The organism is Niveispirillum sp. FG148, from assembly GCF_057809655.1.
In genome coordinates, this window is record NZ_JBMDKJ010000011.1 from 56,020 (window position 1) to 157,258 (window position 101,239).

The 101,239-nt window shown below is 64.6% G+C and carries 82 protein-coding genes (1 of these 82 cut by a window edge); 32 read left to right on the top strand and 50 right to left on the bottom strand.

Annotated features, from left to right (window positions below; genetic code table 11):
* The 5 genes from ACODTW_RS13640 to ACODTW_RS13660 all read right to left on the bottom strand — a co-directional run.
* A protein-coding gene (locus ACODTW_RS13640) for an ABC transporter permease subunit (RefSeq protein ID WP_488946564.1) crosses the window boundary here: on the bottom strand, positions 1 to 700 show its 5' portion. Its footprint begins 134 nt before the window's first position; only the first 700 of its 834 coding nucleotides appear in the window; the start codon lies at positions 698 to 700; the stop codon falls past the left edge of the window.
* The gene (locus ACODTW_RS13645) at positions 700 to 1,644 is read right to left on the bottom strand and encodes an ABC transporter permease subunit (protein WP_488946565.1); all 945 of its coding nucleotides are present in this window, start codon (positions 1,642 to 1,644) and stop codon (positions 700 to 702) included. Before ACODTW_RS13645 ends, ACODTW_RS13640 begins: the two co-directional genes overlap by 1 nt.
* Before the next feature lie 19 nt (positions 1,645 to 1,663).
* Positions 1,664 to 2,818 carry an ABC transporter ATP-binding protein gene (locus ACODTW_RS13650; protein WP_488946566.1) on the bottom strand — a complete coding sequence of 385 codons (1,155 nt, stop codon included), beginning with the start codon at positions 2,816 to 2,818 and terminating at the stop codon, positions 1,664 to 1,666.
* A 248-nt stretch (positions 2,819 to 3,066) separates the two neighbouring features.
* The gene (locus tag ACODTW_RS13655) at positions 3,067 to 3,924 is read right to left on the bottom strand and encodes an FkbM family methyltransferase (protein ID WP_488946567.1); all 858 of its coding nucleotides are present in this window, start codon (positions 3,922 to 3,924) and stop codon (positions 3,067 to 3,069) included.
* Between the two features lie 160 nt (positions 3,925 to 4,084).
* On the bottom strand, positions 4,085 to 5,179 hold the full coding sequence (locus ACODTW_RS13660; RefSeq protein WP_488946568.1) for an extracellular solute-binding protein: 1,095 nt from the start codon (positions 5,177 to 5,179) through the stop codon (positions 4,085 to 4,087).
* 328 nt (positions 5,180 to 5,507) lie between these two features.
* Here ACODTW_RS13660 and ACODTW_RS13665 point away from each other — a divergent pair, with 328 nt between their 5' ends.
* A complete protein-coding gene (locus tag ACODTW_RS13665; protein WP_488946569.1) occupies positions 5,508 to 6,335 on the top strand; it encodes an FkbM family methyltransferase in 828 nt (275 codons plus the stop codon).
* A gap of 49 nt (positions 6,336 to 6,384) precedes the next feature.
* Here the strand turns inward: ACODTW_RS13665 and smpB are convergent, their stop codons facing one another.
* Together smpB and dapA are read right to left on the bottom strand one after the other, a co-directional pair.
* Positions 6,385 to 6,858 (bottom strand): SsrA-binding protein SmpB, encoded by a 474-nt coding sequence (gene smpB / locus ACODTW_RS13670; RefSeq protein ID WP_488946570.1) that lies wholly within the window; start codon positions 6,856 to 6,858, stop codon positions 6,385 to 6,387.
* A gap of 75 nt (positions 6,859 to 6,933) precedes the next feature.
* Entirely contained in the window at positions 6,934 to 7,809 is an 876-nt protein-coding gene (gene dapA, locus ACODTW_RS13675) for a 4-hydroxy-tetrahydrodipicolinate synthase (RefSeq protein WP_488946571.1), read from the bottom strand.
* A 141-nt stretch (positions 7,810 to 7,950) separates the two neighbouring features.
* On the opposite strand from dapA, the gene ACODTW_RS13680 reads away from it, so the two are divergent.
* The 3 genes from ACODTW_RS13680 to ACODTW_RS13690 all read left to right on the top strand — a co-directional run bounded on the left by ACODTW_RS13680 (position 7,951) and on the right by ACODTW_RS13690 (position 11,548).
* Entirely contained in the window at positions 7,951 to 9,972 is a 2,022-nt protein-coding gene (locus ACODTW_RS13680; RefSeq protein ID WP_488946572.1) for a lytic transglycosylase domain-containing protein, read from the top strand.
* Positions 9,973 to 10,069: 97 nt separating this feature from the next.
* A complete protein-coding gene (locus ACODTW_RS13685) occupies positions 10,070 to 10,399 on the top strand; it encodes a hypothetical protein (protein WP_488946573.1) in 330 nt (109 codons plus the stop codon).
* A 462-nt stretch (positions 10,400 to 10,861) separates the two neighbouring features.
* Positions 10,862 to 11,548: a helix-turn-helix domain-containing protein gene (locus ACODTW_RS13690; RefSeq protein ID WP_488946574.1), complete on the top strand. Its 687-nt coding sequence runs from the start codon at positions 10,862 to 10,864 to the stop codon at positions 11,546 to 11,548.
* A gap of 39 nt (positions 11,549 to 11,587) precedes the next feature.
* Here the strand turns inward: ACODTW_RS13690 and ACODTW_RS13695 are convergent, their stop codons facing one another.
* Positions 11,588 to 12,925 carry a class I SAM-dependent methyltransferase gene (locus ACODTW_RS13695; protein ID WP_488946575.1) on the bottom strand — a complete coding sequence of 446 codons (1,338 nt, stop codon included), beginning with the start codon at positions 12,923 to 12,925 and terminating at the stop codon, positions 11,588 to 11,590.
* Between the two features lie 125 nt (positions 12,926 to 13,050).
* Between ACODTW_RS13695 and ACODTW_RS13700 the strand changes: the two genes are divergently transcribed.
* Positions 13,051 to 13,272 carry a 2TM domain-containing protein gene (locus ACODTW_RS13700; RefSeq protein WP_488946576.1) on the top strand — a complete coding sequence of 74 codons (222 nt, stop codon included), beginning with the start codon at positions 13,051 to 13,053 and terminating at the stop codon, positions 13,270 to 13,272.
* A 7-nt stretch (positions 13,273 to 13,279) separates the two neighbouring features.
* On the opposite strand, the gene ACODTW_RS13705 is transcribed toward ACODTW_RS13700, so the two are convergent.
* Positions 13,280 to 14,407, bottom strand: a complete 1,128-nt coding sequence (locus tag ACODTW_RS13705) for an aldose epimerase family protein (protein WP_488946577.1) — start codon at positions 14,405 to 14,407, stop codon at positions 13,280 to 13,282.
* A 148-nt stretch (positions 14,408 to 14,555) separates the two neighbouring features.
* On the opposite strand from ACODTW_RS13705, the gene ACODTW_RS13710 reads away from it, so the two are divergent.
* Positions 14,556 to 18,377: a LamG domain-containing protein gene (locus ACODTW_RS13710; RefSeq protein WP_488946578.1), complete on the top strand. Its 3,822-nt coding sequence runs from the start codon at positions 14,556 to 14,558 to the stop codon at positions 18,375 to 18,377.
* Positions 18,378 to 18,380: 3 nt separating this feature from the next.
* Here ACODTW_RS13710 and ACODTW_RS13715 read toward each other — a convergent pair whose 3' ends face one another.
* The 7 genes from ACODTW_RS13715 to ACODTW_RS13745 all read right to left on the bottom strand — a co-directional run bounded on the left by ACODTW_RS13715 (position 18,381) and on the right by ACODTW_RS13745 (position 24,983).
* The gene (locus ACODTW_RS13715) at positions 18,381 to 19,922 is read right to left on the bottom strand and encodes a CYTH and CHAD domain-containing protein (RefSeq protein ID WP_488946579.1); all 1,542 of its coding nucleotides are present in this window, start codon (positions 19,920 to 19,922) and stop codon (positions 18,381 to 18,383) included.
* Positions 19,923 to 20,003: 81 nt separating this feature from the next.
* A complete protein-coding gene (locus tag ACODTW_RS13720) occupies positions 20,004 to 20,822 on the bottom strand; it encodes an inositol monophosphatase family protein (protein ID WP_488946580.1) in 819 nt (272 codons plus the stop codon).
* Positions 20,819 to 22,156, bottom strand: a complete 1,338-nt coding sequence (hflX, locus tag ACODTW_RS13725; RefSeq protein WP_488946581.1) for a GTPase HflX — start codon at positions 22,154 to 22,156, stop codon at positions 20,819 to 20,821. Before hflX ends, ACODTW_RS13720 begins: the two co-directional genes overlap by 4 nt.
* Positions 22,143 to 22,394, bottom strand: a complete 252-nt coding sequence (gene hfq, locus ACODTW_RS13730) for an RNA chaperone Hfq (protein WP_029014379.1) — start codon at positions 22,392 to 22,394, stop codon at positions 22,143 to 22,145. Before hfq ends, hflX begins: the two co-directional genes overlap by 14 nt.
* Positions 22,395 to 22,504: 110 nt before the next feature.
* Positions 22,505 to 23,194 (bottom strand): HAD family hydrolase, encoded by a 690-nt coding sequence (locus ACODTW_RS13735; RefSeq protein ID WP_488946582.1) that lies wholly within the window; start codon positions 23,192 to 23,194, stop codon positions 22,505 to 22,507.
* Entirely contained in the window at positions 23,194 to 24,063 is an 870-nt protein-coding gene (locus ACODTW_RS13740) for a D-amino-acid transaminase (protein WP_488946583.1), read from the bottom strand. Before ACODTW_RS13740 ends, ACODTW_RS13735 begins: the two co-directional genes overlap by 1 nt.
* Before the next feature lie 68 nt (positions 24,064 to 24,131).
* Entirely contained in the window at positions 24,132 to 24,983 is an 852-nt protein-coding gene (locus ACODTW_RS13745; protein ID WP_488946584.1) for a cell envelope integrity EipB family protein, read from the bottom strand.
* 248 nt (positions 24,984 to 25,231) lie between these two features.
* Here ACODTW_RS13745 and ACODTW_RS13750 point away from each other — a divergent pair, with 248 nt between their 5' ends.
* Complete coding sequence (locus ACODTW_RS13750; RefSeq protein WP_488946585.1) at positions 25,232 to 26,008, top strand: GGDEF domain-containing protein; 777 nt, start codon at positions 25,232 to 25,234, stop codon at positions 26,006 to 26,008.
* Positions 26,009 to 26,134: 126 nt separating this feature from the next.
* Here ACODTW_RS13750 and scpB read toward each other — a convergent pair whose 3' ends face one another.
* The 7 genes from scpB to dgt all read right to left on the bottom strand — a co-directional run bounded on the left by scpB (position 26,135) and on the right by dgt (position 33,986).
* Positions 26,135 to 26,728, bottom strand: a complete 594-nt coding sequence (scpB, locus tag ACODTW_RS13755; protein ID WP_488946586.1) for an SMC-Scp complex subunit ScpB — start codon at positions 26,726 to 26,728, stop codon at positions 26,135 to 26,137.
* Entirely contained in the window at positions 26,725 to 27,546 is an 822-nt protein-coding gene (locus ACODTW_RS13760; protein ID WP_488946587.1) for a segregation and condensation protein A, read from the bottom strand. The genes scpB and ACODTW_RS13760 overlap by 4 nt, the downstream gene beginning before the upstream one ends.
* Positions 27,504 to 28,190, bottom strand: a complete 687-nt coding sequence (locus tag ACODTW_RS13765) for a site-2 protease family protein (protein WP_488946588.1) — start codon at positions 28,188 to 28,190, stop codon at positions 27,504 to 27,506. Before ACODTW_RS13765 ends, ACODTW_RS13760 begins: the two co-directional genes overlap by 43 nt.
* Positions 28,191 to 28,193: 3 nt before the next feature.
* Complete coding sequence (gene nagZ, locus ACODTW_RS13770; protein WP_488946589.1) at positions 28,194 to 29,207, bottom strand: beta-N-acetylhexosaminidase; 1,014 nt, start codon at positions 29,205 to 29,207, stop codon at positions 28,194 to 28,196.
* Entirely contained in the window at positions 29,197 to 30,561 is a 1,365-nt protein-coding gene (locus ACODTW_RS13775; protein WP_488946590.1) for an SPOR domain-containing protein, read from the bottom strand. The genes nagZ and ACODTW_RS13775 overlap by 11 nt, the downstream gene beginning before the upstream one ends.
* A gap of 12 nt (positions 30,562 to 30,573) precedes the next feature.
* Positions 30,574 to 32,319 (bottom strand): arginine--tRNA ligase, encoded by a 1,746-nt coding sequence (argS, locus tag ACODTW_RS13780; protein ID WP_488946591.1) that lies wholly within the window; start codon positions 32,317 to 32,319, stop codon positions 30,574 to 30,576.
* A gap of 344 nt (positions 32,320 to 32,663) precedes the next feature.
* Entirely contained in the window at positions 32,664 to 33,986 is a 1,323-nt protein-coding gene (gene dgt, locus ACODTW_RS13785) for a dGTP triphosphohydrolase (protein ID WP_488946592.1), read from the bottom strand.
* Between the two features lie 105 nt (positions 33,987 to 34,091).
* Here dgt and erpA point away from each other — a divergent pair, with 105 nt between their 5' ends.
* On the top strand, positions 34,092 to 34,472 hold the full coding sequence (gene erpA, locus ACODTW_RS13790; protein WP_488946593.1) for an iron-sulfur cluster insertion protein ErpA: 381 nt from the start codon (positions 34,092 to 34,094) through the stop codon (positions 34,470 to 34,472).
* 179 nt (positions 34,473 to 34,651) lie between these two features.
* On the top strand, positions 34,652 to 35,422 hold the full coding sequence (gene xth / locus ACODTW_RS13795; protein WP_488946643.1) for an exodeoxyribonuclease III: 771 nt from the start codon (positions 34,652 to 34,654) through the stop codon (positions 35,420 to 35,422).
* Positions 35,423 to 35,432: 10 nt separating this feature from the next.
* Here the strand turns inward: xth and uvrB are convergent, their stop codons facing one another.
* The gene (uvrB, locus tag ACODTW_RS13800) at positions 35,433 to 37,634 is read right to left on the bottom strand and encodes an excinuclease ABC subunit UvrB (protein ID WP_488946644.1); all 2,202 of its coding nucleotides are present in this window, start codon (positions 37,632 to 37,634) and stop codon (positions 35,433 to 35,435) included.
* 177 nt (positions 37,635 to 37,811) lie between these two features.
* Positions 37,812 to 38,444: a hypothetical protein gene (locus tag ACODTW_RS13805; RefSeq protein WP_488946594.1), complete on the bottom strand. Its 633-nt coding sequence runs from the start codon at positions 38,442 to 38,444 to the stop codon at positions 37,812 to 37,814.
* Between the two features lie 225 nt (positions 38,445 to 38,669).
* Between ACODTW_RS13805 and ACODTW_RS13810 the strand changes: the two genes are divergently transcribed.
* Positions 38,670 to 39,872, top strand: coding sequence for a pyridoxal phosphate-dependent aminotransferase (locus tag ACODTW_RS13810; RefSeq protein WP_488946595.1), 1,203 nt, complete (start codon positions 38,670 to 38,672; stop codon positions 39,870 to 39,872).
* 146 nt (positions 39,873 to 40,018) lie between these two features.
* Here ACODTW_RS13810 and ACODTW_RS13815 read toward each other — a convergent pair whose 3' ends face one another.
* Positions 40,019 to 40,252, bottom strand: a complete 234-nt coding sequence (locus ACODTW_RS13815; RefSeq protein WP_488946596.1) for a hypothetical protein — start codon at positions 40,250 to 40,252, stop codon at positions 40,019 to 40,021.
* A 98-nt stretch (positions 40,253 to 40,350) separates the two neighbouring features.
* On the opposite strand from ACODTW_RS13815, the gene ACODTW_RS13820 reads away from it, so the two are divergent.
* The 4 genes from ACODTW_RS13820 to rlmH are packed head-to-tail and all read left to right on the top strand — an operon-like array spanning position 40,351 to position 43,211.
* On the top strand, positions 40,351 to 41,625 hold the full coding sequence (locus ACODTW_RS13820; protein WP_488946597.1) for a glutamate-5-semialdehyde dehydrogenase: 1,275 nt from the start codon (positions 40,351 to 40,353) through the stop codon (positions 41,623 to 41,625).
* Positions 41,606 to 42,286 carry a nicotinate-nucleotide adenylyltransferase gene (locus tag ACODTW_RS13825; RefSeq protein WP_488946598.1) on the top strand — a complete coding sequence of 227 codons (681 nt, stop codon included), beginning with the start codon at positions 41,606 to 41,608 and terminating at the stop codon, positions 42,284 to 42,286. The genes ACODTW_RS13820 and ACODTW_RS13825 overlap by 20 nt, the downstream gene beginning before the upstream one ends.
* Before the next feature lie 26 nt (positions 42,287 to 42,312).
* A complete protein-coding gene (gene rsfS / locus ACODTW_RS13830; protein WP_488946599.1) occupies positions 42,313 to 42,753 on the top strand; it encodes a ribosome silencing factor in 441 nt (146 codons plus the stop codon).
* Positions 42,753 to 43,211: a 23S rRNA (pseudouridine(1915)-N(3))-methyltransferase RlmH gene (rlmH, locus tag ACODTW_RS13835; RefSeq protein ID WP_488946600.1), complete on the top strand. Its 459-nt coding sequence runs from the start codon at positions 42,753 to 42,755 to the stop codon at positions 43,209 to 43,211. The genes rsfS and rlmH overlap by 1 nt, the downstream gene beginning before the upstream one ends.
* 53 nt (positions 43,212 to 43,264) lie before the next feature.
* Here rlmH and ACODTW_RS13840 read toward each other — a convergent pair whose 3' ends face one another.
* A complete protein-coding gene (locus ACODTW_RS13840; protein WP_488946601.1) occupies positions 43,265 to 44,836 on the bottom strand; it encodes an aldehyde dehydrogenase (NADP(+)) in 1,572 nt (523 codons plus the stop codon).
* Positions 44,837 to 45,025: 189 nt separating this feature from the next.
* Between ACODTW_RS13840 and ACODTW_RS13845 the strand changes: the two genes are divergently transcribed.
* The 3 genes from ACODTW_RS13845 (at position 45,026) to ACODTW_RS13855 (ending at position 47,570) form a co-directional block, all read left to right on the top strand.
* Complete coding sequence (locus tag ACODTW_RS13845; RefSeq protein WP_488946602.1) at positions 45,026 to 46,120, top strand: aldose epimerase family protein; 1,095 nt, start codon at positions 45,026 to 45,028, stop codon at positions 46,118 to 46,120.
* Positions 46,120 to 46,848 (top strand): FadR/GntR family transcriptional regulator, encoded by a 729-nt coding sequence (locus ACODTW_RS13850; RefSeq protein WP_488946603.1) that lies wholly within the window; start codon positions 46,120 to 46,122, stop codon positions 46,846 to 46,848. The genes ACODTW_RS13845 and ACODTW_RS13850 overlap by 1 nt, the downstream gene beginning before the upstream one ends.
* 95 nt (positions 46,849 to 46,943) lie before the next feature.
* Positions 46,944 to 47,570 carry a DedA family protein gene (locus ACODTW_RS13855; protein WP_488946604.1) on the top strand — a complete coding sequence of 209 codons (627 nt, stop codon included), beginning with the start codon at positions 46,944 to 46,946 and terminating at the stop codon, positions 47,568 to 47,570.
* A gap of 176 nt (positions 47,571 to 47,746) precedes the next feature.
* On the opposite strand, the gene ACODTW_RS13860 is transcribed toward ACODTW_RS13855, so the two are convergent.
* The 3 genes from ACODTW_RS13860 to ACODTW_RS13870 all read right to left on the bottom strand — a co-directional run bounded on the left by ACODTW_RS13860 (position 47,747) and on the right by ACODTW_RS13870 (position 53,760).
* Positions 47,747 to 50,926, bottom strand: coding sequence for an efflux RND transporter permease subunit (locus tag ACODTW_RS13860; protein ID WP_488946605.1), 3,180 nt, complete (start codon positions 50,924 to 50,926; stop codon positions 47,747 to 47,749).
* 264 nt (positions 50,927 to 51,190) lie between these two features.
* Positions 51,191 to 52,366, bottom strand: coding sequence for an efflux RND transporter periplasmic adaptor subunit (locus ACODTW_RS13865; protein ID WP_488946606.1), 1,176 nt, complete (start codon positions 52,364 to 52,366; stop codon positions 51,191 to 51,193).
* 425 nt (positions 52,367 to 52,791) lie between these two features.
* On the bottom strand, positions 52,792 to 53,760 hold the full coding sequence (locus tag ACODTW_RS13870; RefSeq protein WP_488946607.1) for a LysR family transcriptional regulator: 969 nt from the start codon (positions 53,758 to 53,760) through the stop codon (positions 52,792 to 52,794).
* Positions 53,761 to 53,954: 194 nt separating this feature from the next.
* Between ACODTW_RS13870 and ACODTW_RS13875 the strand changes: the two genes are divergently transcribed.
* A complete protein-coding gene (locus ACODTW_RS13875) occupies positions 53,955 to 54,947 on the top strand; it encodes an LLM class flavin-dependent oxidoreductase (protein WP_488946608.1) in 993 nt (330 codons plus the stop codon).
* A 12-nt stretch (positions 54,948 to 54,959) separates the two neighbouring features.
* Here ACODTW_RS13875 and ACODTW_RS13880 read toward each other — a convergent pair whose 3' ends face one another.
* From ACODTW_RS13880 to ACODTW_RS13890, 3 genes are read right to left on the bottom strand one after another with little or no spacing between them, the layout of a single operon-like run.
* A complete protein-coding gene (locus ACODTW_RS13880; protein ID WP_488946609.1) occupies positions 54,960 to 55,730 on the bottom strand; it encodes an OmpA family protein in 771 nt (256 codons plus the stop codon).
* Entirely contained in the window at positions 55,731 to 57,200 is a 1,470-nt protein-coding gene (locus tag ACODTW_RS13885) for a hypothetical protein (protein ID WP_488946610.1), read from the bottom strand.
* A 15-nt stretch (positions 57,201 to 57,215) separates the two neighbouring features.
* On the bottom strand, positions 57,216 to 59,339 hold the full coding sequence (locus ACODTW_RS13890) for a TonB-dependent receptor (RefSeq protein WP_488946611.1): 2,124 nt from the start codon (positions 59,337 to 59,339) through the stop codon (positions 57,216 to 57,218).
* 537 nt (positions 59,340 to 59,876) lie between these two features.
* On the opposite strand from ACODTW_RS13890, the gene ACODTW_RS13895 reads away from it, so the two are divergent.
* A complete protein-coding gene (locus tag ACODTW_RS13895; protein WP_488946612.1) occupies positions 59,877 to 60,686 on the top strand; it encodes a p-hydroxycinnamoyl CoA hydratase/lyase in 810 nt (269 codons plus the stop codon).
* Between the two features lie 117 nt (positions 60,687 to 60,803).
* On the opposite strand, the gene ACODTW_RS13900 is transcribed toward ACODTW_RS13895, so the two are convergent.
* On the bottom strand, positions 60,804 to 61,277 hold the full coding sequence (locus tag ACODTW_RS13900; protein ID WP_488946613.1) for a MarR family winged helix-turn-helix transcriptional regulator: 474 nt from the start codon (positions 61,275 to 61,277) through the stop codon (positions 60,804 to 60,806).
* Between the two features lie 205 nt (positions 61,278 to 61,482).
* Between ACODTW_RS13900 and ACODTW_RS13905 the strand changes: the two genes are divergently transcribed.
* The 9 genes from ACODTW_RS13905 to ACODTW_RS13945 all read left to right on the top strand — a co-directional run bounded on the left by ACODTW_RS13905 (position 61,483) and on the right by ACODTW_RS13945 (position 73,998).
* Positions 61,483 to 63,876, top strand: a complete 2,394-nt coding sequence (locus ACODTW_RS13905; protein WP_488946614.1) for a TonB-dependent receptor — start codon at positions 61,483 to 61,485, stop codon at positions 63,874 to 63,876.
* Between the two features lie 215 nt (positions 63,877 to 64,091).
* Complete coding sequence (locus tag ACODTW_RS13910; RefSeq protein WP_488946615.1) at positions 64,092 to 64,589, top strand: TRAP transporter small permease subunit; 498 nt, start codon at positions 64,092 to 64,094, stop codon at positions 64,587 to 64,589.
* Complete coding sequence (locus tag ACODTW_RS13915; protein WP_488946616.1) at positions 64,579 to 65,883, top strand: TRAP transporter large permease; 1,305 nt, start codon at positions 64,579 to 64,581, stop codon at positions 65,881 to 65,883. Before ACODTW_RS13910 ends, ACODTW_RS13915 begins: the two co-directional genes overlap by 11 nt.
* Positions 65,880 to 66,968, top strand: coding sequence for a TRAP transporter substrate-binding protein DctP (dctP, locus tag ACODTW_RS13920; RefSeq protein WP_488946617.1), 1,089 nt, complete (start codon positions 65,880 to 65,882; stop codon positions 66,966 to 66,968). Before ACODTW_RS13915 ends, dctP begins: the two co-directional genes overlap by 4 nt.
* On the top strand, positions 66,965 to 68,161 hold the full coding sequence (locus ACODTW_RS13925) for a CaiB/BaiF CoA transferase family protein (protein WP_488946618.1): 1,197 nt from the start codon (positions 66,965 to 66,967) through the stop codon (positions 68,159 to 68,161). The genes dctP and ACODTW_RS13925 overlap by 4 nt, the downstream gene beginning before the upstream one ends.
* Positions 68,162 to 68,169: 8 nt before the next feature.
* Positions 68,170 to 69,186 carry a CoA transferase gene (locus tag ACODTW_RS13930; protein ID WP_488946619.1) on the top strand — a complete coding sequence of 339 codons (1,017 nt, stop codon included), beginning with the start codon at positions 68,170 to 68,172 and terminating at the stop codon, positions 69,184 to 69,186.
* Entirely contained in the window at positions 69,183 to 70,382 is a 1,200-nt protein-coding gene (locus ACODTW_RS13935) for a CaiB/BaiF CoA transferase family protein (RefSeq protein ID WP_488946620.1), read from the top strand. The genes ACODTW_RS13930 and ACODTW_RS13935 overlap by 4 nt, the downstream gene beginning before the upstream one ends.
* Positions 70,379 to 71,632: a CaiB/BaiF CoA transferase family protein gene (locus tag ACODTW_RS13940; RefSeq protein ID WP_488946621.1), complete on the top strand. Its 1,254-nt coding sequence runs from the start codon at positions 70,379 to 70,381 to the stop codon at positions 71,630 to 71,632. The genes ACODTW_RS13935 and ACODTW_RS13940 overlap by 4 nt, the downstream gene beginning before the upstream one ends.
* The gene (locus ACODTW_RS13945) at positions 71,632 to 73,998 is read left to right on the top strand and encodes a 2-hydroxyacyl-CoA dehydratase (RefSeq protein ID WP_488946622.1); all 2,367 of its coding nucleotides are present in this window, start codon (positions 71,632 to 71,634) and stop codon (positions 73,996 to 73,998) included. The genes ACODTW_RS13940 and ACODTW_RS13945 overlap by 1 nt, the downstream gene beginning before the upstream one ends.
* 70 nt (positions 73,999 to 74,068) lie before the next feature.
* Here the strand turns inward: ACODTW_RS13945 and ACODTW_RS13950 are convergent, their stop codons facing one another.
* The 7 genes from ACODTW_RS13950 to ACODTW_RS13980 form a co-directional block, all read right to left on the bottom strand.
* On the bottom strand, positions 74,069 to 75,763 hold the full coding sequence (locus ACODTW_RS13950; protein WP_488946623.1) for a glycoside hydrolase family 43 protein: 1,695 nt from the start codon (positions 75,761 to 75,763) through the stop codon (positions 74,069 to 74,071).
* A complete protein-coding gene (locus ACODTW_RS13955; RefSeq protein ID WP_488946624.1) occupies positions 75,760 to 76,989 on the bottom strand; it encodes an MFS transporter in 1,230 nt (409 codons plus the stop codon). Before ACODTW_RS13955 ends, ACODTW_RS13950 begins: the two co-directional genes overlap by 4 nt.
* Before the next feature lie 29 nt (positions 76,990 to 77,018).
* Positions 77,019 to 79,487 carry a glycosyl hydrolase 115 family protein gene (locus ACODTW_RS13960; RefSeq protein ID WP_488946625.1) on the bottom strand — a complete coding sequence of 823 codons (2,469 nt, stop codon included), beginning with the start codon at positions 79,485 to 79,487 and terminating at the stop codon, positions 77,019 to 77,021.
* A 482-nt stretch (positions 79,488 to 79,969) separates the two neighbouring features.
* Entirely contained in the window at positions 79,970 to 80,635 is a 666-nt protein-coding gene (locus ACODTW_RS13965; RefSeq protein WP_488946626.1) for a tetratricopeptide repeat protein, read from the bottom strand.
* Complete coding sequence (locus ACODTW_RS13970) at positions 80,625 to 81,446, bottom strand: SDR family NAD(P)-dependent oxidoreductase (RefSeq protein WP_488946627.1); 822 nt, start codon at positions 81,444 to 81,446, stop codon at positions 80,625 to 80,627. Before ACODTW_RS13970 ends, ACODTW_RS13965 begins: the two co-directional genes overlap by 11 nt.
* A complete protein-coding gene (locus tag ACODTW_RS13975) occupies positions 81,436 to 83,562 on the bottom strand; it encodes an AMP-binding protein (RefSeq protein WP_488946628.1) in 2,127 nt (708 codons plus the stop codon). The genes ACODTW_RS13970 and ACODTW_RS13975 overlap by 11 nt, the downstream gene beginning before the upstream one ends.
* On the bottom strand, positions 83,559 to 84,275 hold the full coding sequence (locus ACODTW_RS13980) for a thermostable hemolysin (protein WP_488946629.1): 717 nt from the start codon (positions 84,273 to 84,275) through the stop codon (positions 83,559 to 83,561). Before ACODTW_RS13980 ends, ACODTW_RS13975 begins: the two co-directional genes overlap by 4 nt.
* Before the next feature lie 232 nt (positions 84,276 to 84,507).
* On the opposite strand from ACODTW_RS13980, the gene ACODTW_RS13985 reads away from it, so the two are divergent.
* The 3 genes from ACODTW_RS13985 to ACODTW_RS13995 all read left to right on the top strand — a co-directional run bounded on the left by ACODTW_RS13985 (position 84,508) and on the right by ACODTW_RS13995 (position 88,451).
* Positions 84,508 to 85,005 (top strand): RNA polymerase sigma factor, encoded by a 498-nt coding sequence (locus ACODTW_RS13985; RefSeq protein ID WP_488946645.1) that lies wholly within the window; start codon positions 84,508 to 84,510, stop codon positions 85,003 to 85,005.
* Positions 85,006 to 85,082: 77 nt separating this feature from the next.
* Complete coding sequence (locus ACODTW_RS13990; protein ID WP_488946630.1) at positions 85,083 to 86,072, top strand: FecR family protein; 990 nt, start codon at positions 85,083 to 85,085, stop codon at positions 86,070 to 86,072.
* A gap of 12 nt (positions 86,073 to 86,084) precedes the next feature.
* Entirely contained in the window at positions 86,085 to 88,451 is a 2,367-nt protein-coding gene (locus ACODTW_RS13995) for a TonB-dependent receptor (protein ID WP_488946631.1), read from the top strand.
* A gap of 191 nt (positions 88,452 to 88,642) precedes the next feature.
* Here ACODTW_RS13995 and acuI read toward each other — a convergent pair whose 3' ends face one another.
* From acuI to ACODTW_RS14040, 9 genes are all read right to left on the bottom strand, one after another.
* The gene (acuI, locus tag ACODTW_RS14000) at positions 88,643 to 89,665 is read right to left on the bottom strand and encodes an acrylyl-CoA reductase (NADPH) (RefSeq protein ID WP_488946632.1); all 1,023 of its coding nucleotides are present in this window, start codon (positions 89,663 to 89,665) and stop codon (positions 88,643 to 88,645) included.
* Between the two features lie 32 nt (positions 89,666 to 89,697).
* Positions 89,698 to 90,468 (bottom strand): methyltransferase family protein, encoded by a 771-nt coding sequence (locus ACODTW_RS14005; protein WP_488946633.1) that lies wholly within the window; start codon positions 90,466 to 90,468, stop codon positions 89,698 to 89,700.
* 31 nt (positions 90,469 to 90,499) lie between these two features.
* Entirely contained in the window at positions 90,500 to 90,970 is a 471-nt protein-coding gene (locus tag ACODTW_RS14010) for a DUF3237 domain-containing protein (RefSeq protein WP_488946634.1), read from the bottom strand.
* An 11-nt stretch (positions 90,971 to 90,981) separates the two neighbouring features.
* On the bottom strand, positions 90,982 to 91,752 hold the full coding sequence (locus ACODTW_RS14015) for an SDR family oxidoreductase (protein ID WP_488946635.1): 771 nt from the start codon (positions 91,750 to 91,752) through the stop codon (positions 90,982 to 90,984).
* A 17-nt stretch (positions 91,753 to 91,769) separates the two neighbouring features.
* Complete coding sequence (locus ACODTW_RS14020; protein WP_488946636.1) at positions 91,770 to 94,334, bottom strand: TonB-dependent receptor; 2,565 nt, start codon at positions 94,332 to 94,334, stop codon at positions 91,770 to 91,772.
* A gap of 113 nt (positions 94,335 to 94,447) precedes the next feature.
* A complete protein-coding gene (locus ACODTW_RS14025; protein ID WP_488946637.1) occupies positions 94,448 to 95,590 on the bottom strand; it encodes a saccharopine dehydrogenase family protein in 1,143 nt (380 codons plus the stop codon).
* Positions 95,554 to 97,176, bottom strand: a complete 1,623-nt coding sequence (locus ACODTW_RS14030) for an AMP-binding protein (protein ID WP_488946638.1) — start codon at positions 97,174 to 97,176, stop codon at positions 95,554 to 95,556. Before ACODTW_RS14030 ends, ACODTW_RS14025 begins: the two co-directional genes overlap by 37 nt.
* Positions 97,173 to 98,396 (bottom strand): thiolase family protein, encoded by a 1,224-nt coding sequence (locus ACODTW_RS14035; protein WP_488946639.1) that lies wholly within the window; start codon positions 98,394 to 98,396, stop codon positions 97,173 to 97,175. The genes ACODTW_RS14030 and ACODTW_RS14035 overlap by 4 nt, the downstream gene beginning before the upstream one ends.
* A 137-nt stretch (positions 98,397 to 98,533) precedes the next feature.
* The gene (locus ACODTW_RS14040) at positions 98,534 to 99,856 is read right to left on the bottom strand and encodes an acyl-CoA dehydrogenase family protein (protein WP_488946640.1); all 1,323 of its coding nucleotides are present in this window, start codon (positions 99,854 to 99,856) and stop codon (positions 98,534 to 98,536) included.
* Positions 99,857 to 100,058: 202 nt separating this feature from the next.
* Here ACODTW_RS14040 and ACODTW_RS14045 point away from each other — a divergent pair, with 202 nt between their 5' ends.
* Positions 100,059 to 101,054, top strand: a complete 996-nt coding sequence (locus tag ACODTW_RS14045) for an AraC family transcriptional regulator (RefSeq protein WP_488946641.1) — start codon at positions 100,059 to 100,061, stop codon at positions 101,052 to 101,054.
* Positions 101,055 to 101,239 lie beyond the last annotated feature (185 nt).

Here is a 101,239-nt window from a genome sequence, read left to right on the forward strand (position 1 = left end):
TGAGCCCCAGACGCACGGATGAGAAGACGATCTGGGGCAGGGTCGTGGATCCGGGACCCGATACGAAACTGGTGATGACCAGATCATCCAAGGACAGGGTGAATGCCAACAGCCAGCCCGACACGATGGCGGGCGCGATCAGCGGCAGGGTGATGACAAAGAACACCTTGGCCGGCCGCGCGCCCAGATCCATCGCCGCTTCTTCCAGGCTGGCATCCATGGAGACCAAACGCGACTGCACCACCACCGTCACGAAGGACATGGTGAAGGTGACATGGGCCAGGATGATGGTCAGCATGCCGCGACCCTCTGGCCAGCCGAATATCTGTTCCATGCTGACAAACATCAGCAGCATGGACAGACCCATGATGACCTCCGGCATGACCAGCGGCGCCGACACCATGCCGGAAAACATGGCCCTGCCCTTGAACATGCCGAACCGGGCCAGCATCATGCCGGCCATGGTGCCCAGCACAACAGCGCAGGTGGCAGAAATAAAGGCCACCCGCACCGACAGCCAGGCCGCAGAGAGCAGCTGATCGTCGCGCATCAACTCGCCATACCAGCGGAACGAAAACTCGCTCCACACCGATACGGACCGGTTGTCATTGAAGGACAGCACGATCAGCAGCACGATCGGGATATAGAGGAACAGCAGTCCGACCAGCAGTCCGCCGCGCAGGAACCAGGATTTCGGCATTACGGGTGCCCCCCCTGCTTGCCCTGCACATTCTGGAAAACCATGATCGGCACCACCAGGAAAAGCAGCAGCGCCACGGCCACGGCGGATGCCAACGGCCAGTCGCGGTTATTGAAGAATTCCGTCCAGAGCGTGCGGCCGATCATCAGCGTGTCCGGCCCGCCCAACAGTTCCGGGATCACGAATTCGCCCGTGGCCGGGATGAAGACCAGCAAGGCCCCCGCGATCATGCCGGGAACCGACAGCGGCAGAGTGATGGTCAAAAACGCCTTCCAGGGCGGGCAGCCCAGATCGGCCGCCGCTTCCAACAACGTATTGTCCAGCTTCTCCAGCGTCGAATAGAGCGGCAGGATCATGAACGGCAGGTAGGAATAGGTGATGCCGATATAGGTTGCCACGGGCGTGTAGAGAATCTGCAACGGCTGATCAATGATGCCCAGCCACATCAGCACATTGTTCAGCACGCCATTGTTGGACAGGATGCCGATCCAGGCATAGACGCGGATCAGAAAGCTGGTCCAGAACGGCAGGATGATCAGCATCAGCAAAGGGGCCCGCCATTTCGGGTCCGCCTTGGCAATGGCATAGGCCACCGGATAACCCAGCAGCAGACAGCAGATGGTGGAAATGAAGGCGATCTTCAGGCTGTTGAGATAGGCGACAATGTAGAGATCGTCCGTCACCATATAATGGAAATTATAGAAGGTGACAGTGATCTGGTATTTCAGATCCTCCACCGTTTCGATCAGCGCCGTGAAGGGCGGGATCGCCATCTGGCTTTCGGCCAGCGCGATCTTCAACACGATCAAGAATGGCACCAGGAAGAACAGCAGCAGCCAGGCATAGGGAACGGAAATCACCAGCGCCTTGCCGGACAGGCCGACACGCTGAAGCAATCCCAGGAACCCTGTATGCCGCATCTCGCTCTGGACGGTCTCGGTCATCGCGTGATCCCCCGCCCGGTCAGTTGGTCAACACGCTGCCGGCGAACGGCCGCCAGGTCAGATAGACCCTGTCCTCCCAGGTGATGGGCATTTCCGTGCGGCGCATCACCATCGGCGCCGTGACACGGACCCGCTTGCCGGTGCCCAACTCGATCTCATAGATCGACACATCACCCAGATAGGCAATTTCCTTCACGGTACCGACGGCCTGGTTGCGGCCATCGCCGCTGGCGGGCGGGTCCTTGGAAATGGTGATTTTCTCCGGACGCACCGCGACCCAGCATTCCGTACCGGGCGCCACATGGCCGGGATGACTGACATAAAGATCGCAATCGGCCTCATCTGACCGGATCAGGGAATGGTCCGGCTCCGACTCCACGATGCGGCCGTGGAACATGTTGACCGACCCGATGAATTCGGCCGTGAAGCGGCTGTTGGGATATTCATAGATCTCGGTCGGCGTGCCGATCTGGGCAATGTATCCCCGGTTCATCACGGCGATGCGCGACGACATGGTCATCGCTTCTTCCTGGTCATGGGTCACGATCACGAAGGTGATGCCGACCTTTTCCTGGATATTGACCAGTTCGAACTGCGTCTGTTCCCGCAGCCTCTTGTCCAACGCCCCCAGCGGTTCATCCAGCAGCAGCAACTTCGGCCGTTTGACCAGCGCCCGGGCAAGGGCGACGCGCTGACGCTGGCCACCGGAAAGCTGATGCGGGCGACGCTTGCCGAACTGACCCAACTGGACCAGATTCAGGACATCGGCCACCCGTTCCTTGATTTCTGCCGCCGCCACCTTGTCCTGGTGCAGGCCGAAGGCGATATTCGCCTCCACACTCATATGCGGAAACAAGGCGTAGGACTGGAACATCATGTTCACCGGCCGCTCATAGGGCGGCACGTTGGACATGTCGACGCCATCGATGAAAATCTTGCCTTCGGTCGGCTGCTCGAAGCCGGCCAGCATGCGCAGCAGCGTGGTCTTGCCAGAACCGGACCCGCCCAGCAGGGAAAAGAACTCGCCCCGATAGATGGAGAGCGACACATCGTCGACGGCGGTGAAATCGCCGAACTTCTTGGTCACCTTCTCGATACGGACATAGGGCTTCTCATTCGGGTCCCGCCAAGGTTCAAGCTTGGTCTGGGTCCGCGAGGGCTGCGCAGTGGCCATGTCCGTATCTGTCCCTGTCCGGTTGGCGTTATCGGTTGGGTGACGCGTGCATTCACGCACCGCACAATTCTATACGCGACAAGGGTGCTGCGGATAGAGGGAGCATGGGGGCCACCGCAATTTTCATGAAAATCCGCTACATACACCCGACGGCGTCAAGAGCCGGGCGGTAGCATCAAACACTGCAACTGCCCAGCATCTCTGCAACCTTCTGGCGCCACCCCAAGCCCCAGTCCGCATAACGCCGGTCAGGGGGCCGAACCGTTCAATCTCCCGAAATAGGCGGAGGCGATATCAGTTCCACAGCGCCGGTCATATTCTTTCAGAATCCGCACGCTCAGATCGAATGAATCATAGCAATTGTGAACGATTGCGGCCGCAGCCAGCAGCTTCTCATCCGTATATCCGGTAAAATTGATAAAATCCCGCACGAATATCCCATCGCCCCAGACCTGCTGGCTGTGACCACCATAGATGTTGCCCTTCACCAAAACAGGCTGCAGGAAACGGCTGATCAGCGGGAAGAAACGGTGAAAGACAAATCCCTGCGACCGCAAGAATTGCTCCACCTCACTGAACAAAGGCTGGTTCTTATACAATGGCAGAAATTCGATTTCGGTCTGGATGACGACAGCATCGCGAAGACGATCGATGGCATTGCTCAGAACAAGCAATTCACCACCCTGAATGTCGATCTTAATCATATCGATGCCTGCCGTCTCCGGCACATCGTCAAGTCGAACCGTATCAACCTCTATTCGGTCGACAACGTTACCCCAATTGGGAAACCCATGAAACAGTCCCAGGACCTGGGGGTCTGGTTCAAGAATCGAGGTCATGCCCGGCGCTTGGCACATGTGCAACGTGTGGCGATGACCGTCCCCCACAGCGTTGGGCAGATAGATTTCGTCGGGCCCCTTGCGCTCGTTCAACACCGCCAAGGCCGATGGGTTCGGTTCGAACCCGACGACGCTGGCTTCCCCACGTCGCAGCATTTCTCCATAAGGAGGGTCGCCATCAATGGGATTGGCGCCGATGTCGACAACTTTTATCCGTACCTTGGTCCCGGCCAAGTCATTGAACATTCGCCGCGTCTGCTGTTCCATTACGCTCTCCCGACAATATTCAATTCATGGCGTGCCAGACAGATGCTGGCAAATCAAGGGAAAGTAGGTATCGCCATCTGACCCAACCATCGCAAAAATGGCTGGGAAGCGATTGCTTCCCAGCCACAGCATGACCTGCGAGGTTTTCCGCCAAGTACGCTCAGCGACCCGTCTTGATCTTGGTCCAGGCGCGCGTACGCTCACGCTCCGCCTTCTGGCTGATCTGCTTCACCGTGAACATCTTGGCCATCATGTCCTTGGACGGGAAAATCACGGCGTTCTTGGCAATCTCCTGGTCCATCAGCGGCCAGGAAGCCGGCACGGCATTGGCATAGGCGACGAAGTTGGAGATGCCGGCCATCACCTTCGGTTCAAGGATGTAATTGATGAAGGCGTGGGCCGTTTCGACATTGGCGCCGGCGGGAATGGTCGCCATGTCGAACCAGACCTGGGCACCTTCCTTCGGGATCGCGTAATCGATGGTGAACTTGGCCTTGGCTTCTGCCGCGCGGGCCTTGGCCTGGAAGACGTCACCGGAATAGCCGACAGCGACACAGGCATCACCGGTGGCCAGCGGATCGATGACCGACGGCACGAAAGTCTTGATATAGGGACGAATGGCCAACATGGCCGCCTCGGCCTTCTTGGTGTCCTCGGCGCTTTCGGAATTGGGGTCCAGCCCCTGCGCCTTGAAGACGGACGGCAGGATGTCCGTCTGGCTATCCAGGAAGACGATGCCACAAGCAGCCAGCTTCTTGGCATTTTCGGGATTGAACACGAAGCTCCAGCTGCTGACATCGACGTTGGGCAGCAGTGCCTTCACCTTTTCGACATTATAGCCGATGCCGATGGTGCCCCATTCGTAGATCACGCCATATTCGTTGCCCGGATCGGTCGATTCGACCAGCTTCATCAGGGACGGATCAACATTCTTCAGGTTGGGGATCTTCGACTTGTCCAGCTTCTGCAGCGCCTTGGCCTGGATCAGCTTGCGCATCGTCGGCTCGGCCGAGGGGACAGCCACGTCATAGCCGGAATTGCCGACCAGCAGCTTCGATTCCAGGGTTTCCAGATCGGTGAAGACGTCATACTGCGTCTTGATGCCGGTCGCCTTGGTGAAATCCTCCAGCGTGGTTTCACCGATATAGTCGGCCCAGTTGTAGATGTTGACCTTCTTTTCCTGGGCCACGGCCGTGTGGCCAAGGGCGATGGCGGCGACCATGCCGATGGCGCCAATCATCTGCTTCAGCTTCATCAAGGACCCCCAAATCATATCGGACGCCCCGTTGCCACGGGTCCGCCCCAGGATGGCAGGCGACGGTCGTTGCCGACGCCCTTGGACGGTGCATTGCACATAGGGACCGGCACCTTGTCAATGGCATGGAATTGCCTTTGCCCTTAAGGGGATGCGACGTGCCGTCCCCTGCCCAGCCCGGCCAAAAAACAGGCAGTTCCGCAGGGATTTCCGGTGGCGGCGGCTTTTGGCCATCATTGCCGGGACGGCTGTCGTTCCCCCTCCCCCGATCTTGTGGCATAAGCACGCGTCAATCCTGTCCGCACCTGGACTGTGATGGAGTAAGACCTTGCGCCAAGACCCGGTTCCCGCCTTCGGCGCTTATGCGCCCGGTACCCTGCCCCGGCTGCTGATCGATATCTGTCAGGCGCAGCCGCAGACAGAAGTCGGGCGCCGATTGGCGCTGTGGCTGCGACGGGTGGCCATGCTCCTGCATGGTCGCATCTTCGATGTGGCCGTGCGTGGCATCAACCTGCGCCTCTACCCCGACGACAATGTGGGGGAACGCAAGTTCCTGTTCATGCCGCAATTTTTCGACCCGGCGGAAATGGCGCTGCTGGCCGAAAGGCTGCCGCGGAACGGGGTCTTCGTCGATATCGGGGCCAATGTCGGGCTTTACACCCTGAATGCCGCCCGGCATCTGGGACCGGGCGGGCGGATCATTGCCGTGGAACCGGGGCCGGAGGCCGCGCGGCGTTTACGCTTCAACCTGTCGCTCAACCGGACGGATGCCACCATCACCCACGCCGACTGCGCCATCGGGGCGGAAGAAGGGGTGATGGGGCTTTACCTGGACAGCAGCAACCTGGGCGGCTCGTCCCTTGTCCGCAACCAGAATGGGCTCAGCACGCCGGTGCGCGTTCGCCCGCTGGTCGATCTGCTGGACGAACTGGGCATTACCCAGATCGACATGTTGAAGATCGATATCGAAGGGGCAGAGGACAAGGCACTGCTGCCCTTCTTCGATCAGGCGCCGGAAAGCCTGTGGCCCCGGCTGATCATCATCGAACGGTCGGAGGGCAGTTGGGCCGGCGACCTGCTGGACCGCTTCCGCCACGCGGGGTACCGCCCCTTTGGCGACAGCAAGATGAACTGGCTGTTTGAACGGAATGTCTGACCGCACGCGTGCCAGATCCGGGTATGCACCCCGGATCTGATCGAACGGATCATCCCCGCGCCCGCATCAACCGGGCCTTGTCGCGCTGCCAATCGCGTTCCTTCTCCGTGTCGCGCTTGTCACCCTTGTTCTTGCCCTTGGCGATGCCGATCTCGACCTTGGCCTTGCCGCGGTCGTTGAAATAGATCGACATGGGCACCAGGGTCATACCCTGGCGCGCGATGGCGTTCAGCATCTTCACCAGCTCGCGCTTGCGGACCAGCAGCTTGCGCTGGCGCTTGGGATCATGCTGCAACCAGGCGCCGGCCTGGCCATATTCGGGGATATAGGAATTGATCAGGAACAGCTCCCCGCCGATCTCCCCGGCATAGCTTTCCAGGATGGAGGCTTTGCCGCCGCGCAGCGACTTGACCTCGGTTCCGGTCAGCATGATGCCGGCCTCCACCGTGTCCTCGATGAAGTAATCGAAGCGGGCCCGGCGGTTCTGTGCCGCCAATTTGCGCTCGGGCGCGTTGTTCGCCATCGCTGGGGTAATCCGATCCACAAAAGAAAAACGTCCCCCCTGTTATGGGGGGACGCTTCAGGAAGTTCAATGAAGTCAGCCGATCAGGCCGGCCTTGCGCATCGCCTCTTCAACGACGACGCGGCCTTCGGCGCTGCACGGCACCAGCGGCAGGCGCACGTCCGGGGTGGACTTGCCCAGCAGGCTGGCGGCGTATTTCACCGGGGCCGGGCTGGTCTCCACGAACATGGCATGGTGCAGCGGCATCAGGATGTCGCGGATGCGGGCCATTTCCACCAGATCGCCGCGCTGCCAGGCTTCCTGCATCTGCGCGCACAGCGCCGGGGCCACATTGCCCGTGACGGAGATGCAGCCGACACCACCCTGCGCCAGGAAGGCCGTGGCCGTGGCATCCTCACCCGACAGCTGGCAGAAGTCGGGGCCGATCTCCACCCGCGTGCGCAGCGGGCGGACCAGATCGGCGGTGGCATCCTTGACACCGACGATGTTGGGCAGCTTGGCCAGGCGCCCCATGGTCGCCACGCTCATGTCGATGACGCTGCGGCCGGGAATGTTGTAGATGATGATCGGCAGGTCCACCGCATCATGGATGGCCTTGTAATGCTGATAGAGACCTTCCTGCGACGGCTTATTGTAATAGGGTGTCACCACCAGCGCGGCGTCGGCACCGATCTGCTTGGCATGGCGGGTCAGTGCGATCGCCTCTTCCGTCGAATTGGAACCGGTGCCGGCAATGACGGGAACGCGACCCTTCGCCACTTCCACTGTCAAAGAGATGACAAGCCGGTGCTCTTCGTGCGACAGGGTAGGCGACTCGCCGGTCGTCCCGACCGGAACCACACCATGGGTGCCCTGTTTGATCTGCCAGTCCACAAAGTCCTGGAAAGCGGCCTCATCCACCTTCCCGTCGCGGAACGGCGTGATCAATGCGACGATGGAACCCTTGAACATGGCAAGTTACTCCGGTCTGAACCAATGAAGGCGCGAACCTTAAACAGCCCCCTTCTCCGAAACAAGGCGACAGGCCGTGCCCTGGCGGCGATGCTGATCTGTCTGGGCATCGGGCTTTGTCCGCAACAAATGGCATGGGCCATGAGTTCGGCGGACACGGCCACGTACAAACAGGCCTTCCGCGCCGCCGACAAGGGCAAGTTCGAGGAGGCCATCGCGCTGGCCAAGCGCACGGACGAGGCGCTGCCCGCCCAGGTCCTGCTGTGGATGGCCCTGACCCAGCCGGGCGCGGATGCCAGCTGGGACGCGCTGAACGGGTTCATGAAGCGGCATCCGGACTGGCCCAACCAGGCCGCCCTGCGGCGCAATGCCGAGGCAAAAATGCCTGCCGACATGCCCTATGCCCAGGTGCGCGAATGGTTCGAGAAGAACCCGCCACTGACGCTGACGGGATTTGGCCGCTATGTCGATGCGCTGATGGAAACCGGATCGTCGGACAAGGCCATCCAGGCGGTCAGAGACCGTTATGTGAATGGCAGCTTCGGCGCTACCGAGGAGCGCGACTATCGCGGCCGCTATATCAGCCTGTTGCAGCCCGGCGACCATGTGGCCCGCCTGAACCGGCTGCTGTGGGAAGAAAAAGTGGAGGAGGCCCGACGGGTCATGCCACTGGTCGGGCCCGGCCTGCAGGCCGTGGCGGAAGCGCGCATTGCGCTGGCCGCCATGTCTCCGGGCGTCGACGGCGCCCTGCGTCGTGTGCCGGCGGAACTGAACAATGATCCCGGTCTTCAATATGACCGCACACGCTGGCGCCGCCGCAAGGATATGGACGCCGCCGCGCTGGAACTGCTGTCGGAGAAAATCCCCGACGAGGCGCAGCACGCCGCCGACTGGTGGACGGAGCGCCATATCCTGGCGCGGCGCCTGATGGAGGAGGGCCAGTTCCAGCGTGCCTATGACCTGGTCGCAGCCCACGCCACCAAGGAGGGGCTGGCCTTCGCCCAGGCCGAATTCCTGGCCGGCTGGCTGGCCCTGCGCAAGTTGAACAAGCCGGATGTGGCGGAGAAGCATTTCGAGGCGCTGTTCCGCGGCACCACGTCACCCGTCAGCAAGTCGCGCGGCGCCTATTGGGTGGGCCGCGCCCTGGAAGAGATCGGCGACAAGGAGCGGTCCGTCAGCTGGTACGAGACGGCGACCGAATATGGCGGCACCTTCTATGGATTGCTGGCGGCCGATCATCTGAACAAGCCAGCGGGCAGCACCCTTCCGCCCGAACCCACGCCGACCGCGGAGGAGCGCAAGGCGTTTGAGCGACGGGAGATGGTCCGGATCGTGGAACTGCTGTCGCGCATCGAAGGATCAGACAGTGACCGCGTGACCTTGTTCCTGCGCAAACTGGCCCTGGACGCGAAGTCGGGCGAGACCTACCGCATGGTGGGTGAACTGGCGCTTGCGTCCAAGCGGCCGGATATGGCCGTGACCACGGCACGCGCCGCCTGGCAGGACGGTTACCTGCTGCGGACGGAGGGGTTCCCCACGCTGTCGACGAAGGTGCCCGCGCGACCCGAGATCGCCCTGATCCATGGGATCATCCGCCAGGAAAGCAATTTCAGGGATGATGTGACCAGCGCCGCCGGGGCACGCGGGCTGATGCAGGTCATGCCGACCACGGCATCCGGGGTCGTACACCAGCAGACCAAAGCCCCGGAAAAGCCGCCCGTAAAGGCGGCAACCTCCAGCAAGCCGCAAAGCAAGGCGACGGACAAGAAAAACACCAAGAAGCCCAATGCAAAACCGGTCGCCAAGGCGCCACCAAAGAAGAAATATGACGCCGATCGCCTCATCAGCGATCCCCGACACAATGTGGAGGTCGGTTCCAGCTATTTGGCGGATATGGTCGACAAGTTCGACGGGTCGTACGTCCTTGCCATCGCATCCTACAATGCCGGGCCAGGGCGCGTATCCGGCTGGTTGCGCGATTATGGCGATCCGCGAAGCAGTGGCGTGGATATCATCGACTGGATCGAAACGATGCCCATCTACGAAACGCGCAACTACGTGCAGCGTGTCTTGGAAAACCTGCACATCTATCGCGCCAGGATGGGGCAACCGCCAATGCGCATGACACATGATCTTGCCCGGGGGGCGGCTACCAATGGGTGAAGCACGAACGGGCTAATCCTGATTAACAGAAGCCAAAATTCGGACGGCGCGCGATGATTGGGGCTGTGACAATTTCAGCCGCTCCCGGAGCGTACAAATGCCGGATACGTCCGTAGACGCTCGCATCCGCGAGGCCGCCATGGTCCATGCCCGCCTGTTGGACCGTTTGATTCAGGAAACGGAGGCGGAGCTGACCCAGCCGCACGGTGCCTTTACCCTGGAAAGCCTTCGGGAATGGCTTTGCCTGCTGCGATCGGAAAGACGCGGCTATGGAGAAGCCATCTTTCCCATGGCGGTGATCCATGTGGTAAACGCAGCCGGGCCCGACGGGTTTCCAGTAATCCGGCGTGAAATGTCAGAGTCGCACCGATTTTCTGCGATCATACCCGGATCAGGCGATTCGATCCGGTTGACACACGGCGTTTGATCCGCAATATGAGGGAATAAGCTGAAACCTTCACACGAGATAGCATTCATTGGGCGTACGACGCCCAGCGAAACCCTATAAGGCTCCAGGCTTAGGTTGTACGCACGTCACCCTTCATCGACTAATAGTAATTAGCATTTTAGACAATTATCAATTTTTTGATCGTTTTTACAGCCTAAAGCCACCCACCCCTTTTTTATCTTTGCTACACAGCATACAAGTTATGGACAGCATGATCAGGATGGCTAATATTGCCATACGATAGCATGAGGTACAGGGTTTCGTTCAAAGTTGGCCTGAGACGTCGCCATTATGTCCTTTTTGGAGGACTGGCTGTACAGCATGCGCTTGGATACAGGGCAATGTCGCGCGTCCGCCCAAGGGGTTCAGCCTGCGGTGATGGAACCATGGACCGGCGTTGGTGTTGCTTGAAGAATGCGGAAGAAGGGGGCTTCAGTTTCAATGCCTAGACGAAGCAAGAACGCAGCGGTTGCTGCACTGGAAACGGTTATCGAGAACCATGTGGCCGGCCGCATCCGGCTTCGCCGTGGTCTCCTTGGCATGAGCCAGTCTGATCTGGCGAAGGCGCTCGGTATCACTTTCCAGCAGGTTCAGAAGTACGAACGCGGCTCCAACCGCGTTTCCGTAGGAAAACTGTACCGTTTGGCCGATATTCTGGATGTGCCGCTGACCTTCTTCTTTGATGGTCTGGATGTTCCGGACATGCGGCGTCCGCCCGAAAGTTTCGCTGCGACGGCGGAAGGTTCGTCCCCCATTCTTTCGCGTCGGGAACTGGATTTGCTGCGGGCGTGGAAGTCGGCACCCGAAGAAGTGGCCGACGCGGTCGGATCGCTTCTTCGCGCCGTTTCCCCCAATGCGGGTTATGACGAGGAGGCCGCCGCCGCCGCCGCCGCCAATCGTCAGTACTCGGCCCCGGCCGCCGTGCCGGCCGCCCCGGCCATGGTTGCCGATGCTCCGCGTCGCCGGGGCCCCGTGCCCGGCAGCAAGCGCCAGCCCAAAGCCGCTGCCCCGGCAGCAGCAGCCGCGGCCGGTGCTGCCGGGGCAGCGGCCGGTGCCGGACGTCGTCGTCGTGGCGCCATCTGGGATCCGGCTGACATCCGCGACTACAATGATGCGGAAAAGGACTGAACTGTCCTTTTCCTGCAATCGGAAAAAGCCCCGGCGTGGTCACCCCGCCGGGGCTTTTTCATAAAAGGACAGCCAGACGTTATAGTTGTCCTGATAGCCATGGCAGGGAACATCCATGCCCGGTTCCACCTGGAACGGTGCCGGGGGCAGGAAGAAGCCAGGCTGCCAGCCACTGGCAGGACTATCGACAAAGGGGCTGTTTTCAAAAAACACGCCCCGCCCGAAATCCAGCCAGACCCACTGTGCCAAGGCTGCACAACGGCCTGAAACCGTCGCCGTCAGATCAAAGCGCAGGTCCTGATGCGCCGGAATGGGGTCGGCGGTGAAATCGAAAGTGAAGGGTGTCGCCGCGTTCGACAGCGCCAACGGCTGCACAGTCCGCGCGTCATAGCGGACGCTGCGTGGATAAAGACGGTTGAAGCATGACAGGTCGAACCCGTTCGTCGGCCCCGTAAACAGGTGCATCTCCAACAGGTCACCGCCGGCCAAGGCGCAGCGCACGCCGCCACGTTCCGGCAGGATGCGTGCTTCGGGGGTCAGCAGCCGCGTCCGGGCATCAGCCACGGCCGGAATGATCCGCTCCGACAGAAAATCGCTGGCGACGATTTCCGACAGAAGCACATCGGCCCGACGCGGCAGCACGTCCCCCACCGTCAATGCCGTGGACAGGGTGTTGACGACGGTGATCCGGTCGGACAGGCCATTGGCTTCGATGACCTTGCGCGCCGTTTCCGCAATCCAGGGCACGGCCTCGCAGGTCACCACCGTTGCACCGGCCCGGGCGGCCATCATGGCCAGCAGGCCGGATCCCGTGCCAATCTCCAGCACCAGGTCGCCCGGCCGGACCGTCGCCTTGATCGCCGCTTCATAGGCGTCATTGCGCGGCGCATCGTTGACCATGGGAACGTGCCAGACCGGCAGCATGCGGGTTCGCAGCTTGGACTGCAGCAGTTGCGCTTCGGCAAAGTCCGGGCGCAGGGCCAGGGCCCGGTCCACCGCTGCAACGGCCTGTTCAACCCTGTCCAGTTCGCGGCAGGCGGCGGCCAGATTGAAATGCCCGACCGCATCGTCCGGCTCAGCCTTCACCGCGCGTTCGAAGGCATCGGCAGCATCGGCCATACGGTTCAACTTCTGGAGGCACAGGCCGATATTGAATTGCAGACCCTTGAAGGTCCCCCCCGCCTTGGCGGCGGCCTTGAAGGCGCGCAGCGCCCCATCCCATTGTTCCTGCGCTTTCAGCACCACACCCAGGTTCCACGCCACGGGGGCCAGACCGGGGCGGGATTTGTCGATCTTGCGATAGATCGCAGCAGCGTCCGCCCAACGGCCGGCATTCTGATGGTCGACGCCTTCGGCGAAAAGCTTGTTGATATCCATGGAGTTGCACACAGATTAACGGGATCGACGGCGCGATTTTGCCAGCCGGTCCCATCCGGATCAAGTTCCGGCTTGGCCAGCAGCATATTCGCGTTATGGTGCCGCGCCATCGTCAGGAGGATGCCATGGGCCAGCCATTGCCAGACAATCACCCCGCCGTGAAGCGACGCCGCAACCAGTTGCTGAACCATCTCCTGGTCTATTTCCTGTTCGCGGTCATCATCGTACCGGTGAACTTCTTCGTGACACCGGACAAGGTCTGGTTCTTCTATCCGCTGGTCGGCTGGATGGCGCCCCTCGCCCTGCACACGGCCTGGGCCATGGGCTTTTTCGACCGCAGGTCCTGACCGGCCGTCAGGTGACGGCAAACCGGTATTCGCTGCGTGAGCGGAATATCTGGCCGGGACGCAGCACGGTGGACGGGAATTCCGGCCGGTTGGGACTGTCCTGGAAATGCTGCGGCTCCAGGCACACGCCACAATGCGGACGATAGGGAACCTCGCCCCGGCCCACCATATCGACGCTGTTGGCCGTGAACAGTTGCACCCCGGGTTCAGTGGTCCAGAGTTCCATCACCCGGCCGCTGCCACCATGGGACAATCGCGCCGCCCGACGTAGGTCGCCGCTGGTCCCGGGGCGGATGACAAAGCCATGGTCGTAGCCGCCCGCGATGCGAATCTGTTCGTCAGCGGCGGCAATGTCACGCCCGATGGGCTTGGGTTGCCGGAAATCGAGAGGGGTGCCGTCCACCGGTCGCAACGCCCCCGTCACCATCTTGTCTGGCCCGAAGGCGGTGAACAGATCCGCCTCCATCATCAACAGATGATCCTCTATCAGCGACCCCGGCACGCCGGACAGGTTGAAATAACTGTGATGCGTGGGGTTCAGCACGGTCGGCCGCGTGGTCAGCGCCTGGAAATCCAGGCATAGGCGGTGATCATCGGTCAGCCTGTAGGTCAGACTGACCGCCAGTTCGCCCGGGAACCCCTGGTCACCGTCGGCACTGACCAGGGTCAGGCGGACAGACGCCCCGGACAGCACCTGTCCCTGCCAGTTGCGCTTGGCAAAGCCGACGGGGCCGCCGTGGGAACTGTGCTTTGATCCGCCCGTATCCAGTCGCACCTCTGCCCCGTCGAGCCGGAAGCGGCCATTGCCGATACGCCCGGCATAACGGCCCACCGTAGCGCCGAAATTGCGCGAACGCGTGCGATAGGCCTCCAGATCGTCCAGTCCCAGCACCACCTCATCTGCCCGCCCTTCCCGATCCGGCATGCGCAGGCCGACCAGGGTGGCGCCATAGGTCATCACCCGCGCCTCCGCCCCGCGGCCATTGGTCAGGGTATAGAGCGTAACCGCCGCGCCATCCGGCAGCGTGCCGAATCCCCCTGAAACCACCCCCGCACCAGGGCGCGGCGGCAACACCGCACACCCGGCCAATGGCAAGGCACTCAGGCCGGCCAGAAGATGGCGACGGGTCAGCATGGCAGTCTCTCCGGGCAAGGACAAAAAACGCGACGGGTCATGCTGGCTCGATATTGCCACCGGTGTCAATACGCGCTACCCATAGCATGGTAACCGGTGGCAATGGCAGACGGAACAACCGTCGCCGTCTTGGGGAAGGATATGGTCCATGGCGTTCTGCATGCGATGGAAGGGGACGGTTGCCCTTTGGGCCTTGCTGGCCGGCGGCATGCCGGCGCTGGCGGCGGATGACGGTCTGCTGTTCCATGTGTCTGGTGACAAGGCCCTGACGGCTGACCGTTCTGTTGGCAACCCGTTGCCCACCTTCGCCGATAAGGTGAAGGTGATGCAGGATGGCGGCGCCAGCGGCGCCTATTTGCAGGCGGCCGACGATCAGGTCCTGGCCTGGTCGGCCCCTGGCAACATCCGGGCCCAGCGTGGCACGCTCAGCTTCTTCTGGCGTTCCAGGTATCCCGTGGGCAGCAACCCGTTCCCGCTGTTCCGCGTCGGCTATGACAATCATTCCAGCTGGGACATGGTGTTCCTGCGCATCGACTGGAACGGTCATGGCTTCGACGCCTTCGTGACCGACACCAACCTGTCGCGGGTGCGCGTGTCCTGGACGATCCCCACCCCTCCCGCCCCCGATGCCTGGACCCATATCGCCTTCACCTGGGACGAGGCGACGGGCGTGCAGCTTTATGTGAACGGTGCCCTGGTGGCGCGCAAGGACCAGCCGGCATCGCTGGACGCCGGGCTGGACCAGTTCGGGCCGCACAGCCGCATCATCAGCCCAATCCAGGTGCAAAGCCGATACAATTTCCTGCGCGGCGGCGATATTGACGAAATCCGCATTCATGACCGGGCCCTGGACGCGGCCTCCATTCAGGCGCTGGCCCGTAACCAGCAGACGGAGCCCCTGCCCGCCCTGCCGGATGGCTGGGCTGCCTGGGCGCACCGCCTGGGTTTTGACCGGCCGGATGACCCGCCCCCCTATCTGGCCGATGCCCATACCCGTATCCGCAAGGTGGAGTTCACCGAACAGCGCGATATCGCGCAACGCATGTGGAAGGGCAATGACGGGGTGCGGGAAACGACCTGGCCCGGCGTCTATAACCGCTCCCGCCTGCCCGGCCGTCATGACTATTTCACCCTGCCCGACTGGAACGTCTATGCTACGGGCGGCAAGTCGGCCACCTGGTTTCTGCCGGACGAGCCCATCAATCAGGTGGAAATCCAGGGGGCGGCGTTCGGCCGGCTGGGCTGGCTGAAGGATGCGCGCGTCCCCGACGACAATACGGTCATCACGGCCGAAGGCGACCTGCTGGCCAAGCGTGCGAAGGGCACGGAACGGTCTACCACCCGCCTGAAGGCCGATGGCCAGGGCGGTGCCCTGCGCTTCATCAACGAGGTACAGGAAACCCCGATCCAGGAAATCGGCGCCTATCATATCGGCCCCGGCACAGCGCCGGAGGGGTTGGGCGATTTCCCGCTGAAACTGCGCCTGGGGGTGGAGCCGGACTTCACACCCATGCTGCCCGTCCGCCATTTCGTGGAAGGACGCTATCCGGAGACAGAACGCGGCCTGATCGTCGCCATCCCGGACGGCATCCCCACCCGCAAGCGGACGACCCCGGTGCCCGCCAGCGGCCGGCCCATCGCCCATATCGCCATCCCCGTCGATTTCCGTCAGCAGGAACCGGGCATGGCCCTTTATCGCGGCGCCACGGAGGGGTTTGAGAATGTCGGCGGGCTGGACGGGATTGAACTGACCATCCCGGCCCTGGACCTGAAGCCCACGCACAAGGGTGGGCTGATCGCGCTGAATATTCGCGTGAAGGATCCGCTCTATCCCGAACGCGACCTGCTGGACGTGAATGTCTCGGTCAAGCCGGGGGAGGCGCGGACCCTGTGGCTGGACACGCGCGACCGCATCCTGCCCGGTGACCGGCCGCTCTATCTCACCATTGCTGCGTCATCCCCTGGCTTCTCCATCGCCAGCCTGGACGGTGCCGATTTGCGGCTGGTGTTCAAGCCGCGGGCCGAGGCCAAGGCCGAGCATGTCGCCGACCGGCTGCGGCAGGTGCAGGATGAATACAGCTTCCTGGTGGAAGAACGGCAGAGCAGCCGGAATCTGGGCCTGTTCCAGCGTTTCTATGACGATCTGACCGACCTGCTGCGCGTCGATCCCGACAATGTGGCCGGCAATGCCTATTGGTCGGAATGGAACCCACAGCAGCCGCTGCCGGCCGTGACGCTGGACCCGCCCCCGCCCGGCGTGCCGGCCTGGGCCTGGGGCCAGACCCGCTATCTGGGTCAGGTGAAGCAATTCGTGAACTGGTGGATCGACCATCGCCAGGTGGGCGGTGAGTTCGGCGGGGGCCTGTCGGACGATACCGACCTGACCAACCAATGGCCGGGTCTGGCCGCCATGGGGGTGGAACCCGACCGTCTGGCCGCATCGCTGTCCGCGATGATCGAGGCGATCTACGCCAATGGCATGCTGACCAACGGCCTTGGCACTATCGTCACGGACGAGTTGCATGTCTATGAGGAAGGCATCAACGCCCTGTCGCAATTGTCGCTGATGCGGCCGGGCGACCCGCAGCTGGTGGAGCGGCTGATGGAAACGGCGGCCAACTATCCCGAGCTGACGGCCATCAATCCCAAGGGTAACCGATTGCTGGTCAGCAACTATTTCGGGGCCGGGCACATCGTCAAGGAAGCGCCCTGGCAATGGTCCAAGCCCTATTCCTATCTGATCTTCCATCCCGGCGTGCGTCTGGTGGAAATCAACGGCCTGCCGCAGACACGCACATTACTGCTGGAACTGGCCGATGGCTATCTGGCCCATGGCAAGCAGGCCGATGACGGCAGCTGGACCTTCCCGTCGGAGATCAACTGGCCGGATGGGGCCACGCGTGGCACGGCCGGGCCGGAACAGACCAACCTACTGATGTGGGCGGCCTATCGCTGGACGGGCGACGCCAAATATCTGCGGCCCATCGAGCAGGTGTTGCGCAAGGGCGGCCTGCCCGCCCTGTCCGGTATCGTCAGCAGCGATCTGGCGCTGGATATCGGCCGCCCTGACCTGCGGCAGAAGGTGCTGGAGCAGGCGACGAAGGATCGCTATGCCGGCCCTTATATCTACCACACGGCCTGGGTTGCCACGAACGACAAGCAATGGCTGGTCAAGCAGTATGACAGCCAGCGCAATGAGGCCACCGTCCGCATGCCGATGATGACGGAGGACCATTGGTGGACCGACCGCGTGGAACTGCCATCGCAGGAATTGCAGCGGCAGCGGCTGGGTGGGGTCGCGCTCTATCGCAATGCCATCGTGCGCGGCAACCGCATCGAATGGCGCTTCGCCGATGATTCCGCCGCGGAGAAGCTGGGTATCCTGGTCAAGGACCCGACGGAAAAGGGCTTCAGCATCATTGTCCATAATATCAGCAACAGCCCCATCACGGCGACCATCCAGGGCGCCGATGTCGCCACCGGTGACTGGCGTGTCGCCCAGGGCCTCGACAGCGACAGTGATGACAAGGCCGATGGCACCATCGATACCCGCACCATCCATTTCGGTGAAGGGATCGGTATGGATGTCCGCTTCGAACCAGGCAAAACCACGGTCTTAACCTTCACCCTGGCGGGGCCGGCGGAAAATGTGCGCAACCGGCCCGATCTGGCGCTGGCCGATCGCGATATCCGGCTGGAAAAGGGGCGGTTGCTGGTGCGCGCGCACAATATCGGCGCGCAGCCCACCCCGACGGGGCGTGCCCGCCTGCTGGCCGCTGACGGCACGGTGCTGGCCGAAGTCCCCATCCCTGTCATCGCCGCCCCCCTGGACCTGAAGGCCAAATGGGTAGACCTGTCGCTGCCCATGCCCAAGGACGGCAAAATCCCGGCCGCCAGCCGCGTGCTGTTGAGCCTGGATAATGAAGCGGCCGAAATCCGCACGGACAATAACGGCGTGGAGATACGTTGAACCTTACGCGCCGGCCACACCCAGGCCGGCGTTCAGGAACCCGGACCATAGCGGGGAAAGCGGCTTCAACGCCGTCACGGCGCGCTTGCGCAGGGCGGATGCCGCCCCTTCCTGCCCGATCTTGTCCAGCAGATCGGCCGCCATCATATCATCCGCAACCTGCTTGAGCGGGTCGCGCAGTCCGTCAACAGCCCGCTGAAGCGGGGCCACGCGTTCTGCCGGCCAGACAGCCCGGCAGAAGTCCAAAGCGTAACGCAGCTTGCGCAACCGCTTATGCGCCTTCAGGGCCTTATCGGCACTGTCGGGCAGGCCGATGACCCGAACCTTCTCCCACCTCTGGCGCAACATCTCGCCAGCGATTTCCGCCAACGTGGTGCCAAACGGGCAGCCGTGCGGCTGGGCAGCCCAGTCCCCGCCTTCCAGCCACGCCGCGAAATCAAGCTGCCAGCCCGTCCAATCCGCGGCGTTCAGCAGGTGCAGCGCCTTGTCCAGCGCGCGGGCCCGGGCCGCAGAGACGGGACCGACAGCGCCCTTCCGCGCATCCTGCGGCAGTTCCGTCAAGGCCAGCGCCACCTTCTGCCAGTCGCGCGCCTTCTCCAGCTTGCGGCCCAGCCGACGCAGGCGCTCGACCAGCGCATCACCCTGGTCGGTATGGATCAGATCGGCGAACAGCGAATAGCCTGTGGCCAGACGACGCACAGCCGAGGCCATCTCGCGCAGCGCCGCCGCGTCGCCCATTCCTTCGATGAAAGCGGGTTGATTGTCCAACAGGTGGGCTAGGCCATTGCGGCCGATATGACGGAAAGCCTCCGTCACCGTGGTGATCGGGGTGATCCCCAGCGGCCGGACCGGATGCGCACGCGGCTGGGCCCCCGTCAGCAGGGCCAGGCCCAGATCCGCCTTGCTGCGGGTCGACAGGCGAAGGGGCACGCGCGAATGGATTTCCGCTGCCAGCCGAAACAGGTCCGCGACCTCCCCCTGCAGCAGTTCCAGTTCAATCTCGCTGATCGTCAGCTTCGCCGATGGCGTGCCGTCCGGCGCCATCACCTGCGCCTGCCCAAGGTCCAGCGCCAGTTCCACCCGCCCTTCGGCGCCGACACGCAGCAGCGACAAGGTACGCTGGATATCCGTCACGAACAGCGGGGCCAGTTGCTCCGGCACGTCGGCAGGAAACAGTTCTGCCAGATCGCGGTGGCGCAGCAGGTCCAGGTCCAGCCCGTCACCCACCACCTGCCAGCGCCATTCGCGGCGCACGGCGATGCCTGCGCCATCGGCGCCTTCGCCACTGGCCAGGGTCTTGATCGACTGTTCGCGCTTCATCCCCTGGCGACGCAGGCGCAGGGCCAGACCACGCCGCGCCAGCGCCAGTCCCGGTGTGTCGTAATAGGTCGTGTGCTGACGCACAGGGTCCGCCTGACTGACCAGCCGGTCGCGCACCAGCGCCAGGGCGGCGATGCGCGGCAGGTCGGCCGGGTCGGCCAGCAGCTTGATCTCCACTTCCCTTGCGGGGCGGGGGGATCGTGGTCCCTTGGGCTTGGCGTTCACGCTGGCTTCATTATCCGAAGGATGGAGGTTACCCATCACATACCGCAGTGCGGCATGGGACGGAAGCCTGCTGCGTCGCGATCAGGTCGGAATGCCGTTGGGAAACAGCAAATCACGCAAGGCGTTCCAGGTCGGAGCATCCCCGGCTGCCAGGATACCACCTTGTATATCGGCGGGACCATAGGGGGTGCCGTCCCACCGGGCCACGTAACCGCCGGCCTCCTGGTAGGCCAGCACGCCGGCCGCATGGTCCCAGGGCATGGTGCGGTTATAAAGCGCGAACTGCCCCTTGCCCGTCAGCAGGTTCAGATATTCGTGCGCAGCGCAGAACAGGCGGTAGGTCCGGGCGAAATGCGGCCGCAAAGCCTCCAGCCGCTTTTTCTCATCCGGCGCGAAGAACTTGGTGGAAAGCGAGCCGCGCAGGCCGGGCAACGGCCCGCCGGGCAGCGCCGCCAGCCGCTGCCCGTCCATCCATGCGCCCTCACCGGCCTGCGCGATCACCATCCGGGCCCCAACCGGATCATAGATCCAGCCGGCCACCGTGCGCCCACCGACCGCCAAGGCCAGCAGCACTCCGAAAGTGGTGCCGCCGCGGGCGAAATTGCTGGTGCCATCAACAGGATCAATGATCCACACGGGATCATTCCCGATCGACAGGCGCGATAGGACGGTGGGGTCGGCGGCGCACGCCTCCTCCCCCACCACAAGCGACCCCGGCAGCAGGTCGGAAAGACGCCTGGTCAGCACCCTCTCCGCCGCCTCGTCGGCAACGGTCACCAGATCGCCCGGCCCCTTCTCCCGGATGTCACCGGCGGCCAGGGCGCGGAAACGCGGCAGGATTTCCGCCTCCGCCACCTCCCGCAGCAGGGTGGAAACCGTCTCGGGGTCGGGCCGGATCATGACGCCAGGGCCTGCTGCTCGCGGGGGCGGTAGGGGAAGCGGTCCTGGAACCGGGCCAGATCCGCGGGATCAAGGCCGACGCGCAGCCGCGCACAGCTGTCATCATCCTCCCGCTGCATCACATCGCCCTTGCCATACAGCCAGGCGATGGCGGCCCCATCGGTTACGTCGACATCAAACTCCACCACTTCCCGACCGGCCACCATGCGGCGGTCGATGGCATCAAACAGGGTGTCGATCCCGTCGCCGGTCAGGGCGGAAATGGCGATGCCGCCCGTGCGGCGGGCCTGGCGCAGCAGCGTCTGCTGATCCTCCTCGCCCAACCGGTCCAGCTTGTTCAGCACCTCCATCACCCGGTCATCGGTATCGACCTCGATACCCAAGCCCTTCAGCACCGACTTCACGTCAGCATTCTGGGCATCGGTATCGGGATGCGACACATCACGGACATGCAGGATGATGTCAGCCGCCATCACCTCTTCCAGCGTGGCGCGGAACGCCTCCACCAGCCCGTGCGGCAGGTCGGAGATGAAGCCCACCGTGTCAGACAGGATGATCTTGCGGTTGGACGGCAGGATGATGGCCCGCATGGTCGGGTCCAGCGTGGCGAACAGCAGATCCTTGGCGAAGACATCCGCCCCGGCCATGCGGTTGAACAGCGTGGACTTGCCAGCGTTGGTATAGCCGACCAGAGCGACGACGGGATACGGCACCTTCTCCCGCGCCTTGCGATGCAGGCCACGGGTGCGGCGGACCTCCTCCAGCTCGCCCTTAAGCTTCACGATCCGGTCGCTGATCAGGCGGCGGTCCATTTCGATCTGGCTTTCGCCGGGACCGCCCAGGAAGCCGAAGCCGCCACGCTGACGTTCCAGGTGGGTCCAGGACCGGACCAGGCGGGAGCGCTGATAGGTCAGGGCGGCCAGTTCAACCTGCAACTGGCCTTCGCGCGTGCGGGCACGCTTGCCGAAGATTTCCAGGATCAGGCCAGTACGGTCGATGACCTTGGTCTTCCAGTCGCGTTCCAGATTGCGCTGCTGGATGGGGGTCAGGGCGTGGTCGACAACGACCAGGCCGATCTCCTGCTCTTCCACCAGGGCAGCCACCTCCTCCACCGCACCGGTACCCAGCAGGGTTGCGGGACGCGGGCGCATGGTGCGGATGGCACGGGCGGCGGTGACCTCAAGGTCGATGGCAGCGGCAAGACCCACCGCCTCTTCCAGGCGGCTTTCCGGGTTGCGCGCGTCATGCCGGTCCTCGGGCAGGACCGGATGAAGAACGAAGGCGCGGGTGGGTGACCCGCGGCCTTCGCGATTACTCAACTCAGTCGTGGTCATTCTCCTTGGCCGGCGGGTCGAACAACTGGATCGGATGCGCCGGCATCACGGTCGAGATGGCGTGCTTATAGACCAGCTGCGAATGGGCATCGCGGCGCAGCAGCACGGAGAAATTGTCGAACCAGGTGATGATGCCCTGCAGCTTCACGCCGTTGACCAGGAACACGGTCACCGGGGTCTTGCTCTTGCGGACATGGTTCAGAAAGACGTCCTGAACGTTCTGGGATTTTTCTGACATTGGAGCAGCCTCGCTTATGCTCGGGTTATTGGGGCGTCCCATCCAACGGGGGCCCAAGTTAAATCAGGATAACCGGGTACCGGCTTTGCGCCAATATCCCGGACACCTCCTTATATTGTATCACCGATCCGTCTAACCAAGGATGAAATCCCCGCACACCCCGCCAGACTTATGGCGGGGGGGAAGCGGCCCAAGCCATCATCCACATGGGGCGTCTCTCCCACCAGGATGGGGGTACAGCCGGTGCGGTGCGCGATTTCCATATCGATATCGGCATCGCCCACAAACCAGACATCGGGTCCGGGCGCGAAGCCGGACGGGGCCAGCGCCATGTGCAGGGGGGCCGGGTCCGGTTTGTCGGCCGCCGCGTCCTGGGCGCCGACCAGGGCATCGAACATCGGTGCCCAGCCCAGTTCACGCGCTTCGGTCCGCAGGAAACGGCCCGTCTTGTTGGACACCACCGACAGCCGGATGCCGCGCCCGTGCAGGTCGCGCAACATCGCCTCCGCCCCCGGCAGCACGTCCAGATAGTCCATGTGGTGGGCTTCGAAATGGGCATAGAAGATGTCGCGGGCCCGCGGCCACTCGTCCCCGAAAATCTCCGGGAAACTGTCCCGCAACGACCGGCGGACACGGCCGTAGCTTTCCTCCAGCGACCATTCCGGTAGCGAAAATTCCCTCAATGCCGCGTTGATGGAGGCATGGATGCAGCGCCAGTTGGTGACCAGCGTATTGTCCCAGTCAAAGATGACGGCCCGCGGCAGCCGGTCAAACGGGGCGGTCAGCGTCTCCGGCAGCATTACTGTCCCCCCAGCGGATCGACGGCCCCGATATGATCCATATAGGCCTGTCGCAGGCGCAGGCACAACGGGCCGGGCCTGCCATTGCCGATGACATGGCCGTCGATGCGCGTCACAGGCAGGGCAAAGGTGCTGGCGCTGGATATGAAGGCCTCCTTCGCCGCCAAAGCTTCTGCAACGGTGAAAGGCCGTTCCTGGAATGGGATGGCCAGTTCCCGCGCGCAATCCAGGATGGACAGACGGGTGATGCCGTTCAACAAGGCATTGCTGGGTTCCCGCGTGACCAGCATGCCGTCGGCGGTGACGATCCAGGCGTTGGACGAACAGCCCTCCGTCACGAAGCCGTCACCGTCCACCTGCCAGCCCTCATAGGCCCCGGCAAGATGGGCCCGCTGCTTGCCCAGCACCTGCGGCAACAGCGACACTGATTTGATGTCCCGGCGAAGCCAGCGGATATCCGGCATCGTTACGACTGCGATCCCATTTTCCAGCAGGGCTTTCGGCTGGAATGCCGTACGCCGGCAGGTCATGACCAGGGTCGGCGCCGGATGGGCGGGAAAGCGAAAGTCGCGCGGGGCCACGCCGCGTGTAATCTGGATATAAAGCAGGGCATTGGTCGCCCGGTTACGACGGACCATCTCCCGCATGATCAGCCGCAAGGTCACGGGCTTGACCGGCCACGGGATCGACAGTTCCTTCAACGACCGGGCAAGACGGGTCAGATGCCCTTCCTCGTCCGCCAGTTTGCCGCCGACGATGGTCACCACCTCATAGACGCCATCGGCAAACTGGAATCCGCGATCTTCGATATGGACCGATGCGTCACCGTGCGGGACGTAGCGGCCATTGACATAGGCGACCCGGGGCATTCCGCCTCCTTCGCTGAACAGATGAAATATGGTTGGCAGACACCGGGGACCTTGGCTTTCGCAGCCGATCAGCATGGTGGGCGGATGGCGCGCTCCAGCGTCTCCAGTTCCATCGACACCCGGAAATCCCCGTAATCGACCAGCATGGACCGGACGACACCGTTTTCCTGCAGCACCATGCTGGTTTCATAATCCGGCAGCGAATCGCCTGGACTGATGGGGAAGAAGGCCAGCGAAACCTGCCAGGCCTTGGCTGCCAGCAGATCGGCATCCTTGACCTTCATGGCGGCCGGTGTGCGGACCTTTCCGACAATGGTGTTGACAGGGCTCGCCCCCTCCGCTTCCGCCCCGTCGAACACGGGCACGGAGAACAGGTTGTCAGCGGTGCCCGCCTGACGCAGGACGCGCAGCGTGTGGGCCGTCGGGAACATGGTGCCGGGCTTCAGATCGACCGTATGGGCCTCGGGCTTGTCGTATTTGACGCTGCCCATACCCTTGGTATCCAGCGTGGCACCGCCGCTCAGTTCCTCGTCCACTTCGCCATTCACCAGCTTGCGCACGTTGAACCGATAGGCGGAACCATCCTTGGCCTCCCAGGTGGCATAGGAGGTGACAAGGTTCATGTCCTCCCCCTCAGCATAGGTGAATTTCACCTGGAACCGCTGGTCGATGGTCCAGCCGTCGCAGGCGTCATTCCAGGAGAAGCTCATGACGCCATTGACGTCGGCGATGCCGCTTTGCAGCCGGGCATGATCCAGCCGTAGCTTATAGGTGGCGCGGTGCGGGGCGATGTCGATGCCGGCGCGGGCGGATGCCGGCGTCATGGTCGCCGACGCCAGCATCAGGGCACAAAGTGCGGCAGCGCCACGGCGGGCCATGGAACGTGGATGGGACGGGGACGCGTATCGGGCGCTGTTCACTTTGGATGGAGCCTGAGTCGTGGCGAACGTCGGCATCTTGCGCTTGCAACCGCAGCACCGCAACGACCTTTCGCACTGCAAATAGTATGGGGGCAGCTTCTGCCCGCCGCATCCCGGCAAAAACTGCCCAAGGCAATATCGGACCATCCAGCACCTCTGATATCACATTGATTCTTCAGCATTTCTCACTTGGCACAGCGGTTGCTTTTGATCTGGCGACGAAATTTCCCATAAAGGGGGAACCGATCATGAGCCCGCTCGACACTGTCCCGAACTACCCGATGGCAAAGTCCTTGGGCATGGACCGTGCGCGGTCTTTCACCATGCCAATGCCGGCGACCGGCGACCGCCAGGGAAACAGCCTTCACGGCCTTGCCCGAACGGTTGCCGGCGGCATGGGCGGGGCTGTCTCGCCGGACCTCGGCCCCGTCGCCATGCCTGCCGACACCTATGTGTTCCTTCTGCAGGATACGATCATGCGTCTTCGCGAAGCCGAGGCGAAGATCGAAGAGCAGAAGGAACGCATTGCCCACCTTGAAACCCTGTCCATGACGGACGAACTGACGGGCCTGCTGAACCGGCGTGGCTTTGTCGAGGCTTTCCGCCGGGAACTGGCGGCCACGCGCCGCACAGGCATGGGCGGAGTCCTGGTCATCATCGACCTGGACGGGTTCAAGGCGATCAACGATACGCACGGTCACCTGTGCGGTGACAATTATTTGCGCCAGTCGGCGCGCACGCTGCGGGAGAATGTCCGCGCGCATGACATCGTGGCCCGTTTCGGCGGCGACGAGTTTGCCGTGCTGCTGACCGGCACTGATGCCACCCAGGGAACGGCGCGCGCCGATGCCCTGGCCGAGATTTTCAACAACCAGTCCTGCGCCTGGCAGATGACGAAGCTGCCGCTGCGTGCCAGCTTCGGCAAACAGGCCTATACGGGCGCGGACAAGGAAGAAGACGTCATTCGTCGCGCGGATGCCGGCATGTACCGGGCCAAGCGCAGCGTTCGCAAGATCAAGAGCTGAGGTCTGTCCACTTCAACCGCGATTGATCTTGCCATCGGGTGATCGGGGATTTCCCCGTCACCCCTTGGATAAGCCGGGAGCTGAAAAAAGTCCGTTCCCGGCTTATCCAAGGGGTGAGTGCTGCATCTACGCACTCTCTTCGCCAGACGCCGGCTCCAGCCCCGGCAGAGACGGCATGGCGGCCGCCTTGTCCAGCAGACCTGCCGCCCGCAAATCATCCACACCCGGCAGATCGCGCAGCGTCTCCAGCCCGAAATGGTCCAGGAAATGCGGGGTTGTCACCCAGGTCAGGGGACGGCCCGGCGTTTCGCGGCGCCGCCCTGGCCGGATCCAGCCAGCCTCCATCAGGATATCCAGCGTACCCTTGGACGTCGCGACGCCGCGGATGGCCTCGATCTCCGCCCTTGTCACGGGCTGGTGATAGGCGACGATGGCAAGCGTCTCCACCGCCGCGCGCGACAGTTTGGCCGTCACCTCCACCTCTGTTCGCAGCTGGTCACCCAGATCGGCAGCGGTGCGGAACGCCCAACGGCCACCGCTGGCGACCAGATTGACCCCGCGATGACGGTATAGATTTTCCAGTTGCAGCAGCAGCGGACGCACGGGCGTCGGACCGATGCGGGCCTGCAGCGCCTCCTCCGTCACCGGTTCGGCCGACGCGAACAGGATGGCTTCCAGCAGACGGATCAGCTGATTGTCAGCACTGAACAACTCCGTCATCGCGACTCCTCCCCCCGCCGGGCCCGAAGCTGGATGGGCGCGAACGCCTTGTCCTGGCGCAGTTCCAGCCTGCCCGCCTTGGCCAGTTCCAGGGCTGCCACAAAGCTGCTGGCCAGCATCGACCGCGCCTTCACCCCATCGCCCTTCCATCCGGCCGGCAGCAGGGTGGACAGATAAGACCAGTCGGGAATGCGGCCCAGCATGGCTTCCAGCCGGCCCACCGCCTCCTCGATCGAATACAGCTCCGTCACCGGGATGGTGAAGGGCGACTGCCGCGCCTGCCGGCCGCTGATATCCCCATAGGCCTTCAGCAGGTCATATAAGGTCACATCATGCCGATGCTTGGCGAAGATGGGCAGATCTTCCGGGGCGCCGCGAGCGAACCGGTCGCGGCCCAGGCGCGGCCGGGCCATCAGGCGGGCGGCCGCGCCCTGCATCGCCTCCAGCCGTTGCAGCTGCAAGGTCAGGGCGGCCGCCAGCATTTCAGCCGAGGGTTCCTCGGGCTGCGGATCGGGCAGCAGCAGTCGGGACTTCAGATAGGCGAGCCAGGCGGCCATCACCAGATAATCGGCCGCCAGTTCCAGCCGCAGGCGCCGAACCTCTTCCACGAAAGACAGAAACTGCTCAGCCAATTGCAGGATGGAGATGCGGGTCAGATCGACCTTCTGGTCGCGTGCCAGGGTCAGCAGCAGATCGATCGGTCCTTCGAACCCGTCAATATCCAGCAGAAGTGCCTCTGCGGCGGGCGGAGACGGGTCCGCCTCGAATACGTCGGTCACGACAGCCCAGCCAGGCGGACGATCAGGTCGACGACCCATTCCGTGGCCGGGCCCAGCAGCATGAACAGCGGGTTGAAATCGAACCCGGCATGGCTGGCCGCGAACGGAATCAGGAAGACCAGCAGCATCAGGATACCCATGCCATAGGGTTCCAACCGCGCCACCGACCGCGCCGCCCGCATGGGCAAAAGCCCGACCAGCACCCGCCCGCCATCCAGCGGCGGCAACGGGATCAGGTTGAACAGGGCCAGCAGCACATTGAACTGCATGGACACAACCAGATTGCTGGTCAGCCAGTCGGTCATGACCGCCGGCGTCAAGGGGGCCAGATGCAGCAGCAGGGCCGAGACGAAGGCCAGCAGGAAGTTCACCCCCGGGCCCGCCGCCGCGACCCAGACCATATCCCGCTTGGGATTGCGCAGATTGCAGAAATCCACCGGCACCGGCTTAGCCCAGCCGAACATGAAGCCGGTCAGCAGGAACAGGGTCATAGGCAGCAGAACGGTGCCCACCGGGTCGATATGACGCAACGGGTTCAGGCTCAGCCGCCCCATCATCTGGGCCGTGCGGTCACCGAATTTCAGCGCCGCATAGCCATGGGCGGCCTCGTGCAGGGTAATGGCGAACAAGGCCGGCAGGGCCATGATCGACAGTTGGAACAGCATATGCTGGAAATCCGGCATGGCTCAGCCCTCCCCCGCCAGCAGCGCCTGCAGCTCCGCCCGCAGGGCCGGCACATCCGCGGGTTGCGCGGCGTTCAGCCAGGCGGCAGCCGCCTGCCAGCGGCGGATGCCGGCGGCGTCCAGCGGCCGGGCATTCGCCGCCACATCCCGCATCTCGTCCATCTGGCCATTGCAGTGCAGGGCCACATCGCAGCCCGCCGCCAGCACCGCGGCCGTGCGCTGTCCCAGGGTGCCGGACAGGGCCTGCATCGACAGATCGTCGCTGAAAAGCACACCATCGAACCCGATATGGCCGCGCACGATCTGCCCGATCACCGTCGGCGACACGCTGGCCGGACGGTCGGCGTCGATGGCGGTGAACACGACATGCGCGACCATGGCGGCGGGCAGGCCCGCCAACGCCTTGAACGGCGCGAAATCCCAGGCCTCCAGGTCGTGGCGCGGGGTATGAACGACGGGCAGTTCCTTGTGGCTGTCGGCAAAGGCCCGGCCATGACCCGGTACGTGCTTGACCACGGGCATCACCCCACCCGCCAGCAGGCCATCCGCCTGCGCCCCGGCCAGCAAAGCCACCCGATCCGGGTCCGTGGCAAAGGCACGGTCACCGATCACATCATGGGCGCCCGGCACAGGCACGTCGGCCACCGGCGCGCAATCCACATCAATGCCCAGGTCCGACAGCATCGATGCCAGCAGCCGTCCATGCAGCCATGCCGCGCGCTGCGCCCGCTGCACCTGGGGGATATCGCCCACGCTGCGGGCCGGCGGCAGTTCGGGCCAATGCGGACCACGCAGGCGGGCTACGCGCCCCCCCTCCTGATCGATCAGAATGGGCGCGTTCCGTCCCACGGCCGCGCGCAGGTCAGACACCAGCGCCCGCACCTGATCGGGACAGTCGACATTGCGCCGGAACAGAATGAAGCCCAGCGGATTGACATCGCGGAAAAACGCCCGCTCCGCCGCACTCAGCGCTGTGCCCTCACACCCCAGGACCAGGGCCGCAATGTCAGCGGACAATGCTGCACCCCGCGCCCTGCGCCGCCATGGTCGCGCAGATCTGCTTGGCTCGCGCCTCATCGATCGGCCCGCCCTGGATGCGGTAGAAGATGCCCTTGGGCAGTTCGACCCGCACGGTGCGCATGGACAGGCCCCCCAGTTCACCGGCGAACTTACGTTGCAGCCGCTGCCATTCGGCACTGGCCTTGGCCTCGCTGTCGACGGCAGCCACCTGGACGCGTACGGCTGGACCGCCGCTGGCGGCCGGGGCCGCAACGGCGGGTTTGGGCTGTACGGCAGCCGGCGGCGGGGCCACATTCGTTTGCGGGGCCGGGCGCGGCGGGGCAGCGGCGGGAGCCTGCACGGCGTTGGTCTGGGCCGGAGCCGGACGCGGCTGCGCCGTGCTGGCCGACGGCGGGATCAGCGTCTGGGTCGGCTGATGCGTCGGCACCTGCGCCTGCTGCTGGACCGGTTGCTGCACAGGCGGGGCCGTGCGTGGCTGCTGCTGTTGCGGCAGCGGTGGCGCATAGGTCGGCACCGGCTGCGTCTGCTGCTGGGCGGGGGCCGGCTGATAGCCCTGCTCCTCCGCGGACAGGGCCGACACCTGGCCCTCACCCTCTTCCGCCATCGGCATGATTTCATCCGCCGGCGGCTCGGCCGCCGCGCGCGGGCGCTCCATCGGCGTTTCCGGCGGGGGCAGCAGACGCTCCACCTCACCCGGCGCCCCGCTGTTGGCGGGGTTCAGGCGGTCATAGACCAGTTTGTCCTGGTGCGGCACTTCCATGCCACCCGGCTGTTCCGGACGGATCTTGGTGGGATTGGGATCGGCCCGCAGGATCGGCGCAACGCTTTCCGTCCCGGCACGCATCCCCTGGTTATAGGCCCAGAAGATCACACCACCGAAAACGACAACGGCCGCCCCCACCACCGCAATGTTCACCAGGTTGCGACGGCGCGGCGGCGCGGCAGGGTAATGGCCGTGCTGCTGCTCGTACTGCTGGTAGTAGGCGTCCTGGGCCTGCTGCTGTGCCGAAGCCCCATGATGGTACCCGGCATTCGCGTGCGGCGCATGGGCCTGCGGGTGGTCTCCATGGGCCTCCGCGCTGGGCGCCCGATAGGCCGGCGCGGCGGCCGGCTGCACATACTCATCCGCGGGATGATGGGCAGCCGGGGCGGCATAGGGGGCGGGCTGCACATAGGCTTCATGCCCATCACCATCGGCCGGCTGGCCGGGTTGCTGGGGCGACTGCTGATAGCCGGCGCGCGGGCTGAAGGAAGGATCGGCACGGAAATCGGCACGCAGCGAGGACGGCTGCCGATTCCCCTGGGGCGGCTGGTGCTGCCCGTTCTCGTCCTCATCGTCGTAATAGGTCATGGCCGCAACGCCTCAACGCATTTCCTTGACGGGCTCGACGCCCAGGATGTCCAGACCGCAGGCGATCACCTGGGCCACGGATGTCACCAGCGCCAGACGGGCGCGGGTCAGTTCCTCATCGCCTTCGATCAGGAAGCGCATGGTGGCGTCGTCCTTGCCCTTGTTCCACAGACCATGGAAGGACGAGGCCAGTTCGTAGAGATAGAAGGCGACACGGTGGGGTTCGTGTGCATCGGCCGCCGCTTCCACCAGACGCGGGAAGGACAGCATCTGCTTGACGATGGCCACTTCCTCTTCCGACGACAATCGGGACAGGTCGGCCCCGACCAGATGGGTTGCCGTCAGATCCTTGCCCGCGTCGGCAGCATGGCGCAGCACCGAATGGCAGCGGGCATGGGCGTACTGCACATAGAATACGGGATTTTCCTTGGACTGCTCCGTGACCTTGGCCACGTCGAAATCCAGGGTCTGGTCATTGCGGCGGGTCAGCATGATGAAGCGGACGACACCGGCGCCCACCTCCGTCACGATGTCGCGCAGGGTGACAAAGCGCCCGGCGCGCTTGGACATTTTCACGGGCTGGCCGTCATCCATCAGGTTGACCAGCTGGCAGATCTTGACATCCAGCGTACCCCTGCCGCCCGTCACGGCCGACACGGCCGACTGCATGCGCTTGACATAGCCGCCATGGTCGGCGCCCCAGACGTCGATCATGGTGGCGCCGGACCGCTGAAACTTGTCGTAGTGATAGGCGATGTCGTTGGCAAAATAGGTCCAGGACCCGTCCGACTTCTTCAGCGGCCGGTCCACATCGTCGCCGAACTGGGTGGCGCGGAACAGGGTCTGGGGCCGCGGCTCCCAATCATCGGGCTTCTTGCCCTTCGGCGGTTCCAGCACGCCCGTATAGATCAGGCCCTGATCCTCCAGCGCCTTCAGCGCCGTATCCACCGACCCGGCATCGACCAGCGCGCGTTCGGAGGAGAAGACATGGTGATGTACACCCATCAGCTTCAGGTCGTCGCGGATGGTTTCCATCATGCGGGCGACGGTGAATTCCCGGAACAGCGGCAGCCATTCCGCCTCTTCCGCGGTCAGGTACCTGTCGCCATAGACATCCTTCAGCGCCTGCCCGACCGGGACCAGATAGTCACCGGGATAAAGGCCTGCGGGGATTTCCACCGCTTCGCCAAAGGCCTCGCGGTAACGCAGATGCGCCGACCGGGCCAGCACATCGACCTGCGCACCGGCATCGTTGATGTAATATTCCTGGGTCACGGCGAACCCGGCCTTGGCCAGCAGGCGCGACAGCGCATCGCCGACCACGGCACCGCGCGTGTGACCGATATGCATGGGGCCTGTCGGATTGGCCGACACAAATTCCACATTGACCGGACGGCCGCCGCCCATGCCGCTCTGTCCAAAGGCGGGACCGGCGGTCAGGATGTCGGCCATGCGGGCCAGCCACCAGCCGGCATCGATACGCAGATTGACGAAGCCAGGTCCGGCCACGGCGGCCTCCGTCACCGCCTCCATGTCCTTCAGCCGGGCGACCAGGGCGTCGGCGATGACGCGGGGCGGCTTGCCGGCGGGTTTGGCCAGGATCATGGCCGCATTCGTGGATACGTCGCCATGGCTGGCGTCGCGCGGGGGTTCAACCGTGATTCGGGAGAAATCCAGCCCGGACGGCAGCTCGCCGGCGACCACCATCTGGTCCAGCGCGGCATGGATCTTGGCTTCGAAATCCTTGAAAACGTTCATCTTTCCAAACTTTTCAATCTATCCGGGCATGTATCTCCCGCCGCGGAATCCTGAGACGCCCGCGGAAGGTGTGACGGCGCACCCTACACCGAACCTTCGCTTCCGCACAGCATGCAGAATTGAAGGGCGGGAATGTGGCAACGGCGTTTTATACCAGGGCCAGAAAGTTCTGACTTCTGGCCCTGGTATCGGCCGCGACGGCGGCCGCGCGGGCTCGTGCCCGCGAAGCCAAGGCCCGCGGATGCGGGCCGCCCGGCGTTTGAGGGGCCGGAAAGTGCCGACCACAGGTCGGAACTTTCCAGCATTGGTATTAATGTTGCGGTGACAAACGCAGGACCGTTCCCTCAGCCTGCGATCAGTTCCGCCTGTCGAATGGCGAAACGGTCGGTCATGCCCGCGATATGATCCAGCAGCGCCCGGGTCCAGCCTGGCCGGTCGTAGGGCATCCGCCTGATGCCTGGCACCGTCTCCAGCAGGGCGGCGAACCGGCGCGGCAGGTCGCGATCCGGTCCCAGCTTCTCCCGGGCCAGCAAGGCTTCGCCATAGGCGTTCAGCAGCGTGGTGACGGTGCGGGCGGCAATGATGTCCGTCTCGCACCGCTGATAGCCGCGGTAGATCTGGGTATAGCAGACCTCGGAAATATCCTGCAGCGCCTCTGTCCGCTCGATCATTTTCAGCAAAGGGTCAACCGGCTTGCCTTCCATGATGTCCGGCAGCCGGTCCTGGAAGGCGACACGGGCATCATTGACCAGGCGGTCAATGGCGCGCGCGCGCAGCCAGATCAGGCGGCGATCCTCATCATCGATGCTTTCATATTCGGGACGGTCCCAGTCGATCAGCGGCCCCAGCAGATCCTCCGCATCGGAGAAGGACAGCATCCGCATTTTCACCGCGTCCTCGATATCAACGACCGAATAGCAGGCATCGTCCGCCGCCTCCACCAGATAGGCCAGCGGGTGGCGGCACCAGGCGTCACGGCCGGTGGGCACCAGGCCCAGTTCGCCAGCCACTTCCGCCATCAGGTCCCGCTCGCTGCCCAGGAAGCCATATTTGCGCTTGTGTGGCCGTTCCTCACCCACGAAGGCCGGGGCCGACCAGGGATATTTGCTGTAGGCGCCCAGCGTCGCGGCCGTCAGCTGCAATCCGCCCTGCGCCCGCCAGCCCTGCAATCGGGTCAGCACACGGAAGCCCTGGGCATTGCCTTCGAAATTGGAAAGTTCGGATGCATGCTGACCGTCCACGCCCGACAGAATTTCACGCCCCAGAGCGGTGTCCGTGAACCAATCGGAAATCACATCCTCGCCCGTATGGGCAAAGCAGGGCGTGCCCAGGTCGTGGGCCAGGGCGGCGGCGGCCACGACATTGCCGATGTCGGCAGCACTGGCCGGCACGGCATCCTGGCCATAGCGGGCAATGATCTCGGCCCCGGCCCAGCTGCCCAATGATCGGCCAACGCGCGCCGCCTCCATGGAATGGGTCAGCCGGGAGCGCACATAATCCGAACCGCCGATGCCATGCACCTGCTGCTTGTCCGACAGGCGCCGGAAGCTGGTGGAAAAGGTGATCCGGTCGATATCGATCTCATAGGCGCTGCGATAGGGCTGCTCCGGCGCCAGATCGGGCTTGGCCAAACGCTGCCGGGACAAAAGCTGCTGCCAACGCATCATCGCCACGTCTCCATATTCAGGCACGCCCGCTTTGACGATTGCCCATGGGCCGCTTACATAGGGTGTAAGCGTTTGTCTAGTCGTTAACGGACAGGATCATTCCCCATGTCAACCACCAGCACCCTTCCCGACGGCCCCGCCGCCCCGCCGCCGGCCGGCCGCGCCATGACCCTGACGGACAGTGCGGCCCGCCGCATCCAGAAGCTGGCGGCGCTGGAAGGCAATCCGGAGCAGATGCTGCGCCTGTCTGTATCGGGCGGCGGCTGCTCCGGCTTCCAGTACGGGTTCAGCTTCGACACCGTAACCAATGATGACGACCATGTGTTCAGCCACAATGATGCGCGCATGGTGGTGGATGATGTCTCCCTTGACCTGCTGGCCGGCGCCGAACTCGACTATGTCGAGGATCTGATGGGCAGCTATTTCAAGGTCAACAATCCCAATGCCGCCTCTTCCTGCGGCTGCGGCACCTCGTTCTCAGTCTGATACCAACGGCATTTGATCGTGACCGATCCAATGCCGTTGGTATATTCGTGTTCCCTCAAACGCCGGGCGCCGCCGTCCAGCGGCTTGGCTTACGCCGCACGCGCGGCGGGCCGCCGGTCGGCGGCCTCCGACGGTCATCGAGTGACCGTCGGCATCATAGCAAGGAAGGCAGGGTGCCCGTGAAGATCGCCACCTGGAACGTGAATTCCGCCAAGGCCCGCCTGCCCAACATCACCGACTGGCTGCGCGAGACGGCGCCCGACGTGGTGCTGTTCCAGGAGATCAAGTGCGAGACGGCCGCCTTCCCCGCCGCCGCGTTCGAGGAACTGGGCTATCACGTCCATGCCGTGGGCCAGAAGGCCTATAATGGTGTCGCCATCCTGTCCAAATCGCCCGTGACCGACATCATCACCCGTCTGCCGGGAGAGGGGGAGGACGAGCAGGCCCGTTATGTCGAAGGCACCATCGACGGGGTGCGCATCGCCAGCCTGTATCTGCCCAACGGCAACCCGGTCGATACGGAGAAATATCCCTACAAGCTGCGCTGGATGGAACGGCTGCGGCTGCACGCGGCCGACCTGCTGCGCAGCGGCCAGCCCGTGGTACTGGGCGGCGACTACAATGTCATCCCGGCGGCAGAGGATGTGTACGACCCGATCGGCTGGCGCGACGATGCCCTGTTCCGGCAGGAGACGCGGTTGAAGTTCCAGGAAATCCTGGCGCTGGGCTATACGGAGGCGTTTCGGTCCCTGCATCCCGGTCTGGTGCCGGCCTACAGTTTCTGGGACTATCAGGCCGGCGCCTGGCCGCGTAATAACGGCCTGCGCATCGACCATTTCCTGCTGTCGCCACAGGCTGCCGACCGTCTGGTCGCCTGCGACATCGACAAGGGTCCGCGGGGCCGGGAGAAGGCGTCGGACCATACGCCGGTGGTGCTGACCCTGGACTGACGGCGGCCCCTTACCGCCGCCGCTTGGTGTTCTTGCCCCCGAACTCGATCCCGCCGACCTCCAGCCCGCCATCCTTGGTCTTGGCCGCCCCCTTGGTACGGCCACCAGCGGGCTTCTTCTCCGGCTTGGACTGCATACGCGGCCGTTCGCCCTGCGCGGATGCCCGGATGGGGCTGGCGCCCGGCGACAGGCCCAGATCGATGGCTTCCAGCCGGCGGATCTCGTCGCGAATGCGCCCCGCCTCCTCGAACTCCAGGTCGGCGGCGGCCGCGCGCATCTTCTTTTCCAGCTCAGCGATGATGGTCTTGATGTCCTTGCCGGCCAGCCCGATGCCTTCCGCCGCCCCCGTATCCACCTCCACCCGGTCGCCGCGTTCATAGACGCTGCCCAGGATGTCGGCGATGTTCTTCTTCACCGATTCCGGGGTGATGCCGTGGGCGGCGTTATATTCCAACTGCTTGGCCCGGCGGCGTGCCGTTTCCTCCAGCGCTGCCTTCATGCTGTTGGTTTCACGGTCGGCATAAAGGATGGCGCGGCCTTCGACATTACGGGCTGCGCGCCCGATGGTCTGGATCAGGCTGGTCCGGCTGCGCAGATAGCCTTCCTTGTCGGCATCCAGGATGGCGACAAGCCCGCATTCGGGAATGTCCAGCCCTTCGCGCAGCAGGTTGATGCCGATCAGCACATCGAACACGCCCAGGCGCAGATCACGGATAATCTCAATACGTTCAAGGGTTTCTACGTCGGAATGGATGTAGCGGACCTTGATCCCCGCCTCCATCATATATTCCGTCAGCGCTTCGGCCATCTTCTTGGTCAAGGTGGTGACCAGCACGCGCAGGCCCTTGGCCGTGACCTCCCGCACCTCCGCCATTACGTCGTCGACCTGGGTATCGGTGGGGCGGATAATGACCGGCGGGTCGACCAGACCGGTGGGGCGCACCACCTGTTCCACGAACACGCCGCCCGTGCGTTCCAGTTCCCAATCGCCCGGCGTGGCCGAAACAAAGACCGTGGGCGGGCGCATGGCGTCCCATTCCTCGAACTTCAGCGGACGGTTGTCGGCACAGGATGGCAGGCGGAATCCGTAATCGGCCAGGGTCGACTTGCGCATGAAGTCGCCCCGGTACATGCCGCCCACCTGCGGCACCATCACATGGCTTTCATCGACGATCAGCAACGCGTCGGGCGGCAGATATTCAAACAGGGTCGGCGGCGGTTCTCCCGGATTGCGCCCCGAGAGGTAACGGGAATAATTCTCGATCCCGGCGCAGGAACCGGTCGCCACCATCATTTCGATATCGAAGGTCGTGCGCTGCTCAATACGCTGCGCCTCCAACAATTTTCCTTGTTGAACAAACTCTTCCAGTCTGATCTTCAGGTCACGCTTGATCTGCTCAACCGCTTGGAACAGGGTCGGCTTGGGCGTGACATAGTGGCTGTTGGCATAGATGCGGACCTCCTTCATCGATGCCAGCTTCTCGCCGGTCAGCGGGTCGATCTCGTTGATTGCCTCCAACTCGTCCCCGAACAGGGACAGGCGCCAGGCCCGATCCTCCAGATGGGCAGGGAACAGTTCCACCGTGTCGCCGCGCACCCGGAACGATCCGCGCCCAAAGCCGACATCGCTGCGCCGATATTGCAGTTCAACCAATCTCTGAAGAAAGCCCTGCCGGTTCAGCACCTGCCCCACCTTCAGCGGGATGGTCATTTCCGAATAGGTTTCGACCGACCCGATACCGTAGATGCAGGAAACAGAGGCCACGATGATGCAGTCCTTGCGCTCCAGCAGGGCGCGGGTGGCCGCGTGGCGCATGCGGTCGATCTGTTCGTTGATCGAGCTTTCCTTCTCGATATAGGTGTCGGTCCGGGGCACATAGGCCTCGGGCTGATAGTAATCGTAGTAGGAAACGAAATACTCCACGGCGTTGTTTGGAAAGAAACTTTTCATCTCTCCATACAATTGCGCCGCCAGCGTCTTGTTGGGCGCCAGGACCAGGGTCGGGCGCTGCACGCGCTGGATGACATGGGCCATGGTGAAGGTCTTGCCCGACCCGGTGACGCCCAGCAGAACCTGGTCGCGGTCGCCATTCACCAGCCCGGCGGTCAATTCCTCGATCGCCCGGGGCTGATCGCCGGCCGGGGTATATTCCGACACCACGGTCAACGGTTCGATAAAGGGGCGCTCCTCCACCTCAATGCGCCAGGGCATCGTGTTGGCGGCGGCAGCGACGGTGGGGATCTGTGTCTGGCTCATGGGCGTTAATCTAAGCCGAGCCGCGCCGACGGAAAAGGGGTTTGATCTGTTTTTGTTCACACCCGGACCATTCGGCGCATCGCGTCCGGATCACGGCGGTGGCGGCCTGACCGGCGACTGGAGGGGCGCTGTCTAGCCGGCCTTGGCGGCGCCATTGCCGCCGGCGGCGGCCGACCCCTGCTTAAGGGCCAGCGACAGGCTGTCCCAGGCAGCATCCATGGCCTGGTTGGGAGGCCCATCTTCGGCCGCCATCTCGCGGATCATGCGGATCAGGTCGTCGGGCAGGCAGGCCGTCTTGATATTGCTGCCGATGAATTCGGCCGTGCGGGGGAACACACACAGCACCCGCACGCGGACCAGCGGGAAGCGGCTGCGGATCGCGGTAATCAGCGGATGCAGTTGCAGGACCGGATTGATGAAGGCGCCGACATTGTGGTCGGCACGCACATATTTCCAATGGCCGGCGTTCGGGTTACAGCGTACCTGCCCCGTCGCGTCCGGCGGCGATGACATGATCATCAGGATACTGGCCGGCAGCCTCATGACGTGATCAACCCGGATCAGTCCCGCCTTGCCGCCGCCCACCTTGATGTCGTTCAACATGGGATAGGAGAGTTCCTCCAGTTCCATGCGGCGCTTGAACAGTTCGGCATTGTATTGCCGCACGCTGGGACGCTTGACACGCTTGGGCTTGACCGACAAAGCGAACGTCACCATCAGCGTGATCACGACCGCGGTGATCGCCGAAAAGGTGATCAGGTCCACCACCGGGACCCCAAGCCATTTCGCAATTTCATTCAACATGGGCTTGGGAAATACCCCAGCAGGTGGAGGATGTCATCATCCCTACGGGGCATAGGCCGTTTGGGGGGCGTTCCCCACCCCTGCCCAAAACGCGGTTGTCCTATAACATTCCTGTGCTTGGCGACAATGATCGACCGCTTTAAGGTCCCTGCCCGGTCATAATCCGTCCCAACCAGGGGAAAATGAATGTCGTTCCTTGCCGACCGCCTGTCCCGCATCAAGCCCTCGCCCACCATCGCGGTGACGAGCAAGGCCCGCGCACTGAAAGCCGCCGGCCGTGATGTGATCGGTCTGGGCGCTGGTGAACCCGATTTCGACACGCCGGAAAATATCCGCGCCGCCGGCATCCGCGCCATCGAGCAGGGCCAGACCCGTTACACCGACGTGGACGGCACGCCGGAGCTGAAGAAGGCCATCGTCGCCAAGTTCGCGCGGGAGAATGGCCTGACCTACACCCCGGACCAGGTGACGGTCGGCGTGGGCGGCAAGCAGGTGCTGTACAATGCCCTGATGGCCACCCTGAATGCCGGGGACGAGGTGATCATCCCCGCCCCCTACTGGGTCTCCTACCCCGACATGGTGCAGTTGGCCGAGGGCACGCCCGTGTCCGTCGCCTGCCCGGCGGAAAACGGCTTCAAGCTGCAACCGGCCGATCTGGAAGCGGCCATCACGCCCAAGACCAAGTGGCTGATCCTGAACAGCCCGTCCAACCCGACGGGTGCCGCCTATACGGCGGACGAGTTGAAGGCCCTGGGCGAGGTGCTGCTGCGCCACGCCCATGTCTACATCATGACCGATGACATGTATGAACATCTGGTCTTTGATGATTTCAAATTCACCACCATCGCCCAGGTCGTGCCGGCGCTCTATGACCGCACCCTGACGGTCAATGGCGTGTCCAAGTCCTATTCGATGACGGGCTGGCGTATTGGTTACGCCGCCGGCCCCAAGGCCCTGATCAAGGCCATGGGCGTGATCCAGAGCCAGTCGACCAGCAACCCGACCAGCATCTCCCAGGCCGCCGCCGTGGAGGCGCTGAACGGCCCGCAGGACTTCATCAAGGAACGCGCCGCCGTGTTCCAGGGCCGCCGCGATCTGGTCGTGTCCATGCTGAACCAGGCGGCGGGCCTGTCCTGCCCCAACCCGGAAGGCGCCTTCTACGTCTACCCGTCCTGCGCCGGCACCATCGGCAAGACGGCGCCCACGGGCAAGGTCATCGAGACGGACGAGGATTTCGCGTCCGAACTGCTGGAAGCCGAAGGCGTGGCCGTGGTGCATGGCGCGGCCTTCGGCCTGTCCCCCTTCTTCCGCATCTCCTACGCCACCAGCAACGAGGTGCTGGAAGAAGCCTGCACGCGCATCCAGCGTTTCTGCGGCAGCTTGAAGTAAGTCAACAACATCACTCGGAACCATCCACTGCCTCCCCCGCGAAAGCGGGGGTCCAGGGGCCAAGCGCACCGACATGTGGTTCTTGGTGGCCCCTGGATCCCCGCTTTCGCGGGGAAGGCACCTTGGTGATTTTGGAAAGGCCAGCCCTAAACCAAAACATCCAGCAACCGCTGGAAATTCTGCTGATCGCTCTTAATGATGGCGGCACTGACGCCCGCCGTCACTTCGGCCTGCTTCACATCCAGGATCACGGCCGGGTCCAGGTTGCCCGCCGCCACCTGTTCGGTCGCCGCCTGCACGGTCGCCTGCGCCGCCGTGAAGCCTTCCAGGCCGGCGCGCGTCAGGTCCATCGGGGCGCTGTTGATGCTGCTGATCGACATGGGCCACAGCTTAGCATGGCCGCTATCAAAGCGTCAGGGGTGAAACCGCCCCCGTGACATTGTAGGGTCATTCCCCCACCGCAACGGAACCCGCCGCCATGGACAGCATCGACCGCCAGGATATCGCCTCCGTCATGGATGGTTTGGGCCGCCGCGCCCGCGCCGCGTCCGCGATTGTGGCGATGGCGCCAGCGGCGGCGCGGGATCAGGCGTTGCGCGTGGCGGCATCCACCCTGCGCGCCCGCATGGCCGACATCCTGGCCGCCAATGCGCTGGACATGGACGGGGCCACGGAAAAGGGCCTGTCGCCCTCCCTGCTGGACCGGCTGATGCTGAACCCGGCGCGGGTGGAGGCGATGGCCAAGGGGCTGGAGGAGATCGCGGACCGGCCCGATCCGCTGGGCACCGTGCTGGAACGCTGGGAACGGCCCAATGGCTTGCGGTTTGAAAAGGTGCGCGTGCCGCTGGGCGTCATCGCCATCATCTTTGAAAGCCGGCCGAACGTGACGGCCGATGCCGGCGGCCTATGCCTGAAATCCGGCAATGCCGCCATCCTGCGTGGCGGGTCGGAAAGCTTCCATTCCGCCCGCGCCATCCTGGCGGCCCTGCATGCCGGGCTGGACGCGGCCGGACTGCCGCGTGACGCCATCCAGATGCCGCCCACCACGGACCGCGCGGCCGTGGGCGAAATGCTGACCATGACCCGTTGGATCGACGTGGTCATCCCGCGCGGCGGTAAGTCGCTGACGGGCCGTGTCGCCGCCGAAAGCCGCGTGCCCGTGATCTATCACCTGGACGGCATCTGTCATGTCTATCTGGACAAGGAAGCTGATCCGGACAAGGCGCGGCGCGTGACGCTGAACGCCAAGATGCGCCGCACCGGCATCTGCGGGGCGGCCGAAACCCTGCTGGTCCACAAGGACATCGCCGCATCCCTGCTGCCCCCCATCCTGGACGATCTGATCCAGGCGGGATGTGAGGTCCGGGGCGATGCCGGCGTGCAGGCCCTGGATGCCCGCGTGAAGCCGGCCACAGAAGAGGATTGGGACACCGAATATCTGGATGCCATCCTGTCGGTGAAGCTGGTCGACGATGTGGACGCCGCCATCGACCATATCGGCCGCCATGGCAGCCACCACACCGACAGCATCATCACGGAGGACGCGGACACCGCCACCCGATTCCTGGCCCGCGTCGACAGCGGCATCGTCCTGCACAATGCCTCCACCCAGTTCGCCGATGGCGGCGAATTCGGCTTTGGCGCGGAAATCGGCATTTCCACGGGCAAGCTGCATGCCCGTGGCCCCGTGGGGGCCGAACAGCTGACCAGCTACAAGTATGTGGTGCGGGGCGATGGGCATACGCGGCCCTGACCGCCCTGCCCCGCCCGCCGCGCATGGCAGGGCCGTTCGCGCCCTGCCGAAGCCACTGGCCGGCAGCCTGTGGAAGGGCATGCGCATCGGGCTGCTGGGCGGGTCCTTCAACCCCGCCCATGATGGCCACCGGCACATGTCGCTGATGGCGCTGAAGCGGCTGGGCCTGGATCAGGTCTGGTGGCTGGTCAGCCCGCAAAATCCGCTGAAGCCCTTGGACGGCATGGGAAAACTGGCCGACCGGCTGGCCCGCGCGCGGACCGTTGCCGCCCATCCGCGCATCGTGGTGACGGACATCGAAACCAGCCTTGGCACCCGCTACACGGTGGATACGCTGGCGGCCCTGAAACGGCATTTTCCAGGGGTGAAATTCGTCTGGCTGATGGGGGCGGATAACCTGTTGCAGGTGCCGCACTGGCGATCATGGACGCGGATTTTCACCCAGGTCCCGGTTGCGATATTCCCCAGACATCCCTATTCTACCTCTGCGCTGGGCGGCAAGGCTTCCCGGCGTTTTGCCGCTGCGCGGGTGAATGTGCGACGGGCGAAGGGTCTGGCCGACCTGCCGCCCCCCGTCTGGGTGTTCCTGGACGCCCCCCTTCATCCCGCTTCGGCGACCGCCATCCGGCAGGGGCTGGCTGGCGGCAGGCAAGGCAGTTGATCATTTTCGCCCAAGGATAGATGTCGGTGACCCAGATCGTGAGTGCAGAACCTTCCCAGCAGCCGGCCGGTGGCGTTATCGCCGCCGAAGACATGCCGGAGCGCACCCTTGCCCTGATCCTGTCCGTGTTGGACGAGGATCAGGCCGAGGACACGATCACCATCGACCTGCGCGGCAAGACCAGCATGGCCGACTATCTGGTCGTCACCACGGGCCGGTCGGCCCGTCAGGTGGGCGCCATGGCCGACCATATGGTGCGCAAGCTGCGCGACCTGGGCATCCATGCCGGTAATCCGGAAGGCTATCCGCAGTGCGACTGGGTGCTGGTCGACAGCGGTGACGTCATCGTCCACCTGTTCCGCCCGGAAGTGCGCGCCTTCTACTGCATCGAAAAGATGTGGGGCGTGGAGCCGCCGGCCTCGCTGAAGGCGCTGACGGCCGGGTTCGACGGCGGGCCGGCGCAGTAATGCGCCTGTGGCTGGCGGCGGTCGGCAAGGCCAAGCCGGGCCCCGCCCGCGATCTGTTTGATGAATACAAGGCCCGCATCACCTGGCCCTTCCAGCTGCGCGAGGTTGAAACCAAGAAGCGGCTGGAAGGCGAAGAGCTGAAGCGGGCGGAGGCGGAGCTGCTGCTTTCCGCCATTCCCAGCGGTGCGACCATCGTGGCGCTGGATGAACGCGGCCGCATGATGGGGTCGGAAGATTTCGCCGCCCGCATGGGCCAATGGCGCGACGCCGCCGTGGGCGATCTGGCCTTCGTCATTGGCGGGGCGGACGGGCTGGACCCGTCGGTGCGGCAGAAGGCGGCCCTGGTCCTGGCCTTCAGCCCCATGACCTGGCCGCACATGATGGTGCGCGGCATGCTGGCCGAACAGATCTACCGTGCCCAGCAGATCCTGGCCGGGCATCCCTATCACCGGGTGTGAGTTGACTTAAAAAGACAAACGGCGGCGGATCATCGACCCGCCGCCGTTCTGATTCAGCGCTGCACCACGCCATCCACCCGGCGGGCGATGCCCAGCGGATTGTCACGCTTCAGGGCTGCCGGCAGCAGGGCATCGGGGATGTCCTGATAGCTGACGGGGCGCAGGAAACGGTCGATGGCCAGCGTGCCGACCGACGTGGTCCGGCTGTCGGACGTGGCCGGGAACGGGCCGCCATGCACCATGGCGTGGCATACCTCGACGCCCGTGGGCCAGCCATTGGCCAGGATGCGCCCGGCACGGCGTTCCAGCGTCGGCAGCAGCGTGGCCGCCGCGTCATGGTCGCCTTCATCCAGATGCAGCGTCGCCGTCAGCTGACCTTCCAGATGTTCCAGCACATCCTTCAGCACCGACAGGTCCGGGCAGCGGACGACGACCGACGACGACCCGAACACCTCATGCCCCAGCACGGGATCGGCCAGGAAGTCGGCGGCGGTGACGCTGAACAGGGCGCCGGCCCCGCGGTTGCCGCCGGCCTCCGCCACGCGGGCCAGCGTGGTCACCTTGTCATGCGACGCCAGCGTCTCCACACCAGAACGGTACGCCTTGCAGATACCGGGCGTCAGCATGGTGATGGGGGCGACATTGGCCAGGGCGGCGGCGGCGGCGGCCGTGAACCGGTCCAGCGCCTCCCCTTCCACGGCCAGGATCAGGCCGGGATTGGTGCAGAACTGCCCCGCCCCCATGGTCAGCGACCCGATGAAGGCCCCACCCAGCGCCTCGGCCCGCGCCGACAGGGCGGCCGGCAGCAGCACGACAGGGTTGATGCTGCTCATCTCCGCATAGACGGGGATCGGCTCCGGACGGCTCTGCGCGATCTGGATCAGGGCCTGACCACCCCCGCGGGAGCCCGTAAAGCCCACGGCCTTGATATGCGGATGGGCGACCAGCGCCTGGCCATATTCCCGCTTGGTGCCGCACAGCAGGGAGAAGACCCCCTCCGGCAGGCCCAGTTCGGCGACGGCGGCGGCAATGGCCTCGCCCACCAGTTCCGACGTGCCGGGATGGGCCGAATGCGCCTTCACCACCACCGGGCAGCCGGCAGCCAGGGCCGAGGCCGTGTCGCCACCGGCGACGGAGAAGGCCAGCGGGAAGTTCGATGCGCCGAACACAGCCACCGGCCCCACGGGGATGAAGCGCAGCCGGATATCGGCGCGCGGCAGCGGCTTGCGGTCGGGCATGGCCGGATCGATGCGGGCGCCGTTCCAGTCACCCTGGCGCAGAACGCTGGCGAACAGGCGCAGCTGGCCCATGGTGCGGCCGCGTTCGCCTTCCAGGCGGGCGCGCGGCAGGCCAGTTTCGGCCCCGGCGCGCTCCAGCAGTTCATCCCCCAGCGCCAGGATATTGTCGGCAATCTTTTCCAGGAAGCGGGCACGCGTCTCCGCCGGCGTCTCTCGGAACGTATCGAACGCGGCCCAGGCCAGCTTGGCTGCCGCATCGGTATGGTCGGGCGTGGCCTGGGCGAAGCTGGTCGGCAATTCGCCATCCGTGGACGGATCGATGGCGAAGAAGCCGCCTTCCGTGGCGACGCGGCTGCGGCCGATCAGCAATTTCCCGTGCAGAGGCATGATCCGTTTCCTTATACCTTCAGGTTTGGCCGCATCCTTAGACTTTTTTGTCCGACAATTCCAGCCTTGTCATGGCCGGAAGCCGGCCGTCGGCCGGACATTGTCGCCCCCATATGGGCAGGATTCCCACGCATGCAATGGAGTAGCTGGCGTCAATTGTCGGAGTATACTATTAGCAGCATATCCACCATGCAGACAGGCGATACCATGCAGGCCAGCGCGCCCATCCCTCCCCGTCCCGGCTGTCTTCCCTTCGGCCGGATGCCGGACGGACGGGACGTGCAGGCCGTGACCATCACGGGCGGCCGCCTGACCCTGCGACTGCTGACCCTGGGGGCGGCCGTACAGTCGCTGTGGGCGCCCGACCGGTCGGGCAAGCTGGACGACATCGTCCTGGGCCATGACAGCGTGGCCGATTATCTGGCCACCCGGACCTTTTTCGGGTCCATCGCCGGCCGCTGCGCCAACCGCATCGCCGGGGGCCGCTTCACCCTGGATGGGCAGGCCTATCAGGTGCCTTGCAATGACGGGCCGAACTGCCTGCATGGCGGGATGCTGGGGCTGGATCTGCGACTTTGGACACTGGCGGGTCAGGACGATCACAGTGCCCGCTTCACCTATCACAGCCCGGCGGGAGAGGAAGGGTTTCCCGGTGCCTTGGACATCACGGCCGATTATGCGCTGGATGATGACGACCGGCTGACGGTGACGCTGACGGCCAGGACCGATGCGCCCACCATCGTCAACCTGACCAACCATGCCTATTTCAATTTGGCCGGCCTGTCCGCCGGCGCCGATGTGCTGGACCATGTGCTGACCCTGGATGGGGACCGCATCACACCCGTCGGCCCCGACCTGATCCCGACGGGGGACTTCAGGGATGTGGCCGGCACGCCCTTTGATTTCCGGCAGCCGACCGCCATCGGCGCCCGCATCCGCGACGGGCGCGACCCGCAACTGACCCTGGCCCGTGGCTACGACCATAATTACGTGCTGAATGGTGGAAAAATGGCGGCCCATGTCCTGCATCCGGATTCTGGCCGGGCCCTGACCCTGACGACAACGGAGCCGGGGCTGCAATTCTATTCGGGCAATTTCCTGCCCGGCAGCCTGATCGGCAAGGGCGGGCGGCTTTACCGGCAGGCGGATGGCTTCTGCCTGGAACCGCAGCGCTTCCCCGATGCGGCCAACCAGCCGCATTTCGGCAGCGTCCGGCTTGATCCCGGTGCCGAATACCGTCATGTCTCCACCTATCATTTCTCGACGGAGCCGGAGCGGACCTGATGGCGAAAAGCGACCTTCCGGCCAAGCCCACCCGCCGTCACGGCGCCATCGCCCGCCGGCTGGGCACGGCCATCGTCACGGGCGAATATAAGCCGGGCCAGGTGCTGGAAACGGAAATCGCCTTTTCCGAACAATTGCAGGTCTCCCGCAGCGCCTATCGGGAGGCGCTGCGCACGCTCGCGGCCAAGGGTCTGGTGGAAAGCCGGACCAAGACGGGTACCACCGTCTGCGCCCGCTCCCGCTGGAACCTGCTGGACCCCGACGTGCTGTCCTGGGTGTTTGAGAATGAGCCCAGCCCCGATCTGGTGCGCAACCTGTTCGAACTGCGCATGATCGTGGAGCCGGAGGTGGCGGCCCTGGCCGCCGAACGGCGCGACGCCACCCAGGTCACCCGCATGCGTCAGGCGTTGCAGCGCATGGAACAGCATGGGCTGGAAACCCAGGAAGGCCGCGACGCCGATATCGAGTTTCACGAGCAGGTGCTGGAGGCGGCTTCCAACCCGCTGCTGGCCCAGTTGTCGACGGGCATCACGGCTGCCGTGCGCTGGACCACCATCTTCAAGGCAAGGCGCAGCGCCCTGCCCCGTGACCCGATGGGCGACCATTGGGCCGTGTTCGATGCCATCGCGGCCGGCGGTCCCGATGCGGCCCGGACGGCCATGCGCACGCTGGTGTCAGGCGCCCTACGCGATACCGAAAGCTCCCTGCGTCCCCGCCCGGCCGAATAAAGGCCGCTGCAGATTTCACACAAGCCCGGTATATAAGGCGCCACCGGCCCGCCGATCCTGTCACGGGGCGATCAACCCATAATGGATGGCAGTCCTTGCTTACCGATATCATCGAATTCCTGGCCGTCGGCATCATCGCTGTGATCGAGGCCATGGGCTATGCCGGCGTCGCACTGCTGATGGCGATCGAATCCGCCTGCATTCCGCTGCCGTCGGAAATCATCATGCCGTTCGCGGGTTATCTGGCCTCCACCGGCCAGATGAACCTGCTGATGGTTGCAACGGCCGGGGCGATCGGCTGCAATATCGGGTCGGAAGTGGCCTATCTGGTCGGCCGTTATGGCGGGCGCACGGCGATCCTGCGCTGGGGCCGCTATGTGCTTCTGGATGCATCCGACCTGGACATGGCCGACCGGTTCTTCGCCCGCTTCGGCAATGCCGCGGTATTCATCGCCCGCCTGCTGCCCGTCATCCGCACCTTCATCGCCCTGCCCGCCGGCATTGCCGGCATGCCCAAGCTGCCGTTCCACCTCTACACCTTCGCCGGTTCCTGGCCCTGGTGCTATGGCCTGGCCTATATCGGCATGGCGCTGGGGGAGGAATGGAACAGCAATCCGGTGCTGAAGACCTGGCTGCACCGGTTCGACGCGCTGATCGTTGTCGCGATTCTGGCGCTGGGCGGCCTGTTTCTCTGGCACAAGCTGCATAAGCGCAAGGGCTGATCGGCCCTGTCACAAAAAGGCCCCCGCCGGATCGCACCGACGGGGGCCTTTTTACTTTCAGTACCTCAAGCGCCGGCGCCAACATTCGTTGGCTAGGCTTCACGCGGCATGTGCCGCGCGGCGGCGGTCGCCGCCGTTCCAACGGTCATCATTGATGACCGTTGGACACACCCGGATCAATCCCCCGCCGCCACCATCTGCGCCGGGATCACGGGCTGCGATGCCTGACGGTTGGCGCCCACCATGAAGCGCAGCAGCACATAGAAGACGGGCGTCAGCAGCAGGCCGAACAGGGTCACGCCCAGCATGCCGGCGAACACGGCCACACCCATGGCATGGCGCATTTCGGCACCGGCACCGGATGAGGTGACCAGCGGCACCACACCCATGATGAAGGCGATGGAGGTCATCAGGATGGGGCGCAGACGCATGCGGCTGGCCTCAATCGCCGCCTGCACGGCCGTGCGGCCGTGATGTTCCAACTCGCGGGCGAATTCCACGATCAGGATGGCGTTCTTGGCCGACAGCCCCACCAGCACCATGAAGCCGATCTGGGTGAAGATGTTGTTGTCGCCCCCCGTGATCCAGACGCCGGCCAGGGCGGACATCAGGCTCATCGGCACAATCATCAGGATGGCCAGCGGCAGGGTCAGGCTTTCATACTGGGCGGCCAGCACCAGGAAGACCAGCAGGACGGAGATGGGGAACACCCACAGCGCCGCATTGCCCGCCAGGATCTGCTGATAGGTCAGGTCGGTCCATTCATACTTGATCCCGCGCGGCAGCACTTCCGCCGCGATCCGCTCCGCCGCGGCCTGCGCCTGACCCGATGAGTAACCGGGCGCCGGGCCGCCATTGATATCGGCCGCGGTATAGCCGTTATAGCGGACGACCATTTCCGGACCATAGCTCTGCGCCACGGTCACCAGCGACGACAGCGGCACCATCACGCCGCGTTCGTTGCGGGTCTTCAGCAGGCCGATATCATCGGCATGGGCGCGGAACGGCGCATCAGCCTGCACCCGCACCTGATAGACGCGGCCGAAAGCGTTGAAATCGTTGACATACAGCGAACCGAGATAGACCTGCATCGTCTCGAACACATCCGTCACCTGCACGCCCAGCTGCTTGGCCTTCACCCGGTCCAGATGCACATCCAGCTGCGGCACGTTGATTTCATAGGAACTGAAGGTCGGCCCCAGTTCCGGCGTGGCCCGCGCCTTCATCACGAAATCATTGGCGGCCTTGGCCAGCGCCTCGTACCCCAGCGATCCGCGATCTTCCAGTTGCAGCTTGAACCCGCCCAGCGTGCCCAGGCCCATGACGGGCGGCGGCGGGAACACGGCCACAAAGGCTTCCTTAACGCCCATGAACTGCTGTTGCAGGCTGGTGGCGATGACATTGGCCGACAGGCCCTGCGCCGCCCGCTCCTCATAGGGTTTCAGGGTGGCGAAGACGATGCCGGCGGAAGAGGAATTGGTGAAGCCATTCACCGACAGGCCGGGGAAGGCCACGGCATGGTCGACGCCCGGCTGTTTCAGCGCCAGGTCGGTCATGGTGCGGATGACATCTTCCGTCCGGTCCAGCGAGGCGCCGGTGGGCAACTGGGCAAAGGCGATCAGATATTCCTTGTCCTGCGCCGGCACGAAGCCCCCCGGCACGGCGCGACCCAGGAACACGGTCAGGCCCAGCAGCAGGACATAGACCAGCATCATGCCGCCCTTGTGCCGGATGACGCCGCCCACACCCTTGCCATAGGCATCCGACCCGCGCTGGAACACGCGGTTGAAGCCGCGGAAGAAGCCGCCCAGCACCTTGTTCATGGCCAGGGTCAGCCAGTCCGGCTTGTCATGGTGCCCCTTCAGCAGCAGGGCGGACAGAGCCGGCGACAGGGTGAGCGAGTTGAAGGCCGAAATGACGGTGGAAATCGCGATGGTCATCGCGAACTGCTTGTAGAACTCGCCCGACAGGCCGGACATGGCGGCCAGCGGCACGAACACGGCGACCAGGGTCAGGGCGATGGCAATGATGGGGCCGCTCACCTCCTGCATGGCCTTGTAGGTGGCCTGCTTGGGACTGAGACCCTGGGAGATGTTGCGCTCGACATTCTCCACCACGACGATGGCGTCATCGACAACGATGCCGATAGCCAGCACCATGCCGAACAGCGACAGGGCGTTGATGGAGAAGCCGAACAGCAGCATCAAGGAGAAGGTGCCGACGATCGACACCGGCACGGCCAACAGCGGGATGATCGACGCGCGCCAGGTCTGCAGGAACACGATCACCACCAGCACGACCAGGGCGATGGCTTCCAGCAGCGTATGGATCACGGCGTCGATGCTGGCCTGCACGAAGCGGGTCGGGTCATAGACGATGGAATGCTCCACCCCGTCGGGCATGTCCTTCTGCAACTCTGCCATCGTCTCCCGCACCTGGTTGGAGATGGCAAGCGCATTGGCGCCCGGCGCCTGATTGATGGCAATCGCCACGGCCGGCTTGTTGTCCAGCAGGGAGCGCAGACCATATTGAGAGGCGGCCAGTTCCACCCGCGCCACATCGCGCAGATAGGTGACGGCCCCCTGGTCCGTCTTCAGGACGATGTTCTGGAATTCCTCGACATTCTGCAACCGGCCCTGGGCATTGACCGAAAGCTGCAGGGGCGCGTCCACCACGGACGGGCTGGCGCCGATGACGCCGGCCGCCACCTGCACATTCTGTTCGCGGATGGCATTGACCACGTCATTGGCGGTCAGGCCGCGTTCGGCCACCTTCTGCGGATCCAGCCAGACGCGCATGGCATAATCGCCCGAACCCCACAGCAGCACCTCGCCCACCCCGGAAATGCGCGCCAGACGGTCGCGCACATTCAGGACGGCGTAATTGCGCAGGTAGGTCATGTCATAGCGGTCGTCGGGCGAGCGCAGATGCACGACCATGGTCAGCGTGGGTGAGGACTTGACCGTGGTCACGCCCAGCCGCTGCACATCCTGCGGCAGGCGCGGCAGCGCCTGGGCCACGCGGTTCTGCACCAGTTGCGTGGCCTTGTCCGGGTCGGTGCCCAGCTTGAAGGTCACGGTCAGGGCCATGTTGCCGTCGCTGTTGGCCTGGGACTGCATATACAGCATGTCCTCCACGCCATTGATCTGTTCTTCCAGCGGCGAGGCGACGGTTTCGGCAATGACCTTGGGATTGGCCCCGGGATACTGGGCGCGCACGACCACGGATGGCGGCACGACCTCCGGATATTCAGAGATAGGAAGCTGGAACAGGGCAATGAACCCAGCCAGGAAGACGACCACCGACAACACGCCCGCGAAGATCGGGCGGTCGATGAAGAAACGCGAAATATTCATGACAAGCCTCGATCCGCGCGGTCAGCGCGGGATGGGTTGGGCTTAAAGTTGGGCAAAGCATCCCCGTCATCCCGCAGAAGGGATGCAAATCAAGCCGACACCCGTTCTCCCTGCCTCCCCCGCGAAAGCGGGGGTCCAGGGGCCGCTTTCACCACCTGTCGGGCCTTTGGCCCCTGGGTCCCCGCTTTCGCAGGGAAGGCAGGTCGGTGCAATAGGAAACGAAGTGATCGACCCGAACCGGGGCAATCGATACGGTTGAGGTTCTTACCGCTCCGCCACCTGCGTCGCCGGGCGTTCCATCGCCACCGGCTTGGGCTGCACCACGTCGCCGGGGCGGGCCCGCTGGATGCCGTTGACGATGATGCGTTCACCGGGATTCAGGCCAGCGGTCACGATGCGCAACCCTTCCTGCCGGCTGCCCAGCGATACCGGCCGATAGGCGACCTTGTTGTCGTCACCAACAACCAGGACGAACTTCTTGTCCTGGTCCGTGCCGATGGCACGTTCATCCACCATCACGGCCGCCTGCGGATCAGACCCACCGACCTTGATGCGGGCATAAAGGCCGGGCACCAGCAAGCCATCGGGATTGTCGAACCGGGCGCGCACGCGGATGGTGCCGGAAACCGGGTCCAGGCGGTTATCGACATCATCGACAGCGCCGGTGCGGGAATATTCCGTCTCGTTGGCCAGCCCCAACTGTACCGGCACGCCCGCCTGATCCTTCACCGATGCGATATGGCGCAGATAGGTCTGTTCGTCCACGTCGAACGACGCATAGATGGGGGAGACAGAGACCAGCGTGGTCAGCACTTCCGCCGCGGCACCGGCCGCCACGACATTGCCCTCGGTGATCTCGGCCCGCGACGCCCGGCCGGCGATGGGGGCGGTGACACTGGTATAGGACAGGTTCAGGCGCGCCACCTGCAGCTCGGCCTCTGCCGCGTGCAGGCTGGCCGCCGCGTCGCGGGCATTGTGCTCGCGTTCATCCAGGGTGCGGCGGGGGATGGTGCTGTCGGCCACCAACTGGTTGGCACGGTCCAGTTCCGCCTTGGTGAAGCGGACACGGGCCTGCGCCCCCGCCAACTGCGCCTCGGCCCGCGCCACCTCGGCCCGGTAGGGGGCGGGATCGATGGTAAATAGGACATCGCCCTTCTTCACCAGGGCGCCATTCTTGAAATGCACCTGGGTGATGGTGCCGGAGACGCGGGGCCGGATATCCACCCGCTCCACCGCCTCCAGCCGCCCGGAATAGCTTTGCCAGTCCACGACCTTGCGGGCGACGACGGGGGCGACATCCACCTCCACCGCCGGCCGCGCCGCGGCGGCCACGGCGACGGGCTTGTCTTCGGCCTGTCCCTGGATGCTGACGCCGGCGATCACGACCAACGACACTCCGGCTGCCATGATATAAGCCAGCTTGGATCGCGTAATCGACATGGGTTTGCTCCTGCAAAAAGGGTGCAGACAAGGGCCTCCCGCCATCGTTTCCGAAGGGGAAATCACAAGACGGGTCAGCCCGGTGAAAGCACCGCCCATCAGGCGCCCGATCTGTCGGGGCCTCTGTCCATTGCCTCTGGTTTTCGGTTAACGGGCCGCTTCCGGGTGGAAGACAACCCCTCGATCATTGCTTTTATCGGCTTTGCTGCGCTGCCGCTGTGATGGCCGTCGCAGGGATTAATTTTTTTTCATTTCCTGATCCAAAAAATTCGACAATGCCAACAACCTCTTCATATCAAACGTAAAATAGAAAATCGCCCCCACGGACGAAACTCCTGGAGCATTTGTGCAGGTGCAACATGACGCCAACCGGTTCACGAATAAAGACGGATTTTCTGACAAGACAATTCGTCCATTCCGAACAATTAAGCCGCTGACACGCCCCGCAGCCGCTCCCCCTGATAGCAGGCCAGCGTATCCTCCCGCCCCTGCAGGATGGGGCAGGCCTCAAACAGACTGACCACCCAGTCGATGAACAGTCGCACCTTGGGCGAGGGCTGGCGGTTCTGCGGATAGACGGCGGATATGGGCATGGGTTCCGGGCGCATATGCGGCAGCACCTCCACCAGTTCGCCGCGCTGCAACTGTCCCAGTACCATGAACAGCCCCGGCTGGATCAGCCCATGCCCGTCAACGCCGCAGGCGATATAGGCTTCGCTGTCATTGACGGAGACGGCGGCTTTCATCGGCACTTCCACACTTCCCCCCTCCACCCTGAAATCGAACGGGTAGGAACGGTTGCCCAGATGCGGGGAAAAATAATTGACGCCCTGATGTCCGGCCAGATCTTCCAACCCTTGCGGCACCCCGAACCGCTCCAGATAGGCGGGGCTGGCGCAGGTCAGGCGCGACAGGGTACCCAGCCGGCGGGCGACCAGCGAACTGTCCGACAGTTCGCCCACGCGCAGCACGCAATCCACCCCTTCCTGCACCATGTCGATCTGCCGATCATTCATGCCCAGCTTCAATTCGATGTCCGGATACAGCGCGTGGAATTTCCGCAGGGCCGGCACAACGATCAGCCGCCCGACGGAGGTGGGCATATCGACATGCAGCCGACCCTTGGGCTGGCGGGCACCATTCAGGAAGGTGGCTTCCACCTCCTCCACCTCGGCCAGGATGCGCTGAGCCCGTTCATAGAAGCTCTCACCATCGGCGGTCAGGCTGAGGCTGCGGGTCGTGCGCTGCATCAGGCGCACACCCAGATGCGCTTCCAGATTCTGGATGATGGTGGTGACCGACGCGCGCGGCAGGCCCAGCTTGTCGGCCGCGCGGGCAAAGCCATTCTGGTCCACCACCTGGATGAAGACCTGCATTGCCTGCAACTTGTCCATCGCCCGCCCCTGTCCTGTCCCCGGCCGACCGCCCAGATGGTGACGGATGATCGTGATGGCAAGGACGGGCCTGGCGCAAGGCTACCCTGCCCACCCATGGCCAGAAACTGGAAGACCCTGCCCGCCATCTGACGAATATTGTTGCAATGAAGAAGCGGGCGCACCAAGGCCCGGCATCGCCAAGGAGAAGAGAATTGGCGGAGATTTCGATCCTGGAATTGGGCCGCGTGCGCGAAGGCGGCAGCCGCCGCGACGCGCTGGACGAGGCGCGCACCCTGGGCCAGCAGGCCGAAAACTGGGGCTATAGGCGCCTGTGGGTGGCCGAACACCATAACATGCCCACCGTCACCACCGCGGCCACCGCGCTGGTGATCCAGCATATCGCGGCCGGTACGAAGCATATCCGCGTGGGGGCCGGCGGCATCATGCTGCCCAACCACGCGCCCTATGTCATCGCCGAACAGTTCGGCACGCTGGAGACCTTGTATCCCGGCCGCATCGATCTGGGCCTGGGCCGCGCACCGGGCACCGACCAGTTGACCTTGCGGGCCCTGCGCCGCGATCCGGGCAGTGCCGAGAATTTCCCGCAGGATGTGCAGGAGTTGCAGGCCTTCCTGGCGCCCGCCGGCCCGGGACAGCGCATCGAAGCCGTGCCGGGTTCCGGCACCAACATCCCGCTCTGGATTCTGGGGTCCAGCCTGTTCGGCGCGCATCTGGCGGCGGAACTGGGCCTGCCCTATGGCTTCGCCTCCCACTTCGCGCCCGGTGCGCTGGATCAGGCGCTTTCCATCTATCGCAGCCGGTTCAAACCGTCCGAACAGGCGGACCGGCCCTATGCCCTGGTCGGCGTCAATATCATCGCCGCCGAAACGGATGCGGAGGCGCGGTATCTGGCGACGTCACAGCAGATGTCCTTTGCCAATCTGGTTCGCGGGGCGCGCAAGCTGACCCAGCCCCCCATCCCGGATATCGACGCCTACTGGTCGCCGCAGGAAAAGGCCCAGGCCGGCCAGATGCTGGGCTGCAGCATCATCGGCAATGCCGACACGGTGCGCCGGGGCATCGACGCCCTGCTGGAACGCACGCAGGCGGACGAGTTGATGATCGTGTCCGACATGTACGATTTCAGCAAACGTCTGCGGTCGTTCCAGATCATTGCCGAAACCATGGCCGCGCGGGCGGGGTGATCCCCCGCCCGTTCAGGGCTCCACGCGGATATCGGCCCGGCGGCGGGAGGTCTCGGTCAGCCCGTCAAAGGCGGGGTCGGCCAGCGGCGCAGGGTTCAACCGCCACTCCAGCGTGACACGGTCCGCCGCCACACCCAGGCTGACCAGCCACAGCCGCACCATCTCCGCCCGCTGCCGGGCCAGCGTCGCCGGTTCGGCCAGAACCTGGCCGGAAACGGTGAAGGGTTCCGTTTCGGCATAGCCCGTGATCCGCACCTTACCGCCCGCCGCCTTGGCATAGGTGGCGGCCTGCACCAGCATCCAATCGCTCTGCTGATAGACGGCGAAATCGCGGCCGAAATCGAACGGGATGACGAACAGCCGGGCCATATAGGGCGGTGGCGGGGCCGGTTCCGGGGCGTAGAGCGGGCGGATATTGCGGGCCGGCAGCACGAAGCGCCGACCAGAGAAGCCTTCGGCCGGGATCATGGCCCGGGTACAGGCCAGGTCCGGCAGGACGGACACGCGCACAGGCTCCAGCACCGTGGCCCCGCAGGCATTGTCCTGCGTCTCCGCAATGCGCCCTTCAACCAGCACCCCCATGGACCAGTCGGGCTTGGTGGCGGATGGGGTGATGTCGAAGCGCCGCCCGCTCTCCCGTTCCTCCGCCAGCCAGCAGCCGGATTTACGGCCGGCATCGGTGTCGCGGTAGATCGGGCAAGAGACGAAGCGCACCGCCTCGCCCGCCTGCGCCAGACTGTTGAAACTGAGCAGGGCCAGCAGGGCCGGGATGATCCACCGCATCTAAAGCGCCCCCATCAGATTGACCAGGTCGCGCTTTTCCTGCTCCGTATAGCCGATATTGTAGCGCCGGTCGTAATAGTCGATGACGGCCCGCAGGTCGGGTGCGGAACCGCTGGCGAAATAAGGCGCCCTGCCCGTCAGCCCGCGCAGGGTCTGCAAGGTGATCTTGCCGACATCGGCGCAGCGGCCCGTGGTCAGGGCATAGCCCGGATCATGGGAGTGGATGACGCGGCCATAATGCGGGTGCGGCGGCCCCTTGCAGGTCAGCCGGAACAGCGGCAGCCAGGGCTGCGGGTCCGCGAACGGCATGGTGGTCGTGCCCAGATCCACCTGCCCCGGCGCCACATCCATGCCCATCTGGCTCATATTATGGCAGAAGACGCAGGCATTGCGGACCGGGTTGCCGAAGCCGACGGGGGAATTGATGCCGGCGCTGTCGGTAATCAGAAAGGTCTTCTCACGGAAGATGCGGGCCCCGCGCGCCACGGATTCCCGATAGGCGCGCTGTTCGGGCGACAGGGTGGCATCGGCGGGGATCTTCTCCCACGCGGCGAACTCGCTCCACACGGCCGTGCCCTGGCTGCCCAGCCGGCCGGGTTCGGACCGGGCCAGCGTCTCCGGCCCGCCCTTGGCCCCGTCGGCATCCAGGTCGCCACCCACCCTGTCCTTCTGCCGGGCCACGAAGATGCGATCCTCAAAATCGCGGATACGCCTGATCTCGTCCGGGGTCAGGGCGTCGAAACCCTGGTGGGACTGGGCGGCGTCGCGCATCTGCGCTTCCAGCGACAGGGCGCGGCGGTCGGCCATCAGATTGCCGCTGACCATCTTGCCCGTTTCCGGATCGATGGGCAGCGGCTTGCCGACCTTGGGATCAACCGCAAAACCCATGGCCAGGATGTACTTGAAATTGGCCACGGGCCGCGGCCGGCGGAAGACGGAGACATGCGGGTCCTTGGCGGCCAGCCCCCAGACCTTGGACCCATTGCACCCCGTGGGGTCGCGCACAACTTCCAGGGTGAAGTCCGGCTCAATCTTCCGACCCTCCGCATCCACCGGCGGCCAGGGCCGGGCCACGCGGAACAGGCCATGATCCAGCAGCAGGGAATGGGACGCCCACTCCCCCGCCGGCAGATCGGGGCAATTGGCCCCGTCGATGCTGGCGAACAGCGGATCGGTGCCCGCCGTTTCCTGCCAGCGCACGCGCGCGGTTTCGGCCGACAGGCTCATCCCGTCGCCCGGCTGGTGGCAGGTGACACAGGCCCGGCCATAGGGGCCCTTGGCTTCGAAGAAGGGATGCCCCTTCGTGTCCAGCGGCCCCCCTTGCAGCAGCAGCCGGGTGACGCCGTCCGCGTCGGCATCATCCAGTTGTGCGGGAAATGGCGTACCATCGCCGGGGGACCACCATTTGGCCCCTGCCGGCAGCGTCAGCGCCGCCAGCAGGGCCAGGGTCGAAACCAAGGACCGTTTCATCCCTTGCCCCCCAACTCAGAACCGATAGGTCAGGCGGCCGCCATATTGCCGGCGGGCGCCATAGATGATGCCACCATCGGCCGACGAGGAGTTCTGCAGCTGGCTGGCGATATAGGTTTCATCAAACAGGTTGGTGACGAACAGTTCCAGCCGGACGGCATCCGTGGGATCGATGGACAGGCGGGCATCCACCACATCACGCGACGGCAGCGTGGTCACCGCACTGGGGAACGGCGTGCCATAGCTTTCGCCCACATGGCTCCATTGCAGGCGCGGGGTGATGGCGATATCGCCGGCCATGATCTCGTACTGGATGCCGGCATTGAGGGTCCATTCGGGCGAGAATGGCAGGGTGCTGCCCTTCTTCACCAACTCGTTCTTGTTGCTGACCGTGTTCTGCAAGGTCGTGTCCTTGGCGAACTCCGCATCCAGATAGCCGATGCCGGCATTGAAGCCGAACCCGCCGAACCGGCCTTCCAGTTCCAACTCCCCACCCATGGACTGGCCGCCGGCGGCGTTCTGCGTCAAGGGCAGGCCGTTGGCCAGACTGGCCAGCTGCATATCCTTATAGTCGGAATAGAACAGGGAGCCGTTCAGGCGCAGATGCTTGTCCAGCAGCGTGGTCTTCCAGCCCGTTTCATAGACCAGATTGGTTTCCGGTCCGAAACTGGGGCTGGCGGCCGGCAGATTGCCGCCGCCCGCCTTGTACCCGCGCGCCACGCTGGCATAGAGCATGGTGTCGTCGGTGACATGGTAATTGGCGCCCACCTTGCCCGTCAGCTTGCGGGAACTGAGGGAGGAAAGGCCGGTGCCGCCCGTGCTGACGATGCGGTTATAGGTCTGATCGTCCCAGGAATGGCGGGCACCGACGATCAGTTCCACCTGCTCCGTCGCGAAGTAATTCACCTGACCGAACAGGGACTGCGACTTGTTCTCCACCTTGGAGATGATGGTGGAGGTGGCGGAGACAAAATCGACCGTGTGGTTATTGTCGCGCAGCACGGACAGGGGAATATCCTCATCCATGCGGAAGGCACCGACGACCCAGGTTAGCGGGCCGTCGCCGCTGGACAGCAGATTCACTTCGTTGATCAGCGTCCGGATGGTCGTGTCGGTATAGCCGATGCGGCCGACATTGGCGGCGGGCGGGCGCGGCAGGGCCGTGGCGGTGCGGTCGCCATCGGTCTGGTCCGTGGTGCTGCCATCCTGCCAAGAGGTCACGGCCCGCAGGTCAATACCGTCATTCAGCGACCATTTCAGCTCACCCGACAGGCGATAGCCTTCCTGCTTCAGATAGGAGACGGCGTCTTCCTGGATGATATAGGGGTTGGTGCTGACAATATCGTTGCGGCGCTTGACGGCATTGTTGTCGCTGTCGCTGTTGAAATATTCCCCGCGCAGATTGATGCGCAGCGTTTCCGCGTCATTGCGCAGGGCGATGTTGATGCGGGCCCCTTCCAGATCGGTATTGCCGGGCTGGCTGTGACTGGGGCCGATATTCCTGGTGAAGCTGTCGCGCTTGTCACGGACGGCACCCACGCGCACGGCGACATTGTCGCCCATGCCGACATTCAACGCACCCGTCGTGCGGAACCAGTCATAAGACGCGACGGTCTGATCGATGAAGCCCTTGGTGACACCGAATTCCGGATCGGGCGTGCGCACATAGATGGCGCCACCCGTGGAATTCTGGCCCGTCAGCGTGCCCTGCGGTCCGCGCAGCACTTCCATGGAGCCGATATCGTAGAAGGACTGGCTGATGAACTGTTCATGCGGGATCAACTGCCCGTCGATGTAATAGGCGACACCGGGGCTGGAACTGGGCGCGGTCTGCGCGATGCCGACGCCGCGGATATTCACATAGGTGGAACGGTTCACCTGATTGATGGCGATGGAGGGCGAAACCTGCTGGATATCGGCCAGATTGGACACGCCCTTGCGCATGATGTCCTCGGCCGACAACACAGTGGCACTGATCGGCACGTCCTGCAGGCTCTGCGTCCGGCGCTCCGCCGTCACCACGATCTCTTCCAGGACGGGATTGGCGTCGGCCTGGGCCAGGGCGGCAGGCGTGATGGTGCTGCCGGCCAGCAACAGGGTAAGCAGACGCGCCGCCGGGCGCGATGCCAGCTTGTTCATGGGGTATCTCCCTTGAAGCGTCCCGCGGCGCCGTTTCGCCGGACGGGCTCGTTATTCGTTGAATGTTCCAACGATACGACAGGTCAAATCGTAATGCAATATAACCGATGACAAGCTCAACGTTTTTTCGATCCGCCACGGGGGCGACGGGACGGCAGGTTTCCCCGCAATCGGCCGTGACCAGGGCTTCGTGGGCACCGTGCCCACGATGGGATTTGCCCCGGAACCAGGCATTCCCCTGCCCAATTCCGCCCTGAAAACAAGCATTTCGGCGGAGATTCGCCATACATCATCAATTTTCGTTACATCTCATAATAATTGTATTGGACAAGCGCTGATGCCGGTGCTTTAAATGGGGTGGAGATTTCCGCCCGATCTTGCCGCCATCGGCCGCAGTTGGCGACTGGCCCCAGGGTCCGGACGGCGAAACGCTCACCATCCGGACATCCCGCGCCCAATTCCCGCTGTCGTTCGATCACGCTGGAAACGCAAGCCCGGGCATTTCCCCATCTGATCTCTTAAGTCAGGACAAGCATGATGACGGATACCGTTGCTTACGATGTCGTTGCTGGCATTGCCTGGGTGCGTTTCAACCGCCCGGAGAAGCGCAATTGCATGAGCCCGGCGCTGAACCGTCGGATGATGGAAGTTCTGGACGCGCTGGAATTCCGCGACGATGTCGGCGTTCTGGTGCTGACGGGCGAAGGGTCAGCCTGGTCGGCGGGCATGGACCTGAAGGAATATTTCCGCGAGACGGAAAAGCACGGCCTGGGCGCCACGCGTCAGGCACAGCGGGAGGCCTATGGCTGGTGGCGGCGCCTGCGCTGGTACCAGAAGCCGACCATCGCCATGGTCAATGGCTGGTGCTTTGGCGGCGGCTATGGTCCGCTTTATGCCTGCGATCTGGCCATTGCCGCGGAAGAGGCGAAGTTCGGCCTGTCGGAGATCAACTGGGGCATCCTGCCCGGCGGCGGCGCCACCAAGGTGGCCGTCGACCTGATGTCCATGCGCGATGCCATGTACCACACGCTGACCGGCGAGGCGATCGACGGGCGCAAGGCCGCCGAATGGCGCCTGGTGAATGAGGCGGTGCCGCTGGCCCAACTCAAGGAACGGGTGACCGAACTGGCCAAGGTGCTGCTGGCAAAGAACCCGGTCGCCCTGAAGGCTGCCAAGGACGCCGTCCGCCGCGTCAAGGACATGACCTACGACAATGCCGAGGATTTCCTGGTCCGCGCCCAGGAAGCCGCCAATTCCTTCGACAATGACGGTCGCAAGGAAGGCATCCGCCAGTTCATCGACGAGAAAAGCTACAAGCCCGGCCTCGGCGCCTATCGCCGGGAGTGACGCTCCTCCCTGCCCTGATTTCCCCTCCCAGTGCCTCACGGCCCGTCGGCGTCATTCGCCAACGGGCCGTCTTTTTTGTTATATTAAATAACCATATATCGTACGAAGACGGGCCGATCAGAGTCGGAAACAGCTTTGATAGATCCGATCCAGCAAGGATAGCAGCGTGGTCCGCTCCTCTGCCGACAGATGGGCCATGACGTCGCGCTCCGTCTCCTCCAGATTGGCGAAAAGCTGGGCCAGCGCCTCCTGACCGGCTGGCGTCACTTCCAATTCATAGAAGCGGCGGTCATTGGCGGACCGGCGGCGTTCCGCCCAGCCGCGCCCTTCCAGATCATCAACGATCTGCACCGTCGCCGATTTGTCCAATCCCACTTCCCGCGACAGGAGATTCTGAGAAATCCCGGGATTGGCGGCGATGATGGCCAGCGAGCTGAACAGGCCGGAACGCAGGTTCCACTCGGCATTGCGGGTGGAGAAATTACGGGACAGATGGTTCTGGATCCGGCGCAGCCGGAAGCCGATGAAATCGCCCAGGCGGCCCAGATCGATCTCCGCAGGTTCCGAATTGTCGGTTTTGTCGTTCGCCATGGTCTTTGTCGGAATGGAGGAAGTTTGTCGAAAACCTTGATAAACCATGCGCCCTCGCCTGTCCGCTTTTTCCGTTCTCAGGAAGCGCATTCGGGGAAATAGATAGTTGTGAACATCAACCGTCTATGTTATGAACAATAACGAAAGGCGCAATGGCCTTCAAAAGGGGCGGAGAAACCCCGCCGGATCATCCAGGGAGGATAGAATGTTCCAGAAGTGGACGCCCCGCGGCGCCGCGCCCGTGGCGCTGGCCATCGGCCTGTGCGCCCTGCCGACGCAGGCCTTCGGCCAGCAGGCCCCGGGCCCCATCCAGCTAGAAGAGATCATTGTGACGGCCCAGCGCCGCACCACCAATCTTCAGGACACGCCCATCGCCATCACCGCCCTGACGGCCGAAGATCTGCGTGAAAAGGGTGTTGTCGACTTGAAGGGCGTGGCAGAGGCCACCCCGAACTTCCAGATGACCACGTCGGGCAACGGCTCCGGCGGCAGCAATTTTGCCCAGTTGTTCATCCGTGGCGTGGGCCAGCCCGACTTCATCATCACCAAGGACCCGGCCGTCGGCATCTATATCGACGGGGTCTATCTGGCGCGTGCGCCCGGTGCCGTGCTGGAACTGCTGGATATCGAACGGGTGGAAGTGCTGCGCGGCCCCCAGGGCACGCTGTTCGGCAAGAACACCTCGGGCGGCGCCCTGAACATCACCACCAAGGCCCCGTCGGATAATTTCGGCGGCGTGGCAGAACTGCGCGTCGGCAATTACGGGCGCCTGGATGTCGGCGGTTCCGTTAATGTGCCGCTGGTGGAAGACAAGTTGGCGCTGCGCGTCAGCGCCCTGTCGCGCGACCAGGATGGCTATTACAAGCGCCTGCTGCCCTCTGCCGACGGCACGAAGCGCAATGGCAATGATGTGAATGTGCGCAGCGGCCGGGCCACCCTGGCCTGGACCCCGACCGATACCATCAGCGTCACCCTGTCGGGCGACGTCACCCGGGAACGCCAGGCGGCCACCGATTATCAGGCGGTGGGCATCACCAACAGCGCCGCCAGCGCCCCTAATATCGAGCTGTATAACCGCGTCGTGCTGGCTCCGCAGGGCACGGCCTATGACAGCCGCTGGGTCGCCGCCGACCCCTGGACCACCTATTCCACCTCCGCCAGCTACGCCAATTCCGATGTCTGGGGCGTTTCCAGCGTCATCAACTGGGACCCCGGCGCCGTGAAGATGAAGTCGATCACCGCCTATCGCGACCTGGATGTCAGCAGCAAGGCCGATGCCGACGGCACACCCGCCGACATCGTGGCCTCTGCCGGCATCAATGTGCAGCAGCACCAGTTCAGCCAGGAATTCCAGTTCAGCGGAGAAGCCTTCGACGACCGGCTGAACTGGCTGGTCGGCCTCTGGTATTTCGAAGAAAAGGCCACGGACACGCAGTCGTCGCGGCAATTGGTCGGTCTGGTGGAAGCGCTGCGCGCCGCCCCCAACCGGTCCATCGCCCCGCCGGGCGTGGCGGCATCCGTGTGCCCGGCCAGCGGCACGGGTCCGGCCAGTTGCCTGGGCGGTGCCAATAACAGCGCCAATCTGCGCTATGACCAGACCCGCCTGGGCAATCGCTGGCTGGACGGGTCCAGCTATGCCGCCTTCGCCAATGCCGATTACAAGGTCACGGATGCCTTCAGCCTGACGGCCGGTGCCCGCGTCAGCAAGGAGAAGAAGGACTTCCGCTATTACGAAGTCCGGCCCTTGCAGAACAATCTGGTCAGCTTCAACAATGTCACGGCTGGCGATACCTGGAACGTGTTCACGCCCAAGCTGGGCGCCCAGTACCGCTTCTCCAAGGACCTGATGGCCTATGTGTCCTGGTCCAAGGGTTTCAAGGCCGGTGGCGTGAATGGCCGCCCCACCCGCGCCGACCTGTTCAACACCTTCGGCCCGGAACGGCTGGCAGCCTATGAGGCCGGCCTGAAGGGCGATTTCTGGGATCGGCGCCTGCGCCTGAACCTGGCCGCCTATTACAGCGATTACAAGGACATCCAGATCACCCGCAACACCACCGACAGCACGGGCGCCTTCATCCGCCTGGAAACCAACGGTGGCGATGGCGAGATCAAGGGCCTGGAGGCCGAGGCGACGGCGCTGCTGGCCGAGGGGCTGACCCTCAATGCCGGCCTTGGCTATACAGACTTCAAGTTCACCAAGCTGCTGCCGCAGCAGGCGGCGGCGGGTACTGCGCTGCTGACACTGGACAACAAGCTGCCCTTCGTGCCGAAATTCACCGGCAATCTGGGCCTGACCTATGAGGTGCCGTTGTCAGCCGAGGGTACGGCCCTGCGCCTGCATGGCGATTGGCGCCATTCCAGCAGCTATTTCATCGATATCGACAATACGGCGGCCGTGGCCCAGGGCGCTTATGACATGTTCGACGGCCGCATCACCTATGTACCGGCCGCCGGCACCTGGGAATTGTTCGTGGCGATGAGCAACATCACCAACAAGGCCGTCATCGCCAATGGCGTCGCCTCCCCCGCCAACGGCAACCAGATGGTCACCTACAAGCCGCCGCGCATGACCTATGGCGGCATTCGGGTCACCTTCTGATCGGTGCTGCATACCTGAAAGAAGACTGAAACCGCTTTCCCGGACTTCACTTATAGGCGTCAACCCAGACACTTTTGCATCTTCCTGCCTCCCCCGCGAAAGCGGGGGAGGCACTGTTGGGCAAGCTCTTGATCTGGCGCCTATGAAAACGTTTTCCAGGAAGGCGGTCGTGAATTGTTGGCAAATTCTGGGTTTGATTGTCCAAGGAGCGCATTTTGCCCCCACGCTTTGACAAACCGCCACCCGTCCGCGGCGGGCTGCTGACCCGGATTTCCTTTGCCCTGGGGGCGGCTGGATTGTTGACTGCGATGGCGGCGGATGCCGTGGCCGTGCTGGGCCGGCATGTGGGTTTCACGGTCCTGGGTGCCATTGAGGTGGTGCAGGCCAGCGTCGTGCTGGCTGCATCCGCCGCCATGGTCGGTGCCACCCTGTCAGGCGCGCATGCCCGCGTGCATATCCTGATCGAACGGCTGGGCCCCATCTGGCACCGGCGGTTCGACCGGGCCGCGGATATGGGAAGCTGCCTGTTCTTCCTGTTTCTGGCCGCGGGGTCCGCCTGGGTGGCGGCCGAATTGTGGCCGGGATACGAGATCACGGAAATCCTGGGGCTACCGCTGCGCTGGCTGCGGCTGGTCTGGATCGGGTCCTGCCTGTTGATCGCACTGCTGCTCCTGCTGCACGCCGTTGGAAAGGGGGGCCGACATGAGCCCTGAACTCTGGGGCGCCTTGGGCGTCATCGCCTTGCTGGGCCTGCTGACGCTGGGCCTGCCCATCGGCGTGGCGCTGGCCGCGGTGGGGGCCGGGGGCATCGCCATCCTGGTCACGCCGGAAGCAGCATTGATCAAGGCCGGCGTCGTGGCCTTTGAAACCATCGCCAAGTACGAATTGGGCGTGCTTCCCTTGTTCCTGCTGATGGCACATCTGTGCTTTGCCGCCGGGGCCAGCCGCGATTTCTTTGACGCGGCCGCCCGCTTCATCGGCCATCGGCCGGGCGGGCTGGCACTGGCCTCCATCGCCGGCTGCGCCGGGTTCGGCGCCATCAGCGGGTCCAGCCTGGCCACGGCGGCCACCATCGGTTCCGTGGCCCTGCCGGAAATGCGCAAGCATAATTACTCCCCCGCCTTTGCCACAGGGGCGCTGGCGGCGGGCGGCACGCTAGGGTCGCTGATCCCGCCGTCCGGCGCCCTGATCGTGTTCGGCATCATCGCCGAACAATCGATCAGCCGGCTGTTCGCCGCCGCCATCGTGCCGGGCCTGACCCAGGCCCTGTTCTACATGATCGGCATCTATATCCTGTGCCGCCTGCGCCCCGCCCTGGGGCCGCGCACGCAGCGGGTGGCCTGGCGCGACCGGCTGCCGGCCCTGCGTCGCATCATCGACATTGTCGCCCTGGTCGTCTTTGTCATTGGCGGGCTGATGGTCGGCTGGTTCACACCGACGGAGGCCGCTTCGGTCGGGGCGTCGGGTGCCTTCCTGCTCTGCGCCATCCGCGGTGCGCTGACGCGGGCCGCCATCACCAAGGCCCTGTCGGACACGCTGCGCACCACGGGCATGATCTATATCGTCATCATCGGCGCCATCCTGTTTTCCACCTTCATCAGCCTGACCGGCATCACGGGCCACATGTCCGCCCTGGTGGCCGACCTGAATGCCGGGCCGATGGCGGCCGTGCTGGTGATGGCCTTGCTGCTGCTGGTGCTGGGATCGTTCCTGGACGGGCTGGCGCTGATGCTGCTGACGGCACCCATCTTCCTGCCCATCATCATCGATCTGGGCCTGTCGCCCGTCTGGTTCGGCATCTTCCTGGTGCGGACCATGGAAATCGGCTTCGTGCATCCGCCGCTGGGCCTGAACTGCTACGTCATCCATGGCATCGCCAAGGATATCCCGCTTTCCACCATCTTCCGGGGGATCGTGCCCTTTCTGGTCATGGATTTCCTGCATCTGGCCCTGATCATCGCCTTCCCGGCGCTGACCCTGTGGCTGCCCAAGGTTCTGGGGGCATGATGATGGCCAAGCATCTGCGAACCCTTCTCGCCACCGTCGCCCTCTGTGCCCTGGCCGCCTGTGGCGCCAGGCAGGAGGAACGGGCGGACGCGGTCACCCTGTCCTATGCCAGCCCCTATCCGCCCACCCATCCGTTCAGCAAGGCCGATCAGGAATGGATGAAGGCGGTGGCGGAGAAATCGGGCGGGCGGCTGGTGATCAAGCCCTTCTGGGCCGGCTCCCTGCTGTCATCGGACCAGAGCATGGTGGAAATCCGCCATGGCGTGGCCGATATCGGCCTGATCACCCCGATCTATGCCCGTGGCGGCGCCCATGCCCTGCGCGGTCAGGCCGGCTTTTACGGCGGCATCCGCGACATGGGCGATCAGGTCGCCATCTATAAATGCCTGGCCGACGCCTTCCCCGTCTTCGGACAGGAACTGGAGGGGCTGCATGTGCTGGCCGTGCAGGGGGGCAATTTCCCCGGCGTGCTGACAAGGCACAAACCCATCGAGAAGCTGGAGGATTTGCGCGGCCTGCGCCTGCGCGCCCAGACCGAAGCCCTGGGCATGCTGCGCGAACTGGGGGCCGATCCCGTCAACATGCCGATGGGGGAGGTCTATTCGGCCCTGGCCAAGGGCGTGATCGACGGGGTGGTGGCGCCGGCCGACACCATCCAGTCCCTGCATTTCGGGGAGGTGACGCGCTATTTCACCGCCCTGCATTTCGACCGCGGCGCCTATCCCGCCCGCGCCATGTCCGACAAGGCCTGGCAACGGCTGACACCGGAATTGCGCCAGGTGTTGAAGGACGCCCAGCCCGTGTGGGAGGCGGCGCTGGCCCGCCAGATCCTGACGGCCGAAGAACGCGGCCTGGAAAAGGGCAAGGCCCTGAACATGGGCATGACGCTCTCACTGCCGCCCGCCGATCAGGAACGGTTCCGCGCGCTTTACGCCGAAAATGCCCGGCATATCGCGGCGGAACTAAGCCAGTTCGGCATCGATGGCGACCCAATCCTGGACCATGCCCAGGACCTGATCGCCGCCCGCACGCGCGGGGAAACTCCGCCCTGCTTCACCCCGCCCACCGCGGAGAATGCACCATGACCAGAAAAGGCCCCCTGTCCGGACTGCGCGTCGCCGATTTCAGCTGGGTCGGCGCCGGCCCGCGCGCCACCAAGGATCTGGCCGATTACGGCGCCACCGTCATCAAGGTGGAAAGCGCAAAGCGCCTGGACCTTGGCCGCCAGTCCCCGCCCTTCAAGGACGGCAAGCGCCATCCCGACGCCTCTGCCTTTTTCGCCATCACCAATACCGGCAAGCAGGGTATCACCATCAACCTGAACGACCCGCGCGGGATCGCGGTAGCGAAGAAGCTGGTCGCCTGGGCCGATGTGGTGGTGGAGAATTTCGGCAAGGGCTACATGGACCGTATCGGCCTGTCCTATGACACGCTGAAATCCATCCGGCCCGGCATCATCCTGCTGTCGGTCAGCGTCACCGGGCGCACCGGCCCCCTGTCCGACCTGCGCGGCTATGGCAATTCGGCTGCCGCCCTGTCGGGTTTCGCCGCCCTGTCCGGCTGGCCCGACCGGGGCCCGCACATGGCGCCCTTTGCCTATGGCGATGTGGTGGCGCCGATGATGGCGACGGTGGCCGTGCTGGCCGCCCTGGAACATCGCCGGCAGACGGGCGAAGGCCAGCATCTGGACGTGTCGCAGGTCGAACCGATGATGCTGGTCACGTCCGATTGTCTGGCCGATCATCAGCGCGGTCTGGCCGCCCGGCGCGGCAATGACGATCCGCGCATGGAACCGCATGGCCTGTTCCCCTGCCGCGGGCCCGACCAATGGTGCGCCATCGCCGTGCGCGACGACACCGACTGGCAGGCGCTTTCGGCATTGTCTTGCATCACCGACGCGCGCTTCGCCACGCTGGCCGGGCGCAAGGCCCATGCCGCCGACCTGAACGCCGCCCTGTCCGCCTGGACCAGTCCGCAGGACAAGCACCGTCTGGCTGACCTTCTGGCGGCGGCGGGCGTTCCGGCCGAAGCGGTGAATGACGGCCGCGATGTCTTCTGTGATCCGGAACTGGAAAGTGCCGGCCATTACCACCGCATCCAGCATGAAAAGCTGGGCGATTGCGAAATGCCGGGGCCGCCGCTGCGCTTTTCCGATGCCGCCATCCATGTCGGCCCGCCGCCCCTGCTGGGCGGGGACAATCAGGCCGTCTTCGTCGACCTGCTGGGCCTGGACCCGGCGGAGGTCGCCGACCTGACAGCCGCCGGCGCCCTGGCCTGAGGAACGGAATGATGCTGAACCATCTGACCATCATCGATGCCACGGGCGAACTGGGCGCCCTGGCCGGCCGCATGCTGGCCCAGTTGGGGGCGCGCGTGACGCGGCTGGTGCCGGCCACGGGCGACGCGGCCGACCCGGTGTGGAATATCGGCAAGCAGTGCGTGCCGATGGACGCCGCCGCCCTGCCCGCCCTGCTGTCCGGGGCCGATATCCTGCTGCGCAACGGGCCGCTGCCGGGGGTGGAGCCGGGGGATTATCCGGGCCTGATTGACGTGCTGCTGGCGCCCTTTGATCCGGACGGGGAACGGGCCGCGCGCCCCGCCACCGATCTGACCCTGATCGCGCGGTCGGGCCTGCTGCATATCGGCGGCGACCCGGACCGGGAGCCGCTGCGTCTGCCGGGCCAGCAGGCCTATGCGCTGGGCGCCATCCAGGCCGTGATCGGGGCGCTGACGGCGCTGAACGCCCGCAGCTTTACCGGCGCCGGGCAGCATGTCTCTGTCTCCGCCTATCAATCGGCCGTGCTGGCCAATTACCGGGAACCGGTGATGTGGGACTGGGCCGGCAAGGTGGGCGCCCGCACCGGCAACCGGCTGGTGCGCGGCAAGTCCGGCGTCAACCAGATCTGGAAAGTCGCGGATGGCTGGGTCACCTGGGCCCTGGTCGATAATCCGGGCATGATGCGGGCCATGGTCGCGCTGATGCAGGCCGATGGCATGGCGGGGCCGCTGGCCGATATCGACTGGGACAAGCTTCTGGTCGCCGACATGCCGCAGGAAACCTTGGTGGAATGGGAGAAGATCGTCGCCGCCTTCCTGGCGACCAAGACCCGCGCCTTCCTGGCCGAACAGTCGAACCGCACAGGCCTGGGCCTGTCGGCCATTGACGGGCCGGACGATGTGCTGTCCAGTCCACAACATGCGGCCCGCGCTGCCTTTGTCGATTTCGCCGACCCCCTGTCGGGCCGCACGATCCGCGTGCCCGGCGCCCTGTTCCAGACCGATGATGGGGAGGATGCGCGATGAGCGGACCCCTTTCCGGCCTGACGGTCGTCGATTTCTCCAAATTCCTGCCCGGCCCCTATTGCACCTGGATGCTGGGCAATCTGGGCGCCGATGTCATCCGCCTGGAAAACCCGCGCGAACTGGCTAAGCAGGCGCAGGTCTTCGGCTGGGACAAGCTCGACGATGATGCCCGTGCGGCGCTCCGCGCCCGCGACATCTATGCCCGCAACAAGCGCAGCCTGGTCATCGATCCCGGCCATGCCGATGCCCGCCCGGTGATCGAGGCGCTGGTCGCCAAGGCCGACATATTGGTGGAGGATTACCGGCCGGGCGTGATGGACAGCATGGGCTATGGTGCGGCCGCCATGCTGGCCCTGAACCCGCGCCTCGTCTATGCGTCGGTGACGCTGTGCGGCCAGACCGGGCCGTACCGGGACAAACCGGGGCATGATCCGGTGGCGCTGGCCATCGCCGGCGCCCTGTCACGCATTGGGGAGGATGCGGCCAAGCCCAGCTTCCCCGGCGTGCCCGTGGCCGATCTGTTGAGCGGGTCGAACGCCGTCATCGGCATCCTGTCGGCCATCATCGCCCGTGGTACGACGGGCCGGGGCCAGCATGTCGACATCGCCATGTCGGATGCGTCCATGGCCCTGGTCGCCAGCACCATTGCCCGCAATCCCGACCTGTCAAAGGTACCGGCGCGTGGTCAGCGCCGGGCGGACAGCGGCATCTGGGAAACGGCCGATGGCCGGTTCATCACCACCACCGACATGGAACCACGCTACTGGCAGCGTTTCTGCACAGCCGTCGGCCGGCCGGATTTCGCAGGCGCCCAGATGGACCTGTCACGCCGGGCGGAGATTGCGGACGCGCTGGCCGTCCTCTTCCGCACCCGCACCTTGGCCGAATGGCTGGACGTCCTGGCCGCTGCCGACACGCAGTTCGCCCCCGTGCATGATCTGTCCGACGCCCTGGCAGACCCGCATAACCGGGCGCGCGGCATGGTGTTCGAGGTGGCGTTGCCCGGCGGCGGCACCGCCCCGCATATCGGCCTGCCCATCCGCCTGAGCGACACCCCGCCCGCCCCGCCCCGCCCAGCGGCCCCGGCCGGTGGCGACAGCGACGACATCCTGGCCGGCCTCGGCCTTTCCCCCGACGACATCAATGCATTGCGCGACAAGGGTGCGGTTTCCGCCCGTCAAGGATCACGAGCATGAGCACGAACGACACCATTCAGCAGCGCCCCCTGGAAGGGCTTCGCGTCCTGGACCTGACCCGCGCCCTGGCCGGCCCCTATGCCACCCTGCTGCTGGCAGGGCTGGGGGCGGAAGTGATCAAACTGGAAGACCCGGCCGGCGGCGATCTGGCGCGCGACAACAGCCCCTATGTCGGGCGCGACGGGGTGGTGGTGGAACGCCGGCATGAGGACGACCTGTCCATCTCCCACCTGACCCGGGCGCGCGGCAAATATGGGGTGACGCTGAACCTGAAGCATCCCGATGCCAAATCCGTCTTCGCCGATCTGGTGAAGACCTGCGACATCGTGGTGGAGAATTTCACCAGCGGCACGGCCGACCGGCTGGGCGTGGGCTACGCGGCGGCGCGCGCCGCCAACCCCCGCGTCATCTATTGCTCCCTGTCCGGGTTCGGCGCCAACGGGTCAGAGGGTGGCAAGGCCATGGATGTCATCATCCAGGCCCTGTCGGGCGCCATGTACACGTCGGGCGCGCCGGGGGAGCCTCCCGTACGCATGGGCGTGCCCATGGCCGACATGCTGGCCCCCGTGTTTGCCGTCATCGGCATCCTGTCGGCGCTGGAACAGCGGCACCGGACCGGTGAGGGCCAACATATCGACGTGTCGATGCTGGGCGCGCTCACCTCCTTCGTCGCTATCGAGAACTGGTCGGCCATGGCAGCGGCGGGCATGCAGGCGCGCACAGGCTTGACGGTGCAGCGCCTGTCGCCCTTCGGCGTGTTCGAATGTGCCGACGGTTACATCGCCCTGGTCGCCGTGCATGACAAGCTGGCTGCCGGCCTGTTCCGCGCCATGGGGCAGCCGGAGCTGTTGCAGGACCCGCAATTCGCCACCCGCGACGCCCGCGTCGCCAATGCCCCCGTTCTGGAAGCGCGGATCAATGCCTGGTCGCGGCAGCTTCCCACCGCCCAGGTGGTGGCAGCGCTGGAGGCGCAGGGCGTGCCCGTGGCCCCCGTGCGCCATCCCGAAGATGCCCTGGTCGACCCGCGCGTCGTCGCCCGGAATGAGACGATGCCCATCGCCCATCCCAGCTACACGTCCGACATCGACCTACGCACCGCCGGCATCCCCATCCTGTTCTCCGGCGCGCGCACCGGCTTCGACCCCGTGCTGCCCGTAGCGATCGGGGAGCATAACGCCACCGTCTATGAGAAGCTGACCGGCTATTCGGCCGACCGGCTGGAAGCCTTGAAGCAGCGCGGGGTCATCTGATGACCCGCCACCCCGCCCTGACCCCGCTGCTGGACGCCGCCAACGATCCCAACGGCACCCTGGACGCGCTGCGGCGGCAGGGGCACCGCCCCCTGCGCCTGCTGGGCGTGGATGGTCCGCGCGCCCTGGTGCGGGCAGCGGGCCTGCTGCCCGTGCGGCTGGTGCCTGTCGCCGGCACGACGCCGCTGCTGGACGGGATCATGGGCGGGGCCGGCCTGACGGCGCGGGGAAAATCCCTGCTGGAGCAGCTTGTCGGTGACGGGGCGGTGCCGGACCCGTTACTGATCACCAGCGCCGACAATGAACAGCCCCAGGTCTTCGCCGCCTTGCGCGAATTGGCGCGGGAGGTCGTCGGTCGCCTGGGTCAGGTGCATTTCCTGGACCGGCTTTACGGTCCCGGCGCGGGCGTGGCCCGTTATAATGATCAGCGGCTGGAACAACTCACGCACTGGCTGGCCGGGATCGGTGTACCCGGGGGCGATCTTGGCCGGGCGGAAGCCGACGAGATCCACCTGCGTATCCTGCTGGCCCAGGTGCTGGATTTTCGTCAGGCCAGAAGATTGACGGGTGCGGAGGCCGTCCGGCTGGTGGCGGGTGCAACCATTCTGCCGGTTGACCAGGCGGCGGCGGCCCTGGCGGCGCTGCTGGCCGATCCGCCTGACCTGCTTGGCATGCACGACGGCCTGTTCCTGTGCGGCAGCACCCAGGAGGATTTCCGCACCTATGACAGCCTGGAAGCGGCAGGCATGTTGGTTCTGGGCGAGGATCAGGATTGGGGACGCCCCTTCTGCGACCAGCGCGCGCCCATGGTGCGCCGCGCGCCGACGGACCCGGCCAATCTGGTTGCGACGGCGCAATCAGCGGGTGCGGGACGGCTGCTGCACGTCACCCGTCCAGGCGATGAGGCTGCTCCGTGGGACGTGAAGGGACTGCACGCCGCCTGTGCGGCGGCCGGCCTGCCTTTCCTGGCCGTGACCTGGAACGGCGATGCCGCGCGCATGCCCACCGGGCTGGCGGATTTCCTGGCCGGCCGCGATCCGCAGCCCGCCACAGACACCGCCCCCCGCGCCGCGCGCGGCGGCGGTGGGGGCCGGGCGGCACTGAAGCCACCGGCGCGCAGCCGCAAGTCGCTGTCCGCTGTCGCCAGCTTTGGGCAGTTCCAGCGCGACTGGTTCGCGGGTCTGCGTGAACAGGTGGCTGCCGGCGCACCGCTGGCCGTGGTCAATGCCAATGCCCCGCAGGAAATCCTGCGCGCCATGGACATTCCTTTCGTCGTCAACCAATGGTGGGCCTCCATCGTCGCGGCCAAGCAGCAGTCCGGCCGCTATTTCCGCCTGCTGCGCGACCAGGGCTATCCCGCCGATGTCGAAGCCTACAGCGCCCAGGGGCTGGCTGCCGCCTTCGACCAGGATGGGGAGAATGCACCCTGGGGCGGCCTGCCGAAGCCGGATTTCCTGGCCGCCGTGACGGGCACGGACGCGACGTCGCGCATCTTCCGGCATTGGGCCCAGGAGACGGGGGCCGACCTGTTCCTCTATCAGCGCAGTTTCGACAGCCGCTGGAACATCGACGCCAACTGGTGGGAAACGCTGCCCGGCGATTGGGACCGGCATCTGGAACCCGAACGGCTGGACCTGCTGGAAGGCGAATTGCGGGCGCAGGTGGCCCGGTTGGAGGCGGCGACGGGCCGGCGCTTCGATCCCGACCGGTTCGCGGAAGTGATGGATCTGGTCAACGAGCAGGAGGATTGGTATCGCCGCACCCGCGACCTGATCGCCGCCACCCGTCCCGCCCCCGTCAGCATCGTCGACACCATGCCCGCCACCATGGTTCCGCAATGGCATCGCGGGTCCGTCTGGGCGCGCGACGCCGCCAAGGCGCTGTATGAGGAGGTGGCGGCGCGGGTCGTCGCGGGCGATGCCGCCTGCCCCCATGAACGGGTCCGCCTGATGTGGGTCGGGCGCGGCTTGTGGAGCGACATGGGCTTCTACCAGAGATGGGAGGAAAGCCACGGCGCCGTGTTCGTCTGTTCCATGTATCTGTCGCTGGCCGCCGATGGTTATATCCGCCAGCACGACCGGGGGCGCGACCCGATGCGGGCCCTGGCCGCCCGTTTCGCCACCATGGGCGACGAATTGCGCATGCCCACCTGGGCCGGCGCCTGGCATGTCCGCGATGCGCAGATCCATGGCGTCCATGGCGCCGTGGCCCTGACCGACGCCGACCCGTTCGTCCTGCGCGCCCTGGACGCGGCCGGCATCCCCGTGCTGCGGCTGGATCTGGATAATTACAACCAGGAAAGTGCCGATGCCGCCGCCGTCGATAATGCCATCACGCATTTCATCGAAGGGCTGGGAACAAACTGAACCTGTCTTTTCGTGACCTCGCCGGCAAAGCCCCGTGGATTGCAGCCAAGGTCACGAAAAGACCGAACTTTCAGCCCCAACCGGCGGAGGCGCCAGAGCGCGGGACATTGCCATCATTGACGGTCCCAATCTCCGTATCGCCTGGACAGGCCTCTGCATAATCGCGTTCCCGATACTCGAACCAGTCGAAATCGGCGGGACGGCCAGTACCCGACATGTCCTGGCAGGCCATGCCGACAAAGGCTCCGGTGAAATTGGGCGCGCCGGGGCTGGTCGCCTCGTCCGACAGGATGCTGGCATCGAATATCTGGGGCAGCCACGTCCAGGAGATGCCATCCAGACTGAAGGCGAAGCGCAGCCGTTCAAAGTCGACCTCGACCCGCAGGGTGATGGGGTCGGACGGGATGGCGACGGGATCGGTAAAGGCATCCGCCTGCGGGGAATCCGGCAGCGCCGACATGACGCGCAGGTGCCGGCCGCGGACTTCATCATGACTGACATGGAGATAGTGGAACTTGGTGGCGCCGTAGTAGCAGATCAGGCCCGCCGCCTGCTGAAAATGCTCGGGCTGGAAATCCATGCGGGTGGACGCGGAATAGCAGAAGGATTGCTGGCGGCGGGCCACCAGGGCCTGGCGGTACTGGCTGCCGACACTCTCCCGCCCGTGCAGCCGCAGCCAGCCTGGCCGATCGGTCAGGCTGAAAAGATCATCGGCATAGGGAGAACGCAGCCATTGGAAATCGACCGGCAACTCCCCCATGTCAAAATCCGACCGCGCTGGGGCATGCGGAAATGGATGCGGGATCAGGCCCGGTGAGGGTGTGACCAGCGACGGCATGCCCTGGCCATCGGCCGTGCGCAGCCAGCCATCCGCGCCCCACACCATGCGCTGGATCGCCGTTTCCCGCCCCAGAACACAACGACCCCGGTTCGGCAGGGGTCGGCCGCACAGATAGACGGCATAGGTGTCCCCCTCGGCCGTCTGCACCAGATCGGCATGGCCCGCCCGCTGCAAGGCCGCGTCGGGCCGGGTGCGTGAGCTTAGAATATGGGTATCGGGATGCAGTTCATAAGGACCGTCGATCCGGCGGGACCGCGCCATGGTCACGGCATGGTTCCAGCCCGTCCCCCCCTCTGCCGTCAGCAGATAATACCAGCCGTCGCGCTTGTAGAGATGCGGTGCTTCCGTCAGGCCCAGGGACGTGCCTTTGAAGATCAGGCGCCGTTCCCCGATCAGTTTGCCCGCTGCTGGTGAATATTCCTGACAGACGATGCCGGCAAAGCGGTTCTGGCCGGGGCGATGATCCCACAGCATGTTGACCAGATATTTGCGCCCATCATCATCATGGAACAGCGACGGGTCGAAGCCGCTGCTGTTCAGGAAGACCGGATCGGACCAATCCCCATCGATGGTGGGCGAGGTCACCAGATAATTGTGGAAGTCGCGCAGCGACGCGCCGGAAGCACCGGCCACGGTCGTCCGGCCATACCGCTTCACGTCGGTATAGACCAGATGGAAAAGCCCGTCTGCATGGGTCAGGCACGGCGCCCACACGCCGCAACTGTCCGGCGCGCCCAGCATGTTGAGCTGGCTGGCCCGTCGCAGCGGTCGCGTCAGCAACCGCCAATGCACCAGATCGCGCGAATGGTGGATCTGCACGCCGGGAAACCATTCGAAGGTGGACGTGGCGATGTAATAATCCGCGCCGACGCGGACGATGGACGGATCAGGATTGAAACCCGGCAGGATGGGATTGCGGATCATGGTTTCACCATTGCGACCCCGTGGTCACGGACCAGGGTCCAGAGCAGGATCGTGCCCAGCAGGTCCAGCACCCCCAGCGCCAGGAAGAACGGGTCGTAACCGACCGTCGCCACCAGCCCGCCGATCAGCAGCGAAAAGACCAGGACCCCCAGATTGCCCATCGTGCCGGCCATGCCGGCGACCGTCGCCACCTCGTTCCGGCGGAACAGGTCTGATGACAGGGTGATGACGGTGACCGACAGGGTCTGATGCGCGAAACCACCCAGGCAGAGCAAAAGGATGGCGGCGTAAGGGCTGTCCACACGGCCGACAAAGGCCATGCCCGTCATCATCAACGCCCCCAGCGTGAAGGCGCCGCGCCGGGCGTTCAGCAGGCTGAGCCCGCGCCGGTGCAGAAAGGCGGCCACGGTGGGCCCGAACAGACAGCCCAGATCGGCGGCAACGAAGGGCAGCCAGGCGAACATGGCGATGGCGGCCAGATCGAAGCCACGCACGGTCATCAGATAGAGCGGCACCCAGAAGGCCAGTGTGCCCCAGGTCGGGTCGGCCAGGAAGCGCGGCAGGGCGATTCCCCAGAAATTCCGCTGCTTCAACAGCATCAGGATTGATGGTCGGCTGCCGTCGCCCGCCAGATGGTTTTCCTGGCCCTCCGCGATGTGCTTTCGCTCTTCCTCTGACAAGGCGGGATGCGTGGCCGGCGACTGATAGTATTTCAGCCACAGCGCCACCCACACCAGACCCAGGGCACCGGCCAGCACGAACGCCATCCGCCAGTTCCAGAACAGGATGGCCCAGGCCACCAGCGGCGGCGCCAGCATCGATCCGACAGAGGCGCCGATATTGTAGACGCCCCCGGCATGCCCCCGTTCGCGCGCCGGGAACCATTCGGACACGGCCTTCATCCCGGCCGGATTGGCCGACCCCTCCGCCACCCCCAACAGACCGCGAAGAATGGCAAGCGCCGGCCAGTTTCCGGCAAGGCCATGCGCCATGGTCAGCAGCGACCAGACCGCCGCGAAGATGGCAAACCCGGTCTTCAGTCCGATAACGTCCAGCACATAGCCGCACAGGGGCTGCATCATCACGCCCAACTGGAAGGCGCTGGTGATCCAGCCATATTCCTCCGTCGTGATCGACAAATCGGCCAACACGGTGGGTGCTGCCACGCCCAGGGTGGCACGGGTCAGATAGTTGATGATCGCGCCCAGCATGATCAGCCCGATCATCCACCATCGCAGAGCCCTGACCCCCGCCCTCATGACGGCAGACCGATGGTCAGTGACGTCAGCACGAGGTTGTCGTCGATGCGCCAGACCTTGACGACATGATGACCGGCCTTGAGGCCGTTAAAGACAACCTCCACCGTGTAACTGTTGTTCTTCACGGCCTCCACCCAGGCCGCCTGTTCCGGCGTCGTGATGGCCCCGGGCGTCGGGATCAGGTGTGATGTCACCGTCTTCACCGGACCGTCATCCAGGGAAATCCCGATCCGGATGCCACTGCCACCCGTCGTGTCCAGCGTGGGGGAAAGATTGAGCGCGACGCGGATATCCCCGTTGACGGCTGTCGTGATCCCATATTCAAGACGCATCCCATCGTCGGGCGCGGTCGGCTGTCGGCCCTGCGGCAGGGCCACGACGGCACTGCCTGTCCCCAGCATGGGCAGTACGTGCCAGGACAGGCCCTTGGCCCCCACGGCCCGATCGAACGTCGCCGCCGGCACGATGATCCGCTTTGGATCAACCGGTGCAGACGGGGCGAAACGGATCTGGGCCGCCAACCGGTCCGGCGGGGTATCGGCCGACACGCGACTGATGCTGGGCATGGTCTGCTGGGTCGGGGTCTGCCAGATCACATAGCTCATATGGACCTGGTTCATCATGCCGGCCCACTTGCCGCCATTCAGCGCGTGATATTGCGCCGTCAGTTCGGCATCGCGCCGGAAAGTCCGCTCCACCATGTCGGCAAAATAGTTGGCACGGGGATCATTGCGGGTCATCAGCCGCTGGTTCCAGGCGGCGGCATAATACATCTCGTACAGGTTCGACAGGGCCAGCACGGGATATTCGACCAGTTGGAAATAGGCATCCTGCTGGTCGGGGCGCAGCGCTGTCTTGATCCGCGCCACCTTCGCCACCAGGGTGCGCCACTCCTCCACCATCCGCCCGAAGGCGCCGCCATCCAGCAATGGGCCCACCCCCTCGCCAAGCGGGAAGCTGTTCTGGTCGATCAGTTCCGGTTTGCGGCGTGCGGCATAGGCGGCATAGGTCTCCAGCACCTCACCGATCTCCGCCCCCAACCCGGCGCCGAACGTGTCGCCGGCCCACCGCGCCGGATAGGCCGACAGGGCGGAAGGCGTCATCGCTTCCGGGTTCCAGGCCATGTCCAGGAAGAAATCCAGCGGATATTCCATCGGCTTGATGTCGCCGACATTGACGATCCAGATCGCGCGTGCGCCCTTTTCATAGGCGAGATTCATCTGCTGCCAGGTCTTGGCAATCTGGTTGGTGTTGATCCATTTGTAATTCCGCGGCGCCCCGACATAGTCGAAATGGTAATAGACCCCGTAGCCACCCGCCCGATCCTTCGGATCGCGCCCGGTGATGGGCAGGCGGCGGATCTGTCCCCAATTGTCGTCGGCGAACAGCAGGGTCACGTCATCAGGCACCTGCATGCCGTGATCGTAATAATCCTGCACTTCCTTATAAAGCGCCCAGACCTGCGGTGTCTTTTCCGGGGGCTTGCCCGTCACCTCCGCGATGATGCGGCGCTGGTCGGCAACGATGCTTTCCAGCATGCGTGTGGCCGTACCTTCCGACATGGGTTCATCCCCGTCGCCGCGCATGCCGACGGTCAGCAGGCTGTCATAGGCGCCGCCATTGCCCTTCGACATCATGCGCTCGATGCCGCCCTGCCAGAAGGCGCGCAGATTGTCGGCATTGCTGGCGTAATCCCAGGGACCACCCGTGACGCCCTTGTCCTTGTTCCGATGCCATTCGGCCTGGGCACGCGTCATGGGCTCGTGATGGGAGGTTCCCATGACCACGCCCATCTCATCGGCCAGCACCATGTTGCGCGGATCGTCATCATTGAAGGCCTTGGGCGCCCACATGGCAGGCCACAGGTAGTTGCCCTTCAGGCGCAGCAGCAAGTCAAAGACATGGCCGTAAAGATCGGCATTGATGCCGCCGAACCTTGCCCTTGCCCAACCGCTGAAGGCTGGATCCTCATCATTGATGAAAAAGCCGCGATATCTTACCCGCGGATGATCGGCCCGCATGCCTGCCGTCAGATACAGGTCGCGCTGTTTGGTTACGGGCACATCGGCCCACCACGCCCAGGGCGAAACCCCGATCCGCTCCGACAGGTCATAGGCACCATAGACGGCCCCGCGCCGGTCGGACCCAACGATGACCAGGGCGCTTGGAACACCGGGGAACGGACGATCCACCACGATCTGCCGGAACCCTTCCCACTGTCCCGCCAATCCCTGGACGTCCAGGCGCCTGGCCCGAACCAGGTCGTCAATGGCCGCACTGGCGCCCAGGACACCTATGATCACCACCGGTCCCTTAGCGGCCGACAAGGTGTCCAGACGCGCCGCCTCGCCACCGCTGACGCGCCCCAGGTCGCGGCGCAGCCCCTCTGCCGCATGCTTGACCGCCGGGTCCGCGACCGGATCAACATAGAGCGCCGCCGCCTGCCCCGCCTGGATCAAGGGCATCCCGGTCCGATCCGGCTTGCCACATGCACTGACCGGGGTGTCACAGGCCAGCACCGGCGGGACGGCCAGGAAACCCAGCACCGCAAGCACGACCGCCCGCAATGCCGTCGATCTGCGTCGGGTCTCCGACAATGTCAAAAGCCCTCTGGCGCTGCGACACGTCTTGCGGACCATGGTCGGGAGGCAGGCCCCCCGGCGGCGAAACCCATGCATCTTCCCTCCCTGCCGTCACCCTTGATCGGGGACATTTGCCGTTTTGGTGTCAGCCGGATCAATGCGCCCTCTTCCGCGGACCGATCGGATCACCTTCCTTTCTGGTATGGTAGTATACATGAATGGTGGCGACAACGCCGTTTTTCCCGCGGCCACCGTCTTCGGCTGCCCGGAACGGGGCTGGACAGGGGGCCGCTATCGGCGTCGGCCCGGAAAGCAGCATTCCTGTCAACAGGCAGGGCCCGGCCCCCGGGCCCTGCCATGCGTTGTCAGCGTTTGGCCAGCTTGGCTTCCAGTTTGGCCAGCACGGCCTGGATTTCCTCGCGCCGGCCGGCATCGGCGACCTCACGCCCCGGGCGCGGGGCTGCCGCCAGCGCATGGTTCAGCACGTCGCGCGCCTGAGCATATTCACCCTGCCGGAACAGGAAATCGCCATAAAAATAGTTGGGATCGATCCCATCGGGATTCTGGGCCAGCGCCTTTTCCAGATAGGCCTTGGCTTTCTTGTCGCTGCCAAAGCCGATGGGGAAGCCGGGCACCTGATAATAAAGGCTGCCCAGAGAGGTATTCACCGACCCGTCCAAGGCCGTCGGATCAATTTTTTCCGCAGCTTCCAGCTTGGTCTTTGCTTCCTTCACCAGCGACAGGGCCCCCATGCCGCCTTTGACGCCGGCCTCCGACGACAGGATGATCGCCTCCCAGATCAGGGGCTCCGCCTTGTCGGGATAGGCACTGGTCACTGTTCTGGCCTGGTTGGCCAGTCCCTCCATCCCGGCAAGCTGCGCGTCCTCCCCCTTCACCTCGTACTTCACATGGGCCCAACCGGCCTGCAATTCTGCGATCTTCGCATCCATGGCGGGATCGGCGGATGCCAGCGCGGTGCCGGCCAGCAGCAGGGACAGGGTGGCAAGGATCAGTTTCCTGTCAACGTACATGGGTTTCCTCCCGGATCGAATTGATGGTGGCGGTGCCGACATTGGCGGCATTCGTTGTGAACAGGCTGGCGGCCTTGGCGTCATTGCGCGCCAGCGCCCGGTCAATCAAACCGGGGAACAGCGCATTCAGGCGGGTAAAGATGGCTTCGGGCCAGCCGATGACGGTTTCGGCCCTGCCGGCCTGTGCCGCCGCAAGGATGCGGCGGGCCACCAGGATGGGGTCGTCCTGGGTCATCCCGGTCAGTTGCGCGAACCGCTGGACCAACGGTCCGTTAAAGCCCGTGCGCACCGCGCGCGGCGCAACGTGGCAGACGGTGACGCCCGTTCCCCTGACCTCCCGCCGCAAGGCCTGGCTGAAACCCCGCAGCCCGGCCTTGGCGCTGGAATAGCCGGCGAAATGCGCAAAGGCGATGGACCCGAAGACGGACCCGACATTGACGATGTGCCCCCGCCCGCGCTGTTTCATCACGGGCAATACCGCCTGCGCCATCGTGACCGGCGCCACCAGATTGACCATGTAATCGCCCAGCAGATCGGCGGGTCGCTGCCCTTCGAACGGTCCGAAATATTGCCGGCCGGCGACATTGAACAACATTTGCGGTGCCAGCAGACGGGCCTGCTCCGCGGCGGTCGCTATGCCGGCCAGCGTCGACAGATCGGCGCGGATATGCCGTCCCGGCATCTCGCCCCGCCCCAAGGTGGTGACGATCGCGCCGTGATGACGCAACAGGCTGACCAGCGGCGATCCGATCCCACCGGCCCCGCCGGTGACCAGAACGACGCGCCCTTCCAGATTGTCTTCATGCGACATGGCGCACATCCTCGGTCCGATGATGGGGGATGGCACGGAACAGCCCCGCGAACAGGCCGAAGACACAGTTCGCCATGGTCACAATCGCCTGCTGATCGCGTGGATCGGTGACCTGGTTCATCAAGTTGCGGAAGAATTCCATATGCTGGATATCCAGCGCCCCATGGCTGGTCAGATAGGAGAAGCAGCTTTTCGGCAGGTTCAGGGACAGGCGCACCGCATCGGCCCCGTGGGTGGCGATGGCCGTGCTGGTGCCTTCCAGCACATAGACCATGCCGAAAAAGCCGGCGGCATTCTCCTCCCGGATGAAACGATAGGCCTCGTCCACCATGGCTTGCGTTGCCGCGCGCGGCGTGCCGTGGCGGACGGCCTCGGCATCACCGCCAGCATGGCGGATATCGTTGAGGATCCATTCCTCGTGCCCCTCCTCCTCCTCGATATATTCTTCAAGGGCGGGGATCAGCCATTCCTGGCCGGGGCGCAGATGCGCACGCGCCGCCCGCATCAGTGGGACCGTGTGCTTCACATGGTGGTAAGCCTCTGTCAGATAGGCGATGTAGGTTTCCAGGCTGATGCGGCCGGTCAGTCCATCCTGAATCTGGGGTACGGACAGCAGGGCCAGGCGCGCCGGCTCCGTCTCCGTTACCAGACGGTCGAAGAAGGGTTGGGGCATGGGGGCTTCATCCTCATTCGCGGAAAGCAGGGCGGCATGGGCGGCGGCGATCCGATCGCGGCGCGCGCGGCCGTTGGGGGTTAACTGGCCGTTCATCGGCGTGAAGGCGGGTACGACGTGCCATCGGGCGACGCGGGCATAGGGCGGCAGCGCGCCATTGGCCCTGGCGATGGCCAGTGACAGGGCGGCGGGTTCCTGGCCCCACCGGCTGGGTACGACCAGTGCTGTCAGTTCCGCCTGCCCGTCACCGAACAGCACCGCCTGCAGGACCTCCGGCTGGGCGGTCAGCTCGGCTTCGACCCATTCAGGTGCGATATTGCGGCCGAAAGCATTGATGATGATGTTGCGCGACCGCCCCTGAATGGACAGGAAGCCGTCAGCGTCCATGACGCCCAGATCGGCCGTGGCGATACGGGCCGGAGCGGCGTCACCGCCGACATAGCCCAGGAAGGCGTGATTATTGACGCTGACCTCGCTGGTGGTCGGGTCGATCTCCAAATCAAGGTGCGGCAGCACGCGCCCGACGCTGCCCACGCGATTGGCGGCAGGGGTGTTCAAAGCCACCACCGAACCGCACTCCGACAGGCCATAGCCCTGGTACACGGGCAGACCCAACATCGCCGCCTGTGACAGCAGGGCCGGCGCCACACGCGCCCCGCCCACGGCAACCAGCGTCAGGTCCGGCAGGCTGCACCGTCCCTGCGACATGGCGGCCATCAGACCGCGCAGCAACTCCGGCACCAGGATGACGCTGTTGGCCCGCATGGCAGATAATGCCGACAGCAGCCGGGCGAAATCCGGCCGGAACGGTTCATCAAGGCCCAGCGCGGCCGGCGCCGCCGCCAGATAGTGCCCACCGGCCAGCAGCGTGCTGTACAGCCCGGCAACATTCTCAAGCAGAACCGGCAATGGCAGGATGGCGACATGGCGGCCCGCGTAACCGCGACCGATCGCCTGCACCAGGGATTCCGCCACCTGCTCCAGGCCGCTGGCGGACAGACAGACACCCTTGGGTGCGCCCGTCGTGCCGGACGTGTAGGTGATCTTGGCGGTCCCCGCCGGCAACGTCGCCGGCTCATGGTCCAGGCGGTGGAGATAAAGTGTCTCACCACCCACGCGCAAAATGTCACCGCCGTCACCGGCGCGGTCGGTGACCAACCAGCCGGCACCGGCATCCGCCAGCGCATGCTGGCGCTGGTCGGGGGTGAAGAAGCCGGGCAACGGCAGGGATGGCATGCCCAGCGACAACAAGGCCAGGTCAAGCAACACCCAGGCGGCGGCGTTGCCGGCCTCTATCGCCACCGGGCGGACGCCGGTGCCGATCAGGTCACCAAGTTCGGCAGCCAGCTTGTCAACGGCACCGGCAAGGGCGCCATAGGTCCAGTCGTTGACGGCGGGCCGACCGGGATCTTGCTGGCGAATGGCGGAAAGAACGCGGCTCATGCGGTTACCTCTGTCGCCATGATGGCGGGATGCAGACGGGAAAAGGTTGGGCGGGCCGGCAGCACCTCCCGTGCATCGCCAGCCAGGAAGCGGTCCAGGCAGTCGGCACCGAAGGTGACATTGCCGCAGACGATGCGTGGATCATTGGCGTAGTAACTGCCCCAGGCTGCGGCAGCCGGACCGATGCGATCCGGCGTGGCACGCCCCAGTTCCTGCGTGTCGAAACCGATGCACCGGAACAGGCGGCGCAGGGGACGGGTAGCGGTGACCACCGCCTTTTCAAACCCCTGGCCGTGCAGATAGGCAGCCATGGCCATGAACAGCAGATAGGACGCGCCGGTTTCCGCCGCAGCCAGATTGCCGATTTCCACAATGGCTTCCCGCGGCGCAGCGCCCGGGATCAAGGCCTCTACCGGCTGGTCCAGATAGGTTTCCAGAAACAGCCGGCCTGTCGCGGCCGGGCGGAAGCCCACGCCGGCCAGGATGCGGTCATCGGCATCGCGCAGGCTCATCAACATCGGATAGGTGACGGCAATGTCACCACCATAGGTCTGCGCATAGGTGTGGCGGATCATCGCCTCCACCCGCCGGCGTTCCGGGGCGAAATGGTGGGTGATGGCCACGACCGCCGGCCGGCACCGCGTGAGGCCGCCCAGCCGTTCGGCGTCAAACCGCAGGCAGCCCTGCACACCATCCTCATCACGCATCAGCATTACAATCACAGGCGTCGCTCCGCCGGTTGGTTCGGCCGGATCGACCGGCCTTCATTGGAACGACGGCGCCGTCCGCAGCGGACCGCAGGTGCGAACAGAAAAATTTTCGGCGCTGTGTCTGAAACGGCATACCGCATTGATCGGTCGCAGCCCTGGGACTATATCGAAGGGCATCGCCCGTTGAGCTCAGGTTCCCACCATCGCTTCGCCCGCCCCCCTGGTCGCATCCTATCTGGAGCACCGCGCCTTCCTGCTGCGGCTGTTGACGGCGCGTACGGGCAACGCTGCGGAGGCGGAAGATATCGTACAGGAGATGTACGAGAGGCTGACGAGCCTGCCCGATGACGGCCGGGACGTGCAGAACGTGCCCGCTTTCCTGAACCGCATGGCCATGAATCTGGCATTTGATCGCCAGCGCAGCGGTTCACGCGCGGCCGCCCGCGATGGGGCCTGGCTGTCGGCGAATGCGCTGGTGGAAGGGCCGGAACCGATCGCGGAGGCCCCGACCGCAGAGGATGTGGTGACCGGGCGTCAGGAATTGCGCCTGCTGCGCGATGCCATCGACGCCCTGCCCCCCCAGGGTCGGCGCGTGTTCGAAATGCATAAGCTTCAGGGTCGCCCGCATGCGGAAGTGGCCGCCATTCTTGGCATTTCCCGAAGTGCGGTGGAAAAGCACATGGCGGCAGCCATGAAGAACCTGTTGAAACGGCTGGGTCGCCGGCTTGAATGAAAAAAATTTCATCCCGATGTGGGGTACGCCCCCGTCGGTGACGTCAACAGGACAGAGCCAGAAGCAGAAGCTGACCCATGGTGAATCACCCGCCCGAAACACCCCTTGATCCCCGCCTGGAGCAGGCGGCGGATTGGCACGCCCGCCTGCAGGGTGATGCCGAACAGGCAGTGTGGCTGGCATTCACCGAATGGCTGGAGGCTGACCCCACCCACCGCGACGCCTACAACCAGGTGGAAGGCCTGTGGCGGCAATTGTCTGTGCTGCCCGATCGGCCCGGGGATGCGGGCATCATTGATCTGAACAGCAGGCGCAAGCCCATGCCGGCGCCGGCGAACCTGTCGCGGCGCGGGTTCCTGGGGGCGGCGGCCGCCGCCGCAGCGGCCGTGCTGGCAGTGACCTTGACCAGCCGATACGATACGGCACCGACCCCGCAGATATTCGAAACCACGCACGGTCAGCGCCGAACGGTGAAACTGGCCGACGGGTCCAGCGTCATCCTCAATTCCGGCACGCGCCTGTCCGTCGCCCTTTCCGACAACCACCGTGCGGTGGTGTTGGAACAGGGTGAAGCCCTGTTCGACGTCGCGAAGGACGCCGCCCGGCCCTTTACCGTCGCCGCCGACGAACGGCTGGTGACGGTGGTGGGCACGGCCTTCAACGTCCGGAACCTGGACCGGTCGGTGACGGTCACCGTCACGCGTGGGCTGGTTGATGTCGGCGATCGAGATGGCGGATCGAAGGTCCGCCTGACGCCGGGACAGCAGATCACGGCCCGGCAGGGCCACGCGCCCGGTGCCGTCATCTCTGTCGACGCCCAGGCGGCCACCGACTGGACAGAAGGCCGCCTGTCCTTCGACAATGCGCCGCTGCCGGCAGTACTGGCCGAGCTTTCCCGCCATTACCCCCTGCCCATGCGGGCAGAGGGGGCCGCCGCAGACCTGCATTTCTCTGGTGTCCTGCGCCTGGATGGGGATCAGACGGCCTTGTTGGAGACGCTGCGGGGGCTGCTGCCCATTGTTGTCAGTCGCCAAGGTGATAGCTTCGTGTTGTCGATCCGCCGCTGACGGTCCCTCACCTTGCGTCTTCTGTCTGTCTCCTTTCTCGCCGCTTTGCTGTCCGTCTCGCCTAGCCTGGCGGCGGAGACGGGCGTCTCTGTTTCCGCCGGTCCCCTTGCCACGGCGTTGGCCGACCTGTCGCGGCAGACCGGCATCTCAGTCGGCGGCGACCAGCCGCTGGCAGGCCGACAGACGGCCGGAGCGACCGGTACCCTGACACCCGAACAGGCGTTGAAGCGGCTGCTGGCCGGGACGGGCCTGGGATTCCGCAGGGTCGGTCCCGATGCGTATCGCCTGGAAGCGCTGCCACCGCCGACGGTACGGCCGCCAGCCGATCATGGCACGGCCGCTGCCGTCGCCCCCATCATCGTCACGGCGACGAAGCGCGGCGCCGACCCTGTGGACCTTCCCGTTGCCCTGGGCCTGTTGACGGCCGCTGACCTGACCCGTCTCGGCACATCCGATCCGGACGCCGCCCTTCCGCTTCTGGGCGGGGTAGGCAGCACGCATCTGGGGCCCGGCCGCAACAAGCTGGCCATTCGCGGCCTGTCCGACAGCACCTTTACCGGCCAGACGCAAGCGACCGTCGGGCTGTACCTTGACAATGCCAAGGTCAATTACAACGCACCCGATCCGCATCTGCATCTGATCGATGTGGACAGGGTGGAGGTGCTGCGGGGCCCACAGGGGACGCTTTATGGCGGTGGGTCCATCGGTGGCATCCTGCGCATTGTGCCAGCGGCACCCGATTTGTCAGAACGTACGGCACAGGCCCGTCTTTCCGGCAGCCTGACCCGGGGGGGCGCAGCAGGCGGCGAGGTGGAGGCCGTGTTGAACCAGCCATTGCTGACCGACCGGCTGGGCCTGCGATTGGCGCTCTATGCCGACCGGGAAGGAGGCGTGATCGATACGCAGGGCGGACGGCGCAATATCGACCGCACCGACACGCAAGGCGGCCGCCTGCTGTTGGCTTTTGTTCCGAAGGAGGACTGGCGCCTGGAACTGGGCGGTACCTATCAGCTGATCGACACGGATGACAGCCATTACATCCAGGGCCGTCGCGGCTGCTGCACCCGTGCTGCGCAACTGCCGGAACCGCATGACAATGACTTCGACGAGGCGCATGTCACCCTGACCGGCGACCTGTCCTTTGCCGACCTGCACAGCACCACCGCCTTCGTTCGGCATGAGATCGACAGTTTCTACGATGCCGGCGCCGCGCTGCCAGCCCTTGCCGGCGTGCCGGTTCAGCCCGCCCTGTTCCAAGAAGCGCAGCTGTCCCGGCTATGGACCCATGAGACGCGGCTGACCAGCAAGGGCGATGAGGACCCCGTCTTCAGCTGGCTGGCCGGGCTTTATCTATCGCACCAGACCGCGCAATCCAGCCGTCGCCTGGCCAAAGTGAGCGATCCCGGCACGAATTTGTGGCGTCGTGACCGGGACGACGAGGTGAACGAGGCGGCGTTTTTTGGCGAGGTCGCCTGGCGCTTCCAGCCGGATTGGACACTGACGGCCGGCGGTCGCCTGTTTCATGTGGCGCAGGAGGTGGAAGCGACGGCGCTGGCACCGGCATCGTCCATCGCGGAGGCGGAAGGCTATACACGGGAAACCGACTATACGCCCAAGCTGGCCTTGACCTGGCACCCCGGGGAGCACACCAGTTTTTACGCCCAGATGACGGAAGGATACCGTCCAGGCGGTATCAATATCGAAGAAGCGGGCTCAGGCACCGCCGACGATTACCGAACCGCCCGCTTCCATACCGACGAGTTGTGGAACTATGAGCTGGGAACCCGGCTCTCGTTCTGGCAGGGGCGCCTGATGCTGGAGGGCGCGATCTTCCATGCACGGTGGCGGAACATTCAGACCGACCAGCTGCGTGCCGACGGGCTGACGGTTACCACCAATGCCGGCGATGGCAGCAATACCGGTATCGAAATCTCACCGCGCCTGCATCTGGGTCCGTGGCGCCTGACGGCGACGCTGATCCTGAACGACCCGGAACTGACACGCGTCGACCCCGATTTCACCGCCAGGATTGAAGGCGGCCTGCCCGGTGCAGCCCATTCCAGCGGCAGCGCCAGCCTGTCCTGGCAAGGGGCGGTCGCAGACGGCACCCATCTGCTGGCGGCCCTGGACTACACCCATACGGGGCGCACCCACCTGACATTCGGCAACGAGTTGCCCCAGGGCCCGATCGATCTGGTGAACGGACGGGTAAGGCTGGACTGGTCCGACGGCTGGTCCATGGGGCTTGCCGTCGACAATATGCTGAACAGCAATGCCAACCAGTTCGCGTATGGGAACCCCTTCACCCTTCCCGCCGGCCCGCAGGCGACACCGCTGCGCCCAAGACGGGTGACCTTCAGCATCGGCTGGCAGGGATAGCGTCATCGCCAGCAGGTGCCGTCATCACTGAACTGGCCCCCGTTTGGACCGGACAGTCAGACCTGACCTGGGTGGCTTGGGGATATTTCTGAGATCGAGGTTGTCAGGGATGGTGGCCACCCATATTTCGGGTCCGGCGATGGCTGCCAGCCACGGCCGCCATCGCCTGCAATCCCTGCATCACATCATCGTCATGGGTGATCCGTGCGCTCGGGCGTCCCGCAATCGCCCACCCGGACGATGACCCGTCCCTTGATCCGCCCGGACAGAATGTCGGGGGCCAGGGACAGCAGATCGGCGAGGGTGGTCTCCGTCTGCATTGTTTCCAGCAGGCAGGGGTCAAGGTCTGTCGACAACCGATCCCAGGCCTGCCGGCGCAGCGCGGCCGGCGCCATGACGCTGTCCACACCGCACAGGGTCACATTGCGCAGCACCAGCGGCAGCATGCTGGCTTGCAGATCGACGCCCTGGGCAATGCCGGTGGCCGCCACCACACCACCATAGCGCAGGCTGGCGCAGATATTGGCCAGGGTGTGGCTGCCCGCCGTATCGATGGCAGCGGCCCAGCGTTCCGCCTGCATCGGCGCGCCGGGGCTGGACAATGCCCCACGCTCGATGATGTCCGCCGCACCCAGATGGCGCAGATAGTCCGCTTCCTGCGGTCGGCCGGTGGAGGCGACGACGCGGTGCCCCAGGCGCGACAACAGGGCGATGGCAATCGAGCCAACGCCGCCGCTGGCCCCGGTGACCAGTACATCACCGCTGCCGGGCCGCACTCCCTGTCGTTCCAGCGCCAGCACGCACAGCATGGCGGCATAGCCCGCCGTGCCGATGGCCATCGCCTGACGCGTCGTGAATGCCGCCGGACAGGGAACCAGCCAGTCGCCGCTGACACGCGCCAGGCCGGCATAGCCGCCCCAATGCCGCTCCCCCAGGCCCCAGCCATTGGCGATGACCCGATCCCCCGGCCGCCAGCGCGGATCGCGGCTTTCCATGACCACGCCGGCCAGATCAATGCCTGGCACCATCGGGAAGCGCTGGATCAGCGGAATGGCCCCCGTCAGCAACAGGCCATCCTTATAGTTCAGGGTGGAATAATCCACCGCGACGGTGACATCACCGTCCGGCAGATCGGCGGGCGACAGGCGCGTAAAGGACGCGTGCTGCTGTCCGTCCTGGTCGCGGTCGACCAGGATGGCTGGAAAATCGGACATTGCCATTCTCCTTGGGGGGGCGGATGTTCAGGTCAGGTGCGGCGCAACCGTTCAACAAGGGCGCGGCCGTTCAGCAATCCCCACGGGATCAGCAAGCCGGTCCGGGCCTTGTATTCCGCCCAGCCGGGATGCCGGGAAATGGCATGATCCTTCTGGTACATGCGCGGCAGAAAGGTGGAAACGGTGGCCCAGCCGACAATGGCCCAGGCCAGCCAATGGTCGGCCAGCAGGGCGAAGGCTGAATAGAGCATGATCTCGCCCAGATAGTTGGGGTTGCGGGTATAGGCGTAGAGCCCGCCCGTGAACAAACCGCTTTTATGCTTCAAGGTGAAATGCCGCTGGCCGTCGGCAGCGATCATGGTCACCACGCCCAGGGTATGCAGCGCCACGGCCGCGGCCAGGACCGGTCCTGAGGGGTCCACCTGCCGGGAGATGAAAAGCCAGGGGATCAGCCAGTACCAAGCCACCAGCAGCAGGTACATGTTCAGCGCACCCCACCAGGCCGTATCCCGGTCCAGCTGATGGTCGCGGAACCCCAGATCCTTGATCAGCCAGCAATAGCCATAGACCCCGTGCAGGGAGAGATAGACCCAGGCGCCGGTGCTGAAATTCCCGTAATGGTCCATCATGGCGTAGATGATGAAGACGGTGGCGATCTTGTGAAAATTCACCGCCGTGGCAATCTTGATGCGCGGCCGGCCCGCCGCTTCGAAGATCAGATGCTTGTGTATCCAAAGCATCAGCCGGGCCCAGGCGGGTACCGGCTCACGCTCCGGCACGGTGGCAATGACAGCATCGACCATGGCTTTCCCTCCCCCTTTTGCTTTCATGTGGTCAATCGATAGCGAAGACGCGATAGGCGACCCCGCCGGTAACCACCCGGCCGATCCCGACCGCGCAGATGCCGTTCAGCCAGGCATGCTGTGGGCTGGCCGTTTCGAACAATGGCAGGGTCCGGAAATAATAACGGTCGCCGGATATCGGTTCCGGGTTGGCCAGATCCAGCACCTGGGCCTGGATTTCCGCCGGGATGACCAGCCGCCCGCCATAGGTCAGATGGATCAGGGCGCCGTCGTCGGTTTCCACCAGGGCCCGCACATCCAGCACGATGGACCCGTCGCCCCGGATGCGGGCCCAGTCCCCACCGTGGGGCAGAAACCGCCCCTTCAGGCGCGGCCCTTCCAGCCGACCACCCGTCACGGGGAAAATGGCCCGCACCCCTTCCGGCGTGGGCCCGACCATGATCGGCGTACCCAGATCCACATGGGCATCATAAAGCCAGGTACCGCGCAGTTCCGCTTCCATCACGTCCTCCCTCACGCCGCCAGATAGCCGCCATCGACCACCAGTTCGGAACCCATCATGTAGCTGGCATCGTCGCTGGCCAGGAACAGCAGCGGCCGCGCAATCTCCCGCGGGTCGGCCATCCGGCCCAGCGGGATCTTGGACAGCACCGAAGCGGAGAAGGCCGCGGCGTCGTTGCCCAGGCTGGCGACGGCATCGGTAACCAGCCGCGTGACCGTGTAGCCGGGGTGCAGGGAATTGATGCGGATGGGGTAACCTTCGGCGGCACAATGCAGGGCAGCCGCCTTGGTCAGTTGCGACACCCCGCCTTTGGAGGCGTTATAGGCCGCCAGCAGCGGCTCCCCGACATTGGCGGCGATGGAAGCGACATTCACAATGGCGCCGCCGCGCAGCTTCATGGCCCGGATGGCGGCACGGGTGCCCAGGAAGACGCCTTCCAGATTGACCTGCATGGTCTTGCGCCAGACATCCAGACTGGAATGTTCCGCATCGGCCATGATGCCGATGCCGGCATTATTGACCAGCACATCCAGATGCCCGTGCTGCCGGATGATGGTGGCGACGGTTGCATCCCACGCCGCCTCATCCGTGACGTCCTGGATGATGCCGTCAACGCGGCCGCCGGCCGTGCGCAAGGGGGCCAGGGCGCGACCCAGCGCCCCTTCATCCAGGTCGCTGGCGATAACCACCGCCCCTTCCCTTGCAAACTCCGCCACCGCGGCCAGGCCGATACCATTGGCCGCCCCTGTCACCAAAACGACCCTGTCCTGGAACCTGTTCATGTTCCCGCTCCCCCGCTTCAGAACCGCGCCGTGAATTCGACGCCATAGGTGCGGGGCATGCCCCGGTTCAGGTAGTCCAGGCCAAATATGCTGATGTTCAGCCCATAATTGTAATAATATTTGTTGGTCAGGTTCTTGCCCCAAAGAGCCACCGACCAGTCCGGCGTGTCATAGCCCAGGCGGGCATTGAACAGCCAATAGCCCGGATTACCGCAGGCGATGGCCGGACCAGCCTGCAAAACGTTTGAACCAGGGGCCGGCCTGTCGCACGGGCTTTGTCCGTAATCTTTGAACGGGTCGAAGTAATACTTGCCCATATAGGACGTATCCCCGCGCAGCTTCAGGTCGCCCGGCCCGAAGCTGGCGATGTCCCAGTCGAACCCGCCGGAGAAGGTGGTTTTCGGCGCATTGGGGAACGGGTTGCCGTTCACATTGATGGTGGGGCTGGCCGGATTGGTCGGATCGATGCGGTTGCCTTTGTACTTGGTGTTCAACAGGCCCAGCGTCGCATCCAGACGCAGATCGTCCGCCGCCTGCACCGTCAGTTCGGCCTCCCCGCCATACAGCCTGCCGTTGGCGCTGCGGGTGAAGGCGGTGGCGCCGATGATCTGCGTCACCTGGTGATTGGCGTAATCGTAATAGAAGCCGGACAGGTTCAGCTGTACCCGCCGATCGAACAGGCGCGTCTTCAGGCCCGTCTCGTAGGCGTCCACCTTCTCGGGGTGGATGTAATAGACCTGGTTCAGGCCCTGGTATGCCAAGCCGTTGAAGCTGCCGGACCGGTAGCCGCGGCTGTAATTGACATAGCCCATGATCTCGTCGGTGAAATCATAGGACAGGTTGGCGCGGCCGGTCAGCCGGTTGGCGCTCTCCGTCTGGTTCACCGCCTGCAGCGACCCGTTATAGGGGTAGGAATAGGGAATGGTGCTGGCGATGATGTTCTTGCCGGCCAGGTCCAGGATGGTGGTGCGGCCATTCAGGTATTTCACCTTGTCCCAGGTATAGCGCAGGCCCACAGCCAGTTTCAGGTCTTCGGTCAGATCGATGCTGACATCGCCATAGATGGCCTTGGACGGGCGCTTCACCGTGAAATACTGATCGCCCAGGATGGGGGCGAACGGCGGGGCGCCGGCAGTGCGACAGGCCGCCGAGATCGCCCCGCCGAAGCCGCCGCCACTGTCATTGTTGGCGGCGATGTCAGCCAGCAGCGCGATCAGCGAGCGGGCATCCAGGAATCCCTTGGGATTGACGGTGACGGGGGCACAGAATCCGGCATCGCCGGGTTTCAGGCTGGGATTGACGGCAAAGGCCGGGACAATGCCGATGCTGTCCGGTGTGGCGATGGCCGGGTTGCCATAGGACCCCGGCAAGCCCGCCCCCAGCAGCAGGGGGCGCAGCACGCCGAAGAAGTCCGGCTGATTATGGGTATAGACCTGATCCTGCCCGTAATAGGCGCCGCCGATGACGTTGATCCCGTCCCCTTCATAGGCCAGGCGCATATCCTGGTTGAAGTTCTTGCTGGAGGAATAATAGCGGATGGAACAGAGATCGTTGGGCGAGCCGTCGCAGTCGAACGGCGCGTTGCGGTATTTGCCCGTGTCATACCCGGTGATCGAGGTCAGGGACAGCGCGTCCGACAGGTCGTAATTCACGGTCAGCGAGCCGCCGCGCGAGGAGGTGAAATAGTTGCCCCCCTGATCGGCCGCCACCTCATCCTCACCCAGCTTCCGGCCACCCAGCAGGGGCTGTGGATCGAAGCGGGAATAGCCCAGTGCATCCTTGCCGCCGCTCAACTGTCCCTGGGCATAGGGCGTGGCCGCCACCGGGTTGTCGCGGGCCGCGAACAGTTTCACGGTGACGTCCAGCGCGTCGGATGGCTGCCAGCGCAAGGTGGCACGGCCGGCGGCGGAATTGGTGGTGCCGATATCGCGCTTCTGCACGGGATTGTACAGCCAGCCATCCCCCTTGGCGATGGTGCCGGCCAGCCGGATACCCAGCTTGTCCGGCGTCAGCGTGGCTTCCACTGCCCCTTCCGCCGTCTTGGTATCGTAATTGCCGTAGCCCAGGGTCAGGTGGCCTTCATTGCCCTGCAGCGACGGGCGCTTGGTGAAGAAGCTGACGGCGCCGCCCGTGGTGTTGCGGCCATAAAGCGTGCCCTGCGGCCCGCGCAGCACCTCCACCCGGTCCAGGTCGTAAAGCTGCTGGCCATGGCTGGCCCGGAAGCTCTGATAGACCTCGTCCACATAGACGCCGACGGGCGATGCGGTGGAGGCCGAGAACTCGTTGGCCACCGAAATGCCGCGCAGGGAGAAATTGGGCTGGGTGCGGCCATAGGGCGTGGTCACCTGCAGGCTGGGCATCGCGCCCATCAGGTCCGACGTCTCCGTGATGCCCCGGCTTTGCAGCGTGTCGGAACTGACGGCCGATACGGCCACGGGTACTTCCTGCAAATTCTGGGCGCGCTTCTGCGCCGTGACCACGATTTCGTCCAGCGTCACCGCCTCCTGGGCGGCTGCGGAAGCGGTAACCGCCAGCGACAGCAACAGCGCCATGGCAGAGGCGGACCTCAAAGATGCCTTCATGGTTGAAACCTCCCGTTCGTTCGTTTGACCGGGACGCAGTTCTCCTTTCGCCGCGACATGGGGGGCGCGGCGGGGCGTCCGGTTTTGGGTATCTGCGGGAAAAGCGGACGCGCTTACGTCGCCCGCGCCTCCCAGGCGTGATAGCCGCGCTCACCCCAGCAATTCAGGATGGCGCGGGCGCCAATGGCCTTGGCCGGTGACTGGAACCCCTTGGACAGCAGCCGCCCGTCCAGGATGCGTCGGCATGCCTCCGCCGCCAGGGCGCCTGTCTGCATGTAGGGCGCGTTGCCGCGCATCACGACGGAGACGCCGGTCATGTTGCCGCGCCCGATGCAGGAGATGACGGAACGGTTGCGGTCGGGATCCTCCCGCCCCGGTTCCACGCTGGTCAGGTTGCCGCCCAGTTCGTTGGTCACCCGTTCCTGTTCCTCCAGGGGCAGGTGGCGATATTTCTCCTCGAACTCCTGCAACACCGACAGCACGGCGCCGAACATCGCCTGGTTCTTGAAGGCCACCAGCGTCAGACAGTTGCTGACGCGCGGATCATGCTGGTACCAGACCGGCTCTCCCCCGCCCGACCAGGGCAACGCCTTGAAGGTCCGGTGCTGGTCCGGCCCCCGCACATCATAGGCGGTGGCATAGGGCCACATGACCAGCTCATTATGCTCCAGATAATATTGCGGCTTGGTACACATGCGCAGGAAGGATTTGGTCGACGCGACCGACGTGTTGCTGTCGGCCAGATACAGGATATCCAGACTGTCCACACCCGGCGTTTCCAGCGCGATTTCCGCCGCGATATTGCCGGCCGCCCACATGTAGGACGATGCGGGGCAGAGCAGCAGGCCCTTGGCCGCGAACGCCTCTCCATAGCTGTCGCGGATATGGGTCATCCAATCCGCTTCCCCCGTAGTGTCCAGATAGTGACAGCCGGCAGCCAGCGCTGCACGGACGACCGGATCGCCAAGCTGCATGAAGGGGCCGGTGACGTTGTAGACGACGCGGGCGCCCCGGAACAGCTCGGCCAGTGCCCCTTCCTCATGCGCCACGGCGCGGATTTCATATTGCGCGCCGGCCAGCTCCGGTACCAGGGCCACCTGCTCACGCAGCCGTTCCAGGCTGCGGCCGGCGGCGATGAAGGGAATGCGGGCTTCGGCCAGGTGCCACATGATCAGCTTGCCGGTATAGCCGCTGGCCCCATAGACGATGACAGGTGCGCTCATTTCGACATCCTCCCGTTCACGGCCACTGTGCATGGCCCTTCCTTGTTGAAAATGACCGCGTCATCGGCGCCCAGAAGGGCGATCAGGTGCCGGGCCTGTGGCTTTTCCGACGCTGTCTTGGGGATCTCCGCCACCAGCTGGACATAGCTGGGTATGCTGGTCGATCCCAGGGCCGCAGCACAATGGCTGAAAATGCGGGCGGGATCGAATTCGCATCCCGGCTGCGGGACCAGCGCGACAACAACTTCCTTTTCACCCGGCGTGTTCATTGCTGTGGCAACGCCATAGACATGGACATCCGCCACATCTGGCAGGCTGGCGACCGCCGTCTCGATATCCACGGCATTGATGAAGTCGCCATTGCGGCGGATGCTGTCACCGGCCCGGTAGCAGAAATAGACCCAGCCATCGGCATCCTTGAACCCGACATCACCCGTATGGAACCAGCCACCGCGGATCTTCGCGGCTCCGGCTTCCGGGTTGCAGAAATAGGCGACGGGCGCGACGCTGCCATCCTCGTTGCGGAAACAGATTTCGCCCTGCGTGCCCGCCGGCACTTCCACGCAATCCTCGTCCAGGATGGCGCAGATGCTGCCCGCCGGTGCCTTGCCGATGGAACCGACGGGCCCGGTGCCCGGCGGGTTCAGGGTCAGCCCGCCTTCCGCGGCACCATAGAACTCGAAGACACGCAGGGAAAACCGCGTTTCAAACGCTCGCCACATGGCCGCCGGCATGCCCGCACTCAGCACATAGCGGACCTTGTGCCCCCGGTCATGAACCGATGGCGGCTCCGCAAAGATGGCCGTGGCCATGCCGCCCAGCAGGTTGAACATGGTGCAGCCATAGCGGTGCAGGATGGGCCACAGGCGTGACTTGGTGAATTGTCGGCTGATCACCAGCCGCAGCCCCATCGACAGGGCATTGCCCAGGGTGATCAACTGGGCATTAGCATGCGTCAGCGACAGGCCGGTATAGGGCCGGTCCTCCGGCGTCAGGCCGATGACCGGCCCCAACGCCGCCACCCCGGCGAAGCGGGCATAGGGCGCCAGGATGGCCTTGGGATCGCCCGTCGTGCCGGAGGTGTAGAGCATCTGCATCGGGTCCGTCAGCGGGCGCGGGCGTGGATCGTCCCACGGCTCCGCCTTGGACAGCACATCGGACAGCGGCCGGAAGATGCCATCGGCAGCCCCCGCCCCCAGCACCCAGACCCAGCGCAGATGCGGCAAACGGGGCAGCAGCGGTCGCAGTTCGCTCACCAGATCGGACGTGACAATGGCACCCCGGCAATCGGCAAAGCGAAGCATGAAGGACAGCTTGCTGCCTTTCGTGCGCGGATCGATGGGCACGAACACGGTGCCCGCGATTTCCGACGCCACCATGGCATCGACAAATTCCGGGTGGTTGCGCATGACCAGGGCGAAGGCGTCGCCCTCCTGCATCCCGGCGGCACGCAGCGCACCGGCCATGACCCGCCCCCGGGTCAGCAGTCCGGCATAGGTCCGCACCTCATCTTCCAACGTTCCATCCGGCCGGACATCCACGAAGGTCAGGACATCGCGGTCGGGATAGGTCGCCACGCCGTCCAGCACCATCTGCAAGGGGGATCGCAGCGCGCTCATCGGGACAGTACCGTCATGACAATGGCGGCGGCGTCGCTGCCAATCCAGCCGCCGCCATTCTCGGCTACGGCCACACGGGCACCCTCCACCTGCCGGGCGCCGGCCCGGCCCTGCAATTGCCGCGTCAGTTCGAAAATCTGGGCCAGGCCGGTGGCACCGATGGGGTGACCCTTGCGCACAAGCCCGCCCGACGGGTTGACGACAATCCTGCCGCCAAAGGTCGTGGCCCCGCTGCGCAGCAGATCCGGCCCGCCCCCCGGCGGGCACAGCCCCAAAGCTTCGTAATAGATCAGTTCCGCCGGGGCGGTGGCGTCGTGCAGTTCCAGACAGTCGATCTCATCCGGCGTGATCCCGGCCAGGGCAAAGGCGTTGTCCGCCGTTTCCGTGGTCACCGATGCGCGACCGGACACCGGGTCGAAGCCGCTGTTCAGAACCGAACTGCGGATATGGACCGGCGTCGCCAGGCCCAACTGGGCGGCGGCCCTTGCGGAAACGATCACGGCCGCCGCGGCCCCGTCACCGATGGGCGAGCACATGGGCAGGGTCAGCGGGAAGGAGATGGGCCGCGCTGCCAGCACCTGTTCCACCGTCAGTTCCTCGCGGAACTGCGCCAGGGGGTTCAGGGCGCCATGGCGGGAATTCTTGGCCGATACGGCAGCGAAATCCCGCTGCGTCGCGCCACTGGCCGCCATGTAATCGCGGGCCATGCGGGCATAGATGTCCATGAACACTGACCGTCGATCCTTTGGCGCGACAGCCTTGTCCGCATCCGACAGGTCACCCGTCAGATAGGCATCCAGTTGTTCGGGATGGTCGACATCGGTGGCGCCCATATAGACGCGCATGGGCCGTTCCTTGTCCTCGTGATAGAGCTTCTCCACCCCGAAGGCCAGGACCACATCATAGGCGCCGAGAGTGACCATGCTGGCCGCCTGCTGGAACGCCGTGGAAGCCGTGGCACAGGCATTTTCGACATTGACGACAGGCACCCCACCCAGGCCCAGACCACGCAGAGCCACCTGTCCCGCGATGCAGGCCTGTCCCGTGACAAGGCCGGCACCGGCATTGCCGGCCCAGACGGCCTGAATGCGTCCGATATCGATGCCGGCATCGTCAAGCGCCTCCTGGATGGCCTGATGCGCCAGACTGGACAATGTCCGGTCCAGATGCCGGCCGAACGGCGTCATGCCCACGCCGGCGATAAGGGCGTGCTGCTTCATGTGCGGAATCCTTCTTGAAGGTCCGATGGTTCTTTTGGGAAACGATCACAGGATGGCGGCGCCGCAGTCGCGCGGCAGCCCGCCCCCGCCCTCCCGCCGCTTCAGGGCCGGAGGGCAGGGGGAAACGGGTCCCTACATCACACCGTCGCGGGGAGCAGGTCCGGATCGACCATCAATGTCCCGCCCTTGATGGACAGAATCTCGTTGCACCCATCCTCGATCAGGGACGAACGCGCATCGCGAAAAATCTTTTCCACCGGGTATTCCAGGGTGACGCCATTGCCGCCGAACATCTGCACGGCATCGCTGGCCACGTCGACTGCATGCTGGGTGGCGGTGACCTTGGCGAACATGGCAGCCTGCAGGGCCGGCTGGTCGTTCATCATGTTGAATGTCGTCACCCGCCGCGTGATGGCGCGTGACAATTCCACCTTGCGCGCCATATGGAACAGGCGCTTGGCCACGTCCTGGTGGCGGATGATGGGCACCCCGCCCTGCTTGCGCTCGTGCGCATAGGCAAAGGCCAGTTCATAGGCCGCCCGCGCGCAGCCCGTGAAGGTGGCGCCCATCAGGGCATTGGCCTCCGTATGGATGGCATAGACGCCCTTCTTGTAATCCTCCGGTCCCAGCAGCAGATGGTCGATGTCCAGTTCGACATTGTCGAAGAACAGTTCCCCCTGCGGCAAGGCACGTTGTCCCATCTTTTCCAGGGGCTTGCCCTTCGACACGCCGGGCGCGTCCAGCGGCACGACCAGCACGGCACCACGCGACGGATCGACAGTGCCATCACCGGTCTCCGCCATGCAGTAAAGGATGCAGAGGTCGGCAATGGGGCCGTTGGATACCCAGGCCGATTTCTGGCCCCGGATGGTGACCTTGCCGTCGCCGATCCGGGCCAGACAGTTGGGCTGGCCGTATCTGCCCCGCGCATGGGCAATGGCGCCGGTGGTGTCCAGCATGTCGGAACCATGGTCCGGTTCCGTGATGCCCCAGCAGCCGGTCATGGTCTCGGGATAGGTCTTGGCAACGAAGCTGTTGCCGTATTTCGCCGCCATATAGTGCGGCAGCATGCCGGCCCCGACGGAGATGGCCAGGCCGGCATCACCCCAGCCCAGTTCCTCAAACAGCACCGTGAACAGCGCCGGCAATTCCTCGGCCGGAAAATCCGCCAGACCGGCCACATCGATGCCCAGCCTGGCATATTCACGGCGGAATTCCCAATAGCGGGAGCCCTTGTCGATCACCTGCTCCGCCGTCAATCGGTCCAGCTGGCGGCCGATGGGCCGCATAACCTTATCGGCCAGCCCGTGCAGGCTCTCCCGCAGCGCGGCCACGGTCGGCGGCAAGGCCGGCTCGGCCCCCAGGGGGCCCAACCGCACGGATGGCGGGTTGTCCCAACCTGCAAAGGGCCGTGGGCCGCCATTGGCGCCATCCTGCGGCAGCGACAAACGCTGATCCATCTGATTTTCCTCCCTGGCCTCGCCCCTCTTCGCTGGGGGCGGTTATTTGGCAAGAGAATATTCCACCGGGAACGCAGAAAAAAGAATGGCCGGAACCGCCAATAAATTGTCTTTAACTGCCATCCCCTTGTCGCCGCCGAGGATATCCATGCGCAGTGATTCCCTGCTGACAGTCCGCCTGTCAAACCAAAGCATCCGGATCATGGCGGCAATCTTGACGGAGGTTGGCATTCCCCTGGTGCCGCTGTTCCGTCAGGCGGGTCTGGACCCGATCCTGGCCCATGATCCGCATGGAGAGGTCAGCGGGCCGGAGGAATTGCGCTTCCAGCAGGTCTTCGCCGCGGCGACCCGGCATGTGCCGGGGCTGTGGCTGAAGACCGGGATGCGTTACCGGCTGATGTCCTATGGCCCGCTGGGACTGGCGGTCATGGCCGCCGCCAATATCGCCGAGGGGTTGCGCGTGCTGGATGCGTTCCAGGCCCTGACCTACTCGCTGATGATCTACCGGGTGGAGATGGACGGCGATCAGCCGGTCGCCATGGTGGCCGATGACAGCATGGCCCCGCCGGACGTCTGGGAATTCCTGCATGAACGTGCCCTGGGATCGGCGACCATGTTCCTGCATGACATGCGCCAGCAGCCCTTCCCGCTGGAACGGATTGAAAGCGTGCTGGTCCGCCCGCCCAACTGGCTGGATTGTGAAAAACTGCTGGGCGTGACTGTTCGCTTCGGTCAGGCGCGGACCCGGTGGGTGTTCAAGCCGGGTATCGGTGAAGACCCTCTGCCCATGGGCAGCCCCCTGCTGGAAGAGACATACCAGCGCATGTGTACACAGTTGATCGGTCAAGCCCAGGTCAACGATCCCTTTGTGGCCCGGGTCTATGCCGTGCTGGTCCGCTCCTCGCGGAATTTCCCGAGTGCGATCGAAACGGCGAGGCATCTGGCCGTGTCGGAGCGCACATTGCATCGACGGCTGGCCGAACAGGGATTGGCATTCGGCACCATCCTGGACCAGGTGCGGCAGCAACGGGCCTGCGATCTGTTGCAGCGGTCGATGCTGACGGTGGAACAGATCGCCGACATGCTGGGCTTTCAGGAGCCGGCCAGCTTCTCCCGTGCTTTCAAGCGCTGGACAGGCACCACTGCATTGCAGTGGCGACGCCAGGCAATGCGGAATCCGAGAAAATCCGTCACCTGAAGAATAATATCGACAGGGTCTGGTCAGCAAAAAAGCCCCAACCGGATTACGGTGGGGCTTTCCGCAAAGGCCGCTTAAACAAAAAACGCCCCTGGCTTTGGGCCGAGGGGCGTTTTTTTGTTCTGGCATACGTGAAGTTTATACCTGTTACGGGCGGACCTGGCGGCGACCTACTCTCCCGTGTC

Bases quoted from the DNA above. Each gene is read 5' to 3' on its own strand.
- ACODTW_RS13645 (WP_488946565.1), bottom strand. From the start codon at position 1,644: ATGACCGAGACCGTCCAGAGCGAGATGCGGCATACAGGGTTCCTGGGA.
- ACODTW_RS13650 (WP_488946566.1), bottom strand. From the start codon at position 2,818: ATGGCCACTGCGCAGCCCTCGCGGACCCAGACCAAGCTTGAACCTTGG.
- ACODTW_RS13655 (WP_488946567.1), bottom strand. From the start codon at position 3,924: ATGGAACAGCAGACGCGGCGAATGTTCAATGACTTGGCCGGGACCAAG.
- ACODTW_RS13660 (WP_488946568.1), bottom strand. From the start codon at position 5,179: ATGAAGCTGAAGCAGATGATTGGCGCCATCGGCATGGTCGCCGCCATC.
- smpB (WP_488946570.1), bottom strand. From the start codon at position 6,858: ATGGCGAACAACGCGCCCGAGCGCAAATTGGCGGCACAGAACCGCCGG.
- dapA (WP_488946571.1), bottom strand. From the start codon at position 7,809: ATGTTCAAGGGTTCCATCGTCGCATTGATCACGCCGTTCCGCGACGGG.
- ACODTW_RS13680 (WP_488946572.1), top strand. From the start codon at position 7,951: ATGAGTTCGGCGGACACGGCCACGTACAAACAGGCCTTCCGCGCCGCC.
- ACODTW_RS13685 (WP_488946573.1), top strand. From the start codon at position 10,070: ATGCCGGATACGTCCGTAGACGCTCGCATCCGCGAGGCCGCCATGGTC.
- ACODTW_RS13690 (WP_488946574.1), top strand. From the start codon at position 10,862: ATGCCTAGACGAAGCAAGAACGCAGCGGTTGCTGCACTGGAAACGGTT.
- ACODTW_RS13695 (WP_488946575.1), bottom strand. From the start codon at position 12,925: ATGGATATCAACAAGCTTTTCGCCGAAGGCGTCGACCATCAGAATGCC.
- ACODTW_RS13700 (WP_488946576.1), top strand. From the start codon at position 13,051: ATGGGCCAGCCATTGCCAGACAATCACCCCGCCGTGAAGCGACGCCGC.
- ACODTW_RS13705 (WP_488946577.1), bottom strand. From the start codon at position 14,407: ATGCTGACCCGTCGCCATCTTCTGGCCGGCCTGAGTGCCTTGCCATTG.
- ACODTW_RS13710 (WP_488946578.1), top strand. From the start codon at position 14,556: ATGGCGTTCTGCATGCGATGGAAGGGGACGGTTGCCCTTTGGGCCTTG.
- ACODTW_RS13720 (WP_488946580.1), bottom strand. From the start codon at position 20,822: ATGATCCGGCCCGACCCCGAGACGGTTTCCACCCTGCTGCGGGAGGTG.
- hflX (WP_488946581.1), bottom strand. From the start codon at position 22,156: ATGACCACGACTGAGTTGAGTAATCGCGAAGGCCGCGGGTCACCCACC.
- hfq (WP_029014379.1), bottom strand. From the start codon at position 22,394: ATGTCAGAAAAATCCCAGAACGTTCAGGACGTCTTTCTGAACCATGTC.
- ACODTW_RS13735 (WP_488946582.1), bottom strand. From the start codon at position 23,194: ATGCTGCCGGAGACGCTGACCGCCCCGTTTGACCGGCTGCCGCGGGCC.
- ACODTW_RS13740 (WP_488946583.1), bottom strand. From the start codon at position 24,063: ATGCCCCGGGTCGCCTATGTCAATGGCCGCTACGTCCCGCACGGTGAC.
- ACODTW_RS13750 (WP_488946585.1), top strand. From the start codon at position 25,232: ATGAGCCCGCTCGACACTGTCCCGAACTACCCGATGGCAAAGTCCTTG.
- scpB (WP_488946586.1), bottom strand. From the start codon at position 26,728: ATGACGGAGTTGTTCAGTGCTGACAATCAGCTGATCCGTCTGCTGGAA.
- ACODTW_RS13760 (WP_488946587.1), bottom strand. From the start codon at position 27,546: ATGGGTCGTCGACCTGATCGTCCGCCTGGCTGGGCTGTCGTGACCGAC.
- ACODTW_RS13765 (WP_488946588.1), bottom strand. From the start codon at position 28,190: ATGCCGGATTTCCAGCATATGCTGTTCCAACTGTCGATCATGGCCCTG.
- ACODTW_RS13775 (WP_488946590.1), bottom strand. From the start codon at position 30,561: ATGACCTATTACGACGATGAGGACGAGAACGGGCAGCACCAGCCGCCC.
- argS (WP_488946591.1), bottom strand. From the start codon at position 32,319: ATGAACGTTTTCAAGGATTTCGAAGCCAAGATCCATGCCGCGCTGGAC.
- dgt (WP_488946592.1), bottom strand. From the start codon at position 33,986: ATGATGCGTTGGCAGCAGCTTTTGTCCCGGCAGCGTTTGGCCAAGCCC.
- erpA (WP_488946593.1), top strand. From the start codon at position 34,092: ATGTCAACCACCAGCACCCTTCCCGACGGCCCCGCCGCCCCGCCGCCG.
- uvrB (WP_488946644.1), bottom strand. From the start codon at position 37,634: ATGCCCTGGCGCATTGAGGTGGAGGAGCGCCCCTTTATCGAACCGTTG.
- ACODTW_RS13810 (WP_488946595.1), top strand. From the start codon at position 38,670: ATGTCGTTCCTTGCCGACCGCCTGTCCCGCATCAAGCCCTCGCCCACC.
- ACODTW_RS13815 (WP_488946596.1), bottom strand. From the start codon at position 40,252: ATGTCGATCAGCAGCATCAACAGCGCCCCGATGGACCTGACGCGCGCC.
- ACODTW_RS13820 (WP_488946597.1), top strand. From the start codon at position 40,351: ATGGACAGCATCGACCGCCAGGATATCGCCTCCGTCATGGATGGTTTG.
- ACODTW_RS13825 (WP_488946598.1), top strand. From the start codon at position 41,606: ATGGGCATACGCGGCCCTGACCGCCCTGCCCCGCCCGCCGCGCATGGC.
- rlmH (WP_488946600.1), top strand. From the start codon at position 42,753: ATGCGCCTGTGGCTGGCGGCGGTCGGCAAGGCCAAGCCGGGCCCCGCC.
- ACODTW_RS13840 (WP_488946601.1), bottom strand. From the start codon at position 44,836: ATGCCTCTGCACGGGAAATTGCTGATCGGCCGCAGCCGCGTCGCCACG.
- ACODTW_RS13845 (WP_488946602.1), top strand. From the start codon at position 45,026: ATGCAGACAGGCGATACCATGCAGGCCAGCGCGCCCATCCCTCCCCGT.
- ACODTW_RS13850 (WP_488946603.1), top strand. From the start codon at position 46,120: ATGGCGAAAAGCGACCTTCCGGCCAAGCCCACCCGCCGTCACGGCGCC.
- ACODTW_RS13860 (WP_488946605.1), bottom strand. From the start codon at position 50,926: ATGAATATTTCGCGTTTCTTCATCGACCGCCCGATCTTCGCGGGCGTG.
- ACODTW_RS13865 (WP_488946606.1), bottom strand. From the start codon at position 52,366: ATGTCGATTACGCGATCCAAGCTGGCTTATATCATGGCAGCCGGAGTG.
- ACODTW_RS13870 (WP_488946607.1), bottom strand. From the start codon at position 53,760: ATGGACAAGTTGCAGGCAATGCAGGTCTTCATCCAGGTGGTGGACCAG.
- ACODTW_RS13880 (WP_488946609.1), bottom strand. From the start codon at position 55,730: ATGCGGTGGATCATCCCGGCCCTGCTGGCCCTGCTCAGTTTCAACAGT.
- ACODTW_RS13885 (WP_488946610.1), bottom strand. From the start codon at position 57,200: ATGAAACGGTCCTTGGTTTCGACCCTGGCCCTGCTGGCGGCGCTGACG.
- ACODTW_RS13890 (WP_488946611.1), bottom strand. From the start codon at position 59,339: ATGAACAAGCTGGCATCGCGCCCGGCGGCGCGTCTGCTTACCCTGTTG.
- ACODTW_RS13895 (WP_488946612.1), top strand. From the start codon at position 59,877: ATGACGGATACCGTTGCTTACGATGTCGTTGCTGGCATTGCCTGGGTG.
- ACODTW_RS13900 (WP_488946613.1), bottom strand. From the start codon at position 61,277: ATGGCGAACGACAAAACCGACAATTCGGAACCTGCGGAGATCGATCTG.
- ACODTW_RS13905 (WP_488946614.1), top strand. From the start codon at position 61,483: ATGTTCCAGAAGTGGACGCCCCGCGGCGCCGCGCCCGTGGCGCTGGCC.
- ACODTW_RS13915 (WP_488946616.1), top strand. From the start codon at position 64,579: ATGAGCCCTGAACTCTGGGGCGCCTTGGGCGTCATCGCCTTGCTGGGC.
- dctP (WP_488946617.1), top strand. From the start codon at position 65,880: ATGATGATGGCCAAGCATCTGCGAACCCTTCTCGCCACCGTCGCCCTC.
- ACODTW_RS13925 (WP_488946618.1), top strand. From the start codon at position 66,965: ATGACCAGAAAAGGCCCCCTGTCCGGACTGCGCGTCGCCGATTTCAGC.
- ACODTW_RS13930 (WP_488946619.1), top strand. From the start codon at position 68,170: ATGATGCTGAACCATCTGACCATCATCGATGCCACGGGCGAACTGGGC.
- ACODTW_RS13935 (WP_488946620.1), top strand. From the start codon at position 69,183: ATGAGCGGACCCCTTTCCGGCCTGACGGTCGTCGATTTCTCCAAATTC.
- ACODTW_RS13940 (WP_488946621.1), top strand. From the start codon at position 70,379: ATGAGCACGAACGACACCATTCAGCAGCGCCCCCTGGAAGGGCTTCGC.
- ACODTW_RS13945 (WP_488946622.1), top strand. From the start codon at position 71,632: ATGACCCGCCACCCCGCCCTGACCCCGCTGCTGGACGCCGCCAACGAT.
- ACODTW_RS13950 (WP_488946623.1), bottom strand. From the start codon at position 75,763: ATGATCCGCAATCCCATCCTGCCGGGTTTCAATCCTGATCCGTCCATC.
- ACODTW_RS13955 (WP_488946624.1), bottom strand. From the start codon at position 76,989: ATGATCGGGCTGATCATGCTGGGCGCGATCATCAACTATCTGACCCGT.
- ACODTW_RS13960 (WP_488946625.1), bottom strand. From the start codon at position 79,487: ATGCCCTTGATCCAGGCGGGGCAGGCGGCGGCGCTCTATGTTGATCCG.
- ACODTW_RS13965 (WP_488946626.1), bottom strand. From the start codon at position 80,635: ATGTACGTTGACAGGAAACTGATCCTTGCCACCCTGTCCCTGCTGCTG.
- ACODTW_RS13970 (WP_488946627.1), bottom strand. From the start codon at position 81,446: ATGTCGCATGAAGACAATCTGGAAGGGCGCGTCGTTCTGGTCACCGGC.
- ACODTW_RS13975 (WP_488946628.1), bottom strand. From the start codon at position 83,562: ATGAGCCGCGTTCTTTCCGCCATTCGCCAGCAAGATCCCGGTCGGCCC.
- ACODTW_RS13980 (WP_488946629.1), bottom strand. From the start codon at position 84,275: ATGCTGATGCGTGATGAGGATGGTGTGCAGGGCTGCCTGCGGTTTGAC.
- ACODTW_RS13990 (WP_488946630.1), top strand. From the start codon at position 85,083: ATGGTGAATCACCCGCCCGAAACACCCCTTGATCCCCGCCTGGAGCAG.
- acuI (WP_488946632.1), bottom strand. From the start codon at position 89,665: ATGTCCGATTTTCCAGCCATCCTGGTCGACCGCGACCAGGACGGACAG.
- ACODTW_RS14005 (WP_488946633.1), bottom strand. From the start codon at position 90,468: ATGGTCGATGCTGTCATTGCCACCGTGCCGGAGCGTGAGCCGGTACCC.
- ACODTW_RS14010 (WP_488946634.1), bottom strand. From the start codon at position 90,970: ATGGAAGCGGAACTGCGCGGTACCTGGCTTTATGATGCCCATGTGGAT.
- ACODTW_RS14015 (WP_488946635.1), bottom strand. From the start codon at position 91,752: ATGAACAGGTTCCAGGACAGGGTCGTTTTGGTGACAGGGGCGGCCAAT.
- ACODTW_RS14020 (WP_488946636.1), bottom strand. From the start codon at position 94,334: ATGAAGGCATCTTTGAGGTCCGCCTCTGCCATGGCGCTGTTGCTGTCG.
- ACODTW_RS14025 (WP_488946637.1), bottom strand. From the start codon at position 95,590: ATGCACAGTGGCCGTGAACGGGAGGATGTCGAAATGAGCGCACCTGTC.
- ACODTW_RS14030 (WP_488946638.1), bottom strand. From the start codon at position 97,176: ATGAGCGCGCTGCGATCCCCCTTGCAGATGGTGCTGGACGGCGTGGCG.
- ACODTW_RS14035 (WP_488946639.1), bottom strand. From the start codon at position 98,396: ATGAAGCAGCACGCCCTTATCGCCGGCGTGGGCATGACGCCGTTCGGC.
- ACODTW_RS14040 (WP_488946640.1), bottom strand. From the start codon at position 99,856: ATGGATCAGCGTTTGTCGCTGCCGCAGGATGGCGCCAATGGCGGCCCA.
- ACODTW_RS14045 (WP_488946641.1), top strand. From the start codon at position 100,059: ATGGCGGCAATCTTGACGGAGGTTGGCATTCCCCTGGTGCCGCTGTTC.